This window comes from Novosphingobium decolorationis (assembly GCF_018417475.1).
Taxonomy (GTDB): Bacteria; Pseudomonadota; Alphaproteobacteria; order Sphingomonadales; family Sphingomonadaceae; genus Novosphingobium; species Novosphingobium decolorationis.
This window is the reverse complement of the sequence record NZ_CP054856.1, coordinates 1,734,821-1,846,085: the sequence shown is the minus strand read 5'-3', so window position 1 is coordinate 1,846,085 and position 111,265 is coordinate 1,734,821. Positions and strand designations below refer to the sequence as shown.

Genomic DNA, 111,265 nt, shown 5'->3' with positions numbered 1-111,265 from the left:
CCGAACACGTTATGATCGTGGGCAGTCGGATCAGCATGCACACGTTGAGCACCATATAGGCGATGAAGATCGGGATGGCATCGCCCGTCTCAAGCTTGAGGGCCTGGCGCAGGACGAAGTCCGAAGCGAGCAGAATCGCCAGCGAGAGTGCAACGATGCCCGCGCTGCTTACAAGTGTGACTTTGGTGAGCAGCGCGTTCATCGCACCGAGCCCTCGCGTGGCGTAACGCCGCGAGGCCATGCTCGGCAGCACTTGCAGCAATGCGTTGAAGGGAAGATTCAACAGGTTTGCGAACTGCTGGATCGCGCGCAGCGTGCCGGTCGTCGCCTCGCCAAGGACGGCCGATGCGATCAGCAGTGGCGCGGTGCTCTGGATCGTCTCGAGAATTGTCGAGACGCTGTTCCAGCCGGTGTAGTGGTGATGGCGCGACCAGAATTCTCCCACGAGCCTGAAGTTGGGGCGCAGGCGGTGCGTGAGAAGCACCGAGAGAACGAGGCCGGCCAAGGAACCTGCGGCCATGAACCAAAGCGCAAGGTCCGCGGACAGTTGATCGCGCGCCAGCACGGCAAAGGCGATCATCAGCGCCAGCTGCAAGGTGAAGCGCAGCGCATCGATTGCGAACGACGAAATCGGCTGGCGGCAATCGAGCAGCAAGCGGCGCGAGAAATCGGTGAGGTTGGCCAGGCTGTTCGCGGCGAACAGCGAGAGCGCCAGACTCGGCAGCCAGGGCGCATTGAGAAGCAAGCCCCAGAGGTGGACAGGGCCGATCAGCACCAGGCTGCTGACGAGCGCGAAAGCCGTCGCCAGCAGGTAGAGAAAGAAGCGGTAATCGGGCAGCCGTTCGTTCGCAATCGAAGGCATGATCGACGACATCGGGGTGAGGACCACGAAGATCAGGAACTTGCGGGTCATCATGATGAGCAGGAAGCAGATGCTGAACCGTCCGAACTCGATCAGCCCGATCGAGCGGATCAGGATCATCGAGGTCAGGAAGTTGGCGGCGCTCGTCAGCACCTGACTGGCCATGGCCCAGAACGGCTCAGGGGCATGCCGGTAGCGGTTCAGGACGCTCGACAGGATCGATGCGGTGGATGGAAGCGGCATGTATCTTCGCCTTCAGGCCTTGCTTGCCTGCGGTACGGGCGTCGTGACCACTTTCCACACGAAGCGCGGTGCGAGAACCAGATACCTGCGCCACAACCGCTTGGGTTCCTGCGAGAGGCGGTAGGCCCACTCCAGCATGGCCTTCTGCATCCACACCGGCGCGCGCTTGACCGCGCCGGTGTGGAAATCGAAGGCCGCGCCGACACCGATCAGCGTCTGTGGCAGGCGGGTGTAGTGATCGCGCATCCACACGTCCTGCTTGGGGCTCGAAATTCCGACCCACACGACATCCGCACCCGAAGCCTTGATCCGCTCCACGACGGCCGCGTCCTCTTCCTCGGTCAAGGGGCGGAACGGCGGGCATTCGTAGCCTGCGACGCGAAAGCCGGGATATTTCTTCTGGAAGGTCTCGGCCAGCGACTTGGCGACGCCTTCCTTGCCTCCGTAAAAGTAGTGGGACAGCCCGCTGGCGGGCGAACGTCTCGCGATAAGGTCGATGAGGTCGGGGCCGCAGGTGCGCTCGACGGGCACGCCACGCAGCTTTCCGACGAAAGCGATCGGCATTCCGTCGGGCGTGATCATCGCGGCTTCCTTGTGAAGATCGCGAATGGCGGGATCATCGTTGATTACCATGAGGCTGGCGACGTCGCGGATGCAGACGAAGCGGCCGGTGTCGTCCTTGGCCCAACCCTCGATCGTCTCGGCTGCCTGTGTGGGGGTGGTGATCGTCACGGGCACGCCCAAGACATCGTACGTCTTGAGCGGGGCCACATCGGCGTAAGCTGTCATCGGATTGGCTCCTCGCGCCTGTCCAGCGGTTCGTTCGCGTTCGGTCAGCCGATCGCTTTGGCTGGGGCACAAATATTGTCGAGATACCATCGGTACGTCGATGCGATCCCCTGCTCGAGCGGGATCGTCGGCGACCAGCCCATGGCGCGCAGCTTGTCGGCGCTCATCAGCTTGCGGGGTGTGCCGTCGGGCTTCGAGGTGTCCTTGACGATCTCGCCCGTGAAGCCGACGGCCCGGCATACGGTCTCGGCCAGTTCCGCAATCGTCACATCCTCGCCCGAGCCCACGTTGACGTGCTCGTGCCCCGAATACGAGCGAAGCAAAAGGGTGCACGCATCGGCGAGATCGTCGACGTGGAGAAACTCGCGCCGTGGTGTGCCGGAACCCCAAATTTCGATCGAGCTGGCGCCTGCGGCCTTGGCCTCGTGCGCCTTGCGCATCAGCGCGGGCATCACATGGCTGCTATTGAGGTCGAAATTGTCGCCCGGGCCGTAAAGATTGGTCGGCATGGCGCTGATGTAGTCAAGGCCATATTCCTTGCGGTAGGCCTGGCACAACTTGATGCCGGCGATCTTGGCGATCGCGTACCATTCGTTGGTCGGCTCGAGTGGACCGGTCAGGAGTGATTCCTCCTCGATCGGCTGGGGCGCGAATTTCGGATAGATGCAGGACGATCCCAAGAACAGCAACTTCTCGACGTCGTTCTGCCGCGAAGCCTCGATCACGTTCGTCTCGATCATCAAGTTGTCGTACAGGAACTGCCCTGGAAACGTGTCGTTGGCGAGAATGCCTCCCACCTTGGCCGCAGCGACGACGACGACGTCGGGCTTGTTCGCGGCGACCCACGCCCGTACCGCAGACTGTTCGCGCAAGTCTATCCGTGTCTCCGGGAAGACGACATCGCAGCCTTCCGCTCGCAGGCGGCGGGTCATGGCCGAGCCGACCATCCCCTTGTGTCCCGCGACATATACCTTTTTGCCGGAGAGTTCGTAAGACATTTCAATTCAACCCCTGTGCGAAGCGAGGGCTCGAAAGGATTGAGCAACGGAACGCCGCGACAAAGATGTCGAGCGGCGGTTCCGCGGGCTCAAGTCCGCTTCAAGTGGTTTCGGGCAATAATCGCCCGCCCCTCTACCGACTGTACCTTGTGCCTGGGAAATTTACAGATGCGCCAAGTTAATGCAAGCGAGATGTTGCATGTGCGAAGGCGAATAAATTACTTCTATTCCTGGATTTTAAATCGATTTTCGTTAACGCCGGTCCATGTGTGGCAGGTCGAACCGCCTTGCGCGAAGTCCCTGCACAAGACGATCGCACCCGGCCAACTCGCAATTTCGGTGCCTTGGGGCACGCGTGATCGGGCGCGAGCTCAACCTTAATTTCGTGGTCTTTGCCAGTGCGATGCGTGGAAGCGTTCGCGCGCACCGTTCAACCGATCGTACCGTGCGCCTCGCCGGGCAGTCGCGCCCTGGCCGGACCTTCGTGGGACTGGGTCAAGCCGACAGGCCAGCCTTTGCGTCCTGGGCCGAACCCTGGGCGAGCGCGCCTGCGAAAAGCACCTTCACGAACTCCTGGCGCCAGTGGATCACGTCGTTGTCGCGCACGGACTGCAGGAGCTTTTCGTGTCGGGACCTGCGCTCGGCGAGCGGCATCGTCAAGGCACGCTTGATCGTCTCGCTGACATGTTCGATCGAGTGGGGGTTGACGAGGAGGGCATCGTCCATCTGCAAGGCTGCACCCGCGAACTGCGAAAGGATGAGCACGCCGGGATCGTCTTCCTTCTGCGCGGCGACATATTCCTTCGCGACGAGGTTCATGCCGTCGCGCAAGGGGGTCACGAGGCCGACTTCGGCGGCACGATAGAAACCGGCGAGCTGTCGGCGCGGATAACCACGGTTGACGTAGCGGATCGGCACGAAGGCGACGTCGGCGTGGGCGCCGTTGATATGGCCGGTCTTGCGCTCGAGATCCTCGCGGATCTGCTGGTAGCTGGCGACGTCCCCGCGCGAAGGCGGCGCGATCTGGAGCAGGACGACCTGCGAGGCCTGGTCCGGATTGTCGGCGAGGAAGCGGCTGAAACTCTCAAAGCGCTCACCCAGGCCCTTGGAATAGTCGAGCCGGTCGACACCGATGAGCATCTTTCGTCCGCGCACGCTGGCCTTGAGCTTGTCGTGCGCCTCGTCGGCTTCCGCGCTTTGGGCGCCCTCGCGGAATTCGGCGTAGTCGATCCCGATCGGAAACGCGCGCGCAACGATGCGGCGGCCCTGGTACTCGATGCAGCCGTCCGTGCCGATGTCGAGTCCCATTTCCTTCTCAAGGTAATGCAGGAAGCTGCCCAGCCACTCTTCGGTCTGGAAGCCGATTACGTCGTAGGCCAGCATCGATTCCACGAGGCGCTCGTGGAAGGGCAGCGAGACCAGCAGGCGTGTCGGCGGCCAGGGGGTGTGCAGGAAGAGGCCCATGCGGTTCTTCACGCCCTGCGTGCGCAGCATCGATCCAAGCGGGAGCAGGTGGTAGTCGTGGACCCAGACGAGGTCGTCCTGGTCGATCAGGGGGCGTACCGAATCCGCGAAGCGGCGGTTCACGCGCTCATAGCCCTCGCCGAAGTTGCGGTCGTATTCGGTGAGATCGATGCGGTAGTGAAACAGCGGCCAGAGCGTGCGGTTGGCGTAGCCGTTGTAGTATTCCTCGATGTCCTGGGGCTCGAGGTCGATGGTGGCGGTCGTCACCCCATCGTTGCGCTGCATGTCGAGGTGGCCGGTGAATTCTTCCGTCTCCTGCCCCGACCAGCCGAACCAGATCCCGCGGTTCTCGCGCAGGGCCGAGTTGAGCGCGACGGCCAGACCCCCTTGCGCACCCGCAGCGCCAGCAGCCTTGGGCACCGAAACGCGGTTGGAGATCACGATCAGTCGGCTCATCTCAATTCCCCTGTAAGGCGCTTGAAAACGCCTGAAAATCTTACCGCCAGTCGCGCCAGGAGCGCGACAGTTGCCCGGCGCAGTTGATTATCCCGACAAGCGAATAGGTCTGCGGAAAGTTCCCCCACAGCTCGCTCGTCTCGAAGTCCATGTCTTCCGAAAGGAGGCCCGATTTCGTCCGGTGCGCGAGCATCGCCTCGAACAGACGGCGGGCCTCTTCGTCCTGGCCGGAGCGGTGCAAGGCCTCGATCAGCCAGAACGTGCAGATGTTGAAGGCGGTTTCGGGCAAGCCGAAGTCGTCCTCGTTGGCATAGCGCAGCATATGCTCCCCGCGGCGCAGCGTCTTTTGCACGGCGGCGAGTGTTGCCTGGAAGCGCGGGTCGCTCGCTTCCACGAAGCGCAGTTCAACCATCTGCAGCAGGCTGGCGTCGAGCTGGTCGCCGCCGAAGCTGGCCGCATAATGCCCGCCAGCGCCACCGTCGTCAAAATCGGGCCCTTCGATCCTGTGCCAGGCTTCCTTCTCGATGGTCGCGCGGATGATGTCCGCGCGTTCGCGCCAGTAGGTCTGGCGGTCGGAGAGCCCGAGGTATTCGGCCGCATTGGCGAGGCGGTCGCAGGCGGCCCAGTTCATCACGCTGGAATAGGTGTGGACGGCCGTGCGCGTGCGCAGTTCCCAAAGGCCCGCATCGGGCTGGTCGTGGGTCTTCCACGCCATCTCGCCGACTTTCTCGAGGCTCTCGAAATCGTCGTGATTGGCCATGCGGATGAGGCGCATGTCGGAGAACGCCTGGATCGCGGGCAGGACGATCTGGCCATAGCAATCGTTCTGGACCTGATAGTAGGCCGCATTGCCCACGCGCACCGGGCCCATGCCGCGATAGCCCACAAGGTCGTCGGCCACCCACTCGATGATCTCCTTGGCGCCGCTGACCGCGTAGAGCGGCTGGATGAAGCCGCCCTCGGCATCGTCGATGATGTTGCGCAGGTACCCGAGGTACTTTTCCAGCACGTCGAGCGCGCCCAGATGGTTGAGCGCCTGGACGGTGTAGTAGGCGTCGCGGATCCAGCAGTAGCGGTAGTCCCAGTTGCGCTGCGAATGGGGCGCCTCGGGGATCGAGGTGGTGAGTGCGGCGACGATCGCGCCAGTCTCTTCGTGCTGGCACAGCTTGAGCGTGATCGCGGCGCGGATCACCGCCTCCTGCCAGTCGAGCGGGGTGGCAAGGCTGCGCACCCAGTTGCCCCAGTAGGCGTCGGTAAGTTGGTGCATCATCTCCAGTTCGTGCTCGACGTTGCCGTTGAAAGGCTCGTCGGGGCCGAGGAAGAAGTGCATCGGGCTTTCCAGCCGGAAGTAGCGTTCGTCGAGGATGTAGCCGACCGGCGCATCGGTGGTGAGGCGCAGCGCGTTCCTCTCGACCAGGTAGCGGATGTGGTTGGAGCCGCGGGTGATCGGGGCCAGCTGCGCGCCGTAACCGCTCATCGGTGTCAGTACGCAGCGAATGCGCGGGCTGCCCTTCACCGGGCGCACGATGCGGGCGTAGGCGACCGGGCGGTACATGCGCCCCGAACGCTCGAAGCGGGGGCAGAAGTCGATCACCTCGACCGCGCTGCCGTTGGCGTCCTCCAGCCGCGAAATGAGGATCGGGGTGTTGCGCACGTAACGCTGCGTGACCGAGACTTGGTTTTCCAGCTCGAAACGCCAGGTGCCTGCGTCCTGTCCCTCCTCGCCGCGCATCAGCGCGCAGAAGGCCGGGTCGCCGTCGACGCGGGGCACACAGCCCCAGACCAGCGCAGCGCTCTCGTCGATAAGGCCGTTCACCTGGCAATTGCCGATCGGCCAGAGTTCGAGCGAGCTTTGCCGGGCGGATGCTTCGGGGGCTGCGTTCTCGCCCTTGGGCGAGCGTACGGGCGGTTCAGCGGTCTGGGTCGTGTCGGGCGTGGTCGATCCGGTCACAGTCATGCCTGTTTCAAATTCCCTCGGATTGATCGTGTGTGCGAAGCGCGGCGGCCAGCCAGTCGTGGACGGCGGCAACGTCGGGCAAGCGCCGATGGGCGGCGGTGGGGCGCATCGGCCCGACGAGAACACCATGTCCGCCCAGTCCCTCAAGGACGCGAAAGGCATCCTCGTCGGTGACATCGTCGCCCAGGAACAGGGGGTGGGTGCCGGCAAATTCGGGCCGCGCCATGAAGGCGGTCAGTGCCGAGCCCTTGTCGGAGCCGGGCATGACCAGTTCCACCACCTGCTTGCCGTGCTTGAGCTTGAGACCTTCCTCGCGCGCCAGTGCCTCGGCCCGGGTGAGCAGGCTCTCCAGTGCGTGGGGGTGGCGGCGGTAATGGACGGCCACGCTGTAGGGTTTGGGTTCGACCAGCATGTCGCCGTTGGCTTTGGAGAAGCTGTCGAGTTCCTCGACCACGCGGCCCGGAAGCGGGTCCGCGAGCGGGGCGACCGTGTCGGCCCCGGCAGGCCGGAATTCGCCGCCGTGGGACCCTGCGATGGCAACTTCAAGCGGGCCGAGCAGGTTTTCGAGCGCGGCAATCGAGCGTCCACTGACGAGCGCCAGCCGCCCCTTGAGCGCATGGGCGAGCGAGGCAATGACTTCGGGCAGGGTGTCGGGCACGATGACATCGTCGGGATGGTCGGCGATTTCCACGAGGGTGCCGTCGAAGTCGAGGAAGAGTGCCGTCTGCGGGGCTATGCGCAGCGGGGCGGGCGGCGGGAGATCTGTCGGGCCAGAGCCCTGTTCCGCCAGCGAAAGACTGTCGCGTGGATCGGTCATTGTGTTCAGTCTTGCACCATCGAATGGGATTAGGCCAGCCCTAAGGTCGGCAAAGAAGCGCGGTTGGGCGCGATCCACCTGTACGGTCCCTGCGCGGGTGCCGGACGGAGCGTGATCGCGGCGTGCGTTATGCAGAACAATCGGGGCAGGGCAGGGTTCCGGGCGTTGACCGCGCAGGGGCACTTGAAATAGGCGGCGCGCTACAGGAGAGCGGCATGTCAGTAGTGGATCGATGGGGGATTGCCGTGGCGGAGCTGGGCGTTTTTGACGAAGCCTGGGTCGAGGCGCTGCTGGCGTTGATCGGGCTATTCCTGATCGCGGGCGCGGCTAACTGGTTGACCAAGCGCCTGACGGTGCACCCGGTCGAGCGGCTGATTGCGCGCACGCCTCTGCGCAACGAGGCGGGGGACGTGAAGGCGCTCGTGCGCCATCTTTCGAACGTCGTGCCCGCCGTGATCGTGTTGCAGGGCATCGCGATGATCGACCACCTGCCCGGCGAACTGGTGACCGTGGTGCAGGCCATCGCCCGGGCCTTCATCGTGCTGACACTTGCGCGGGCGCTGGGTGACCTGCTCGAACTGGGCAACGATGCCTACGAGTTGAAGCCCGAGGCGGCCAGCCGTCCGATCAAGGGCTATATCCAGATTGGCAAGATCGGGGTGTTTGCGGCCGCGGCGCTGCTCATCGTTGCCATCCTGATCGGACAGTCCCCGGTCATCCTGCTCTCGGGGCTCGGTGCGGCAGCGGCTGTCCTCATGCTGGTGTTTCGCGACACGATCCTCTCGCTCGTCGCCTCGGTGCAGCTGCGCTCGAACGACATGGTGCGGGTGGGCGACTGGATCGAGATGCCCCAGCTCAACGCCGATGGCGATGTCATCGACATCGCGCTGCATACGATCAAGGTGCAGAACTTCGACAAGACGGTGACATCGGTTCCGACCGCCAAGCTCATCACCGAGTCCTTCCGCAACTGGCGCCACATGCGCGAGTGGGGCGGTCGGCGGATCAAGCGTGCGTTGCTACTCGACCAGACGACGGCGAGCTTCCTGTCGCCCGCGCAGTGGGAGGCCCTGCGCGAGTTTACCATCCTGCGCCCCTACATGGCGGCCAAGGACGAGGAATTGCGCATCTGGAACGCGCAGCATGCCCCCGACGAAGCCGCCGAGGGTGAGGCGGCGGTGAACCGGCGCCTGCCGACCAACCTCGGAACGTTCCGGGCCTATGTCGAGGCCTATCTCAACGCCCATCCCAAGGTTGCCGAGCGCGGTACCTTGCTGGTTCGTCAGCTCGATCCCACCGAAAAAGGGCTCCCGCTCGAAATCTATTGCTTCACGACAACCACCGCGTGGGAGGAGTATGAAGCAATTCAGGGTGATATCTTCGATCACTTGATCGCCATTCTGCCCCGTTTCGGCTTGCGCTTGTTCCAGTACCCCGGCGGCGCGGACCTGGCCGCGGCGCTTGGCGGACGCGAACCTCGGGCGTCCTTTGCGGGCGCAGATTTCCTCAGTCAACGGTGACTAGGCGCCTTCAAATCAGCACGTTCGCCGCATTTCCCCAGCTGGCGTTGCATTGCAGCATAAATGCAGTATCTACGACATAGAACTAGTTAAGTCCTTTTTTCTTTGCAGGTGCGGAAGTGGTAATGGCGCAAATAGTACCGGTGATCCTTTCAGGTGGTAGCGGTACGCGGTTGTGGCCGCGCAGTCGGGCTTCCAAGCCCAAACCCTTTCTTCCGTTGGTCGGTTCCCAGACCCTGTTCGAGCAGGCTGTGGCCCGCTGCCCCGCAGACCTTGGGTTCGCGGCCCCTGTTGTCGTGACAGGCGCCCTGCATCTGGAACACGTCGAGGCCCAGCTCGGCGAGGATCCCGCCGCGCGCATCATCGTTGAGCCTTCCGCCCGCAACACCGCCGCGGCAATCGCGCTGGCGGCCTACAGTCTCGAGGAAGACCAGGTCATGCTGGTGTGCCCGAGCGACCATCACATCGGCCTGCCTGAAATGTTCGCCAAAGCCGCGCAGGACGCCGCGTCGCTGGCAGAGGATGGCTGGCTCGTCTCCTTCGGGATCGAAGCCACCGCGCCCGAGACGGGCTTTGGCTATCTCAAGCGGGGCGAGGCGATCGCTTCGGCACAGGGCGCCCAGGGCTTTCGCACGGCGCAGTTCGTCGAGAAGCCCGACCTGGCGCGGGCCAAGACGTTTCTGGCGGATGGTGGATATTGCTGGAATGGCGGAATTTTTGCGTTTCGGGTAAAGGACTTTCGCAAGGAGCTGGAAGAGCATCGGCCCCAGATTGCCGTGGCTGTGCGCGCTGCTGTCGAAAAGGGCCGCGCCGAAGGGCGCAGGTTCCACCCCGATGCGGAAACCTTCGCGTCGGCGGAGAGCGATTCGGTCGATTACGCGGTCATGGAGAACACCCGGCATGCGGCCATGGTCCCCGTTGCCATGGAGTGGTCGGACATCGGCAACTGGCACGCCCTACTCGATGCCCTGGAGCGCGACGAGGCGGGCAACGCCCATTCCACTTCGGGTGATGTCGAACTCGTGGATTGCCAGAATGTCCTCGTCGACAGCGACGGGCCGCGCGTGTCGGTGATCGGGCTGGAGAACGTGGTGGTCGTTGTCGATGGCAACGATGTCATGGTGACCAGTCTCGATGGCGCCCAGAAAGTGGGCAAGCTTTCCGGCGCCAAGAACCAGTAAAGGGCTCGTATGCGCGCTTCGCTTCCCTTGCGTCAGGTCGAGAAGCCGTGGGGGCGGGACGTCCTGCCCGCACCGTTTGCTGCGCCCGAGGGGACGCGCATCGGCGAGATCTGGTTCGAGCCGCCCGAAGCGCTGCCTGACCTTCTGGTCAAGTACATCTTCGCCAGCGAGAACCTCTCGGTCCAGGTCCATCCCAGCGATGCCCAGACGCTCGCCAAGGGAATTGGCCGGCAGGGCAAGGAGGAATGCTGGCTGATTGTCGACGCCGAGCCGGGGGCGCGTCTTGGCATTGGCTTTGACGAGCCGCTCGATGCCGATGCGATGCGAGCTTCCGCGCGCGACGGATCGATCGAGCACCGGATGACCTGGCACGAGGTGGCGCCAGGCGATTTCTTCTACATCCCGGCCAACACCGTCCACGCCATCGGCGCGGGCGTGAGCCTGATCGAGGTGCAGCAGAACAGCGACATCACCTATCGCCTCTACGATTATGGCCGCCCGCGCGAACTTCATCTCGAGGACGGCATGGGCGTGGCCGAAGGCGGCGTCTACGATCTGGCGCGGTGGGCCTGCAAGGTCGCGCCGGGGGCGTCGCAGACCCTGGTCGAGGGACCGCTGTTTCGCCTTGATCAGATCGCGGGATCGCCGGCTGCAGAGGTAGCGGCGCACTATCCGGGGGCACTCCTGGTGATCCCGCGCGAGGGCGAAGTCGGCGTCAACGGCGAGGGCGTGGCACCCGGCGGGTGCGCCCTGGCGCCGAGCCTGGCGACCATTGAATTCGATCCGGCAGGCGTCTGCCTGCTCGCCCGCGCCAGCTGAGGCACGCACCGCTCTGGATGGGCGTCGCGCGGGGCGACCACATGAACATGAAAATGGAAGGCTAGAGGCTGGGAATGAAGGAAATTGTTGCGTTCGATCTCGATGGTACGCTGGCGCTGAGCAAGCAGCCTCTGACCGACGAGATGGCCGAACTTCTCGCTGGCCTGCTGGAGGTCGCGCAAGTGGCCGTGATCTCGGGCGGGGACTGGCCGCAGTTCCAGAAGCAGGTCGCCTCGCGCATGCCTGCGCATGCGGACCTTTCGCGCCTGTGGATGATGCCGACCAGCGGCGCGAAGCTTTTCGTGCACCGCGATGGCGCCTGGACGCCGGTCTATGCCGAACTCTTCACCGAGGCGCAGAAGGCCGAGATCCTGGAGGCCTTCGACGCCGCGCTTGAAGCCACCGGCTTCGTGCCCGAGCAGACCTGGGGCGAGCGGATCGAGGACCGTGGCAGCCAGATCACCTTCTCGGCGCTCGGCCAGCAGGCCCCGCTCGAGGCCAAGGAAGTGTGGGACCCGGACTTTGCCAAGCGCAAGGTGATCCAGGCGGACCTGGTGAAGCGTCTCCCTGGCGTGTCGGTGAACCTGGGCGGGGCGACCTCGGTCGACATCACCCAGCCGGGTGTCGACAAGGCCTGGGGCCTTAAGCGCCTCGCCGAGCATTCGGGCGTGGCCGAGGACAAGATGCTCTTCATCGGCGATGCGATCTTCCCGGGCGGCAACGACTATCCGGCCAAGGCCATGGGCCTCGACACCGTGTGCGTGCGCGATCCGGCGGACACCATCAATGTGGTGACCGCGATCATCGCTTGCCAGAAGTCCGCCTGAGCTTGCCGGAGCAGGGCAGGTGAGCGCGCGCGCGGGAGCCGAATGACGTGCCCGCCTTCTACCTGACCCTGCTGGCCGTCCTGCTGTCGGGCATCGGCGCGCGCGATCAGGGCGTGGTCGCCACGCTGTCATTACGGCAGCAGCGGCGACCGGCGATCCTGGTCATGGCGCTGGCGACCTCGCTGGCCTGCGCGGGGCTCGCGGCCTTTGCCGCGCACACACTGCTGGAAAGCCTGCCACCGCCCGCGCGGATGATCTTCGCAGCGATAGCGCTGGGCCTCGCAGGCGCGGAGTCGCTTCTTCTCGGGCCTGTGCGCGCCTGGAAGGAGCCGACCCATTCGTTGGGCGCACTGGGGCTGGTGCTGCTGGCGCACCAGATCGGCGATGCGGCGCGTTTCGTGATCTTCGGTCTTGGCGTGGGCATGGCCGCTCCGGTGGTGTCGGGGCTTGCCGGATTCCTGGGAGGTGCGGTCCTCCTCGGTTTTGCCTGGGCGTTTCCGCAGGAGGCATCGCGACCGCGCTGGCGCCTCGTGCGGCGAGGTGCGGGCGGGGCGCTGCTGCTGGCCGCGCTCTATCTGCTTATTGTGCAAATGCGTATTCTGTAATCGCCAATTCCGATTGAACAAACCCTTATAATCTGAGTTTCCTATCATATATCGAAGCTGCCGGACGTTGGCAGCATGACAGTTAGGAGGGTTTTTCAATGGCGAACAACGACAATGCACACGGTGCGCTGATCGACAGCCTGAACGGGCTTCTCGCGGACACGTTTGCGCTCTACATCAAGACCAAGAACTTCCACTGGCACGTGAAGGGCCCGCAGTTCCGCGACCTGCACCTGCTGTTCGACGAGCAGGCTGGCCAGGTCCAGGCCCTTATCGATGATATCGCCGAGCGCGTGCGCAAGCAGGGCGGCACCACGCTGACGAGCCCGGATTCGATCGTCGCCAAGACCAAGATCGCCCCGCAGGACGCCACCTCGATCGACGCCATGGCGATGGTCAAGGAACTGATGGAAGACAACCTTTCCTACGTCGCGCGTCTGCGCGAGGTGAAGGCGGCGGCCGGCGAAGCGGGCGATAACGCCACCGATGGCATCGTTGATGACTGGACCGATCAGGCCGAGGAACGCGCCTGGTTCCTGCGCGAGATCCTCGCCTGAACCTGACAACACCGCGCAGGCTGCCCTAGGCGCCTCGCAGTGATGTCACAGGGCCCGGAAAGCACGTGGTGTTTTCCGGGCCCTGCGCGTTCTGTGTCCCGGGCACACATTGGTCTTGCAGCACGAACGTCAGGTGATAGACCCTCGTCCATGTCGCAGATCGAAATCATCGCCGGCGCCGAGAACGGCGCGATTGCCGCCTTCGTAGCGGAACGTCTCCACGCCGCGCTGGCCGTTTCGGCCGAGGTTGCGATCACGGTTCCGGGGGGGTCGACGCCGTTCCCGATCTTCGAGATCCTGGCCCAGTCGGACTTGCCTTGGCCCCGCATCAGCGTCTGGCCGGGCGATGATCGCATCGTGGCCGAGGACCATGCCGCCAGCAACGTGGGCAAGATCCGCGCGCTGCTCGAACCTGTCGGCGCGAAGATCGTGCCGCTGACCGAGACCGCGCGTCCGCCGCATTTCGCGCTTGCCTGGCTGGGCATGGGCGGCGACGGCCATATCGCCTCGCTCTTTCCCAACACCGACCCGCAGGTCGACGATCCTTCGCCGGTGCGCCGACTGACCCCCGATCCGCTGCCGCCCGAAGCGCCGTTCGACCGGGTGAGCCTGACCATTCCCTCGCTCGTGGCTTCGGACGAGGTGATGTTCGTGATCCGCGGCGCGGACAAGCGCCTTGTCTTCGATGCCGCCCGTGCGGGCGAGAACGATCTGCCCGTGGCGCGCTTCCTCTCGGCGTTCCCGCGCCGGGTGACATGCTTCTGCTGACATCGCTGGCACAGGCGCTGCCCGCGCCGCTTCACCGTTTGGGACTGCGCGGGGCGCATGCGGTGCGTCGCCTGATCTGGAAAGTGCGACGCCCGGTTGTCGAGGGCGTGCGGGTGCTTGCCTTTGATCCGACCGGTGCGGTCCTGCTGGTTCGGCACAGCTATGGCTCGGATGCGTGGATGCCGCCGGGTGGGGGCGTGACGCCGAGGGAAGACGTGCTGGAAGCTGCCCGCCGCGAGCTGCACGAAGAGACGGCGTGCCACCTGGAGGCGGCGCGCCATCACGTCGTCACGCAGGAGAACCTGCACGGCGCGACCAACCGGGTGCACATCGTTCTGGGCACCACTACCGACCATCCGGTCCCGGACGCGCGCGAGATCGTGGAGGCGCGCTTTTTTGCCCTGGACCGGCTTCCCGAGGCCATGCCCCGGGGACTGGCCACGCGGATACGTTCCTGGGCGCAGGAGGATGAGCGCGGGTAAAAAAGTAGTAAGCGTGTATTCTGGATGCAGTCTCCCCATGTGGAAGGGTAAGGATACTCTCGTGCATGGGACCCGACATGCGCGTGGCTCTGGGGGTGAATATGCGTTTCCTGATTACCGGCACGGCAGGCTTTATCGGCTACCATCTGGCGCAGCGGCTGCTGGGCGAGGGGCACGTCGTCACCGGCTTCGACGCCATGACCGACTACTACGACGTCACGCTCAAGGAGCGGCGCACCGCGCTTCTGGAGCGAGCTGAGAATTTCCGGTTCATCAAGGGGCGGCTGGAGGACTTCGCCGCGGTCGAGGCGGCCTTTGCCGAGGCCGCACCCGATGTGGTCATCCACCTCGCCGCACAGGCGGGCGTACGCTATTCGATCGAGGCGCCCGAAACCTATATTGACAGCAATCTCAAGGGTTCGTGGTCGATCCTGGAGATGTGTCGCCGCCAGCGCCCGCAGCACCTCATGCTGGCTTCGACCTCGTCGGTCTATGGGGCCAACGAGGCGATCCCCTTTCGCGAAGCGGACAAGGCGGACGAACCGGTCAGCCTCTATGCGGCGACCAAGAAGGGCATGGAGGCGATGGCGCACAGCTATGCCCACCTCTACGGGATCCCGACGACGGCGTTTCGCTTCTTCACGGTCTACGGACCCTGGGGGCGGCCGGACATGGCGCTCTTCAAGTTCGTGCGCGCGATGCTGCAGGATACGCCCATCGACGTCTACGGTCAGGGCAAGATGGCCCGCGACTTCACCTATATCGATGATCTGGTGGAGGGCATCACACGCCTTTCCGAGGTGCCGCCCGTCGCCGGACATCCGGTGGAGAGGCCGGGCCTTGTCGATACGCTCTCACCCATCGGGCCCTACCGGGTGGTCAACGTGGGGGGTGGCCAGCCGATCGCGCTCATGGACTTCATCTCGACCATCGAGCGCTGTCTCGGGCGCGAGGCCAGGCTCAACATGATGGACATGCAGCCCGGAGACGTGCCGCAGACGTATGCCGATCCCGCCTTGCTGGACGCGCTGACGGGCTATGTGCCGCAGACCGACCTGGCGAAGGGCGTCGCCGCCTTTACCCAGTGGTACCTGGAGGAATATGCGCCGCAGGGCGTGTCACAGAAGGGATAGCTGCCCGTCTTTCTCGGCTTTGGCTTTCACCGTCTTCTCGTCCTGTTCCAGCGCGGAGAGGGTGAGGCCCATCAGCCGGATCGGCTGGGGCAGGGGCAGGAGTTCGGCCAGCAGCGCATGGCCGAGTGTGGCGAATTCGGCCTTGTCGGCGACCCAGTGGTGGACCGAACGGGCGCGGGTCAGCGTCGTGAAATCGGCATAGCGCAGCTTCAATGTCACCGTGCGCCCACGTGTCTGGGCGCGCTCGATCCGCTCCCACACAGTCTCGATGATGGCGTCCAGCGTTTCGCGCAGAGCCACTGCGTTCTCGATGTTCTCGGCAAAGGTGCGCTCCCCTCCTACCGATTTGCGCGGTCGGTCGGCGCGCACCTGGCGCAGGTCCACGCCGCGCGCGGCCCGGAAGAGGTATTCGGCAAAGCTGCCGAAATGCGCGCGCAGGAAGGCAAGGTCCTTGGCGGCAAGGTCCGCGCCCGTCTCGATGCCGAGCCTCGCCATCTTCTCCGCGCCGCGCGGGCCGACCCCGTGGAAACGCCTCACCGGCAGCGAGGCGACGAAAGCCGCGCCCTGTCCGGGGCGGATCACGCACAGGCCATCGGGCTTGTTCTGGTCGCTGGCGAGTTTGGCGAGGAACTTGTTGTAGGAGACCCCGGCGCTGGCGGTGAGCCCGGTGTCGGCCTTGATCCGGGCGCGGATCTGCTCGGCGATGCGCGTGGCCGAGCCCAGTCCCTTGCGGTCCTCGGTGACGTCGAGATAGGCCTCGTCGAGCGAGAGCGGCTCGACGTGGGGGGTGTAGTCGAGGAAGATCGCGCGGATCTGCTGGCTGACCGCGCGGTAGACATCGAAGCGGGCCTTGCGGAAGATGAGGTCCGGGCACAGGCGCAGCGCGCGCGAGGAGGGCATGGCCGAGCGCACCCCGAAGGTGCGCGCCTCGTAACTGGCCGCGGCCACCACGCCGCGACCCGACGAACCACCCACGGCCACCGGTTTCCCGCGGATCTCGGGATCGTCGCGCTGCTCGACGCTGGCGAAGAAGGCATCCATGTCGACATGGATGATCTTGCGCAGGCCGTCGGCCTCGTCCTCGTCGTGCTCGCCTGGCGAAACCATCCGCCACATATAGGCATGTCCTTGTGAAATGTAGCGGGTCGGATGCGAATCTGCTGGCCTAAATTTCGCAACTGCGGCATGCGCGCGGCATGACCGGTGCTCACACTTCCAAGGATTCCTTCCCCATGGGGCAGGCCGAATTCGTCGGCCTGATGGCCTCGATGCAGGCGCTCATGGCGCTTTCGATCGACATCATGTTGCCGGCGCTGGGGCTGATTTCGGAGGATCTGGGCGTGCCCGACCCGAACCAGCGCCAGCTGATCATCGGGGTGTTCATGACCTGCGCAGGGATCGGGTCGCTGTTTCCCGGCGCCCTGGCGGACCGGTTCGGGCGTCGCCGCGTTGCTCTTTTTGCAATCGCGGGCAATTTCCTGATGACTTTCGTGTGTGCGGTTGCGGGCAGTTTCGAGCTGTTGCTGATCGCACGTGGTATCGCAGGGCTCCTGACCTCGGCGATGATGGTCATGCCCATGACGATCCTGCGCGACCGCTACGAGGGCGATGCCATGGCGCGCACCCAGTCACTGATCGCCACGACCTTCATGGTGGTGCCGATGATCGCGCCGATGGTCGGCCAGGCGATCATGCTGGTGGCCAGCTGGCGCTGGATCTTCGGGGTGACCTGCGCGATGGGTGTGGTCGTCTTCATCTGGGCAAGCCTGCGTCTTCCCGAGACGCTGGAGCCGGAGAACCGGCAGGAAATTCGTCCGCGCGTGATCGCGGGCAACATGCGCCTCGCGCTCACCGAGCGTGCGGCCATCGGCTATTTCCTGGGCGGCGCGCTCGTCCAGGCGGGGCTCTTCGGCTATCTCAACAGCGCGCAGCAGCTGGTGGGTGAGACGCTGGGCGCGGGCGAGATGTTCCCCATCCTGTTCGGCATGATGGCGATGATCATGGCGGGCACCAACTTCATCAACGCGCGCATCGTCGTGGCCTTCGGCGCGCGGCGCGTGTCGCATAGCGCGCTCATCGTCTTCATCGTGACGGGTATCATTCACATGATCGTTGCCTTGCGCGGCAACGAGGACTTGTGGACCTTCGTGCCGTTGATGACTGTCTCGATGTGCATGCTCAGCTTCATCGCGGCGAACTTCCAGGCCATTTCGCTTCAGCCCTTTGGCCGCATCGCTGGCGCGGCGGCCTCGGTCATGTCGTTCGTACGTATGGTGCTGGGCTCGGTGATCGGTGCGGCAATCGGCTTGGCGTTTGATGGCAGCGCAGTGCCGATCACGGCGGGCATGGCGATCATGGGCAGCCTCTCGCTGGTGCTGATCCTCTATTCGGAGCGGGGCACGCTGTTCCGCCGCGTGAATCCGCCCGAGTACTACCGCCAGAACCAGCCCCCCAAGCAGCCGCCGCACGGCGGCTGAGGGGGCGGATCACGCGGTTCTAGAGTTTGCCGCGCTTGGCGAAGAACAGCTGGTAGAGACCGATCACGATGGCCACGAACAACAGCACGTGGATCAGCGCGCCGGCAACCTTGAAGACGACAAAGCCCAGCAGCCAGAGCGCGAGCAGGATCAGGATTATGTACTTGAGCATGGGGCAAAACTCCTTGAAGAGGCTTTGCTTTCCCAACGCATGAGCCAGCGCGAGGCTCCCTGTGCGGTGCAAATGGCGCAAGGGCTGCGGCGATGCCTCTTGTCCCGCAGGCGCAAGGACGCCACCTCGGGGCCGCATGAGCACGTCGAACGATAGAACCCGCAAGTCCGAGGGTCTTGACGCACTTCTTGCGCGCATCGCGGCGTGCCGGGCCTGCGCGCACGCTCTGCCCCATGAGCCGCGCCCGGTTGTCCAGGCAGGGCAGTCCGCCCGGATCCTTGTCATTGGCCAGGCTCCCGGGAGCAAGGTTCACGCCAGCGGGCGGGCCTGGGACGATGACAGCGGGGATCGGCTGCGCGACTGGACCGGGCTTTGCGCCGAGGATTTCTACGATCCAGAACGCGTCGCGCACATGCCCAGCGGCTTCTGCTATCCGGGCAAGGGCGAGGGGGGCGACCTTCCGCCCCGTCCCGAGTGCGCCCCTTTGTGGCACGACGCCTTGCGGGCCGAGCTCCCGCAGGTGCGCCTGACCCTCCTGGTGGGGCTCCACGCGCAGAAACGCTATCTGCCGCGCGGCTTTGCCCCCACCATGACGCAGGCCGTCGCGCGCTGGCACGAGGCTCCTCCGGGATTTCTGCCCTTGCCGCACCCGGCCTGGCGCAGCCGCCTGTGGATGGGGCGCAACCCCTGGTTCGCAGGCGAGCTTCTGCCCGATCTGCGCGGCCGGATACGGGCGGCGCTGGATCAGAAGGTGTAGGCGATCCCGAGGCCACCCATGAACTGGTCGGCCGAGCCGCGCAGCGAGGTATAGGGCGTGTCCTTCCCATCGCCGAGCAGGCGGGTGTAGGTCGCCACGCCGATGAGCGAGAAGCCGCCGTCGCGCAGGTCTCCGGAAAGGTCCCAGGCGACCAGTGTGCCCACGCCTGCCCGGTCCCAGCCGCTCTTCCCGGTGTACTGGGGCAGGCCGCTTGCCTCGCTCTGTGCCGGGGAGACCGAGTAGTTGTAGTCGCCGAAATTGTCGTCCACGTGGCGGGCATAGGCGAGCACGGTGACCAGCAGGCTTTTGCTGAGGGGGGTGTTGTAGCTGACCGACGGCGACACCGTCATCCCGTCATGCGCGCCCGCAACATCCCATTTGATGTCGGTGTTGAAGTTCATCCAGTCATAGTCATGCAGCACGCGGTTGACCGTGAAACCGGCGCTCACGCCGACCTCGACCGGCATCTTGAGCCTTCCGGCGGCGGCTACGACCGGGTCCTTTACCTTCCGGGTCCGGTTGAAGGACACCGTGGCGACGGGGCCCAGCGCAAAGTCGATCTTGGCGCCCCGCTTGTCCGGGATGAAGTCGATGGCGGCGCCACCGGCGCGGGTGTTGATCGTCACGCCCTTGATCCGGCCTCGGATCGCGGGGATTGGCGCGATGACATAGTCGTCGGAGCCGCTGTAGTCGGGCGTGGCGACAGCGCCCGCGCCGATCGTGAAGGAATCGCCCTCGAACACGTTGCGGCCAGGCTCGTCCATCTGCGTCGATGTGTCCTGGGCGAAGGCGGCCGGGCTGGCCGTGGCGGCGGCCAGCGTGCTGGCGGCCAGCAACGCGGCCTGTATCGTCTTGTGCATGGGGCTCCCCGATTGAAATGCGTACGGGCTCCAACGTGTGAGAAGCCTATACGTTTCCAGAGATTTTCTCGGGTCCGGCGGGATGCCTTCGCGAGCGGGGCGCCCTTAGCCTTCGGGGAGGGCAGGTTCGGGCAGGGTGTCGTTTCCTTCGCCCAGCTTGCGCTGCATGAGAAAGACATCGATCCACTGTTCGTGCTTCCAGCCAGCGCCTTCGAGCGTTCCGACCGGCCGGTAGCCTGCACGTGCATGAAGGATCACCGAGGCGGGTTCGGACGAGGCGATGACCGCGAAGGCCTGGCGGAACCCGCGCGCTTCGCATTCGTCGATGAGGGCCTTGATAAGGGCCGAGCCGATGCCGCGCCGGACACAGTCCGGGCGGACATAGACCGTTGTTTCCACGCTGTAACGATAGCCCACGCGAGGGCCATAGCGCTGGGCATAACCGAAGCCGAGGACCTTGCCGTTCGCGTCGCGCGAAACCAGATAAGGGTAACCGGACTGGGTCAGGTCGGCGATGCGTTGACGAACCGCGTCGCAGCCGGGCGGCTCGGTTTCGAATGTCGCGGTGCTTTTCAGCACGTAATGCGAAAAGATCTCGGTGATCGATTGGGCATCCTTTGCGGAGGCCTCCTCGACTGTCAGTTCGTCATTTGTCATCAGTGTTACAATGCCGCAAGGTCGCAACTTTGCCAAGTTGTACTGTATGTCTCCTAGTACTGGGCGCTTTATCAATGGCTGACCGCACGTGTGATCTGGCAATTCTGGGAGGCGGACTGGCCGGGGGGCTGACCGCGCTGGCCTTTGCGCGCGCGCGTCCCGATCTGCGCCTGTGCCTTGTCGAACAGGGCCCGCGTTTCGGCGGCGACCACGTCTGGTCGTTCTTCGATACCGACGTCGATCCGGCGGCGCGGGCGCTCCTCGATCCGCTGATCGCGGCGCGCTGGGAGGGGTACGAGGTGCGCTTTCCGGGCTACGCGCGTGATCTTTCGACCCGCTACGCCAGCATTACCAGCGACCGGCTCGACGCGCGCCTGCGCGAAGCTCTGAGCGAGGAGGCGCTGCTGTGCGGTGCGCGCGTGGCCTGCGCCAGCGCCCAGCGGGTGGAGCTGGAGGACGGGACCTCGATCACGGCAGGCGCGGTTCTCGATGCGCGCGGGGCGAAGGGGCTCGAGCACATGGCCGGCGGCTGGCAGACGTTCCTGGGGCAGATGGTCACGACCAGGCAGCCGCATGGCCTGACCCGTCCCATCGTCATGGATGCGACCGTGGAGCAGGTGAACGGCTATCGCTTCGTCTACGTCCTGCCCTTCGGCCCCTCCCGGCTCTTCATCGAGGATACCTATTACGCCGACACCCCGGCGATCGAGCGCGACGCGCTGCGGGCACGGATCGCGCGCTATGCCGCCGGGCAGGGCTGGGACATCGCCGAGGTCCTCTACGAGGAAACCGGCGCGCTTCCCGTGATCGCCCGGGGGGATTTCTCCGCCTTCTGGAACGCCGATCCCGAGGGCGTTCCCGCCCGTGCGGGAACAAGGGCGGCGCTCGTGCATCCTTTGACATCGTACTCCCTTCCCGATGCGGTACGATTTGCCGTTCATCTCGCCGGCCTCGACAACATCGGCGGGGAGGCCCTAGGAAGGATCTGTCATGACTGGGCCGCACATCACTGGCGCGAGGGGCGCTTCTACCGAATGCTGACGACGATGCTGTTTGGCGCAGGCGCGCCCGAAGACCGCTGGCGCATGCTCGCCCGTTTCTACCGGCTTCCCGAGCCGCTGATCGAGCGTTTCTACGCCGGTCAGTCGCGGCTGGCCGACATGGCGCGGGTGCTGGCCGGGAAGCCGCCGGTGCCGGTCGGCGCGGCGATCGCCGCTCTTGCAGGCCAAGGGCGTCCGCTTGCGGACCTCAGCCCATTGGGAGAGCGCGCATGAACCGCGCCTGCGTAGTCGGGGCGGGCTTTGGCGGCCTTGCCCTGGCGATCCGTCTCCAGTCCGCCGGTGTCCAGACCACCCTGGTCGAAGCGCGCGACAAGCCGGGCGGGAGGGCCTATTACTGGGAGAAGGAGGGCTTCACCTTCGACGCCGGGCCCACCGTCATCACCGATCCCGATTGCCTGCGCGAGTTGTGGATCGGTGCGGGACAGGACATGGCCGACGACGTCACACTGATGCCGGTCATGCCCTTCTACCGGCTCAACTGGCCTGATGGCGTCAGCTTCGACTATTCGAATGACGAGCCCGCGCTCCACCGCGAAATTGCGCGCATCGCGCCGCAGGACCTGGCTGGCTATGACGAATTCCAGCGTTACGCGGCAGGCGTCTGGCAGGAAGGCTACGTCAAGCTGGGCCACGAGGCCTTCCTCGACTTCTCCAAGATGATCAAGGCCGCGCCCGCGCTCGCACGTTATCAGGCGTGGCGCTCGGTCTATTCGATGGTCTCCAGCTTCGTGAAGGACGAGCACCTGCGCCAGGCGCTCTCGTTCCACACGCTGCTGGTGGGCGGCAACCCGATGAAGACGAGCGCGATCTACGCGCTCATCCACAAGCTGGAGAAGGACGGCGGCGTGTGGTGGGCCAAGGGCGGCACCAACCGTCTGGTCGCCGGGATGGTCTCGCTGTTCGAACGTATCGGGGGGACGGTGCGCCTGGGCGACAAGGTGACGCAGGTCCACACCGTGGGCGACATGGCCACCGAGGTCGAATGCGCGAGCGGCTGGCGTGAGCGCTTCGATGCCGTCGCCAGCAATGGCGACATCATGCACACCTACCGCGACCTCCTCTCCGACAATCCGCGCGGCAAGAAGGTGGCCAAGCAGCTTTCGGCCAAGCGTTTCTCGCCCAGCCTCTTTGTCGTCCACTTCGCGCTGGAGGGAACCTGGCCGGGCATCCCGCACCACACGATCCTGTTCGGGCCGCGCTACAAGGGCCTGCTCGACGATATCTACGAGCACGGCGTGCTGCCGCGCGACTTCTCGATCTACCTCCATCACCCGACCGTCACCGACCCCTCGATGGCGCCCGAGGGCAAGAGTACGTTCTACGCGCTCGTACCCGTCGCGCACATGGGCAAGCTGCCGATCGACTGGGACGAGGTGGGCCCCGTGCTGGAAAAGCGCATCCTCGCCGAAGTCGGCCGCCGCCTGGTGCCCGACATCGAGGACCGCCTCATCACCAGTTTCCACTACGCCCCGACCGACTTCGAGGCGGACCTCGCCGCCTACAAGGGCAGCGCTTTCAGCCTTGAGCCGATCCTCACGCAAAGCGCCTGGTTTCGCGGCCACAACCGCGACGACACGCTGCGCAACTTCTATCTCGTGGGCGCGGGGACCCATCCCGGCGCAGGTATTCCGGGGGTCGTCGGCAGCGCCAAGGCGACGGCGAAACTGATGCTGGAAAACCTGCTGTGAGAGCGCGCGAACTGGCCGCTCTTCGCCAGGGGTGGGGCTGGACCGGGATCGAGTTTTCCGAGATCGTCGCCAACTCGCTTTTCGGGCACCTTCTCGTCACGGATCGGGTGGGCACGTTTCACTATGTCGATCCCGATATCCTGGGCGTGCAGACGCTGGGCGACGAGGCCGCGGCGAAGACGCACATGGAGCTGGGCGAGACGCAGGCAATCTGGCGCGCCGATGCCCACGTCGAAGCCGCCGACAAGCGCCTGGGCGCTCCGCGCGTGGGCGAGGTCTATGGCTTCACCCCGCAGGCGCTCGTCGCCGGGGACTATGCGCCGGAGAACATGGTGTGCGTGGAGCTTGCCGCCTACATTCGCATGACCGGCGATCTTGCCGATCAGATCAAGGACCTGCCCGAAGGGGCGCATGTCCACATCAAGGTGACCGACTGAAATGAAACGTCTTGCTGTCTACTGCGGCTCGGCCACGCCTCAGGATCCGCGCTACATGGAACTGGCCCGCGACGTCGGGCGCACGCTGGCCGGGCTTGGCATCGGCACGGTCTATGGCGGCGGGCGCCTCGGCCTCATGGGCGCGGTCGCGGCAGGTGCGCTGGAAGCGGGCGGCGAGGTCATCGGCGTGATCCCCGAGGCGCTCACCGCCACCAATGGGCGCGGTGGCGAGGTCGCCAACCACGACTGCACCGAGCTGCACATTGTCAAGGATATGCACGAGCGCAAGGCCGCCTTCACGCGCCTGTCGGACGGCTTCATCGTCCTGCCCGGCGGGGTCGGTACCATGGACGAGCTGTGGGAGGCGGTCAGCTGGGCGCAGCTGGGCTACCACGACAAGCCGGTCGGTGTGCTCAACGCCTTCGGCTTCTACGATGGCCTGCTTGCCTTCAACCGCCACATGGCCGAAGTCGGCTTCGTGCGCCCCGCCCACCAGGGCATCATCCTGGCCGAGACCGAGCTCGACCTTCTGCTTGAGCGCATGCGGGCGCACGAGCCGATCGTGCCGATCGTGCGGATGGATCCGGGCACGCTGTGAGATCCCTTATCCGTTGCAGGACCATGACCCTGGCATGACCCGCCCGCCGCCTTACGACCGCGCGGCGCTGGTGCGCTTCGCCCACCAGTCGATCCGCAAGGGCTCGAAGAGCTTTTCCGCCGCCAGCCGCCTGTTCGACCGCGAGACGCGCGAGAGGGTCTGGCTGCTCTACGCCTGGTGCCGGGCCTGCGACGATATTGCCGATGACCAGGACCACGGGCGGGGCCGCGCGCGCGGTGCGGTTGGTGGACATGCCGGGCTCGATCCCGAATCGCGTCTCGCCACGATCCGCACATTGACCGAGCTTGCCATTGCGGGCGAACAGACCGGATCACCTGCCTTTGACGCGCTGGGGCAGCTCCTGTGCGAAGTGCCGATCCCCCAGGTCATGCTCGAGGATGTGATCGCCGGGTTCGAACTCGACGCGCGCGAATGGCGGCCCCGCTCGGAAAGCGACATGCTGCGCTATTGCTATCACGTGGCGGGCGCGGTCGGGGTGCTGATGGCGGCGGTCATGGGCGTGTCGTGCGACGAGAACGATCCGGAAGCGGCGGACACGCTCGACAGGGCCTGTGATCTGGGGCTTGCCTTCCAGCTCTCCAACATCGTGCGCGATGTCTGGGAGGACGATGCCAACGGGCGCTGTTACCTGCCCGTCGAATGGCTGGTCGAGGCCGATATTCCGCCGGGCGAGCACACCAAGCCGCACTACCGCGCGCGGCTTGTCACCATCGTGGCCAGGGCCTGCGCCCTCGCGCGCGGCTACGAGGAATCCTCGCGCGCCGGGGCGATGCGCCTGCCCTTCCGCCAGCGCTGGGCGATCCTGGCCGCGGCCAATATCTACGGCGGGATCGGACGCGAGGTGGAGCGGCTGGGCGCCCATGCCTGGGACCACCGCGTCTCGACCTCCAGGCTGCGCAAGGCGGAATATCTTGCCGCGGCCTGGCACGAGGCGCGCGGCGGCATCGCCCCGGTGCTCGAACGTCCCGGACTTGGGCGGCGCGACCTGATGGAGCTGGCCCGGGCGGACTAGCTCTGGACAGGCGGGCCGCCATGGCTCAGTCTCCCCTCCATAAGACAAAGGGGGAGATGCGCACACGATGCCAGATCTTGCACTCGCGCCGGCCTGGACGGCGATTTTCCTGGGGCTCTTCGCGCTCTTCGCCGGGATCGGCGAACTGCGCCAGCCCGGCCACTGGCACAAGCTGATCGGCGAGATCGTCGGCTCGCCCGCGCTGCAGATGGTGACGGGCCTTTTGGAACTGTTCCTGGGCGCGGTGATCTACCTCGCCAATCCCTGGGCCTCGCCCGACTGGCTGTCGAGCACGCTGAGCGTGGTGGGTGGGCTCCTGTGCATCGAGGCGTTGATGGTGCTCGCCTTCTCGGACGTCTACATGGCCTTCTGGCTGCGCCGTTTCGGGCCGCTCTCGCGCCTGTGGTGTACCTGCTCGATCATCATCGGCCTAGCGCTCATCGCGGTGGGGCTGTTCCACTTCGGTGTGTTTCCGAGCAGCTGAGCAGCGAGGACGAATAGGGCTGGACCAGCGCCTGCGCGCGGTCCCACCCGGCGCGCAGCCACGTCTCGTGCGCCTTGGGATCGGGCGGGAGGATCACCGGCATCGTCTCGCGCCCCTCAGCGCGCAGTGCGGCGTTGGCTGCGCAGGTCAGGATAGAGAAGGCGGGCACCTCGCTGTCCTTCCAGACCCCGGCAAAGGCGAAGATCGGCTGGTCGGCGCAGGAGAGCCAGAGCTGGCGCCGCGTGCCGTCGACGGGCGAGGGGCGCCCCCACTCCATGAAGGCGGTCGTGGGCACCAGGCAGCGAAATTCCGGGTTGCGCAGGTTTCCCGTCCAGAACGGGCTGTCCAGATTGCGAGCCGTCAGGATGCCGTGCGGGCGTGTATCCGTGGCCGATTTCGGGGGCATGACGCCCCACAGCCGGGGAATCATCCGGCGCGGCTGGCGTGTCTGGGGCATGGGGCCTGCAATCGCCTCGCGCCCGGCCGTAAGGACGGGGGCGAATTGGCCGGGGCCGACATGGCCTCCCGCCCAGGGGTCCTCGCGCGTGTCGGTCTCGAAAGCACGGCCCACGGCCGCAGCCGGGGCATCGAGGCGGTAGAGCATCGTCATGGTCCCTTCGCGCATCGTCCCTTCCCGCGCACGGGTCAAGGCGCGCCGTGCAACGCTGCGCTAGGTGAATGGAGCCTTGTGTGGTACAGCATCTGCGCGACGTCGAATTTTGTGACGGACTTTGCCGGTTGATAGGCGCCCGAATCCGGGCCCGTGCGGAACTGCACGGGCAGGACCATGGCGCACTTTGGGCGACGAATTTCCATTCGAATGATGAACTGACGCACCCTCCCGCGTGCATGTGGCACGCCGGGAACCCATAGTTATTGCATTAAGGACATCACCATGCCCATCGGCACTGTCAAATTCTTCAACACCGAAAAGGGTTACGGCTTCATCGCTCCGGAAAACGGCGGCGAGGACAGCTTCGTGCACATCAGCGCGGTGCAGGCTTCGGGCCTGGCTTCGCTCGAGCAGGAACAGCGCGTTTCCTACGAGGTCGAGACCGGCCGCAACGGCAAGAAGGCCGCGGTGAACCTCGCGCTCGCCTGATCGGCTTGCACGTAACCCGGACCGGCCTTCGCGCCGGTCCGGTTTTCGCTCCGACCTGCCATTCCAACCCGAGGAAATCCGGAGCATGAGTGTAAGCTACAAGTTCGCCACCGAGCAGGCCGATGCGGCCGCGAAGGCCGCTGACGAGGCGGTTCTTGCCAATGTCCGCGAGCGCGCGCTGCGGTCCGAAACCGCCTGGCGCACGATGGCCTCGCAGGCCTTCAAGACCGAAGAAACCCGCCGTCGGCGCGAAGAAACCGCCGCCAGCGCACGCGACGAGGCCTGAGCCTTTCGCAGGGGCGCTATCTCGCGGCCCCTCTGGACGCATCTGCAAAGCGTCCCTACCATCACACCTATCCCCGGGGAGCCAGCAGGGCGTTCGCGTCCACCGGCTGAGAGTTGTGGGTATGCTCCACAAGACCCGTCGAACCTGAACCCGTTAATACGGGCGGAGGGAGTGGACGGTGATTCTGGCAGCTTCCCGCCGGGAATCCGTACTCCATCTCTCACGCCCTCGATCAGAGAGAAGCGTGTATGGCCGACATCAACAGCAAACTGGAAATCGGTGTGACCACCGGGCCCATCCGGGGCTCACGCAAGATCCATGTTCCCGCGCAGACCAACCCGGCGATCCGGGTCGCGATGCGCGAGATCGATCTTGAACCTTCCAGTGGCGAACCGCCGGTGCGGGTCTACGACACTTCCGGGCCTTACACCGACCCTGACGCGGCGATCGACATCTCGGCGGGCCTCGCCGCGCTGCGCCGCGACTGGCAGTTCGCCCGCGGCGATGTGGAAGAGTACGCGCCGCGCGAGGTAAAGCCCGAGGACAACGGCAAGACCGGGCCGGATCGTTCCGGCGGCGTGCCCGCGTTCCCGACCGCGCTCAGAAAGCCGCTGCGGGCCAAGGCGGGGGGCAACATCTCGCAGATGCACTACGCAAGGCGCGGCATCATCACCCCCGAGATGGAATATGTCGCCGAGCGCGAGAACCTTGGCCGGGCGCGGCTGGCCGAATACACCCGCTCGGGCGAGAGCTTCGGCGCGTCGATCCCGGACTATGTGACGCCTGAATTCGTGCGCGACGAGGTCGCCCGCGGCCGCGCGATCATCCCCAGCAACGTCAACCATCCCGAGTGCGAGCCGATGGCGATCGGGCGCAATTTTCTCGTCAAGGTCAACGCCAACATCGGCAATTCGGCGGTGGCCTCGGACGTTGCCAGCGAAGTCGACAAGATGGTCTGGTCGATCCGCTGGGGCGCGGACACCGTGATGGACCTCTCGACGGGCCGCAACATTCACGACACGCGCGAGTGGATCATCCGCAATTCGCCTGTTCCCATCGGGACGGTGCCGATCTACCAGGCGCTCGAGAAGGTCGGGGGCGTCGCCGAAGACCTGACCTGGGACGTGTTCCGCGACACGCTGATCGAGCAGGCCGAGCAGGGCGTCGACTACTTCACGATCCATGCCGGCGTGCGCCTGCCCTATGTGCCGCTCGCCGCCAAACGCCTGACCGGCATCGTCAGCCGCGGCGGTTCGATCATGGCCAAGTGGTGCCTCGCCCACCACAAGGAGAGCTTCCTCTACGAGCACTTCGACGAGATCACCGAGATCATGAAGGCTTACGATATCGCCTACTCGCTGGGCGATGGCCTGCGCCCGGGCTCGATCTACGACGCCAACGATGAGGCCCAGTTCGCCGAACTTTATACGCTGGGCGAACTGACCAAAAAGGCGTGGGCGCAGGACGTTCAGGTCATGATCGAGGGGCCCGGCCATGTGCCGATGCACAAGATCAAGGAGAACATGGAAAAGCAGCTGGAAAGCTGCGGCGAAGCCCCGTTCTACACCCTGGGGCCGCTCACCACCGACATCGCGCCCGGCTATGACCACATCACCAGCGGTATCGGCGCGGCGCAGATCGGCTGGTACGGCACCGCGATGCTCTGCTATGTCACGCCCAAGGAACACCTTGGCCTGCCCGACCGCGACGACGTCAAGGTGGGCGTCGTCACCTACAAGCTCGCCGCTCACGCCGCCGATCTTGCCAAGGGTCACCCGGCCGCGCAGGTGCGCGACGATGCGCTGTCCAAGGCGCGCTTCGAGTTCCGTTGGCGCGACCAGTTCAACCTGTCGCTCGATCCCGACACGGCCGAACTCTACCATGACCAGACGCTGCCCGCCGAAGGCGCCAAGACCGCGCATTTCTGCTCGATGTGCGGACCCAGGTTCTGCTCGATGAAGATCAGCCAGGAAGTGCGCGACTTCGCAGCCAAGCAGAACCAGCCTTCGACCGGCTTCATCGCTGCCCAAGACGCCGAAAAAGGCATGGAGGAGATGAGCAAGGTGTTCAAGGACTCCGGCTCGCAGCTCTACATGGGGCAGGGCGAGCGCGAACACGATTGATTGCAGGGCCTGCGGCAGGCCATTGCGGGATAACAGAACGCCGCCGCACTCACCCGAGTGCGGCGGCGTTGTACGTGTCATCTGACCAAGTTCAGGCGCCCAGTTCGCTGGGCGTGATCCAGCGCGCTCGGAATTCCCAGTTCAGGGTTACGCCATCGACACCTGTGACACGTATGTTGATGTGCTTCGTGCCAGAGCCGCCACTGGTCAGCGTGGCGTCCATGGTGCCGAGGCTTTCGCCAACGTAGATCGGGGTGACATTCGAGGCGAAGGTTCCGGTGGCCGCGTTGTTGTTTGCGCGGCACAGGACCTTGTAGGCCCCCGCCTGGGAAAAGCCTCCGTCCTGGCGCGCCGTGACGGTGACTTCGAGCAGGCCTGCGGTGTCATCCTCGATCAGGATGCGCCCCGCGGTCGCCGTGGTTGCGTTCGTGGTCTGGCAGCGACCGACATAATCCTTGTCCACGCGGATCAGGGCATTTCGGATATTGGCTCCGTTTACGTTCGAGTTGAAGCTCGGGAAGAGCTTGTCGCAGCGACGGACTTTCCCGATGTCGAGGGTGAAGCGCAGATCCGTGTTGCCCGTACCGGTTCCGATATGTCCGATATCTGCGCTTGCATTGCCCCATCCGGTGAACTCGGCCACGCGCGGGGGGCTGTTCGGGATCTGTCCTGCCTGGAGCGAGAGGCCATAGCGCTGGGTGGGTATCTCCTGCGTGTCGATGGCCGTGACCGTCCCGATCGAGATGTTCTTGAGCGAGGACCCCGGTGTGGGGAAATTGGCCGTTGAACCGGGATAGAAGGAGACGCCGTCGTACGTGTCGGGTGCGGACTGTCCGCTGTTGATCGCGGTGACGCTTGCAATGTGGATGTTCTCGCCGTTCTGTATGTAAAGCCCGTAGTACCCGTTCTCCTCGGCGTGAATATGGCCGATGTAGCCATTCGTGGGGAGGGTCGAGAAGTCATCGCCGTGGACGATGAGGACGCCGTTCTTGGCATTGCCCTTGGCCAGGATATAGCCCGCGTAGAACCACTCGCAGCCGTAGAACTCTATGCCATGGTCGTTGTTGTCGAGCAGTATCGCGCGCTCGACCGAAATGACTCTGGGGCCCGCGTTGCCGTTGCTGGCGTTGCGCCCGAATGCCAGTCCGTCGCGCTCGTTGTCGTGTGCGTAGACTGTGCCGAAGAAGACTCCATAGGGACCGTAGGCACCGGTGCTGTCGCCCACGTTGATGCCGGAATAGCGGTTGGAATCGGGATTGCCGGTGCCGTTGTTGTAGGCGTGGATATAGTTCACGAAGATGGAGGTGCTGGCGACCGAGGCGAGGTTGTGTTCAAGCACGAACCCGAAGCGCCAGTTGTCGTGGACTTCCAGATTGTTGATGAAGATGTTCTGGCAGCCGCCCTGCAGGCGCAGGCCATGGCCCCAACAATTGCGGACCTCGAGGCTCTCGATGTAGATTTCCTCGACGCCTGTGAAGTCCACGCCCAGACCCGCAGAGGTGAACGCGTCCAGGCCATTGTTGCCATCGATGATCGTGTGTCCGCCGAAATAGACATAGCGCTTGCCCGCGCTGCTTGTCCCGATCACATAGTTGTTGCCCAGGGCGTCCTGCTTGAAAACGGCCCCCGGCGTTGAATCGAGACCAAGACCGTCTGCAATGTTGAGCCTGCCCATATACGTGCCGGGAGGGACGTCGAACGTGCCCTTCGTGGGAGCAAGGGCGGCCGCCGCGGCGAATGCGGGTCCGTCGGCGTCGGTGCCGTTGCCGATGGCCCCGATCCCGGCCTCACGCAGTGAAGCGCGGCGGGCATCGAGCAGTTGCTGCAGGGTGCCTCCACCTTGTGCGCCCACGTTCTGCGCGCCGCTCGAGGATGCCAGAAGGGTGGAGGTGGCGACCGTGCGCTGCAATTCCGCCTGGCTGTCGTTGTGGCGATAGATAGCCAGCAGTCCACCAGAATCGACACCGAAGAAGTCGCCTTGCACGGTCCCGGCAAGGCCTTCGGCGGCGCTCGAGTAAGTTGGGCCTGCGAAGGCTTCCGCGGTGCCGCTGAAGCTTTCGGCTGCAAGAGCCCAGGACCGCGCGCTTTTCGTGGTGTCTCCCGCAGGGGATGTCTCGGCTTCAGCCCAGGCCTGGGCCAGGGCGATCTTGGCATTGCCTTCGTCGCTCACCTGGGCCAGCGCGTCGTCCCGGGCATCAAGGACATCGCGCGCGGCGCCGTCCACCATGGCCCTGGCGAGTTCGTTCTGCCGTTTGGCCTCAGCCGTGTTTTCGCCAGCATAGACCAGGGTGCGATCGTCACGTTCCTCGAAGATGGCGAGCGGCCCTTCGGTGATGGTGATATGCGTCTTCATTGCGTGGGAGCTCCCTTCTTGATGGTGAAGCGGCCAAAGCAAAGGACGCGCCGGGGCTCCCCGGAAGGAGTCACGTAAAGCGTGTGATGCAGTTCGATGTCCTCCTTTTCGGGGCGGGCATCTGCGACGGCCTCGAGTGTAGCCTGATCGATCTGGGGGCGGATCGTGGTCCCGCCCACGGTTTCTGCGGTGCTGGGGTGGGGATAGTCGGGATCGAAGGTCGAGCTGACACCTTCGGCTCCCTCGTCCGCCGTCTCGAGGGTGAAGGCATTGGCGCCGCCCGGCGCGCTGGAGAAGGCCCAGCTGAACTGGGCAAGGGACCAGTCGTCGTTCATGCGCACGAGGTCGGCAAGTCCGGTAGTTCCGCCCCACGGCGCATGCCGGAAGGCGGTCAGGTTCAGTTCGAATGGCATGGTCGCAAATCCTTGATCAGACCGGCACGGAAGGGAGGAAGCAAAAGCGGCAAGGGCGGGGCGAGGCGCGATGGTCACAGGACAGCGCGCGCCGGTGGTCCGCCGAGTGCTGTCACGGGCGGCCTGTCGAGGTCACCACAAGCCCGAGCGCGTGCCGCAGGAGGGCCGCGCGATGCCTGGCATATGAGGATGGGAAGGACGCTTTCTGCCGCTTGCCTTCAGGCAATGCAGAAACAACGCATCCATAAGTTCGCTTTTTGTTCCATATCTTGCGGCGATTGTCAAGCCACTCGGTAAAATTGCCTTTCACAGCCCGTCGCGTCGAGGGCTGCTGGCCAGATCAAACGTCTGTTCAAGATAGCATTTCCTTTGCTCCGTCCGTGTTCCGTGTTCCGAGTTCCCGATCCAGAGGAGGAGGACGGAGGCCGCAATTGGCGCAGGAGCCGCGACATTCGGTCCGGGCTCCTGCGCGAATCGGGGCAGGCTTGCGCTTACGAGGCGAACGTCGTCTCGAGCGTGATCTCGCACGTCAGGAGCTTGGAGATGGGGCAGTTCGCCTTGGCCCCGGCGGCGATCTCCTCGAACTTTGCCTTGTCGAGCCCGGGGACCTTCGCGCTCAGGGAAAGGGCGCTCTTGGATACCTTGAAGCCATCGCCATCCTTTTCGAGCGTGACTTCGCAGGTCGTTTCCAGGCTGCCGTCGGTATAGCCCTCGCCGGCCAGGGCGAAGCTGGTGGCCATCGTGAAGCAGGATGCATGGGCCGCGGCAATCTGCTCTTCCGGATTGGTGCCAGGGGCATCTTCGAAGCGCGTCTGGAAACCGTAGGGCGCGTCGAGCGCGCCGGACTTCGTGGCGACATGGCCCTTGCCGTCCTTGCCGAGACCTTCGTAGCGGGCGGTGGCGATGTTGACGCTCATCTGGGGCATTCCTTCCTTTGCTGGGGTGGTGTTTCCCAAGCGCGTGAAGGCCGCGCGTAGTTCCCCGGATAGCGGATTCGGGTACGGAACTTGTTGCACTGCAGCATGGTTTGGGAGGATACTCACTCGCCCACCAAGGAGTCGTCCCGATGCCCGCTGCCAAACCCACTTCGAATGCGCCGCCGACCGCGGCGCTGCACTGGCTGCAACTGGCCAGTGAGGCCTGGTGGATGTGGGCGGAGGCCTCCAGCGTCATCGCGATGCGGACCGCCATGATCGCGTTCGAGCGGCCAGGACACGGGCGCGAGGCCGAGCGGATGGTGATCGAGAAGCTGGCTGCCGCCTTCAGCCTGTCGCAGCGTCTCGCGCAGGCCGGGCCGATGGCACCGGAACAGGTGATGCAGACGATGCTGGCGGTCTATTCGCCGCGTGTCGCGGCCAACCGCAGGCGCCTGACACGGCGCCTGCAGCGAGGTCATGGGCGCGTCAGGACCGCTTCCTGACGAATTCGGCGCGCAGGACGAGGCCCTTGATGCCCGGGTACTTGCAGTCGATTTCCTGGGCATCGCCGGTGAGGCGGATCGAAGGGATCAGCGTGCCGCGCTTCAGCGTCTGGCCCGCGCCCTTGACGTCAAGATCCTTGATCAGCGTGACGGCATCGCCATCGGCCAGCAGGTTTCCTACCGCGTCGCGCACCTCGACGGTGTCCTGTGCCGCGCGCTTGGCCGCCAGTTCGCTGGCGGGCATCCAGTCGCCGCTCTCTTCATCGTACACGTAGTCTTCGTCGTCGCTCATGCGGGATCCTTCCGGGCAAGGTCCGGGCCATGGCAGAGTGTACGGTAAAATGGGAGCGTAAAACGTGGGGCGCAGGTTGCGAAGCAGGGACAGGAGAGAGGGACACGTCGCTCCTGTCCCCGCTCCGCGCTCCTGGGACCCGAAAGCCGTCAGGAGCGGTCACGCCGGACCGTGCGAGGCGGAAAACGACAAGGCTCGACGCGCTCGCATGAAAACTCTTGGCCTCCTGGGAAAGGCCATAGGGCAGATCGTAAGGGAGCTTGTCGCATCGACAAAAAACGCCCTTTACGGTGCCCGCCTGCTGGATAGCGATCCCGCTGGCTGCCTCGCCCCTCTAGCACTCATGCGTCGGGCCGCAAGGGAAGAGGGCTCTGCGTTGTTGCAAATTGTTCACATGCTCAAATAGAATTTGATTGCAGCTGTTTAGCCAGACTTTCGTGGCATGGTTCGGCGGGCGCCTTGTCGGTTTGGTTCCGCTGGAAAACGGGCTAGATGCGCACACATACAGTCCCGGCCCGTGCAAGGAGAAAACCGTCCCGATGACCGACCAATCGACCGAACTGGCCATCCGTGCACGCCGTGCGGCCTTCAATACCGCGATTCGCGAAGGCGATGCCACGGCGATCGGTCCGATTCTCGCGCGTGACTGCGTGATGCTCACGGGCACGGACAGCGCGGTCATTGCCGGGCGCATGGCGCAGGTGAAGGTATGGAAGCGCGACTTCGCGAGTCCCGGGCGGATGGTCTACGCGCGCCTTCCCGATCGGATCGAGGTGTCCGCAGTCGCGCCCATCGCGATGGAGTACGGGGCCTGGCACGGGATCGTGGTTGGCGCCGATGCGCCGGCGGCTTCGGGGAGCTACGTCGCGAAGTGGCGCGAGGGGCCCGGCGGCTGGGTCATCGAGGCGGAAATCTTTCTTACCCTTGCTTAACGCTATGCCGTAACCATCGATCTCCTCGTCCTGCCACATTCGCGCACTGCCTCGCGGGAGATTGCGTAGTGCGAGGTTTACGCCTCGAAGGGGTTTCGATCCTATCCTGCCATAGAGGGAAATTACGCAAGGAGGAGACGCCGAGATGCTGAGCCGAAGTGGGGCATCCCGGACACTCGCGCCGTGCTGGTATACGCGACGCCATGTTCCGGCGGGGGCGCGAAGCCGCGATGCCGACGGGGTCGTGACCTGCACCTGCCGCCACTGCGGTCGCCGCATCCGCTCGCGCGACCGGGGCCAATGGGATCTGGCCGAAGGTATCGATCTCGATGCCCTGCAGGAGCAGTCCCGGACCGGACATTTCTGCGTGGTCGACACGCTCGATGGCATGGTGATCGCGCGCTATCCCATCGCGATGGACGCCGACGAGGCGTGGATCCGCACGAAGATGCAGGAGATCAGTGCCGAGTACGATGTCGCCGCGTCCGGGGGCGAACTCCAGATCCGGATCGTGCCGGGACGCCGCGAGTCTCGCCTGAAGCACTGATCCCGAATCGCATGGCTCGGGATGGTAAGGGTCAGTTCAGCGCATTCTCGGCATCGCGGACGGCCTGGGCGGTCTCCTGCGCGCGCCGCGCGGCGTCATCGAGCGTAGGGTTTATCGCCCCCGAGCGGCTCTCCGATCGTTCGGAGCGCGGAGCCTGCGCGTAGGGTGCCGCCGGGGCAGGGGCGGAGTCGTCCGCGGACGAGGGGAACAACCAGTCCGGCAACGCGTGCGCACCTGCGGCATTCCTCTCGTCATCACGGGCATCGCCAGGCAAGGTCTCGGGCGCCTGGTCGATTTCATAGGGGGCTGGTTCGGCGTCAGGCAGATCGGCGAATGGCTCGTGGAGCCCGGGGGCCTGGCCAATCGTGTCCGGTTCGCCTGCTCCGTAGTGTTGCAATGAGCGGCCAAGGTCGCTGCTGGCCAGCATTCCGCCAAGAAAGGCGAGGCCGGCAATCGCCAGGAACCAGGTCAGTACGCGCATTGCTCATCCATCTCGTGTCGTGTTCGGCGCGCCCGCATCCCGAGGGCGCCTTCGCACTTCGTCATAACCGGAGCAGGGCGGACGCACAAAGGGCGCCTTCCACGGGGAAGGCGCCCTTCACGCGCTGGATCTGCAGCGAACGGGGTTGGGAGAGAGGAGGAAAGGTCCCGTTCGCGCGGCCTGCGATCAGTCCGCGAGGACGTTGTCGTGCAGGACTTCGTCCTTGGTGAAGCTGACGTAACGGTTGTTGTACATGCCGGTCACGCGGTCACCCTTGACGTAGAGACGGAAGGGGACGCGGCCTTCGGCCTTGCCTTCGATGACCGTGATCTTGCCCTTCTGCTGCGAGGTGTAGGCGTAATCGACACCCTCGTGCGAGAAGTTGCGGGCTTCGCTGGCCTGGGCCGCGGCGGGAAGAGCAACGGCAGCAACGGCAGCGGCGGTGAAAATCGACTTGAACATGGCAAAATCCTTATGTGGTTGGGGTTGCAGGACTTGCCCTGGCACCTCTTGTCTTTGTTGCGATGCAGCATCCGCATAATCGCCCTTGCACGCAATGCAGATTTCGGAACCAAATGGTGCATAAAGTGCAACATAGGTGCTAAAACCATGAGATTTAGCGCGAAACGACACTCGAGATTTCATAAGTGCGATGGCTATGGCGCATTGATATTCGCCTGTCGGATAAAAAATCGCCCTCGAACCTTTTTGCACTTCGCGATCGGAACAGGCAGAGGGCGACGTGCGAACCCGGTTTGGAGGATTATCTGGAATGCCAATGCGTCGTGCGTATGTCGAACATGTCCTTGTGAGCTGTCTGGCGGCACTGATTCTTGCAGGATGCCAGTCGAACTCCGAGTCGGTGCCCGGCGACGCCGATGATTCGCGTCCCTGGAGCGCCATCGCGCCGGATGAAACCGTGCAGGCCAGCGGAACCGAGCCCTTCTGGGGTGTGCGGGTGGAACGTGGACAGATGATCTACACTGCGCCCGATCTGTCGGAAGGACAGGAGATCGCGGTCACGCGCTTTGCGGGGCGCGGAGGCCTCTCCTTCAGCGGCGAACGGGATGGCAAAGTCTGGACGCTGGCGATCACACAAGGGGTGTGCAGTGACGGCATGTCGGACCGCAGCTATCCGTTCACGGCAACCCTGGCGGACGGCCTAACGACACGCCAAGGCTGCGCCTGGAGTGCGGCAAGACCCTATCGCGATGCGAGCTGAGTTGTCTCGACCGGCGCTGCTGGGGTGTCCATGGCCACAGCGGGGCTGATGCCGATGGGTTCGTCAACCTCGGCCCGCGCCGGGGTGAGGTCCTGCGGACCCGGTTCCACATAGAAGCTGGGGCCGTCGAGCTGGAGCGGGGCGTTGTACGTGTCGCGCCAGTCGGGGCCGATCGGGGCCTTCATCCGCGTGGGCATAACGGCGCCGGTCAGGCCGCCAAGCAGGAACGAGGCCGACACGGCCAGAACCAGTGGCTTGGTATACGGCACGAAGTTTCTCCTTTGCCCCTTTCCGCAAATTCAATGCCGCAGGGGCAAGATGGTTCCATCAGGCATCGCCGCCCTGATGTGCCATGCGCCTTGTTTGTGCTGGAGAAATAGCAGTACTTCCCGGTTCGGAAATCCTATTGCATTGCAAAATATCTGTTTTTTAATCGAAAATTGCGCAAACTGCTTTTCTTCAACGGCTGATTCTGCTAGACGATGTCTACGGGAAAAGAAGATGATCTCGCGGCAAAGTCGGGACGTCTTCGGGAAGAGGATGCGTGTCATGAAGCAATTTCTGGCAATGCTTAACGCGGGCCTGATCGTATACGCCCTGTCGATGACGGGACGTTCGGAGCCGCTTCTGGATTTGTAGAGCTTGGGCGCACTGTTCACCCCCTGTGCGCCCACCCTGACCCCCGAGCGGACGATCTGGCCCTTTCACCGATGCGGACCGTCTGACCCACGTTGAAAACATGCCAATAGAAACGGCGTGGGGCAGGTGATCCGGGAGAAAGAGGCAGATCGTCTCGGGGATGTGAAGCTGGAGGAGAAGCTGCGCGGCCCAAGGTCGTGCAGGCCGGTACGGTCCGGCCACGAAGTCGGACCGACCAGAACGAATGGACCTCGCCTTGAACTGACGAACGGCGAAGGAACACACGAACGGACACCGAGGGAGGGGAGACCGTGCAGGGCGCAAGCAGGCTCAAGACCTGCGGTGCCCTGCTATTTTTTTGCCCGTTTTCCGTCAGTTCCCCGGAGTCCAGCCTGGCGCAGCCAGCTCAAACACCGAAAAATCGAAGCCGGGGGTGACGATGCAGCTGACCAGAGTCCAGCCTGGCGCGCCGCGCGCGAGCGGCCAGGCTGCCTGCCAGTAGCCTTTGGGCACGCGCAGTTGCGGCGCCTCGCCATTGAGGATGTCGCCGCCCAGGATCTCCTGACGTACCGGCCCGGCGTCGGTTTCGGACTGGGCCAGGGCGAGCGGACTGCCCGCATGCCACAGCCAGATCTCGTCCGCATCGAGCACCCGGTGCCAGTGCGAGCGCTGGTGCGCTTCGAGCAGGAAATGGATCGCCGTCGCGCCCGCGCGCTCCCCGTCCGGGGCAGGCGCACGCCAGGTTTCCTTGTACCAGCCACCCTCAGGATGCGGGATCAGGCCAAGGCGCTCGATGAGCGTCGCGGGGCTTGCAGGAGCGTGCATGCAGTGTCCTTCCGGTGGTTGGCAGGGGAGCCAGGGTAGGATCGCCGATGTGGGCGCCAAGGGCAACCGTGCGTACGGTAGCGGTTTTTTCTCGTGAATACCTTGGGTTCCGGTGAATTGGCTCTTGCGTGGGGCAGGGCGGCTGCGCCACTTTGGCCCTCTCCCCATTCCCACAAGGTGTTCCTCTATGTCCCGCCCTTCGCTGCTCGCCCTTGTTCTTGCCACCGCCGTGACGTGGCCGGTGAGCGGGCACGCGGCGTCATCGCCCGCAGATGTCGCGGCTGCCGCGCTGCGCAACGCGCCGGTCTGGGACGGCCACAACGACGTGCCCGAGCAGCTGCGCGAGCGGCGCCAGGATATCCTGGCCGGCTTCGACTTTGCCGACACGATGAACACGGCCGATCCGGAAAACGGCAAGGGACCGATGCAGACCGATCTGGCGCGTCTTCGTGAAGGCAAGGTCGGGGCGCAGTTCTGGTCGGTCTACGTCTCGGCCATGCTGAACGAGCAGCAGGCGGTGCAGGCGACGATGGAGCAGATCGACGTCATGAAGCGGATCATCGCCGCGCACCCGGACGAGATGATGTACGCGACCAGTTCGGCCGAGGTCGAAGCGGCGCGCAAGGCGGGCAAGATCGCCTCGCTCATCGGCATGGAGGGCGGGCATTCGATTGGCTCGTCGCTAGGCGTCGTGCGCCAGATGTACGAGCTGGGCGCGCGCTATCTCACGCTGACCCACTTCAAGAACACCCCCTGGGCCGACAGTGCCACCGACGCGCCCGAACATGACGGGATGACCGACTTCGGCAAGGATCTCGTGCGTGAGATGCAGCGCATCGGCATGCTGGTCGATCTCAGCCACGTTTCGCCCAAGACCATGGCCGATGCGCTCGACGTCGCGCGCGCGCCGGTGATCTTCAGCCACTCGGGCGCGCAAGGTGTAGATGGCCACCCGCGCAACGTGCCCGACGCGATCCTCGATCGGATCAAGGCCAATCGCGGGATCGTGATGGTGAACTTCTACCCCAGCTATGTCAGCGAGGACCTGCGCCAGTGGCAGGCGAGCCGACTGGGTGAGGCCGCCCGCCTGAAGTCGCTCTATCCCAACGCGCCCGAGACGGCTGAGGCGGGCATGGAAAGCTGGATCTCGGCGCACCCCAAGCCGGTCGCGACCGTGGCGCAGATCGCCGATCACGTTGAGTACATCGCCAAGCGCATCGGCACCGACTACATCGGCCTTGGCGGCGACTTTGATGGGGGATCGGTGGGAGTCGAGGGAATGCCCGATGTCTCGGCCTATCCGGCGCTCTTCACCGAACTGGCGCGTCGGGGTTTCGCGCAGGACGATCTGGAGAAGATCTCCAGCCGCAACATGATGCGCGTGCTGAAGGCCGCGGAAGCCTATGCCAAGGCGCACGCACAGGATCCCGCCATCGAATCGCCAACAGCGTTCTGAGCGCGCGGTGCCGGTCCTGTCCCCCTTTGTGTCCGCGCGGATACGGGGGGCGGGAGGGTCTTAGGCCCTTTTCAGTTCCGAGGCGCTCTTGAGGACCTGCGCTCCGTCCTCCTGTTCGATCAGGTAGGCGGGGTTGTCGGCGCTGGCGTTGCGCACGATCTCGCTGCCCTTGATGGTGCGGGTGACGCGGCTTTCAAAGCGCTCGGTGACCGTGCCGCTGGCCGAGCCATCCCCCCAGTTCCAGCGCACGCAGGTGCCCTTGTCAAAGTCGGTGGCCATCGGTTTCAGGCGGCCTCGTCCGGGGCCTGCATCACGTTCTCGGCATTTGCGCCAGAGGCCGAAGTCTCTTCTTCCTCGCCGGAGAGCAGCGCGCCGGTCATCCAGGCGAGCGAGAGGCCGATGATGGCAAGCGCGAGGCTGATACCAAGGACGTAGCGCACGATATGGGGCGTGTCGCCGCCGCGGGCGGCATCCTCGTCGATGTGCGTTTCGGTAGGGGGGCGTTCCATGTCGCATCCTTTCCGCAGATAATGTGCTTATCCGAAAAGGAACGCGACATGGCGCCGATATGTTCCTGCGTGGATCGCAGGCCGTACGCGATCAGTCGCGCAGGAGGTCGTTGATGCCGGTCTTCGAGCGGGTCTGCGCGTCGACGGTCTTCACGATCACCGCGCAGTAGAGCGAGGGGCCGGGGGTGCCGTCGGGGAGCGGCTTGCCGGGCAGGGTGCCGGGCACGACGACCGAGTAGGGCGGCACGTAGCCGACGTGGACTTCGCCGGTTGCGCGGTTCACGATCTTGGTCGAGGCGCCGAGGTAGACACCCATCGAGAGGACCGCGCCTTCACCCACGCGCACGCCTTCGGCCACTTCCGAACGCGCGCCGATGAAGCAGTTGTCCTCGATGATGACCGGGCCCGCCTGGAGCGGTTCGAGCACGCCGCCGATGCCCACGCCGCCCGAGATGTGGACGTTCTTGCCGATCTGCGCGCACGAGCCGACGGTGGCCCAGGTATCGACCATCGTGCCTTCGCCCACGTAGGCGCCCAGGTTCGTGAACGAGGGCATCAGGACCACGCCCTTGGCGATGTGCGCGCTGCGGCGCACGACCGCGCCCGGAACCACGCGGATGCCCGCGTCCTTGAAGTCGGCTTCGGTCCAGCCGGTGAACTTCAGAGGCACCTTGTCGAACGCGGGCGCGCCAGCCGAGCCGTATTCCATCGGCGCGTTGTCGTTCAGGCGGAACGAGAGGAGGACCGCCTTCTTGAGCCACTGGTTGACCTTCCAGCCGCCTTCGCCGTCGGGTTCGGCCACGCGCGCCTTGCCCGAATCGAGCAGGCCGAGCGCCTCGTCGACGATCTTGCGCACGTCCTCGCTGGCAGGGGTCACGTTGGCGCGGTCTTCGAAGGCGGCTTCGATCGCGGTTTCGATATCGGACATCTGGGGTGTCTCCGGGAAAAAGATGGGTTGCAGGTACGTTTCGGCGCTGCGCCTATCGCGGCGGGGCGCGTTGAACAAGAAAAAGGATTGCGGTGGGGCTAAGCGTGTTCGAATATTTCGCCCGCCTCCGGCGCCAAGGGATCAGCCCAGTTCGTCGTCGGGCTCCATGAGGCCGCGCACGAAGCCGATGAGGCCGGTCTGGCGCGCGCGGCGCAGGCGTTCGGAAGCCAGGATCTGCTTCACCTTGGCGAAGCAGGCTTCGATGTCATCGTTGACCACGACGTAATCGTAGCCGTCCCAGTGGCTGATTTCCGAGCGGGCTCGCTCCATGCGCGCGGCGATGATCTCGGCGCTGTCGGTGCCGCGTCCGGTCAGGCGGCGGCGCAGTTCCTCGATGCTGGGGGGCAGCAGGAAAATGCGCACGACGTCGCGTTCCAGCTTCTGGTAAAGCTGCTGGGTGCCCTGCCAGTCGATGTCGAAGATGTAGTCCTGCCCGGCCTTGAGCCCGGCCTTCACCTGCGCCTTGGGGGTGCCGTAGCTCTTGCCGAAGACGTGGGCCCATTCGAGGAACTCGCCATCCTCGGCCATGCGGTCGAACTGGTCCTGGCTGACGAAGTGGTAATCGCGGCCATCGACCTCGCCCGGACGCGGGGCGCGGGTGGTGCACGAGACCGAGTTGCGGATGTGCGGATCGTGTTCGAGCAGCATGCGCGAGATCGTCGTCTTGCCTGCGCCCGAGGGCGAGGAGAGGATCAGCATGAGGCCGCGCCGGTCGAGCGCGTTGCCTTCGTCATGGGCGGAACGTGTGGAGGAGGTGTCGCTGGGCATGCCTCCCGATGCAGGCAGACCTTGCGCAAATCAAGCGGAACTGGCCCGCAAACGGCGAAACCTCCACGGTTCGGGAAGGTGCAGGTGGCCGGAGACGGGCCTAGTCTTGGGCGCCGTCCTCGGCCATTTCCGCGAGCTTAGCTGCGCCCGAGGCCGCGGCCTTGTGCTCTTTATGCCGGTCATACAAGGTCTTGGCGATGAGGCTTCCGCCCACCACCAGCGCGCCGGGGATCGAGCGCATGGCGACCTTGGCGATCGAGCGGTGCAGGAGGACCTGCGCCATCGAGCGGCCGCGCAGGATCTGGCGGGCCTTGCGCGGCGCATAGGCGCGGCCGAGCAGCGCGCGCTCCACCGCCTGGCGCGCGATCAGCGAGGTGGCGCGCAGGGCGATGTCGGCAATGGCGAGGTTGGTTGCAGGGTTGGGGCTGGGCCCCAGCACCCGCGCGGCAGGCAGCTTGGAGTCCGCGCGCTTGACGTAACGCAGGCCCGGGCTGAGGCCCGGGGTAACCTGCGCTTGCTGCACATCGAGGGGCAGAGGTGATGGACGATCCACGTCCACCGTCAGCGGAGCGGTCGGTTCTGCCTCTTTCCTGCCTGCCATCGTGCGCGTTTCCATCCTGGTGCGGCGCCAGGGCCGCGTCTTGAAGTGCAGGCGGCCACGTGGGGCCGATTACGACTTCTTGCCGAAATCCACAGAGACGACGTTGGAGCCGTCTTCGCTGGGGGTAACGCGCGAGGCAATGTCGCGTTCCATCGGATCGTTCTCGGCCGGCAGCGTGTCGTCGAAGTCCTCGTCGCCTTCCATGGCCTGGAACTGGAGGCCGAAATCGACAGCCGGATCGACGAACGCGGTGATCGCCGAGAAAGGAATGTCGAGCTTGGAGGGCATCTGGTTGAAGCTCAGGCTGACCGTGAAGCTGTCGTCGCTGACGGCAAGGTCCCAGAACTTGTTCTGCAGAACGATGGTCATCTCGTCCGGGAAGCGGGCTTTCAGTTCCGGGGGAATGGAAACTCCCGGAGCGCCCGTCTTGAACGTGATATAGAAGTGGTGATTGCCGGGCAGGACGCCATTGGTGGCTTCGACCTGGCCCAGCACGCGTCCCACGACGGCGCGCAGGGCTTCCTGCACGATTTCATCGTAAGGGATCAGGCTATCGGGTGGCGTATCGTTCATCGCGCTCTAGGTGCGCATCGTTGGGCTTGGGGTCAAGCCACAATGGACTCATTTTTGCACCATTCCGTGCGCGCGCGCGTCGAAAATACATCAGGTCACCGCTGGCCACACGGATGCAATCGGAAAGTGGGCGCGAACAACGCATGCGATTGATTCCCGCTCGCACAGGTTTATAGGCCCATTTCATGCGTACAGCCTCGATCACCCGCAAGACTCACGAGACCGACATCCATGTGGAGGTCAATCTCGACGGCACCGGCCAATACGATGTCACGACCGGCATCGGCTTTCTCGATCACATGATCGAGCAGTTCTCGCGCCATTCGCTGATCGACATCACCTGCCGCATCAAGGGCGATCTGCACGTCGACCAGCACCACACGACCGAGGACAGCGCCATCGCCATCGGCCAGGCCATTTCCGAGGCGCTGGGCGACAAGGCGGGCATCGGGCGCTACGGCGACGTCAATTCGCCGATGGACGAGGCGCTGAGCCGGGTCTCGCTCGATATCTCGGGCCGTCCCTACCTTGTCTGGAAGGCGGGTTTCACGCAGGACAAGCTGGGCGAGTTCGACACCGAGATGGTCGAGCACTGGTTTCACTCGATCGCGCAGGCGGTCGGCATCACGCTCCACATCGAACTGCTCTACGGCACCAACAACCACCACATCTGCGAGGGCATCTTCAAGGGCTTTGCGCGCGCCATGCGCACCGCGGTCGAACTGGACCCGCGCAAGGGCGGGGCGGTCCCCTCGACCAAGGGTATCCTCGGGGCCAAGTCGCTCTGATGGCCGAGAAGCTGGCCCTCATCGATTACGGCGCGGGCAACCTGCAATCGGTCGCCAATGCGCTGAAAGCCGCAGGCGCCGAGAAGGTCACGATCACGGCGGACCCGATGTTCGTGCGCACGGCCGACCGCATCGTGCTGCCGGGTGTGGGCGCGTTCAAATCCTGCGCCGATGCGCTCTGGGCGATTCCCGGCATGGTCGATGCCCTGCACGAGCGGGTGCAGATCGGCGGCGCGCCGTTCCTTGGCATTTGCGTGGGCATGCAGCTGCTCGCCTCGCGCGGGCTCGAGTTCGGCACGACCCCCGGGCTCGACTGGATCGCGGGCGAGGTGCGCCGGATCGAGCGCGACGATCCGGCCATCAAGGTCCCGCACATGGGCTGGAACGATGTGGGCGTAGGCCGCCACGATCCCGCGCAGGGGCTCATCGCAGCCGGTGAAGCCTACTTCCTGCACTCCTACCACTTCGTGCCCGACGAGGGCCACGCGATTGCCGCGATGACCGACCATGGCGGTGGCCTCGTTGCCGCGGTCGCGCAGGACAACGTCGTGGGCGTGCAGTTCCATCCCGAAAAGAGCCAGGCCTACGGCCTTGCCCTCCTGACCCGATTCCTCGACTGGAAGCCCTGACATGATCGTTTTTCCCGCCATCGACCTCAAGCAAGGCCAGGTCGTGCGTCTCGCCGAAGGCGATATGGCGCGCGCCACCGTCTACGGGGACAACCCGGCGGCCCAGGCTGCGCTCTTCGCCGAGGCCGGTTCGCAGTTCCTGCACGTCGTCGATCTCGACGGCTCGTTCGCGGGCAAGGCCGAGAACCGCGAGGCGGTCGAGGCCATTCTCGAGACTTTCGAGGGCCATGTGCAGCTGGGCGGCGGCATCCGCACGCCCGAGGCTGTCGCGGGCTGGTTCAACCTGGGTGTCAGCCGCGTCGTGATGGGCACCGCCGCGCTCAAGGACCCGCAGTTCGTCAAGGACATGGCGCGCGAATACCCGGGCGGCATCGTTGTCGCCGTCGACGCGCGCGATGGCATGGTTGCGACCGAGGGCTGGGCCGATGTCTCCGACGTGTCGGTCGTGGATCTTGCGCGCCGCTTCGAGGATGCGGGCGTCGCCTCGCTGCTCTTCACCGACATCGGCCGCGACGGCATGCTCAAGGGCTGCAACGTGCAGGCGACCGTCGACCTTGCACGCCAGACCGAGATGCCGGTGATCGCGAGCGGCGGCGTGAAGGGGCTCGACGACATCCGCATGCTCAAGCTGCATGAGAAGGACGGCATCGAGGGCGTCATCACCGGCCGCGCGCTTTACGATGGGCGCCTCGATCTCGCCACCGCGATCCAGATGGCGGAAAAGGACTGAGCCCATGACCGTTCGCGTCCGTGTCATTCCCTGCCTCGACGTGGCCGAAGGCCGCGTGGTCAAGGGCGTCAACTTCGTCGACCTCAAGGACGCAGGCGATCCGGTTGAGCAGGCGCGCGCCTATGATGCGGCCGGAGCCGACGAACTGTGCTTCCTCGACATTTCGGCCAGCCACGAGGGCCGGGGCACGCTGCTCGACATCGTGCGCCGTACCGCCGAGGTGTGCTTCATGCCGCTGACCGTGGGCGGGGGCGTGCGCACCGCCGAGGACGCGCGCGCGCTGCTGCTGGCAGGGGCCGACAAGGTGGCGGTCAATTCGGCCGCTGTCGCCCGGCCCGAAGTCGTCTCGGACATCGCCGCGCGCTTTGGCGCGCAGTGCATCGTCGCCTCGGTCGATGCGCGCCGCGTCGATGACGGCACCGGCCCCAAGCGCTGGGAAATCTTCACCCACGGCGGGCGCCGCCCGACCGGGATCGACGCGCTGGAGCACGCCGCGAAGCTGGCAAGTCTGGGCGCGGGCGAACTGCTCGTCACCTCGATGGACGGCGATGGTACCAAGAAGGGCTATGACCTCGACCTGACCCGCGCGATTGCCGACAACGTGTCCGTGCCGGTCGTCGCAAGCGGGGGCGTGGGCAATCTCGAGCATCTCGTCGAGGGCGTCACCAAGGGGCATGCGAGCGCGGTCCTGGCAGCCTCGATCTTCCACTTCGGCACCCATTCGATCGCCGAGGCCCACGCGGCGCTGCGCGCGGCCGGGCTTCCGGCGCGAGGGCAGTCGCTCCACCACGGTTGAGCCGGGGCGCTGCCGCGCCGCGCTGGTCTGAACTGGTGTGGCTCATTCCAGGACAATTACGTATTCAGGGCTTGAGACAGGCCTCGCTTACGGGAATGGCCAAAGTCACTATCTGCGCCATTGGGGAGAGGGCGATGCTGTTCCAGATCGTGTGCGTTGCCTTTGGCGGAGCTTTGCTCGGCGCGCTTCCGGCGCATGCGGCGGACGGCGTGAGCCTGCCGGAACCAAGCGGGCTTCTTCTGCTGGGCCTGGGCATTGCCGGGGTGGCGCTGGGGCGTCGCTTCTCGCGAGGCCGCAAGGGGGAGTAAGCTGCGCCGAACAGCGGGCTTGACCGGCGCGGCCGCGCACCGCATGGCAGGCGCATCATGAGCGCACCCGATACACCATCCGATACCCTGGCCCGCCTTGAAGCCACCATCGCGCAGCGCCGCCAGGCCGACCCGTCGTCGAGCTATGTCGCCAGGCTAAACGCCAAGGGCATCAAGAAGATCGCCCAGAAGGTCGGCGAAGAGGGCACCGAGACGGTCATTGCCGCACTCGCCGAGGACGAGGCTGCGCTGGTGGGCGAGGCAGCGGACCTGATCTTCCACCTCATGGTCCTGCTCAACGCCAAGGGTGTGCCGTTTGCCGATGTCCTGGCCGAACTCGACCGCCGCGAAGGCGTGTCGGGGATCGCCGAAAAGGCCGCGCGCGCCCAGGACTGATACTTTTCACGTTCGTTCCACGCCGGAGACGTCCATGCCCATCGATCCCAAGCAGCCCTACGACGACGCCAACATCTTCGCCAAGATCCTGCGCGGCGAATTGCCCTGCGACAAGGTCTACGAGGACGAGGTTGCGCTCGCTTTCAACGACATCCGCCCGCAGGCGCCGGTCCACGTGCTGGTGATCCCCAAGGGCGCCTATGTCTCGTGGGACGATTTCACCGCAAAGGCGGACGACGCCGAGATCGCGGCTTTCATGCGGGCGGTCGGCAATGTGACGCGCCAGTTGGAGCTCGACACGCCGGGTTACCGCCTCATGGTCAACATGGGGCAGGCCGGGCACCAGGAAGTGCCGCATCTGCACGTCCACATCTTCGGCGGCCGCCAGTTCTTCCAGATGATCGCGGACTGACGCGTTCTGCGGTGCGTGCCGGGACCGCCCGGCACGCGCCGTCGCAGCAAGGGGGCAACTGGCCGGACGCCGGGGCCTCTTTCAACCACAATCTGCCCTCCAGGCCGCATGTGACACGCAGCTTCTCTTTGCAGGGCATCATGTGAGCGCTATTGCTCCGCGCACGATGACCAGCCCTCCTCCCCTGACTTCGCTTGCGCCCGTCAACGGCACCATCGTTCCTTCCGGCAACGAGGATGCCAGCGGCTCGCACCACTATCCCTTGCGCGTCTATTACGACGACACCGATGCGGGCGGCGTGGTCTACCACGCCAACTACGTCGCCTGGTTCGAGCGCGCGCGTTCGGACCTGCTCGAGGTGCTCGGCATCGACCAGAGCGCCGCGCTGGAAGATGGCTCGGGGCTCTACACCGTGGCCGAAGTCCATGTCCGCTATCTCGCGCCCGCGCGGCTGGGGGACACCGTCATCATCGTCACCACCGCGCAGCAGGTCGGCAAGGTGCGCTGCACCCTGCACCAGACCGCCTGGCGCGGGGAAACCAAGCTGGCCGAGGGCGTGGTAAAGGTCGGGTTCATCGGCCGTGATGGACGACCGCGCCGTCAACCCGAGGCCTGGCAACAGGCCTTCGCCACTTTCTCACCCGTACACCCCATTACGCCCGCATCCGCTCCGGAAGGACACGAATGATCCTCGACCTGCTCGCCCCCACGCTTGATTTTGCCGGTGACAGCGACCGGCTCAATCCGGTGACCCTGTTTCTCGATGCCGATATCGTCGTGCAGGCGATCATGCTGGGCCTGATCCTGGCTAGCGTCTGGGTCTGGACCATCATTGTCACCTTCACCTTCCGCATCGCCCGCGTGAACCGCACCTGCGACGAGTATGAGGACGGCTTCTGGAAGGCCCAGAACTTCGAGGCGTTCCAGAAGGAGCGCCGCCGCGCCGACGTGCCGATGGGCAAGGTCGCGGGCTCGGGCCTGGCCGAGTGGCGCCGCAACGCGCAGGTTCCCACGCTCGATGCCGAGGGCGCGCGCCAGCGTATCGCGCTCGCGCTGACCTCGTCGGTCGGCGAGGAGGCCGAGAACCTCTCCAACCGCCTGAACTTCCTTGCAACCGTCGGCTCGGTCGCGCCGTTCGTGGGCCTGTTCGGCACGGTCTGGGGCATCATGAACAGCTTCTTCCAGATCGGCCAGCAGCAGAATTCCTCGCTCGCGGTCGTGGCGCCGGGCATTTCCGAGGCGCTCTTCGCGACCGCCATCGGCCTTTTCGCCGCGATCCCCGCCGTGATCGCCTACAACCGCTTCTCGCACCGCGTGAACATGGTCGAATCGCGCCTCCAGCGCTTTGCCGACAAGCTCCACGCCGCGCTGACCCGCCAGCTGGAGTCGCGCTGAGATGGCGATGGGCCTCAACGGCGGCGGAGGACGGCGCGGCCGGGGTGGGCGCAGCCGCGCCCCCATGGCCGAGATCAACGTGACCCCGCTGGTCGATGTCATGCTGGTGCTGCTCATCATCTTCATGGTGGCCGCCCCGCTTCTGAAGGCCGCCGTGCCGATCGAACTGCCGCAGAGCCGCGCCAAGGCGATGGCCGAGGAAACCCAGCAGATCACCATTACCCTGCGCCGTGACGGGGCCATCTTCTACGAAGATCAGCAACTGGCTGCGGGCGAACTTGGCGAGCGCCTGGCTTCGGTGCAGCCGGGCGCGGACGGCAAGATGCCGCTCGTTTCGCTGCGCGGCGACAAGGCGCTCGACTACGGGCGCGTCATGGGGGTCATGGGCGAACTCAACCGAGCTGGCTTCACCTCGATCTCGCTGGTGACCGACGTCAGCGGCGGTTCAGGAAGCTGACGTAGGTTCACGGGCCATGGCATCGCTTGCACTGCGAAAGGATGAAGGCGTTGGTCTCGTCGTGGCGGTTGTCCTCCACGCGGGGCTTCTGGGCGTGCTCCTGCTGCGCCCGGCACCCGAGGAGATCGTGCCGCGCCCCGAACGCATCGAGGTCTCGATCAGCGACGAGGTGGGGATGACCTCGACTTCGCCCGATCCCTTCAGCCAGGCCGCACCCGATATGGCACCCACGCTCGGCGAACCCGCACCCGAAGCGCTGCCCGAGCCCGAGACACCGGCCGAGCCGGCTCCCGCCCCGCAACCCGAAGAGCCGCGTCCGACGCCGCCCGCGCCCGAACCCAAGCCAAAACCTGCGCCAAAGCCGGCCCCCAAGGCGAAGCCCAAGCCCAAGCCCGAACCGGCGAAGGCCGAACCCAAGCCCAAGGCTGCGCCCAGCCGCAAGTCGAGCGCGATCGACGACATCGTCTCCAAGCCGAGCGCAAAGCCCTCCACCGCCTCCAGTTCCAAGGCCACTTCGGAACCCAAGAAGGCGGGTGGAAGCCGCGTCAGCTCGAATTTCCTCGACGGGGTCTCGGGTGGCACCTCGGAATCGGGGAGCGGAGCGCCCGCCGCCGCGATCGGCCCCAAGCAGGTCTCGGCGCTTGGCGCGGCGATTCGCCGTCAGCTCAAGCCCCACTGGCAGGCTCCGCAAGGTGCCGATGCCGAATTGCTCGTGACCAAGGTGCGTTTCCGCCTGAAGCCCGACGGGACGCTGGACGGCGAGCCGCAGATTGTTTCCACAAGCGGCAAGACCGCGTCGAATGCGGCGCAGGTCTCGCGCCACCAGGAGCAGGCCATTCGCGCGGTCAAGCTGGCCGCGCCTTTCAATCTTCCCGACGACCTGTACGAAGGGTGGAAGGTCGTCACCACCAATTTTGACAGAAGGCTCTAGCCATGAAGACCCTTTCCGCTCTTGCTCTTGGCCTCCTGCTCTGCGCCTCGGGGCCGGCACTGGCCCAGTCCTCGGGGACGTTCACGCCGGAAATCACCGCGCCCGCCCAGGAGGCGCAGGAGAGCGACGGCCTGGAAGTGACGGTCTCGGACGACAGCGAATGGCAGGACCTGGGCATCGCCATCACGACCTTCGCGACCGATGCCGATGTGCCCACGCAGACCACTGCGGGTACGACCGGGCAACTGGGCCACGCAATCGCGCAGGTGGTGGCGGGCGACCTCAAGAACAATGGCCTGTTCAAGCCCACGGGGCCGGACGGCCTGCCGCGCCCCACGTTCGGCGAGGTGAGCGCGCCCAATTACCGCCTGTGGTCGGGCAATGGCGCGGACATGCTGGTGCAGGGCTACGTCCACGCCGGCGGCGACGGCACGCTGACCGTGGGGTGCTACCTCTACGACGTGGCGCTTGGTCAGCCGCTGGAGAAGGGCGGCTGGAAGGTTGCCCCGTCCGACTGGCGCCGGGCCGGACACAAGTGCGCGGACATGGTCTATTCGCGCCTCTCGGGCGAGAGCCCGTTCTTCGATTCGCGCATCGCCTACATCGCCGAGACCGGCTCCAAGGACCACCGCATGAAGCGCCTGGCGGTCATGGATTCGGACGGGGCGAACCATCGCTACCTCACCAGCGGGCAGGCCATGGCGCTGACCCCGCGCTATTCGCCCGACTATTCGAAGATCCTCTATCTTTCGTACCTGAACGGCCAGCCCAGCGTCTATGCCTATGATCTGACGACCAATTCGCAGAAGCTGATCTTCCGCACCACCAACCCGACGATGGCGCCGCGCTGGTCGCCTGACGGCAAGTGGGTGCTGTTCTCGATGTCGCAGGGTGGGCGCACCGACATCTATCGCATCACTTCGGCCGGTGGCGGCACGCCGGAGCGTCTGACCAATGGTCCGGGCATCAACATCGGCGGCAGCTATTCGCCCGATGGCAGCAAGATCGTCTTCGAGAGCGACCGTTCGGGCTCGCAGCAGGTCTACGTGATGAACGCGGACGGCACCAACCAGAAGCGCATCAGCTTCTTCGGCGGCCGCTCGGCGACGCCCGAGTGGAGCCCGCGCGGCGATCTCATCGCGTTCACCCATATCGCGGGCAACCTGCGCGTGGCGGTGATGAGCCCTGCGGGCCGCAACATGCGCTACCTCACCGATTCGTGGCAGGACGAGGCCCCGACCTGGTCGCCCAACGGCCGCATCGTCCAGTTCTTCCGCACCCAGCGTGGTTCGGGCGAGGCGACCATCTGGCAGGTCGATCTTACCGGCCGCAACGAACGCAAGCTGCCCACCCCGGTGGGCGCGTCCGACCCGGCCTGGGGGCCGATCCGCCGCTGAACCCTTTCTGTTCCCAGGGCGTTGTCTCCTTGCAATCGCAATCCGGTTGACAGCGCCCGGGATAGGATCCCACCACCTTCGTTCGCCGCCCGCTCATGGGCTGAGCACCACAGGAGACTGCCTTAATGCCTTCTTCCCTCTCGATGTCGCGAAACCTGAAGAGCGGTTCGACCCTGCTTCTCGTGGCAGGTGCGCTGGCGCTGTCCGCCTGCGCTTCGAAGGCGCCCAAGGAACTGCCGCCCGAACCCGGCCCGGCCCGCACCACCACGCAGCCCGATTCGGGCGAGGCGCTGGGCCCGCGTCCCGGCAGCCAGGCTGATTTTGCCGCGCAGATGATGGGCGATGACACCATCTACTTCGACACCGACAAGTACGACATCGACGCGATGGACCAGCAGGCGCTCGCCAAGCAGGCGCAGTGGCTGATGACCTACCCCGAGAAGCGTGCGACGATCGAAGGCCATGCGGACGAACGCGGCACGCGCGAGTACAACCTCGCGCTGGGTGAGCGCCGTGCGAACTCGGCCAAGAACTACCTGATCAGCCTGGGCGTTGCGGCGAGCCGCCTCACCACGCTCAGCTACGGCAAGGAGCGCCCGGTGGCGCTGGGCTCGAACGAGCAGGCCTGGGCGCAGAACCGCCGTGCGGTGACCGTCACCATCGACTGATCGGCCCGCCTTCGCCAAGGCGTCTTGTGAAGAGGCCCGCCCGACCTTCGGCGCACGCCGGGGCAGGGTGGGCCTTTTTCGTGCCCACCGCCCGGTGGCTCGGCCGCAAGAGGCTTGCATCGCGCCCGCGAGAAGGCGTAACGGCTGGGGAATGGCCCGTGCAAAACGATCCGACAACTGGGGGTTCCCGCGCTGGGGCGGCTACGGCAGCTCGCGCGAGGCGACGCAAGTGCGCATCTGCGACCGTCACGGCTGCACCGAACGCGGCGACTGCCCCGCGCCCAAGAGCCCCAACAGCCCGGATCGCTGGTATTTCTGCCAGAAGCACGCGGCCGAATACAACTCGGGCTGGGACTACTTTGCCGGGCTCGACAAGGAAGAGGCCGAAAAGCGCGAGTCCGAGGAATGGACCGAGACCGCCGGCTACAAGGAATCGGCGCATTACGGCTGGGGCGGCTCGGGCGACGGGACGCGCAGCCGCGACGAACTGCGCGCGCTCGAAGTCCTCGGCCTCGATCCCGACGCCGAGTTCCAGGAAGTGCGCAAGGCCTGGCGCACCAAGGCCAAGGAAGTCCACCCCGACGTGAAGCCGGGCGATGCGGAAGCGGCCAAGGCCTTCCAGACCTACCAGCTTGCCTACGAGGTCCTGCGCGCGGCGGAAGAGCGGCGCGAGTGGCAGGGGTGATGAGGTAAAGAAGACGATTTCCGAGGGCCATCGCCCTCGGGCTCCCGAAACTGTCGAGCTCAAACTGTTGGGCGCCGTGCTGCCCAGAAGCGCAATGCCAAGGTCTGCGGGGAGGTGCACATGAAGACGAGCACGGTCACGGCGGCGCTTTCATCCTTTGTGATGGTGTCTGCCTGCGCGCAGGATGTGGATTCATGCGCATACACATCCGAATTCCATCCCGCGCACTCTTCGTACGCGTACAGGCTGAATGTGCACTCGGATGGCACGGATGCCTCCCTTGCGCTTATCCAGATCGAAAAATCGTCAAAGAAGGTCGTCTCCTCGCAGAGGAAGGCCATCAGCCCTTCGTCGGTAGATCTGTTTTGTGAAGAGCAGGCGTCCATTTCACGCGCGGCACAGCGGCGCGGCGAGGTCGAGCAGGTTACCATCGATGGTTCGGAGCCGAGGATCGAGATCGTCAGGCCGGATGAACAGACCTATTTTGACCATGATTCAGATGGGCACATCGAAAAATCCGGAGAGATCGATCAGTCGATCACGGATTTCCTGAAAAGGCATGAGGTGACATTGGCCCCCTACGCGGCCGACGGGACGTGACTTGCGGCTTTGCCGGGCCGTGGACGCGGCTGTCGTTTACAGGGCCGCGATTATCCACTCTTTCACCGCGTGCAGATCGGGCAGCACAGCGTGGGCAAGCGCGCGCGTCTCGGGCGTCGGCGCGAGGAGATCGGGAACGAGCAGGACGGTCATGCCCGCCCCGGCACCTGCGCGCAGGCCGTTGGGCGAATCTTCCACGACCACGCAGCGCTGCGGATCGACACCCAGATTGCGGGCGCTGAGCAGGTAGGGCTCGGCATGGGGCTTGGGCTGGTCGACATCGTTCAGGGTGACGATCGAGGCGAAGAGGTCGAGGAATCCTGCGACCTTCAGCTTCTCCTGCGCGAGCGGACTGCGCGTCGAGGTGCACAGGCCCAGCGGGAGGCCGGTCTCGGTAAGCGCCTCGAGCAGTTCGCGGGCACCGGGGCGCAGCGGAAGATCGGCGCGCCACAGCTCATTGAACAGTTTGTCGGCGTGGGCGTTGAAGGCGGCGACGTCAGCGTCCTCGCCCCACAGGCGTTGAAGGTGCAGGTCATTCACTTCGCGGTGGACGCCCACGAACTGGCGGTGGAGGTCCTCGGGCAGGTCATGTCCGAGCGCGCGCGCGGCTTCGCGCTGGGACTGGCGGTAGAGGCTCTCGGTGTCGAGCAGGGTGCCATCCATGTCGAAGATGATCGCCTCGGGCCGGAAGGGAGCTTCGGGCAGGCGCGAGGGCGCATCGGTCGGCGCGGTAGATGTCACGAGGGGCGTTCCTGTCTGTCGGGAGAAGGGGGAGGAATGCCGCAGACTTAGGTATTGCACCTGTGCCTTTCAACGCAGCAGCGCATGGACCAGCCAGACCACGGCCACGATCATCGGCGCGCCCGCGAGATCGAGCCAGAAGCCCGCCTTCACCATGCTGGGAAGCGCGATCCGACCTGTCGCCCAGGCAATCGCGTTGGGCCCCGTGCCCGAGGGCAGCATGAAGCCCCAGCTGGCCGCAAGCGCGGCAGGCATTGCCAGCAGCAGAGGATCGGCGCCCAGCGCGACGGTGAGGCTGGCGACGACCGGCATGATGCCGCTTGCCGTTGCGACGTTGCTGGCAAACTCGGTGATGAGGATCACCATCGCGGTGATGGCGAGGGCCACGAGGGGCAGCGGGACCGCCGAAAGCGGGAGGAGCGAACGGCCCAGCCAATCGTCGAGCCCCGAGGCGCCCATCCCGGCCGCGAGGGCCAGCCCTCCGCCGAACATCATGATGACATCCCAGGGCGCGCGGTTGGCTTCCTCCCAGCTCAGAAGCGCGCGGCCGGTACCGTCGGGGAGGAGGAAGAGAAGCAGGCTGCTCCCGATGGCGATGGTGCCATCGGTCAGCGCCTCTGCGGGAAGGAAGGGACGGAGCAGCGGGCTTGTCATCCACAGCGTGAAGGCGAGGGCAACAAGCGGGAGGAGGCGGCGCTCGGCGCTCGACCAGCGGGGCTCCACGCCAATCGCACGCCGCGCCGATGCGAAAGGTGCCGGTGGCGGCGCCTTGCACGCGCGCAATGATCCACGCAGCCATCGGAATGCCCAGGACCACGGCGGGCACGCCGATGAGGCTCCAGGTCGCAAAGCTGATCTTTACCCCGATCATCGAATCGAGAAGGGCAATGGCAATCGCGTTGGTGGGCGATCCCACGAGCGTGCCGAGGCCCCCGATGGACGCGGCAAAGGCAATCCCCATCGGCAGCGCGCCCGACAGGCCGCGCGTATCCTCGCTCTTCATGCCGCCCGCTTCCAGCACAGCGACGGCCATCGGCATCATGATGAGCGTGGTCGAGGTGTTCGAAATCGCCATGGAGAGGAGCGCGGCGGCAATCATGAAGGCCAGCAGCAGGCGCTGCGCCCCGCCCCCACTGCCGAGCCGGTCCAGGAGCGCGAGCGCAAGGCGCCGGTGCAGTCCGGTGCGCTCGATGGCAAGCGCCAGGAAGGCCCCGCCCAGGATCAGGAACAGCGTGGGCGAGTAGTAGGCCGAGGCTGTCTCCCCCGCGCTCATTATCCCGGCAAAGGGCAGCACCAGGAAGGGCAGGAGCGCGGTGGCGGTGAGGGGAATGGCCTGGGTCATCCACCAGGTCGCCATCCAGGCGACGAGCCCCGCCACGATCCAGGGGGCCTGCGCCATGCCGCCGGGCGGCGGCGCGATGAGGACCGCGCCAAACAGCAGCGGTCCTGCGATGCGTCCGATTGTCCGGCTGTTCACCCTTGCCGCTCCCCTCTAACCCCGCGTGCGGCCCTTCGTGGGCCTGTCACAGGACGCAGCCTAGCCCCGAAGGGCGCCTCAAGGCGAGAGGGAATGCGGCCGGATCAGACCATCGTTTCGGGGCGCACCACGCGGTCGAAGGTTTCCGCATCGACAAGGCCGAGTTCGAGCGCGGCGGCGCGCAGGGTGAGGCCCTTTTCGTGCGCGTGCTTGGCGATCTTTGCGGCCTTGTCGTAGCCGATCTCGGGGGCCAGCGCGGTCACCAGCATGAGCGAGTTGGACACCAGTTCGGCGATGCGTGCGCGGTTGGGCTCGATCCCCTCCACGCAGCGGGTGGTGAAGCTCTCCATGCCCACGCTCAGCAGGTGAAGCGAGCGCATCACCGCCGCCCCGATCATGGGCTTGAAGACATTGAGCTCGAATGCGCCCTGCAGACCGCCCACGGTGATCGCCTGGTGGTTGCCGATGACCTGCGCGGCGACCATCGTCAGCATCTCGCACTGGGTGGGATTGACCTTGCCGGGCATGATCGAGCTGCCCGGTTCGTTAGCGGGCAGCTCGATCTCGCCCAGCCCCGAACGCGGGCCCGAGCCCAGCCAGCGGATGTCGTTGGCGATCTTGGTGAGCGCGACCGCCAGCGTGTTGAGTCGTCCCGAAAACTCGACGAGGGTGTCGTGGCTCGCCAGCGCCTCGAACGGGTTGGGCGCGGCGTGGAAGGGCAGGCCGGTCAGCTCGGCAAGTTCGGCCGCGACGTCCTTGCCGAAGCCTTCGGGCGCGTTGAGGCCCGTGCCGACCGCGGTGCCACCGATGGCAAGGCGGCACAGGCCATGCTCGATCATCGGCAGGGTCCTTGTGCGGGCAAGCCGCAGCTGGGTGTAGTAGCCGGAAAATTCCTGCCCCAGCGTAACGGGCGTCGCGTCCTGGAGGTGGGTGCGGCCGATCTTGACGATGTCCGACCAGCGCTCCGCCTTGGCGAGGAGGGCGCCCTCCAGTGTCTCGAGCGCGGGGATCAGCGTGTCCTGCGCGGCGCGAGCTGCGGCGACATGCATGGCGGTGGGGAAGCTGTCGTTCGAGGACTGGCCCTTGTTGACGTGGTCGTTGGGGTGGACGGGGCTCTTGCCGCCACGCGTGCCGGTCAGGATCTCGTTGGCGCGGCCCGCGATCACCTCGTTGACGTTCATGTTGGTCTGGGTGCCACTGCCCGTCTGCCAGATGACGAGGGGGAACTGGTCGTCGAGCTGCCCTGCGACAACCTCGGAGGCGGCCTGTTCGATGGCCTCGGCGAGGGCGTCGTCGAGGCCATGGCGGCGGTTGACCCGGGCGGCGGCCTGCTTGACCAGCGCCATGGCGTGGACGATCGCGATGGGCATGCGCTCGGTCTCGCCGAAGGGGAAGTTGGCGATGCTGCGCTGGGTCTGGGCGCCCCAGTAGGCGTCCTGCGGCACGGCGATTTCGCCGAGACTGTCGCTTTCCATGCGGGTTTTCATGGGGATGGGCTCCTTGGTGGTGGCGCGGGTGGGGTCCCCTCAAGGTAGGGAGCCTTCGCGCGATTGCACGGGGGCCCAAAAAAAGCCCCCGCGGCGCAAAGGCGCTGCAGGGGCTGAAAAGGTCGTCAGAGTCTGAGGGAATTTCAGAAACTGATGACGGCCTACCGGCGGGTGTGATCGCTAACCAGTATAGCGCTCCAAAAAATCCGCACAGCGAATAAAAATCCGCGTTAACCCCTAATCGGAAAGGCACTCGGGGTGCATCCAAGTCGGGGAGAGGCGGCTCAGGCTGTCCGGGGTTCCCCTGCCGGGTGGGCCGAGGCCCGGGGCTGCGCAGCCTCGGGGGCCGGGGTGAACGAGGTCGGGTAACGGCCGAGCGCGAAAGTAATCGCGACCGAGAACAGGAGCAGTGCGATCGAGAGGATGATCTCGGGCTGGTAGCTTCCGAACCGGTCGTACATGGCGCCGTAGAAGGCTGGCGCGAATCCTGCGCCAAGCCCGAAGGCGGCGTACTGGATGCCGTAGAGCTCGCTGAAGTGCTTCTGGCCGAAATAACGGGCGGTCATGTAGGCAACCAGATCGAACTCGGCACCGGCCACCAGGCCCAGCGTGACGACCGAGGCGACCATGACCGGCACGGTGAGCCCCGGATTGGCGAGCAGAACGAGCGCGAAGGTCGCCGGGATGACGAGCAGGGCGCAGACCAGCGGCGCCCAGATCCGGTCGAGCAGGAAGCCTGAGAGAATACGGCCCGCCGTCACGCTGATTGCCAGTGCGGCGAGCGCGGAGGCGGCGGTGGAATTGTCCACGCCGCGGTCGAGCAACAGCGGGAAGAGGTTGGGCAGAAGGCCGCTGACACCGAAGGCAAGGGCCATCGAACCGACAGCCAGAACCCAGAAGCGATAGCCGCGCAGGGCCTGGCGAACGGCAATGCCGGTCTGAGGAAGGGCTTCGCTGGCGGTGCGGGCCCGCGCTTCGGGCAGGCGCAGCCAGGCAAAGAGGACTGGCAGCGCGAACACCAGCGGCAGGGCGGCGAGGAGCAGGTAACCCCCGCGCCAGCCGAACGCCTCCAGGGCGGCGTTGAGCAGGAACGGGATCGCCGCGCCGGTGGCACCGGTCGAGGCGAGCGCGAGACCCAGCGCCAGGCCGCGCGACTGCGTGAACCAGGCGTTGATGACCTTGGCGTAGGTCATCGGCAGGGTGCCCAGCGAAATGACGGCAAGCACCGCCCAGGCGGCATAGAACGTCAGGAGCTGGCCGCCGATGAGCGCGATGAGCAGCTGGGCAAGGCCCAGGCCTGCCGTCGAGACAAGCGCGACCTTGCGCGGCCCCAGCCGGTCCACAAGACGCCCGACATAGGCGCCCAGGAAGACCAGCGCGATGGGCGCGAGCATCAGCGTGCCCAGGATATCGGCGCGCGACCACCCGAATTCACCTTCGAGCGCGGTCGCCATGATGCCCGAGGTGTAGGGCGCGATGGGGGAGAGACCCAGGCCCAAGCCAAAGGCGCAGGCGACCAGAGGCCGCCACCCTGCGCGGAATTCGGCGAGGCTGCCTGGCTGTGCGTCGGAGCTTTGGTGTTCCGCACTATTCATTGTTCAACTTCACCCTTGTCGGCCGTGTGTGAGCGGGGTGTCTCCCCGGGGGGCAGAGGTGGCGGGGCCACCGTTCGGCAGGCAGGGAGGCTACCTGAGCTACCTTGTGGGACGAGCCTGACCGGGCAAAACATCCGCGATCCGAACAAAGGTCTGTCCGAGGTTCGATCATTTCCCGGCATTGCGGTCTCTTGGGGGCATGACCAAGGACCTCTCCTCCACGCCAGAACCGGCCCGGACCTGTGCCCAATACCTGGCCCAGGGTATCTGCGAATCCGGCACCGAGACGGTGTTTGCCCTCGCCGGGGCGACTCACGCTCCGCTTCTGTTCGCGCTGGAAGAGCGGGGCGTTTCCATCGTTGGCGGCCGCCACGAAAGCGGGACCGTGGGCGGGGCCGATGGCTATGTCCGCCGCTCGGGCCGCACCGGCTTTGCGCTGATCGTGGCCGAGCAGGGGCTGGCCAACGCGATGACCGCGCTGATGACCGCCGCGCAGGCCGAAAGTCCACTGGTAGTGATCGCGACGCGCTTTCCCGACAGCTGGGTCGAACCCTCCGTGCCTTATGCCGTCGACCGTCACGAGATGACCGCCCCCTATCTCAAGTTCAGCCGCACGGTACCCTCACCCGACCGGCTGGGCGAGTATTTCCACGCGGCGATGAAGGCGGCCAATGAAGGCGTGCCCGGCCCGGCCCTGCTTGTGCTGCCGCTTGATTTCCTGACGCGCGAGACCACGAGCACGCCGCGCGCGCCGGTCACGGTGCCCACGCTGCCCGGGGCGCACGACGCGCAGGTCGCGGCGATGGCCCGGATGCTGGCCGAAGCCCGCCGTCCGATCATCGTGACCGACAACCGGGCGGCCCTCTCGCCGTGCGGGGAGGCCTTGCAGGCGCTGGCGGGCATGGGTGTGCCGGTCCTGGGCAATGGCCTTGGGCGCGGGCTCGTCCCCGAGGTTGCGCCGACCGGCTATCCCTGGCCTTACGCCCAGCGCGCCGCGTGCGAGGCGGACCTGGTGCTGGTGGTCGGCGCGCGGTTGAACATGTGGTTCGGCTATGGCCTGGCGCCGCGCTTCGCGCCGGAGGCCCGCTTTATCCATCTCGACACCAGCGCCGAGGCTATCGGGCGCAATGTCCCTGTCGAACTCGCCGTACTGGCCGATCCGGCGCGCACGCTGACAGCGCTTGGCGAAACCTTGCAGGCGCAGGATTTCCACCGCGATCCGAGCTGGATCGCACAGGCCCTGGAGCCCCGGGCGGCGCGCGTGGAGGCGTTGCTCGCCGATTATGGCGAGGGCCTGCATCCCGCCTCCATCGGCGCCGCGCTCGACCGCATCCTGCCGCGCGAGCGGGTGCTGGTCTGCGATGGCGCGGATTCGATGAACTTCACCCACGCCTGCATGCGGGTCCACACCCCCCGCTCCTATGCCGACCTGCTGCCCTTTGGCGCGATGGGGGCGGCCTTTCCGCTGGCCATTGGCATGGCGGCGGCCGAGGCCGAAGCCGCGCGGCGCGAAGCGCGCGATCCGGTGCCCGTTGCGCTTGTGACAGGCGATGGTTCGCTGGGCTTCTTCCTGGCCGAACTGGACACTGCGGCGCGCTCGGGTCTGCCGCTCCTCGTCCTCGTCTCGAACGATGGCAAATGGGGCACCGAGTACCACGGCCAGAAGCTGGCCTACGGGCGCGCGATCAACACCGACCTGGGCCAGTCCGACTACGCCGCCATTGCGCGCGCCTTTGGCGGACATGGCGAAAGCGTGGAGACGCGAGGTGAGCTCGATGCCGCGCTCGCCGAGGCGCTGGTGCGCAGGGGCCCAAGCCTCATCGACGTGCGCGTCGATCCGGAAGGCGGGCGCATCCGCAAGACCGAGCCGCTGCTGGGAATGGTCCTGTTCGAGGACATTCCTGGTCATCGAGTGGCCGGGGCACTGAGGGCCCCACTTTCAGCACCACTATCAAGATAATGACTTCGGGGAAGAAAGACATGACCAAGGCTTCCAGATGGCTGCTGGCCGGAACCGCGATGCTGACCGCATCGCCCGCGCTGGCGCAGGAACCGGCCGCGCCCGCTGAAACCAGCGCGTATGGCAATGACATCGTCGTCACGGCCCAGCGTCGCGAAAGCTCGCTCCAGGAAACGCCGATCTCGGTGACGGCGCTTGGCGAACAGGCGCTGCAGGATCTCCAGATCCAGCGCACGGCCGACCTGCAGCGCGTGACGCCCAGCCTCAGCGTGGCGCAGGGCACCGTCGATCCCACCACGCTTACCATCTTCATGCGCGGCGCCGGGCAGAACGCGGGCACCTGGGTGGGCTACGAATCCGCGGTCGGCCTCTATATCGACGATCTGTACTTCGCGAGCCTGACGGGCGCGAACCTGGACCTGGCCGACCTTGAACGGATCGAGGTTCTGCGCGGGCCCCAGGGCACGCTCTATGGCCGCAACACGCTGACGGGCGCGATCAAGTACGTGACCAGGAAGCCGGACGGCTCGACTTTCGGCTCGCTGCAGGCCGAGGCGGGTGCCTACGACATGGTGCGCCTCAAGGGCACGGTCTCGACCGCGCTGTCCGACGACTGGGCGGTGCTTGCCAGCGGCAACTTCTACGACCGCGACGGCTATTTCAGCGCTCCGGCGCTGGATCGCGATGACTATGGCAAGGCGACCGAGTACGGCGGGCGCGTGGCGCTGGCCTATACCGGGGGCGGGCCCTTCGGGCTCAACGCCTCGGCCTTCTATTCGCGCGCGAAGAACGATGGATCGGTGGGTCTGGCCACCGACCCGGTGACGCTCGAGTCCGCAGCCTCCGATCCCTACACCTATGTCGGCCCGCTCGATGGCTACGGCGATGTCGAGACCTATGGCGGTGATCTCACGCTGAGCTACGAGGTGGGCGGGGCGACGATCAAGTCGATCACCGGCGTCGTGCGCAACGAGCAGGAGTTTCTGGCCGACACCACCGCCGGGCAGCCCACCAACACTGTCGATGGCCCCTATGCGCTGGGCTTCGACCGGCTGGAATCGGAAGCCGGGCGCACTCAGATCTCGCAGGAACTGCAGATCCTGGGCGATGCGGTCGGGGACCGGCTGCACTACATCGCCGGGCTCTACTACTTCCGCGAGAAGGGCCATCAGGGGCGGAGCGACTATCTCCTGAACCTCTATCAGTTGATGCCCCAGCTGGTCGACATGAAGACCACCAGTTACGCCGCCTATGGCCAGCTGACCTATGACCTGACGCCCACGCTCTCGGCAACGGCGGGCCTGCGCTACACGCACGAGACCAAGTCGGTCGAGGGTTACCAGCAGAACAACCTGACGACCGTGCCCGAGGACCGGACCTACGGCGCCATCGACGCGACCCGGAAGGCCAAATCCTGGACCCCCAAGTTCGGCCTCGAATGGCAGGCGACCCCGGATATCCTTGCCTATGCCAGCGTTTCGCGCGGCTTTCAGGCGGGTGGGTTCAACTACCTGGCGCTCGCCAATCCGACCAACTACGAGAACGGCTTCGACCCGCAGACCGTGTGGGCCTATGAAGTGGGACTCAAGACGACCTTCCTGGACGGCAAGGCGCATCTCAACCTTGCTGCCTACCGCAACGACTTCAGCGATATCCAGACCAACGTGATCGTGGCGGGCTCCTCGCTGACGCAGAACGCGGGTACGGCGCGGGTGCAGGGTATCGAGGGCGAGTTCGCCTATTCGCCGTTGCCGGGTTGGAACCTGTTTGCGTCGGGCTCCTACAACGACGACACGTACCGCGACATCGACCCGGCGAGTTCGGCTGCGTCCTCGGGCGCGACGCGGCTGCCCAACGTGCCGCACTGGCAGGGCAGTGCGGGCTTCTCGGGCCGGGTGCCCGACGAGAAGCTGGGCGACCTTCTGGTCGGGGCCGACTATTCGTACATGGGCGGCAAGTACCTTGGCGGCACCAACGCGCCGATCACCTACATGCCCGACTATGAACTCGTGAACGCCTACGTCGGCTGGGCGCCGCCGGTTGACAGCGATATCGAGTTGCGCTTCTCGGTCGCCAACCTCCTCAAGGAAGACTACTACGTCTACGGCAACGTGCTGGGGGCCTACGGCATTCGCAGCCCCGGCGATCCGCGGACCTGGAAGGTTTCGGTGAGGTTCAGCTATTAAGGACGTCCACGTGAGCAAATATCTGATTCTGATCGACTTCATCAACGACCTGACCAGCCATGACCCGATGGCCGGCGAGCTGGCCCGTCGCAACGTGGTGGCCAATGCGGCCAGCGTTCTGGAGAAGGCGCGCAAGGCCGGTGTCGCGGTCGGGCACGTCAGGGTCGCGTTCAGCGCCCCCGACCTGCCCGAGGCGCCCGAGCGTTCGCCGCTCTTCGCCAATTTCAAGGGTTCGGGCGCGCTGCAGCTGGGGACGCCGGGTGTCGATTTCGTGCCCGCGCTGACCCCGGCCGAGGGCGAAGCCATCATCCTCAAGCACCAGATCAGCCCGTTCTGGAAGACGATCCTTGATGAGGAACTCGAAAAGCACGGCGTGACCGAGCTCTACGTGACCGGCCTGTCGACCACGCTGGCGGTCAGCTCGACCGTGCGCGAAGCCCATGATCGCGGCCTTTCGGTCAAGGTCATTGCGGACGCCTGCTCGGCGGGGTCGCTCGAGGCGCACGAAGCCGAACTCCAGGCCTTCGGCGGTCTTTGCGAGATCACCGAGGCCGCCAAGGTCAGCTTCGCGGACTGAGGTCGTCGGCCCGCAAGGGCCGGTCTGGCATCCAGGAGAGGGCGTGGTTCCGCAAGGAGCCGCGCCCTTTTCTTGCGCTGGAGCACAGAGCAGGCGGTCCTCGCTATCCGCGATGCGGACAGATCATCCTCCGCTTTCCATCGTGATCTGCGACCTGGACCCGAATTTCCCTCCGCGATGCGGATGCTTTTACCCGCTGAAATTGTCCGACTGGTGATCGGGAACCTAGCCTCGGGAGTAACAAGAAAATCTACCCAGGGGGTTCACACGATGATCGGCAAGCTTCTCCAGACCTGTTCGCTTGGCTCAATGGCCGCGGCCGCGCTGTTCGCGCCGTCCGTGCAGGCGCAGGAGCGCCCGGCAGGAGCCTCGGCGGGCGGTGACATCGTGGTGACTGCGCGCCGCCGCGAGGAATCGCTCCAGGACATTCCGGTCGCGATCAACGTCGTCTCGCAGGACACCATCGCGCGCAAGGGCGTGCGCGACATGAACAGCGTTGCGGCTATGACTCCCGGGCTCCAGTTCGACACCGGTGCCTCGCCCGCCGACATTCGCCCCAGCCTTCGCGGCATTGCCCTGATTGAAGGCCGCTCCAACGTCGCCATGATCGTCGACGGCATCGACACCACGGGTGTCTCGCTCAACACGACCGTGGGCGGCGGCGGCAACCAGAACGCGACCGCGCTCATGGACATCGCGCGCATCGAGGTGGTGAAGGGCCCGCAGACGGTCTACTTCGGGCGCAGCGCCTTTGCCGGTGCCATCAGCTTCGTGAGCAAGGACCCCGAGTTCACGCCGGGGGGCACCTTCAACTTCGGCCTCGGCGCCTATGGCCAGCAGGAAGCCACCGCGCACGTCACCGGCCCCGTCATCGGCGATGTCGTCGCGGCCAAGCTTTCGGCGACGTACAGCAACTTTTCCGGTTTCTACAAGAATCCGGGCAACGGGCAGGGGCTCGATGCCAGCCGCAACTATGGCGTGGGCGGTACCGTGCTGATCGAGAGCGGCGCCTTCACCGGCAAGATCCGGGGCAGCTATCTCAACAGCAACGCCGGACCCGGCGCGGGCTACGTGATCCAGCGCCCGGATACCTCGCTTTATGGCGTGAACACGATCACCGAGGAGACCTTCGACCCCGACGAGGTCAACATGTCCTCGGACCACCGCTACGCCGGCAACAACTCCGAAACCTACCGCGGTGTCCTCGACCTGGAGTATGACTTCGGCAACGGCTTCGTGCTCAACTCGCTTTCGGGCTACAACCGCACCAAGGGACGGCTGGAGTTCGACTTCGACAAGGAGCCGCAGAATGTGCCGCAGGGCGTCGACCTGGGCGGCGGCATGGTCAATTGCCTCTCGATGGTCTGCGTGGGCATCTTCGACTTCGACAACGACCTGCAGCAGATCAGCTCGGACCTGCGCCTGAGCTACGATGGCGGGCCGATCCGCGCGATGGTGGGCGGCTATGTCTTCGACGAGAACTACGAGGAGGTCGACTTTTCGCGCTTCGTGGGCGCCCGGCCGTTCATCACCAGCACGCGCGAGAACATCGATGGCCGCGTCAACCGGCTGAACACCAACACCTATTCCGGTTTCGGCTCGGTCGAGTTCGACCTGTCCCGCGCGCTGACGGTGACGGGCGAACTGCGCTACAACCACGAGGTCATCTCGGCCGCGGCGACGACCGGGGTCAACCTCTTGTTCCTGACCGGCGCGAACGAGATCGACTTTCGCGGCAAGACCAGCTTCGATGCCTGGCTGCCGCGTGTGAGCGCAGCCTGGAAGGTCTCGCCCGACCTCAACATCTACGCGAGCGCGGCCAAGGGTTCCAAGCCGGGCGGCTTCAACACCGGACAGGTGCGCGATGACCTGCGCCCCTTCGGGCAGGAATCGATCTGGACGTACGAGCTGGGCGTGAAGGGCAGCCTCCTCAATGGCGATCTCAACTTCGAGGCCGACGTCTACTATTCGGACTGGTCGGACCTGCAGGTGACGACCGTGTGCTATGGCTCGCTCAGCGCGCAGGGGCCCGAGCCGGAATGCCCCAATTCCTCGGCGGTGACGCTCAACTACATCATCAATGCGGACAAGGCCGAGGTGAAGGGCGCCGAACTGGGCGTGAACGCGACCCCGTTCCACTGGCTGACACTGAGTGGCAGCTACGCCTACACCGATTCCACGTTCAAGGACTTCGCCGCGCGCGACGTCTTCCCCTCGCCCGCCGGGGTGGACCGCCAGTTCGGGGGCAACCGCGTCCCCCTCGTGCCGCGCCATTCGGCAACGGGCATGGTCCATATCGAGGCGCCGCTTACGGGCGAACTCGACGGTTTCATCGAGGGTACGGGGAACTACCGCAGTTCGCGCTTTGCGCGCTTCGACAACCGCGTGAAGCTGGACCAGAAGTTCACCGCCGATGCGCAGATCGGCCTCAAGGGCGGCAGCTGGACCGCGCTTGTCTACGTGAACAACATCTTCAACGATCTGACGCCCGACTTCAGCCGCTTCTGGGGCTCGTTCAACCCGTCCACCTCGAACGGCGAATACATCACCGCGCCCGCGCGCCGTACCGGGGGCATCCGCTTCATCAAGAACTTCTGAGTTTCTCTTTTCGGCCCGGGACCATGTCCCTCCCCGGGCCGGATCGGGATGTGCGAAGGGGCGCAGCGTCCGATGACGCTGCGCCCCTCTTAACGTGTGGGCCGTGTTCGCTCGCTCAGGGGTGAACGAGTTCGAGCCCGCCCGATACCGGCAGCGCCTGGCCGTGGATCCCGGCGGCGGCATCGGAGACGAGGAAGGCGACGAAGCGCCCCACCTCGTCGGGTGTGCCCACGCGTCCGATCGGGGTCTTGCCCTCGATCATCGCGCGGAACTGGCGTGCGCCGTCCTCGCCCAGGGAATCGGTCACGCTCTCGCTCCAGATCAGGCCCGGCTGGATGGCGTTGACGCGCACCTTGCGCTGCGCGGCCAGTTCCCGATCATAGCTTTGGCTAAGGCCGATCATCGCGGCCTTCGAGGCGCCATAGGCCGATCCCCCAAAGCCGGCCCGCATCCCTGCGACGCTCGCGACGTTGACGACCGAACCGCGCCCCTCCTCAAGAAGCGGGAGAAGGGCATCCATGCCCCTGCGGCACCCGCCGTAGTTGAGATGAACCAGGAAGCGCGGCACGTCCTCGTCAAGGTCTTCGATGGGCAGGTTCTTGGCCTCGCCTGCATTGTTGACGAGGCCGTGGAGTGCGCCCTGGGTCTCGCGAATGGTCGCAGCGGCGGCCTCCCAGGCCGAGGCGTCGGTCACGTCGAGGCGGATGAAGGCCCCGTCGCCTCCGGCTTCGCGCACGAGGGCCAGCGTTTCCTCGGCAAGGTTGGGCTTGCGCCCGCCCACGAAGACGAAACCGCCCTGGCGGCCGATCTCGATGGCGCTCGCCCGGCCGATCCCCGAGGTCGCCCCGGTAACGAGAAAAGCCTTTCCGGCGAGCGAGGTCGTGCCTTGCGCATCGGGCGCGGGCTCCAACGCGATGTCGGCGCCCGCGACGAAGCTCTCGCGCATATCGGTGAGCATCTGGAGGGCCGCGACGATCTGCGCAGGGGCCGTGCCGGGCGCAAGGATCAACCGGTTCGAGCGCAGGTGGACATCGCGCCGGGAGGCATCGAGCATCGCCGACCAGGTGGCGTAGCGGATGCCGTTTGCGGCGGCATCGGCATCGATGGCGGCGGGGCCGTCTGCACGGCGAAGGAGGGTGATGAGCGCAGGTTCGCCTGGCGTGCAGAGCCGGTTGGCAAACTTCGCGGTGAGCCAGGCCGAGAGGATTTCCTCCTCGACACCGTCCGGGCCTGTCCCGCCACGCGGGCAATGGACGATGGTGTCGAAGCGCAGTCCTTGCGCCTCGGCCTTGGTGGCAAAGTCCTCCCAGGAGGCCTGGTCCGGCAGGCCCGTGTCGAGGATGGTGAGGTCATGGTCGGCAAGCGCGGTTGCCGCGTGGACACCTTCCGGGCTCGCGGCGTTGAGGATGAGGGCCTTCTTCACAGGCCCACCGGTCCGCCGAAATTGACGTAGGCCAGCGTCGGTTCTGCGGCCTCCAGCGTGTTGATGCGATCTTGGGCCGGGTAGAAGAAATAGGCGCGGCCGGGCGCAGCCGCTCCGCCGTCAACGCCGATGGCGCCTGAGATCGCGAAGATCTCCAGGTAGTGGGGCAGGGCAGCGGTCATCGATTGCCAGCCTGCTGGAAGGCGCACGAAGGCGCTGCCTTCGCCGGTCTCGGGATCGACGCTGAGAACGCGCGCCTCGACATCCGCGCCGAGAAAGCGGCTGGGCGCAAACCCGTCCAGCGCGGCGTCCTTCTCCAGCGCGACGGGCGCGCGCGGAGGCAGGGAACCTTCGGCAAGGTAGAGGTCGTCCTGCGCGGGTTCGGGGACGAAGTTGAAGTCGAGCTGGCGCCCGACGCGCGAGAGGAAGGTCGATTCCTCGGGCACGGTGCTGGCAAAGCCATGTACGGTGCGCGGCGGGTGGAACAGGTAGGCGCCCGCCTCGACCCAGTTGCGGCCATCGAAGCTGAAGCGGCCCGAGACGCCCAGCAGCTCCTCGTAGGTGTGGTGGTAGTGGGCGGTGTCGGGCGCGGTGTAGCCGTCGGCGGGCACCATGCGCTGGAGCGCGGTGCGCGCGCCCGTTTCTTCATCGCGGCTGAGCAGGCGGGAATAGAGTCCGGGCGGGCCGAGTGGCTCCCAGTCCAGTTCGTCCACCCTAAGATCGACTACGCGTGGCCTCATGACGGTCCTTCCGAAAAGCGTGTTCAGACCGGGAGGGTTTCAGATCGGCGGCGCGCCCTCCAGCAGGGTGCGGGCGAGCCTCCGCATGGCGGATGTCCGCACGGCAGGGGTTTGGTCCTGCGCCGTGCCGCGCGCAGTCTCGCGTGTCCCACCCGGTTGTGCAAGGATCGAACCGTGAGCGCTGAAGCCCCCCCCGAACTCGCCTACGATATCTCGCAGTGCGTCCACCGCGCGGACCTCGTGCCTGAAGCCCTGTCGCCCTGGGACGGCCCGGAATTGCCGGGCCTGGTCCTGCGCCGCCTCACCGACGGATCCTTGCGCAGCGCGCTGGCCACACCCGCGCAAGGCTGGCAGACGATGAGTGCACGGGCGGACGGGGCCCTGACCCAGCTCTTCGTGCTCGCAGGCCAGGTGCGGATCGGCGCAACGGTGCTTGGGCCCTACGGCTTCGCGGTGCTGCCCGGCGACCGGCCGCTGGAGGTGGAGGTGCTGGCCGACAGCGAGTGGATCTTCATCGTCGATGCGCCCGTCGAAGGTACCTCGCCCGAGCCGGTGCTGCACGCCGATTGCCGCGCGATCGATCCGTTCGTGCCGGTGATCGAGGGGCGCCGGCTCGACGGCTTCGAGCGCCGCGTCCTCTGGCTTGATCCGCGCAGCGGGGCGGATACGCGCCTGCTCAAGGTGCCGCCGCGTTTTGGCGGCGTGGGTGGGGGCAACTGGCACCCGGTTGAGGAGGAAATCTTCTGCATCGAGGGCGATATCCAGCCCGACGACACCCGGCCCATGCGGGCAGGCTCGTTCCTGTGGAACCCGGCCCGCTCGATCCACGGATTCAATGAGCGGACCGAGGGGGGCTGCATGCTCCTGGAATGGCACGACGGGCCCTGGGACCTGCACCTGGCTTAAACGAAAACGCCCCGGCGGGATGGCCGGGGCGTTTCGTGTTCGGACTTCGTCCGCAACTATGGGGTCAGGCTCAGTCCTTTGCCCACTTGCGTTCGAACTCCCAGACCTTGTCGAAGCCGATCAGTTCGCAGAACTCCTTGAAGTCGAAGAGTTCGGGGCCCTCGAGGCTGGTGCCGGTTTCCTTGAGGCGCTGCAGCGAAACCTCGACCGCGCGCGCGGCGACCAGCGAGGTCATGGCCGGGAAGATAGCCAGCTTGAAGCCAAGCTCCTCCAGTTCGCTGACCGGACGGATCGGGGTCAGGCCGCCATCGGCCATGTTGGCGAGCATCGGCGTGTCGATGGTCTGGCAGATACGGCGCATGTCGTCGGTGTTGGTCAGCGCCTCGGGGAAGAGGATGTCGGCGCCCGCTTCGGCAAAGGCGCCCATGCGGTCTTCCACGGCGTTGTAGCCACCGCTCTGCATCACGTCGGTGCGGGCGATGATGAGGAACTTTTCGTCCTTGCGCGCGTCGCAGGCGACCTTGATCTTCTCGACCATGTCCGCGACCGGGATCACGCGCTTGAAGGGCGTATGGCCGCACTTCTTGGGGAATTCCTGGTCCTCGATCTGCATCGCGGCCACGCCCGCCTTCTCATAGGCAAGGACGGTGTGGTGCACGTTGAGCAGGCCGCCAAAGCCGGTGTCGGCGTCCGCAATGACCGGGGTCTTGGCGCTCTCGACCAGCTTTTCCATGCGGTCGACCATCTGCGTGACCGAGGCAATGCCCGCATCGGGCAGGCCCAGGCCGCTGGCGGTCAGCCAGTAGCCGCTGCCGTAGACGGCATCGAAGCCGACCTTGCGCGCGATGACCGCGGTGATCATGTCCTGAATGCCGGGGGCCGTGACGAACTGGCCGGACTTGACCATGTCGTAGAGGCGGGTGTCCTGCATCGTGTCTTCCTTTATCTTCGCTCTGCCCGGACACGACGCAAGGGCACGGCGCGAGGGCAGGAAACAGGGGCGTGGCTTTGCACTTCGGCTGCGGTTTCGCAGGATGCGCCACAACCGGGATAGGGCAGTCTATCCGTATTGCGGATGAGACGGGACGCGCGCGATGGTCAAGGGCGGCCGTGCGCGGCACGCTCCGGACATGACCCAGAAGACCGTCCCTGTTTCGCGTGTTGCCCCCAATGGCGGCACGCACGCGCCCGAAGTGCAGCCTGCCGCCATGCCCGATGCCGGGGCCTGGGCCCTTATCGCGGGGCTGCTCATGGTGATGACCGTGTGCCATGGCATCATCACCTCGGGCCTGCCCGCGCTCGACAGCGCGATCCTGGCGGACCTGGGGATCAGCCGCGGCGCGCTCAAGTTGCGCGAGACGATCTTCCTGCTCTCGGCCGGGGTGTCGGGGCTGGGGATCGGCTTTCTGACCGCGCGTGTGCCCCCCTCGCGGATCGTGCTGGCGGGCCTCGTGCTCCTGGCGATTACGCTCACCGCCTATGGCCATGCGCGCAGCATCGGGCAGATATATGCGCTCTATGGGCTGCTGGGGCTGTCCTTTGCCTCCTCGCACGTGGTGATCGTGGTGCTGATGGTGCGCGCGCGGTTCTCCGGCCTGCGCACGCTCGCGACCTCGATTGCACTTTCGGGCACGAGCATCGGCGCGGCGATCTTTCCCTCGCTCGCGGTCTTCGCGCTGGAGCAGGCGGACTGGCGCAGTGTCCTGCGCGTGGCGGCCATCATCCCGCTTGCGCTGCTGCCGGTGGCCGCGGTGCTGGTGCGCTCTGCGAAACCGAACAGGCGGGAGGGGGCGCCGGAACCGGCGGTGCCGTCCGGGCCTCTACTCGGCGCGTTCGCGCAGGTGCCGCGCCATCGCCTGGCGCTCGCGCTGCTGCTGGCGGCGACGTTCGGGACTTTCTTCGCCTCGACCGCGTTCCTGCTCAACCTCTTCCTCTACCTTCAGGATATTGGCCTCGGCGCGCGGATGGCGGCCCTCGGCATGACGCTGGTGTTCCTGACCGGCCTGTTCGGCAAGGTGCTGGTGGGCGCGGCGGCGGAGCGTTGGGGGACCAACCGGGTGTGGAATTCGCAGCAGATGCTGCTGCTCGCGGGCGCCTTGCTGCTCAGCCTTGGCGGGCCCATGATCGCGTTTGCAGGGCTGGTGCTGCTCGGCGCAGGGTGGGCCGGGTGCTACGTCCTGACCCAGGTGGTCATCGCTAATTCGTTTGCCGGACCACGGCTGGGCCAGATGACGGGCGCCTTCATCGTCTTTGAATCGATCGCCTCGGGCTCGGGCGTGTTCGTGGCGGGGCGGCTGTTCGATCTGTTCGGCAGCTACCGCCCGGGCTTTCTGATCTGCGCCGCGCTCATTGCCGGTGCCGCGCTGGCAGCCTTCCTATTCCGCCGCCTCGTCGAAGGCGGGCATGCCGTTGCCCATCGCGAAGAGCCCGTCGGCGATCCTGGCTGAGACCCCGAGCATGGGTTCCAGGTAGCGTTCGATGGCCTGGCTGAGCGGCATCGAATTGGCAAAGTAGACGAAGGCCAGCGCGCCCAGCAGATCGCCGCGCCCATCGAAGATCGGCACCGCGATCGAGGAGGTCTTGCCCGGCGTTGCCGAATAGGGCGTGCGCGCGACCGCTGCATAGCCGCATTCGCGGATGCGGACCTGCGCTTTGCCGCTCTGGAAGTCGCGCAGGATCACGGTGTCGAGCGGCTCGTGGATGCGCTGCGACTGGGAGAGCAGCTCGGCCTGTTCGGCCTCGTCCGAGAACGAGAAGAAGACCTGCCCCGAGGCCGACGCCAGCAAAGGCACCTGCCAGCCGGGGTAGTAGTTGTTGAAGGTGAGCGTGGTCTGCGTGCTGGTCGAATCGCGCACCACCATCTTGCTTCCCACCCGGGTCACGACGCTGAGCGGCCAGTGGTGATCGCGCGTAAAGCACTGGATCAGGGGGCGCGCCACGTTCACCAGGCGATCATGGTTCTGGAAACCGCACGAGAGCGTCTGGATAAGCGCGGTCGGGCGGTACCGCTTGCGGGTCGGTTCGCGCTCGATCAGGCCTTCCTCGATCAAGGTGTTCACGATGCGATAGGCGGTCGGATAGGGAATACCCGCCGCGCTCGAGATTTCGGTGAGGCCCAGTGATCCGTAGCGGTTGATGGCCTGGATCACGTTGATCGAGCGCGAGAGCGACTGGATCACGTCCTTGCCCCGGAAGGGCTCGGTTCCGGCGGGGGACGCGGCGGGCGAAGCGACGAATTCAGGCACGGGCATCTCGCGGTTGCTGCATTGATCTGGATCAAAAAAGTTTGCCGAAAGCGGCTTCGAGTCAAGCCGATCCACCGCCTGGCGAGAGAGAATGTCCATGGCATGAACATTGGGACGCGTGGCTGGAGGGCTGCCGCCCGGCCCATGCCGCGATACGGATGGTGCGCTGGCCTGTCGTTTTACCCGTCTGCCCCGGGTGCAAGACCTTGGCTCCCGGCACCAATGCGGCCGCCGGGAGAACGCACAACGGAGTACGTGGCAATCATGAATAGATGCGAAGTCCTGGTCGTGGGCGCGGGCCCTGTCGGCGCGACCTGCGCAGCGCGCCTTGCGGCAATGGGCATCTTGGTGACGTTGATCGAACAGGAGCCGGACTGCGCCCACGACCTCAGGGCTTCGACGATCCACGCCTCGACGCTTGAAATGCTCGACGAGATCGACGCGGCCGAGCCGCTGATCGGCATGGGCCTGAAGGCGCCGATCTACCAGATGCGCGACCGCCGCAGCGGCGAGGCCCTGCGCTTCGACCTGACCGAACTGTCCGACCTCACCCGCTTCCCCTTCCGCCTCCAGTGCGAGCAGCACTACCTGGCCAAGCACCTGGCTACCAAGGTGCAGGAAGCCGACGGCATGGACGTTCATTTCGGCTGCCGCCTCATCGATGCCCGCCAGAACGGCGAAGGCATCATCGCCACGGTGGAGCAGGACGGCGTCCAGCGCGAGATCGCCGCGAAGTTCCTCGTCGGCGCGGACGGCTCGCGTTCGGTCGTGCGCAAGGTCATCGGGGCGGAATTCGATGGCTTTACCTACGAGGAGAAGTTCGTCTCGATGTCGACCCGGCTCGAGATCGAGAAGGCGATCCCCGACCTCGACTACGTGAACTACATCAGCGATCCTGACGAATGGCTGGTCCTGCTCAAGGTTCCGGGCATCTGGCGCGTGCTTGTGCCCGGCGATGGCGATGTCAGCGACGAGGACCTCATCAGCGACGCCAACGCCGACCAGATCTTCAACCGGATCGTGGGGCATGGCAATGTCGAGACCACGCACCGCACGATCTACCGCGTGCACCAGCGCGTCGCCAAGAAGTTCGTGGAGGGGCGCATGGCGATCATCGGCGATGCCGCGCATCTCAATAATCCGCTGGGCGGCTTTGGCATGAACAGCGGCATCCACGATGGCTGGAACCTCGCCGAAAAGCTCTGGATGATCCTGCGCAAGGACGCGGATTTCGAGGCGCTTGCCAAGTTCGAACGCCAGCGCCAGGCTGTCACGCGCTCGTTCATCCAGGCCCAGACCATCGAGAACATGGAGAACATGGGCGAAACCGACCAGACCGCGCTCGCCGCCAAGCGCGAGAAGATGCGCCGTGTCCAGGCCGATCCGGAAGCGCGCCGCGCCTACCTGCTGCGCCAGGCCATGTTCTCCAGCCTTGCACAGGAAAGGGAAATCGCATGACAGGACCGATCACCGAGCCGGCGCTGCGCAAGGCAGCGGGCCCACTCGACCACGTGCGCGGCAACGCGCTCGAATGGGAGATGCTGGGCACCCACGGCCTCAAGCGGCGCAAGCTGGGCGAGGATCCCGAGACCGGGCATGTCACCAACCTCGTCTACATCCCGGAAGGCTGGCGGGGCGGGGGCGTTGCGCACTTCCACGATGCCTTCGAGGAAGTCTACATGCTCGAGGGTTCGGTGACGCTCGATGGCAACCACTACTTTCGCAAGGGCGTCTACTTCTATCGCCCGGGCCACATCGTGCACGGCCACGATGAACGCTCCGAGGAGGGCGCGCTGGCTCTCGTGCGCAGCGACGGGCTGCTCTCGCTCCAGCTGATCCATGAGCCCGAGCAGCCCATCGAGTATCCGCTGCCCGCCGCCGACGATGCGCGTGGTCACGTCTTCGAACTGGCCATCGCCGATGTTGCGCCCCAGCCCGATTCCGCGCTGCCCGAAGGCTGGATGATCAAGACCTTCAGCACCGATCCGCGCAGCGGCGCGCGCACGTTGGAGGCGCTCGTTCCGGCGGGTTGGCAGGGCGAAGCCGCGGCCCTTGGTGTGAGCTGGGAAGCCTACGTTCTGGACGGCGCGCTGGAAGGCGCGGGCGAGACCTGGGGCGCGGGCGACTATACCGTTGGTGCGTCCGACACCCCGCTGCTGGGCGCCACCGCCAGTCTCGAGGGCGCGCGTATCCTCGTCTGGACCTTCGGAGCGGCTTCGTGAAGGCCGCCCGGCTCCACGCTCCGGGCGACATCCGCGTCGAGGACGTCGCCCGGCCGGAGCCGGGCCCCGGACAGGTTCTCGTCCAGGTCATGGCCTATGCGCCTTACGGCACGGACGTGGGGACCTACCTCAACCGGGGTGGGCGCTATGTGAAAAGCTATCCCGTCGGCATCGGCGCGGACTTTTCCGGCATCGTCGCCCAGCTTGGCGCGGGCGTGGAGGGGCTGGCCCCTGGCGACAGGGTCAGCGCGCTCGCGCTCGACCACTGCGGGGCCTGCGCGAACTGCACGAAGGGCCGCCACAACCTGTGTCTTGATCCGGCGTTCCGGACCCCGGTGCGGCAGACCTGCTGCGAGGAATACACGCTTGTTTCGGCGCGCAAGCTCGCGGTCCTGCCCGATGCGGTCGGCTTTGAAGATGCCGCGATGCTGGCCGGGCCCGTCGATGCGCTCAACGCCTTTCGCCGTATGCGGCTGGAGGCGGGGCAGCGGGTCGGCATCGTGGGCGTGGGCGCCATGGGGCTGGGCGCGGTCGCCATGGCGCGCGCGCTGGGGCTCGAGGTCGTCGCCATCGGGGGGAGCGGGCGCCGCTCCGACCTCGCCGGGGACCTTGGCGCAGCCCACCTCTTCCCGATTGCTGCCCATGGGGAGCGCGTCTCTGAGCGTGTGCTTGGCGCGTTCCCGGAAGGGCTGGACGCGGTGATGGAGACCACCGCCTCGGCCTGGGGCATGGACGAGGCTTTCGCCGTTGCCGCGCCGGGCGCGCGTGTCGCGCTGACCGGCGGCGGGGACCTTCCCGTCAGCAACTGGCAGATCGTCGAGCGCGAGCTGGAGATCCTCGGTGTGAAAGCAGGGCCGGGACAGGTCGACGTCCTGGAATTCATCGCCCGTGGGGACCTCTCCCTCCGCCCTACGATCACTCGGCGCTTCGCGCTGGATGACGTGGCCGAGGCCTTTACCCTGCTGGCCGGACCCCAAGCCCGCGATGTCGGGCGTGTCATAATCGAGATCGGAGAGACCGCGTGACAACCGCAAGTGCCCCGCGCACCTTGTATCGCAAGCTCTGGGACAGCCACGTCATCGAAGTCGTGCCCGGAGCGCAAGGAGAGGGTGAGGAAAGCCGCGCGGCTCTCATCCACGTCGACCGCCACCTGCTGCACGAATGCAGCACGCACCAGTCCTTCGAGGCGCTGCGCAGCAACGGGCGCACGGTCCACCGCCGGGAAACCCACCTGGCCGTGCCCGACCACGCCGTTTCGACCGCGCTCGATCGCCTCAGCATCGCGCAGGATGATGGCGCGGCGGGCGCGCAGGTTGCACGTCTTGCCTCCAACGTCGCCGAGTTCGACATTCCCTACGTGCCGCTCGACGATGCGCGCCAGGGCATCGTCCACGTCATGGGCCCGGAGCTGGGCTTTACGCTGCCCGGCATCACGCTTGCCTGCGGCGACAGCCACACCTCGACCCACGGGGCCTTTGGCGCGCTGGCCTTCGGCATCGGCGCGAGCGACTGCGAGACCGTGCTCGCCACCAACGCCATCGTGCAGAGCCGCGCGAAGACCGTGAAGGTCGAACTCTCCGGCACGCTGGGCGCGCACGTCACGTCCAAGGACGTCGCGCTGGCGCTGATCGGGCGCTACGGCGCAGGCTTTGCTACCGGCTGCGCGGTCGAGTTCACCGGCGAGGCGGTGCGCGCCATGTCGATGGCCGCGCGCATGACCTTGTGCAACATGGCGATTGAGGCGGGCGCCCGCATCGGCCTCGTCGCCCCGGACGAGACCACAATCGACTACCTGCGCGGCCGCCCGCTCGCGCCGCAGGGCGAGATGTTCGAGCAGGCCGCGGCCTACTGGCGCACGCTCGCCAGCGATCCGGGGGCGGAGTACGACCGCACCGTCGCGCTTGATCTTGACGCGCTCGCCCCGCAGATCACCTGGGGCACCAACCCGCAGGACGCGGCTCCCGTCGATGGCACGGTTCCGGCCGCGCCCGAGGACGCCGAAGCGGCACGCCAGCACGCCAAGGCGCTCGCCTACATGGGCATCGAAGCGGGCATGCCCGTCACCGACATCGCGGTCGACGTGGTCTTCATCGGCAGCTGCACCAATGGCCGCATCGAGGACCTTCGCGCCGCCGCCGCGGTCGCCCGAGGCCGCAAGGTGGCCGACGGCGTGCGCGCGCTTGTCGTGCCCGGCTCGATGGCCGTGCGCGCACAGGCCGAAGCGGAAGGGCTCGACACGATCTTCACCGAGGCCGGGTTCGACTGGCGCATGGCGGGCTGCTCGATGTGCGTGGCGATGAACGAGGACCGCCTCGCCGAAGGCGAGCGCAGCGCGTCTACCTCCAACCGCAATTTCGAGGGCCGCCAGGGGCGCGGCGGTCGCACCCACCTGATGAGCCCCGCGATGGCCGCGGCTGCGGCCGTGACCGGGCATATCGCCGATGTCCGCACGCTCGAGGAGATCGTGGCATGAAGCCTTTTGAAAGCCTGACCAGCCCGGTTCTGCTCCTGCGCGAGAACCGCATCGACACCGACATCATCTACCCCGCGCGCTTCCTGCTCATCATGCAGCGCGAGGGGCTGGGGCAGTACTTCTGCGCCGACCGCCGCGTCGATTCCGAAGGCAACGCGATGGCCAATCCGATCGACGAGGCCAAGGAACGCGGTGCGGGCATCCTCATCGCGGGCCGCGAATTCGGCTGTGGGTCGAGCCGCGAACAGGCGGTCTGGACGATCAAGGACTTCGGTATCACCTGCGTGATCGCGGAAAGCTTTGGCGAGATCTTCCAGGCCAACTGCCTGCGCAACGGGGTCCTGCCCATCGTCCTTGATCCCGCGACGGTCGAGGAACTTGCCGCCTTCGGCAAGGACGGCGAACTGAGCGTGGATCTCGTCGCGCGCACGATCACGGCGGGTGAGAAGGTCCTCGATTTCGAGATCTCGGACAACGCGCGCGAACGCCTGCTCAAGGGCTGGGACGAAACCGGCATGATCCAGAGCCGCTGGGGCGCGGCGATCTCGACGTTCGAGGAGGGCCAGCGCGCCGCGCAGCCCTGGCTTTACGAGCCGCTCGCGATCTGAGGCGAAATGCCCAGGCACACAGTATCGGGAAGGGCGGCGAAGCAGGGGTTTCGCCGCCCTTTTTGCTGCGCGCGAAAAATGCAACTCAAGTCCGTTGCGTGTGCTCGAACGAAAATTATAACAACGTCTACGTAAATTTCGCGTCGTGCGCTAATTTGCGTGCGGAGTCGGGCGTGGTGAAGCTCTTGGTTCGGTGTCGAACCGGCGTTACCACGGGGCATCGGACGGCTTTGCGCCGGGTATCTCGGACAAGTGCCGGGGCCTGCGCAAGTCGAACGGAAACAAACCCTTTGCAAGAAGGGAACCCGAAGCGCGCGCAGGCCTTGTTCCCCAGGCAGGGGCAAGGGCCGAAGCAAGACGCGGCAATTGGGCGGAGACGATGATGAGTGAAGGCAAGACCACCTCGAAGGCCAAGGCCACCAAGTCGGCCAAGGCATCGCGCGGAAGCGATGATCTGGCGCAGATTCTGGCCGATCAGATCCGCGCCGGACTCCTGCCCGGTGACGGCGCGAAGGACGAGCCCTGGATCGAGGACGCCGCGGCGTTCCTGCTCGATGCGGCGAAAACGCGCGAGGATGGCGAGAGCGTGGTCGAAGTGGCCTCGGCGGGCGAGGAACGCCCGGTTCTGCGCGTGGCGCTCATCAACGAGGACATGCCCTTCCTGGTCGATTCGACCGCGGCCGCGCTCGCTGCGCTGGGCCTCGTGATCGACCGGCTGGTCCACCCCATCGTCAATGTCGCGCGCGAGGCGGACGGGACGCTCGCGCGCTTTGGCCCGGATGGCCATGACGAGGCCTTCACCCGCGAATCGATGATCTACATCGAGATGGCGCGCGTCGATGCCCGCCAGCGCGGCGAACTCAAGCGCACTCTGGAATCGATGCTGGCCGACGTGCGCAGCGCGGTCGCGGACTGGCCGCGCATGGTCGATGCGCTCCACGAGGACGCCTCCACCATCGCGGACCGCGAAGGCGCCGCCCTGCTGGAGTGGTTCGCCTCAGGCATGCTCACGATCCTGGGGCACGTCACGCGCGGGCGCGATGAAAGCCACTCCAAGCGCCTGGGCATCTGCCGCCGCGGGGTGAAGACGCTTCTCTCCGATGCCAGCTACGAACGCGCCTTTGCCACGTTCGATGCCCAGCTTGCCGAGGGCAAGCTGACCGCGCCGATGGTGATCAAGGCCAACCGCGTGTCGAGCGTGCACCGCAGGGTTCCGCTCGACCTGTTCCTCGTGCCCGTCGTCGAGGAGGGCAAGGTCACGGCGCTTTCGGTCCATGCCGGCATCTGGACCAGCGAGGCGCTGGCATCGACGCCCGACCGCGTGCCGCGCCTGCGCGGAGTGCTTGCGCGCATTGCCTCGAACATGAACTGCGATCCGCGCAGCCACACCGGCAAGGCGCTGGCGCATGCGCTGACCAGCCTGCCGCACGATCTGGTGCTCGGTCTGGAAGATGCCGATGTCGAGCGGCTGGCGGGCACGATGACCGGCCTCGTGGACCGGCCCCGGCCGCGCCTGCTGCTGGCGACCGCACCGCTCATGCGCCACCTCTTCGCCTTCATCTGGCTGCCGCGTGACCTGGTCTCGACCAAGATGCGCCACCGCATTCAGGCGCTCGTCGAGGAAGCGGCCAACGCGCCCGCGCTCGACTGGACGCTGGTGGTGGAATCGGGAAGCCTGGCCATGCTGCGCTACACTTTCGACATTCGCGAAGGCGCGCAGGAGCCCGACGAGGCCCAACTCGACCATCGCCTGCAGGTGCTGCTGCGCGGCTGGACCGAGGCGGTCGCCGCCGTCCTTGCCCAGCAGCTTGAACCGGCGCGAGCCAACGCCATCGCGGGCCGCTATGCGGAAGGCTTCCCGCTTGGCTACCGCAGCGAGTATGGCCCGGCCGAAGCCGCCATCGACATCGCCCATATGCGCAAGATCGTGGTCGGCGAGGCGGGCGAGGCCGCACGCGCCACGGGCCAGCGCGACGCGCGCCTCTACGCCCATGAACAGGACGAAGAGGGCAACCTGCGCCTGAAGATCTACCAGGCTGCGGGCCAGCTGCCGCTCTCCGATGCGGTCCCGGCGCTTGAGAACTTCGGCTTCCGCGTCCTGGCCGAAGTGCCGACCGTGCTCGACCAGGGGCGCATCGGCACGATCCACGACTTCACGCTGGAACTTCCGGCAGGCACCGAGCCCCATGCGGTGCTGGGACTTGCGCCCATGATCGAGGACACCTTGTGCGCGGTCCTCAACGGCGAGGGGGAGAACGACGCCTTCAACCGCCTCGTCCCCGGCCTTGGCCTCTCCAAGCGCGAGGCCAACTGGCTGCGCGCCTTCTACCGCTACCTGCGCCAGGGCGGCATGCACTTTGGCATCGCGACCGTGGTCGAGGCGCTGCTCGGCGCACCCAAGGTGACACTGGGCATTGTCGACCTGTTCCGTGCGCTCCACCAGCCTGACTTCAAGGGCGACCGCAAGGCCGCGCAGGGGAGCGCGGAAGAAGCCATCCGCGAAGGCCTGGCCGGGGTTGGCGCCCTCAACGATGACCGTCTGCTGCGCGCCTACCGCGACCTCGTGCTGGCCATGCTGCGCACCAACGCCTTTGCCCCGCACGCGCAGGTGGCGCTGGCCTTCAAGTTCGATTCCGCAGGCGTTCCCGGGCTTCCCAAGCCGCTGCCCTGGCGCGAGATCTTCGTCTATTCGCGCCGGGTCGAAGGCATCCACTTGCGGGCCGGGCCGATCGCACGCGGCGGCCTTCGCTGGTCCGACCGGCGCGACGACTTCCGCACCGAGATCCTGGGCCTGATGAAGGCGCAGCGCGTCAAGAACGCGGTGATCGTGCCGACGGGTGCGAAGGGTGGTTTCTATCCCAAGCAGCTGCCCGATCCCACGCGCGACCGCGCAGGCTGGGCGGCCGAGGGGCAGGCCAGCTACGAGATCTTCATCGCAACCCTGCTCTCGGTCACCGACAACATCGTCGAGGGCAAGGTCGTCCATCCCGAATGTGTCGAGATCCGGGACGGCGAGGACCCCTACTTCGTGGTCGCGGCCGACAAGGGCACGGCCAAGTTCTCCGATGTGGCCAATGGTATCGCGGAATCGAAGGACTTCTGGCTCGACGATGCCTTCGCCAGCGGCGGCTCGAACGGTTATGACCACAAGGCCATGGGCATCACCGCACGCGGCGCCTGGGTCTCGGTGCAGCGCCACTTCCTCGAAATGGGGATCGACGTGCAGACCGACCCGGTCCGTGTCGTGGGCTGCGGGGACATGTCGGGCGACGTGTTCGGCAACGGCATGCTGCTCTCCAAGGCGATCAAGCTGGTGGCGGCCTTTGACCACCGCCATATCTTCATCGATCCCGATCCCGACCCGAAGACCGGCTGGGACGAGCGCAAGCGCCTGTTCGAGCTCACCCATTCAAGCTGGGATGATTACGACAAGTCGCTCATCTCCAAGGGCGGCGGGGTCTTCCCGCGCTCGATGAAGTCGATCCCGCTGAGCCCGGAAATCCGCAAGGCGCTGGGCGTCGAAGTCGAGGCGCTCGATCCGGATTCGCTGATTTCGGCGATCCTGTGGGCCAAGGTCGACCTCCTCTGGTTCGGCGGCATCGGGACTTACGTGAAAGCCTCGAGCGAGAACAACGCGACCGTGGGTGATCCCGCCAACGACGCGCTGCGTGTCAGCGCCAACGAGGTCGGCGCGCGGGTCATCGGCGAGGGCGCGAACCTGGGCGTCACGCAGGCCGGGCGCATCGAGTTTGCGCTCAAGGGCGATGCGGGCCGTGGTGGGCGCATCAACACCGACTTCATCGACAACTCGGCGGGCGTCGACTGCTCGGACAACGAGGTCAACATCAAGATCTCGCTCGCCGCGGCGCGCCGGGCAGGCAAGCTTACCGAGAAGAAGCGCGTGGCGCTGCTGCGCGACATGACCGACGAAGTCGCCGAGATCGTGCTTGAGGACAACCGCCTCCAGGCGCTTGCCCTTTCGATTGCCGGGCGCGGCGGAGCGGACACGGTCCACTCGCACATCCGCCTCATCGAAATGCTCGAAGAAGGTGGCAACCTCGACCGCGTGACCGAAGGGCTGGCCGAGAACGAGACGCTGGTGCGGCGCGGGCAGGACGGGCGCGGACTGGTCCGCCCTGAGCTCGCCGTTCTCCTTTCGAGCAGCAAGCTGGTCCTGCAGGACGCCATCGAGAACAGTTCGTTGCCCGATGGCGAAACTCTGGAGCCGATGCTGGTCGGGGCTTTTCCCGAGCCGATGCAGGCCAAGTACACGACCTTCATCCGCGAACACCGCCTAGCGCGCGAGATCATTGCGACCAAGCTTGCCAACCGCATCGTCAATCGTCTGGGCCTCGTCCATCCCTTCGAGGTGGCCGAGGAAGAGGGCGCGACGCTGGGCCAGATGGCCGCGGCCTTCGTTCTGGCCGAGGACATGTTCGATCTGGGCGATCTGTGGAGCCAGCTCGAGACTGCCGAGATGCCAGAAGAAGCGCGTCTCGCCCTGTTTGACCGGACGGCGGGCGCGATGCGCTCGCATATGGCCGACCTGCTGCGGGCTGGCGCAGGACGCGTGGCGCCGGGCGAGCTCAAGGATCGCCTCAAGGGCGGCATGAAGGTCCTCAAGGCCGACGTCTACGACCTCCTGGGCGAACACGCGCAGGGGCAGTCGAAGCGCATCTTCGAGAGCTTGTGTGAGCTTGGCGCGCCCGAGGAGCAGGCCCGCGCAGTGACGCGCCTGTTCGATCTCGATGGCGCGGTCGGCATCTCCGACCTTGCCGCCGAGACGAAGATCGCGGCGCGCGAACTGGTGGAGGCCTTTACCTCGCTGGGCGCCGGGCTGGGGCTCGACTGGGCGCAGGCGAGCGCCGCCCTGATGACGCCGACCGACCCCTGGGAGCGTCTGCTGGTGGCGGGACTTGCCCGCGATTTCCAGCAGATGCGGCTCGATTTCCTGAAGGCGCTCGTGCGCACCAAGGCGGGCAAGGACGATCTCGACGGCGCGACCGCACAGTGGACGCGCGAGAACTCGGCCGCGATCTCTGCCTTCCGTACGGTTGTGCGCCGGGCCGAGGAAGCAGGCACGCATACACCCGCGATGCTTGCGCAGATCGCGGTGCAGGCGCGCAACCTGCTCAAGCGCTGAACGCCGCGCGCGCGCGGCGGGTCAGTCTGCGGACTGGTCTGCCGCGCGCGGGTGGACGAAGCGCTTGGCGATAGTGCGGGCCAGCCAGGGGCCCAGCAGCAGGATCGCGGCCATGCGCGCGGTCTGGAGCGTCATTACGAAGCCCACGTCGACGGGCGAGGACGCCGCGACAATGGCGATCGAATCCATGCCGCCCGGGCTCGTCGCGAGGTAGGCGGTGGCGATGCTGACGTGTGCGATGCGCGACAAGCCCAGGCCGAGCAGGAAGCAGGTCCCCATCATCGCGGCAATCGCAACGAGGACGGCGGGAAAGACCGTGCGGGCGCGCTGGATCGTCTCGATCGTGAAACGCGAGCCGATGCCCCAGCCCACCACCATGTAGGCGACGGCAAGGAGCGCGCGTGGGACCGCGAAGCTCTCGACGAGGCCGCTCGCATGGAGAATGGTGCCCAGGACCAGTGGTCCCAGGATGTTGGGAGCCGGCAGGCGCACCAGACGCCCGAGGAACAGCCCCGCCGCTGCCGTAGCGAGCGTCGCCAGCATGGGCATGGGCGCGACCGGCCAGAACCAGGGCTGCGAAGCGGTGGTGACCGCGTGGGCGGAGCTTTCCTCGCCCAGCGTCATCGCCAGCGCCGAGGCGCCCAGCGTGACCATGACCACGCGGACGTAGGTCATGAAGGCGACCATGCGGAAGTCCTCGCCGCTGTCGCGCGCCATCAGCACCATGGCGGTTGCAAGGCCGGGCGCCGAACCCCAGATCGCGACGGCGCCCGGCAGGATGCGAAAGGCCGCCAGAAGAATGCCCGTGCCGAAGGCGACGAAGAGCGTGGCAAGCGCGCCGCCGATGAAGATCGGCCAGTCGGCGGCAAAGCGTGCGACGACCTCGGGGCCCATCGAGGCGGCGATGAGGCAGCCGACAATGGACTGCGCGGCTGCGAAAAGGCCCGGGTCCGCTTTCATCTCGTAGTCGCGCAAGGCGAACGCGATGGCCGCGAACATGGGGCCGAGCATCAGGCTGGCCGGGATGTGAAGCAGGTTTCCGCCCGCGCCCAGCACCACCGAGAGGGCGATGAGAGCAAGCCAGCGCTGCGGATGCGAAGGAAGAAGGGTCACGCGGGTTCCGGCGCTGTTGTGCGGGAGAGGGCTGATCTCCCCGCTCTGCGCGCAGGTGCGGGCAAAAGCAATCCTTCGCACTTGCAGCAATCCGGCTGGCGGATGAAGTGGGCTCGTCCTCAGCCCAGCGGAAGCTTGAGCGGTGGCTTGATCGTCTCGAGCACGATGATCGATTTCACGTCCCGTACGCCGGGGATGCGCAGCAGGGATTTGAGCGTGATCTGCGAGAGATGCTCGACATCGCGCGCGATGACATGGACCAGGTAGTCCATGTCGCCGGTCACCGCATGGCAGGCGATGACATAGGCGTTGTCCTGGATCGCGCTTTCGAAGCGTTCGATGTTGACGTCCGAATGGGCATCGAGGTTGATGAGCACGTAGGCGTTGAGCTCAAGCCCCAGCTTGCGCGGATCGAGCACGGGCTGGTAGCCCCGGATCACGCCGTCTTCTTCCAGCTTGCGGATACGGCGGCTGACCGGCGTCGCCGAGAGTGCGGCGTGTTCGGCCACTTGCGCCACGGGCATGCGCGCATCTTCCTGGAGCGCGGCGAGGATCTTCCGGTCGAATTCGTCCAGCGGCATGAATCATCCAATTCCAGGTTGTTTCTTGGTGGAATACACCATGAAGGCCCTTCTGGGGAGCGCAGTGCGCACGAAAACGGCGCGGGGCCTGTGGTACTATCTCCCTCATGAAGACACCGCAGACGACAACAAGCGCAAGTGGTCTTCGTGGAGAGTATGGCAAGGTGGGCGCGGACTACACCGCCGCGCAGGAGTGGGATGCCTATACGCCCGCGATGCACGACAGGTGGCGCCGCCTTTACCAGGCGCAGGCCGAACTGACGCGCCGGCACGGGTGTCGCGCGTTTGGTGAGGGTTTGGCGCGGCTCGATTGCGCGCAGGCCATTCCGCGCTTTTCGGACGCGAACCGCGTGCTGGAACCGGCCACCGGCTGGCGGCTCGTCGCCGTGCCCGGGTTCATCCCCGACGCGGTTTTCTTCGAGCATCTGGCCCACCGCCGTTTCCCGGTGACCCGCTGGCTGCGCGAGGAGCACGAGCTCGACTATCTGGTGGAGCCCGATGTGTTCCACGACTTCTTCGGCCATGTGCCGATGCTGCTCGACCCGGCCATCGCCGATTTCCTGCAGGCTTATGGCACGGCGGGCGCACGGGCGATGGAACTGGGCGCGCTCGACATGCTGGCGCGGCTCTACTGGTACACCATCGAGTTCGGCCTCGTGCGCGAGGACGGCGCGCTCAAGGTGTTTGGCGCAGGCATCCTGTCCTCGGCAGGCGAGACGCGCTTCTCGGTGACGGACCCAGACGTGCTGCGCCTGCCCTTCGATCCCTTGCGGATCATGCGCACGGGCTACCGCATCGACGCGTTCCAGGAGACGTACTTCGTCCTCGATAGCCTGCCCGAACTCGTCGAGCGGCTCGTCGCGCTCGACCTTACGCCTTTCTATGCGCGCTGGCGCCACACGCCGCCGATTGCCCCGGGCGCGTGCCTGCCGGGCGAGACGACATTCGATAATCTGGGAGAGACTGCATGACCGACCTTTTCGAAAACCCGATTGGCCTCGACGGCTTCGAGTTCGTCGAGTTTTCCGCGCCCGAGAAGGGCCTACTCGAACCTGTGTTCACCGCGATGGGCTTTACCCGCGTGGCGCGCCACCGCTCCAAGGATGTGGAGCTGTGGCGCCAGGGCGGGATCAACTTCATCACGAACTATGAACCCCACAGCCCGGCCTGGTTCTTTGCGCGCGAGCATGGCCCTTCGGCCTGCGGCATGGGGTTTCGGGTCAAGGACGCGCGCGCGGCCTACGAGGAATTGCTGCGCCGCTCGGCCGAGCCGGTCCATGTCGAGACTGGTCCGATGGAGCTGCGCCTGCCTGGCATCCGGGGCATTGGAAGCTCGATCATCTATCTCGTCGACCGCTACGAGAGCGCGGCTGACCCGGCGGCGCTCTCGATCTACGACATCGACTTCGCGTACTTGCCCGGCGTCGAGCGCCATCCGGCGGGCGCGGGCTTCAACACGATCGATCACCTCACCCACAACGTCTACGGCGGGCGCATGGCCTACTGGGCGGACTACTACGAAAAGCTCTTCAACTTCCGTGAGATCCGCTATTTCGACATCAAGGGCGAGTACACCGGTCTCACCTCGAAGGCGCTGACGGCCCCAGACGGGCGCATCCGTATTCCGCTCAACGAAGAGGGCGAGGGCGGGAAGGGCCAGATCGAGGAATTCCTGCGCGCCTTCAACGGCGAGGGAATTCAGCACATCGCGCTCATTACAGATGACCTTGTCGCCGCGTGGGACCGCCTCAAGGACCTGGGCGTCCCCTTCATGAGCGCGCCGCCTGAAACCTACTACGAGATGCTGGCCGAGCGCCTGCCCGGCCATGGCCAGGACGTGGGCGAACTGCAGGCGCGCGGCATTCTCCTCGATGGAACGACCGAAGGGGGCGCCCCGCGCCTTCTCCTCCAGATTTTCGCCGAGGCGCAGGTGGGCCCCGTCTTCTTCGAATTCATCGAGCGCCAGGGCGACGATGGCTTCGGCGAAGGCAACTTCAAGGCGCTGTTCGAATCGATGGAGCGTGACCAGGTCCGCCGCGGCGTCCTCCACGTCGAAGAAAACGGCTCGAAGGATTGAGACAGACGGGGGAAGGTGGACCGTTCAGGGAGCCACCGCCTCCGCCGCGTGCCGGACCTCCCTTCCTCCGGGTCGAGGTCCGGCACGCCCCCCACATGAGACACCGGGAGAGAATGCCATGACCCAACTTCCTGCACCGTCGCTTGGCGGCATCCACCACGTTGCGTACCGCTGCCGGGATGCGAAGGAGACCGTGGACTTCTACCGGGACGTGCTGGGCATGGATTTCCAGCTCGCCATCGCCGAGGACAAGGTGCCCTCCACCGGCGCGCCCGATCCGTACATGCACGTCTTCCTCGATTGCGGGGGCGGCAACGTGTTGGCCTTCTTCGAACTGCCCAATTCGCCCGCGATGGACCGCGACCGCGCGACGCCCGAATGGGTCCAGCACATCGCCTTCAAGGTCGACAGCGAGGACGATCTGCTCGCGGCCAAGGCCCGTCTGGAAGCGCGCGAATTGGAGGTGGTGGGGCCGGTTCACCACGGGGTGTTCAAGTCGATCTACTTCTTCGACCCCAACGGCCACCGGCTGGAACTGGCCTGGCAGTTCGGCACGTCCGACCAGATGGGGCGCCTCAAGGCCGTGGCCGACGACATGCTGGAGGAATGGAGCCGCACCCGCCGCGCGCCGCGCCACGCGGCCTGGCTGCATGAGGAGGCGGCGCAGGGCTGAGGTTACTGGGGTGACGCCATCCGTCATCGAACAGAGAAAGTAAAAGGAAGAAAGCCATTTCAAGGGGCCATCGCCCCTTGACCCCAGAATGGGCGACCTCACCGTTCCCAGCCAGGGCGGGGTGTGGGGCGCGGGGCAGACAGTTCGGGGAGCCCGAGGGCGATGGCCCTCGGAATTATCCTTCTTCCTACTCCCCCTTTCCCTTGAAGGAAAAAGCCCGCCGGGGTGACCGGCGGGCTTTTCGTGTCATCGGGGACGATGCGCTCAGCGCAGGCGCACCGGGATGAAGATCGGCGGGTTGCCGCGCGGCTGGACGCGCAGCAGCATGGCCGAGCGCTTCTCCGACTTGGCCGCTTCGACGGCCTTGGCGAATTCGGCCTTGGAGTTCACTTCCTTGCCGTCGGCCAGCAGCACGATCATGCCGCGGCGAAGGCCCTTCTGGGCCGCGTCCGAGGCGGCATCGACACCGGCGATGACCACGCCCTTGGACGGATCGCTGACGCCCAGCTGGCGCGCGATCTGCGGGCTCATGTCGATCACCGAGACGCCGAGGGTCTCCTCGATCACGCCCTGGGTGTCTTCCTGACCGCGGTTGTCGAAGGGGTTGGAGTCGGAATCATCGTCCGGGTTGAACGCCTGGTTCAGTTCGTCCTCGCCAGGGCGCTTGGCGACCGTGGCGTTGAGCGTGATCTTGCGGCCATCGCGCAGGACCACCAGCGGAATGCGGCTGCCCGGCTCGGTGTTGGCGACGAGGAAGGAGAGCGACTGCTCGCGGTTCACTTCCTTGCCGTCGACCGAGATCACGACGTCGCCCGCCTTCATCCCGGCCTTGGCTGCCGCACCTTCGGGCTCGACCGCCTGGATGAATTCGCCCTTGTTCTTTTCCACGCCCAGCGCTTCGGCGAGATCGTCGTTGAGCGGCTGGATGCGCACACCCAGATAGCCGCGCTCGATTGCCTCGCCCTTGATGAGCTTCTGGACGATGGGGGCTGCGGTCTCGGCCGGAATGGCAAAGCCGATGCCCACGCTGCCGCCGGTCGGCGAGAAGATTGCGTTGTTGATGCCGATGACGTTGCCGTTCATGTCGAACATCGGGCCGCCCGAGTTGCCCCGGTTGATCGCCGCGTCGGTCTGCAGGTAGCGGTCATAGGCGCCGCCGCCGCCGGTGTTGCGGTAGACCGCCGAGATGATGCCCGAGGTGACGGTGCCGCCCAGGCCAAACGGGTTGCCGATGGCGATGATCCATTCGCCCACGCGCGACTTCGAGCTGTCGCCGAACTTCACGAAGGGGAAGGGCTTGTCACGGCCGATCTTGAGTACGGCCAGGTCCGAGGCGGCGTCCTTGCCGACGAGCTTGGCCGGGTACTCGGTGCCGTCGGGCATGGTGACGGTGATCGATTCGACCTCGCCCTTGCCGTCCGCGGTGATCACGTGGTTGTTGGTGACGACATAGCCGTCCGCCGAAATCACGAAGCCCGAACCCAGCGACTGCGCCTCGCGCGTCTGGGGCGAGCCGCCACGGTTGCCGAACAGGCCCTCGAAGGGCGTGCCGGCAAACGGGTTGGCCTGCTGCTGGACCTGGATGCGCTGACGCGTCGAGATGTTGACGACGGCAGGGGCCAGCTGTTCGGTGAGATCGGCGAAGCTGGCCGGCGCGCCGGAGCGCGGCACGACATGCGTCATCTGGCTGGCTTCGTTCTGGGCGACTTGCGCCCCGGCGGGATATCCGGTCGCCAGCGAGAGGGTGGCGCCTCCCAGAAGGAGGGCGGTGGTCAATCCATAAGCGTATCGCACGGGCTTCACGTCCTTTGATTCCTCCGTTGCAACGGTGTCACGGCACCGTTTGTTCCGACCCCGCCCCCCGGATGAAGCGGCGCAACTTAACCGGGTTTGAATGGTGCGGGGCTCGGGCTGGTATCTGTCCAAAAATCCGGGCCGTTCAGGGCTGCCGGAAGTGCTTGAGGTAGGCATTGTCCGGCGAAAGCAACAGGGTCTTCGATCCGGATTCGCCATCCTTGGCAAACGACACGTCGTAGCTCTGCATGGCGCGATAGAAGTCGTAGAAGGCCGGGTCCTTGCCGAAGCTCTCGGCATAGATCCCCGCCGCCTGGGCTTCGGCTTCGGCGCGGATGATGCGGGCATCGCGCTGGCCGCGCGCGGTGATCGTCTTGGCCTCTTCCTGGCGCGAGGCGACCATGCGGTTGAAGGCACTTTCCTGGGCACCGTCGGGAAGATCGGCGCGCTTGATGCGCACGTCGACCACGCGCGCGCCGTACTGCCGGGCCTCGCTGTCGAGCAGGTCGCGGATGTTGGCCATCGCCTGCCCGCGCTCGGCGGTCAGTAGCGAGGTAAAGGTCCGCTTGCCCAGTTCCTGGCGCACGTTCGAGGACAGGATCGGGATCAGCTGCTGCGTCACGTTCTCGGTGGTGCGCGCGGTCTCGATCATCTTGACCGGATCGGTGATGCGGTAGCGGGCATAGGCATCGACATTGACGCGCTGCTGGTCGGTCGAGAGCACCTGTTCCTGGCTCATGTCGACGGACAGCAGGCGCTTGTCGATGCGCTGGACGCGCTCGTAGCCGGGAATGTGGAAGTGGATGCCCGCATCGGTCGCGCCATAGGGCGCGCCCGCGACATAGGCGTTGTAGACGCGGTTGGGCTTACCACCGCGCACGATCACCACCTGCTGGTCCTCGGGCACGATGATCACGCTCATCCACAGGCCGACGAGAACGATGGCCGCGGCGACCAGGAGGCCGGTGTACTTCTGCATCGAGGCGCTCATCACTGGCCTCCCTTCGCGTTGGCATTCCCGTCCGCGCTGGCGGCCGGCGCGGCCCTGCGGGTCACTTCGGGCAGCGGGATGTAGGGGGTCACGCCGTCGGCCTCGGCCACGACCGTGTCGTTGTTGCGCAGGACACGCTCCATCGTCTCGTAGTACATGCGCCGCTTGGTCACTTCGGGGGCCTGGCGGTATTCCTCGTAGACCTTGTCGAACTGCGAGGCGTTACCTTCCGCCTCGGCCAGCTTCTGCTGGGCCCAGGCGCGGGCTTCGGAACGGTCGCGCTCGGCGTCCTGCTGGGCCACCGTCACCTGCTCGAAGGCCGAGCGGGTCTTGGACGGCGGGTCGGACTTCTTGATTTCCACGCCCTGGATGGCGATGCCCGACTTGTAGTAGTCGAGCAGCGTCTGCATGCGCTCACGCACGTCCTGCTCGACGCGGGCACGTCCGTCACCCGAGATGGCATCGTTGAGCGAGATCTGCGCGATCGAGGCGCGCATCGCGGTCTCGGCGACCTCGCGTACGGTTTCCTGCGGATCGGCCAGGCGGAAGGTGTAGTTCTTGAGGTCCTTGATGTTCCAGCGCACGAGGTAGGTCAGGTCGACCAGGTTCTTGTCGCTGGTGAGCATCAGCTTCTCGCCGCTGCCTTCCGGGATGGTGTCGACGTTGAACGAGCGCACGTCCTCCACCTTCACGCTTTCGATAGGCCAGGGGGCGGTCAGGTTGATGCCCGAATCGATGACGCGCGAATAGCGCCCGAAGCGGGTGACGACGCCCTGTTCGCCCGGATCGAGCTGGTGAAAGCTCGACAGGAAGAGGAACAGCACGACCACGCCGCCGATCAGGAAGGGCATCCAGGAGGAGCCGTCGGGCCGGCGCGGCATCTGCGGGAAACCACCGCCGGGGCCGCGCGGGCCGCCGCCTCCACCGCCCTTGCGCGGATCGCGCGAGCGGAAGATGTCCTCGATGCTGGCCGAACGGCGCGGCGGGGGATTGCCGCTGGGAAGCCAGGGATTGCGCGGGCCCGCGCTGTCGCCCGAGCCACCCTTGTCACCATCGCCATCGCCGGAACCGCCGCTCGAGGCGTCGTCCGCGCCGCTGCCGTCCTGCCCCGATCCGGTGCCATCCTCACCCGATGAGCCGCCGCCCGAGCCCCAGGGGCTGTTGCGTCCGGCCATCTTCAGGCCTGCTCGCGTAATTGCATCGCCAATCGCTTTCATGGCGTTATCTATAGGAAGGCTTGTGCCAAAAAACACCCTTGCACCGAAAAACAGGGCCACTCTTGCCCTTTTTCCTTCGCTGGGCCACCTGAGCGCCATGAACCGCTCACAATTCCGCAAAGCGACGCCCCTGTCATGAGCACCCCCGACAGCACTCCCGATACCGAGGCGCTGCGCGCGCTTCTTCCCGCCCAGGCGCGCGAGCGCCTGCAATCGCTGCGTTGCGCCGAAGCTACGGTCACGCTGATCCTTGAGGCCTCCGGACTTTCCGCAAGGGATCGCGCCGCGCTAGAGATCGCGGCGCGCAAGGCGCTGCTGCGCGAAGAGGATATCGCCGAAGTGCGCATCGCCTTCATGGCCGACAAGGACGCCGGTGCCGTCAAGGCGGCCCCGCGCATTCTCGCGGTCGGCTCGGGCAAGGGCGGGGTCGGCAAGTCGACGCTTTCGACCAACCTGGCTGTCGCCCTCGCGCGCCAGGGGCTCAAGGTCGGCCTCGTCGATGCCGATATCTACGGCCCCTCGCAGGCGCGTCTCCTCGGCACCGAGGGCATCAAGCCGGTCGCCCACGACAAGCGGCTGGTTCCGGTGGCAAGCCCCTGGGGCGTGCCGGTGCTTTCGATGGCGCACCTCTCCGAACCCGGGCAGGCGATTGCGTGGCGCGGGCCGATGGCAGCAGGCGCGCTGACGCAGCTCCTGGAAGCCCACTGGGAGGACGCCGACGTGCTCGTCGTCGACCTCCCGCCGGGTACGGGCGACGTGCAGCTGACCATGCTCCAGAAGTTCAAGCCGGCAGGGGCGGTCATCGTCTCGACCCCGCAGGACCTGGCGCTGATCGACGCGACCCGCGCGATCGAGCTGTTCACCAAGGGCGGCGTACCGATCGTGGGCCTGGTCGAGAACATGGCGGGCTACATCTGCCCCCATTGCGGCGAGGAAAGCGATCCCTTCGGGTGCGGCGGGGCGCAGGCCTCGGCGCAGGAACTGGGCGTCCCTTTCCTCGGGCGCATCCCGCTCGACATCGCCATCCGAACGCAGAGCGATGCCGGAACGCCGCCTGCGGCCGGTGAGGGCAAGCAGGCCGAGGCCTTTGCCGCGCTGGGGCAGCAGGTCGCCGCGTGGCTGGACAGCACGGCGGGCGCGGAGAGCAACTGATGCGCGTCACGCGTCGGGGCATCCTGATAGGGGGACTTGTCGGCGGCGGACTTGCCGTCGGCTGGTTGCTGCGCCCGCGCAGCTTTCCGCTGCCGCTCCAGCCCGGCCCCGACGAACAGGCCTTCGACGCCTGGATCAAGATCTCGCGCCAGGGCGTCGTCACCGTCGCCGTCCCGCAGGTGGAGATGGGGCAGGGGATTACCACGCTCCTGCCGCAGATCGTCGCGATGGAACTGGGCGCGGACTGGCGCCAGGTCGCGGTCGAGCCCGCGCCGGTCAGCGCGCACTATGCCAACACTGTCCTCGCTGCCCGCTGGGGCGAGATGTGGCTGCCCGCCGCGCCGCGCCTCGTTGAGCAGCCCGAGGACCTCGTCACCCGCCGCTGGGCTGAGGATAACCGCTTCAACGTCACCGCCGACGGCACCGCGCTCGCCGCCTACGAAGCCCCCGCGCGCGCCGCGGCCGCATCAACCCGCGCGCTCCTGATGCAGGCCGCCGCCGAGCGTTGGGGCGTGGCGTGGGAGGAATGCACCGTCGCCGATGGTCTCGTCCGCCACGGGGAGCAGACCTTGCCCTTCGGCGCGTTAGCCGAGGCGGCGAGCCGTCTGGACCCGCCCGATGTGCCCCCGCTCCAGCCCGTGGCGCCGGCCGAGGACCCGAGCGACTTCCCGCCCGGTGCCGAGCTTGCCTTCCCGCGTTTGGATCTGCCCTCCAAGGTTGATGGCTCGTGGACCTTTGCAGGCGATGTGCGTTTGCCCGGCATGCTCCACGCCGCGATCCGGCATGGCCCCATCGCGGCGTCGAGCCGTCTCGAAACGATCGACGAGGCCCGGGGCAAGGAGGTGCACGGCTTCGAGCGGATCGTGAAAGGCGAAACGCAGGGCGTTGCCTGGGTGGCCGCGCTCGCCAGCAACGGCTGGGCGGCCGAGACCGCGCTGGAACGCATGCAGCCGCTGTTCCGCTTTGCCGGTGGCGTCGACAGCGCCGAGGTCGAGACCGCGCTCGACACGGCCCTTCGCGATGGCCACGCCCACCGTGTCTTCGGCCAGGGGGACATGGATCTTACCGGCGGCGCGTTGCCGGTTCAGCTGCGCTATGAGGTGACGCCCGCGCTGCACGCCGGGATCGAGACGGCGGCGGCCACCGCGCGGCTTGAAGACGGCCTCCTCGAACTGTGGATCGGGACGCAGGCGCCCGAAGCTGCAAAGCGCATGGCGGCCGAGGCCGCCGGGCTCTCGCCTTCGCAGGTCGTCCTCTACCCGATGCCGCTGGGTGGCAGTTTCGACCGGCGGCTCGAAGTCGCTCTTGCAGGCCAGGTGGCGAGCCTTGCGCGGGATGCGGGACGGCCCGTCCAGCTCGTCTGGTCGCGCGCCGAGGAGCATCGCGCCGGTTTTCCGCGTACGCCCGCCGTCGCAGTCATGGCCGGGCGCCCGGACACCAATGGCGGCATCGGGGCCTGGCGCGCGCGCATCGCGGTGCCGGCCAGCGCGCGTGAGTTCGGCCGCCGCCTGATCGATGGCGATACATCGGCACAGGCCATCGCGGCGGTTGACGGCGAAGAGGATGCGCTGGTCCTGGAGGGCGCGGTGCCGGTCTACGCCATTCCGCATATCGAGATCGATCATGTGCCTGCGCGCATTGCGCTGCCTACCGGGCGCCTTCGCGGCAACGCGCATGGCTACACCGCCTTCTTTACCGAGTGCTTCTTCGACGAGATGGCCCACCGCCATCAGAAAGAGCCCCTGGCGCTGCGCATGGCGTTGCTCGGCCAGACGCCGCGCCTCGCCGAATGCCTGCAGCGTGTCGCCTCCCTGGCGCAGTGGGACGGGGGCGCGAACCAGAGCGGGCAGGGGCTCGCCTGCCATGCGCTGGGCGGCGGCTACATTGCGGCCATCGCCAGTGTCCGGCGCGAAGAAGGCGGGGTGAAGGTCGAACGGCTGAGCGCGGTGGCCGACATCGGGCGGATCGTGAACACCGACATCGCGCGCCAGCAGATCGAAGGCGGCTTGCTGTTCGGGCTCGGCCTCGCCCTGGGCTGCAGCACCCGCTACGTGACAGGCCGCCCCCAGATCGAGACCCTGGGCGAACTGGGCCTGCCGACATTGAAGGACACGCCCGAGATCGAGGTCGCCTTCGTCACCAGCGATGCCGAGCCGGTCGATCCGGGCGAACTGGGTGTTGCTGTCGCGGCGCCCGCGCTCGCCAATGCGCTTTTCTCGGCAACCGGGCTTCGTTTCCGGCGTTTGCCGCTTTTTTCCGAGGAACTGTGATGCTGCGTCCCGACACTCATCCGGCGGCCCCTGTGGGGCGTATCGGCGTTCTGCTGGTCAACCTGGGCACGCCCGAGGCGCCCACCGCGCCGGCCGTGCGCCGCTATCTTGCCGAGTTCCTGTCCGACCCGCGCGTGATCGAGATCCCGCCGCTCGCCTGGAAGCCGATCCTGCACGGCATCATCCTGCGCACGCGCCCGGCCAAGTCCGCACATGCCTATAGTCAGGTCTGGACCGAGAAGGGCTCGCCCTTGGCCGCCATCACCAGCGACCAGGCCGAGGCGCTGCAGGAGCGCCTGGGCGAGGATGTCCGGGTCGACTGGGCCATGCGCTACGGCAATCCCTCGATCCCCGACCGGCTCCAGGCCCTGAAGGAGGAGGGGTGCGACCGCATCCTCATCGCGCCGCTCTACCCGCAGTATTCGGGCGCAACGACGGCCTCGGTCATGGACAAGCTGGGCGAGGCGCTGAAGGGTATGCGTTGGCAACCGGCGATCCGCACGCTGCCCCCCTACTACGACCATCCCGCCCACGTCGCGGCGCTCGAAGAGGACCTGGCCGCAGAGATCGAGGCGCTGGCGTTCGTGCCCGAGGTGCTGCTGCTCTCCTTCCACGGCATGCCCGAACGCACACTGCACCTGGGCGATCCCTACCACTGCCAATGCCGCAAGACCGCGCGCCTGCTTTCTGAACGCCTCGCCCGGCGCCTGCCCGATCTGCGGGTCGAAACGAGCTTCCAGTCGCGCTTCGGGCGCGCCAAGTGGCTGGAGCCGGCGACCGACGTGGTCCTGGCGAAGGAAGCGGCGGCTGGCACGAAGCGGATCGCGGTGGCGGCTCCGGGTTTCTCGGCCGATTGCGTGGAGACACTCGAAGAACTGGCCTTGCGCGGACGCGAACAGTTCGAGGAGGCGGGAGGCCGGGACTTCGCGACACTGACCTGCCTCAACGCCAAGCCCATCGGCATCGAGATGCTGGAAGTTCTTGTTCGTCAGGAACTTGGTGGATGGTGACAGGAATTTAACCGGGCCGCGCGATTGACGCCATTCTTCTTTGTTCTACTCCTGTTCCATCGGAATTTTACGGAGTCGGGCAGATGCGAGGGACGGACGTTTCGCACAGGGATTTCGCCTATGGGGAGGCCGGGCAGGCACGCACCCGGCTCTCGATCTACGCGGACAGGCCCAATCTGCGCGCGGGCGTTCGCGAAGACGCGGTTGCCGCCGGGCTGGAAGTCACCGCGACGGGAAGCCTGGAGGACCTCGCGTTCGAGGATGTCCGCCCGCTGGGTGACATCGTTCTTGTCGATTGTCCGCAGGTGGATGCGCGCGGCACCGCCATGCTGGCGCGCCTCGATCAGACGGCCCGGCGTTCGGGCACCCGGCTCATCGTATCGACATCGGTGGAGGCGCTCGACTGCGTCTTTTCGTGCATGGACCAGTCCGATCCGATCCTGCTGGTCGATCCCGACCGGGCGGAACGCGTGCTCGCGCTTGGCCGGGTCATGGCAAGCTTTGGCCAGACGCGTTTGCGCGAGCTGTCCGAGGATGACCGCCTGATGCTGCTGCGGCTGACCGAACAGGTCGGCCAGATCGCCGGGCAGATCCAGCGGCTGGGACCCGGATCGGGAGCAGGGGCAGTGGGCAATGGTCCTGTCTTCGACTTCGGCCAAAGGGTCGAAACGAAGCCTGGAGCGGCCGCCAAGGCCGATACGCTCCCTGAACTTCCCCCGGCTGCGCTGGTGCGCCGGATCCTGCGCCAGCGCCAGCAGCGCGGGCGCTTCTTCGAAGGCGATCTTTTTGCCGATCCGGCGTGGGACATGCTGCTCGATCTCACCGCCTCGCAAGGGGAGGGGAAACGTGTTTCGGTAACATCGCTGTGCATCGCCTCAGGCGTACCCCCGACGACGGCGCTGCGCTGGATTGGCCAGATGGTGGAAGCCGGGCTGTTCGTGCGCGTGTGCGATGACAGCGACCGGCGGCGGGCCTTCATCGCGCTGTCCCAATCCACGCAGGATGCGATGGCGCGCTATTTCGCGCAGCTCGAACTGACTGGGGCGATGCCGCTTTGAGCGTGGGGAGTTTGGCCTCAGGGGCCTATAACATGAAGAAGGGAGAATTTTTCCAAGGGGCCATCGCCCCTTGACCCCGGAATCGGAAACCTCGGCTGTCTCGACCAAGGCGCGGGCGGGACGTGAGGGATCCAGCTGGAGGAGCCCGGTGAGTTGGCAAGCCGAACTAGAGACGCCGTACGCCGCGCACCCACTGGGAAGCGATCTGCTTGAGCATGGCGCGATCGTCGGGCAGTTGGGCTGCATCGTTGAGGGCGCGGGTGTCGAGAAGGACGCGCCGATCGAGCGGTTCGACAAAGGCAAGGCCGCACTGGTTGTGGGCGCACCAGACGACCTCGCCAAAGGCTTCGTGGCGGCCCCAGGCGAGCACGACTTCGCTGCCCGGGGCGAGCCGCGCGTCGGTCAGGAAGCGGGCGCCGTTGCCGGAAAGGTCGGCCAGAATGACCTGGAAGTCTTCGGCTAGGGTTTCGATCCGTGCGGGTAGCCGAACGCGCAGGCGGCTCTGGCTACGCCGTCCGGAGGGCACCTCGGGACGGTTTTCGAGCGCGGCCCGGCTGATGGTCCTGCGGCGTACATGGCAATCGGAGGGATCGGTTTCGCGCATGGTGAGCGTCTTGTCACGAAATGGGCTGCTGCGGCGTTAGGGTTGAACCCGCGAAATGCCCTATCCGCAATTGTGCGGAGAAAGGGCACGCGAAGGTGCTGCAGTCGGGACGCGCCACGGCATGTAGCCTGATGGCGGTATATGTGCTGGTGGATCACACGCCGGCCATATTGGAAAACGCAGTGATCCTTGCAAGGGGCCTCGCTCCTTGCCCCCCGAATGGGCGTCCCCACCCTTCTCGGGCAAGGTGGCGTGTGAAATGGGGGCTGGACAGTTTGGGGAGCTCGAGGGCGATGGCCCTCGGAAGCATTCTCCTGTCTTGGCCGGGATTTCTATCGGGGTGTGCCAGGTGAACCTCAGGCCGGGATCTTCTCTCGGGTGGAAATCCGGGCCGCAGGAGGAGGCAGCTTCCTTGCTTGTCCGATGCCTGCGCTACAGCCGGCGCTTTTCCAGCTTGCGGGCAAGAGTGCGGCGATGAAGGCCGAGGCGGCGGGCGGCTTCGGAGATGTTGAAGTCACATTCCACCAAGGTCTGGTGGATGTATTCCCATTCCAGCGTCTTGATCGAGGTCTTGCGTCCCTCGACCGGGATGCTGGCGTCGCCCTGCTTGCTGGCGAAGGCGGCCTCGATGTCGTCGGAATTGCTGGGCTTGGCGAGGTAGTGCGAGGCGCCGAGCTTGATCGCTTCGACAGCGGTGGCGATGCTGGCAAAGCCGGTGAGGACGACGATGTGGGTGTCGGGATCGTGCTCGTGCAGGTCCTGCACCACGGTGAGGCCGGAATCGGTCCCCAGCTTCAGGTCCACGACCGCGTAGGCGAAGTGGTCCGCGCGGGCGAGCTCGGCGGCTTCCTGCGCGCTGGCCGCGCAAGCCACGCGGTAGCCGCGCCGCTCGAACGAGCGGGCCAGCGTGCGCGAGAAGGCTGGATCGTCCTCGACGATAAGCAGGCTGGGGGCGGGGGGCTCGGTGGGGGCTGGCCCGTCTTCGGGCAGGGTGGTCATGGCGTGTCGTCCTTGGTGTAGGCAAGCGCGGCGAGGGGCAGGGTCAAGCGCACGCGGGCGCCGCCGGCTTCCAGGTTCGCGACCTGAACCTGTCCGCCAAGCTTGCGCACCACGTTTACGACAAGGAACAGGCCAAGGCCACCACCCGGACGCCCCTTGGTCGAGGAATAGGGCTGACCCACGCGCGCCAGCATTTCAGGCGTGAAGCCGGGGCCCCGGTCGGTCACGGTGACGATGATGTCCTCGCCGCGACGTTCGAGCGCCAGGACAACGAGTTCGGGCGAGACTTCCTGCGCGTTGTCGATGACATTGCCGATGACCTGGCGAAGGCCCGGATCGGCAACGATCACGATGTCCTCGCCAATCTCGTCGAGGAAGCGCAGTTCGCCCTCGCGGCGGGCATCCCATTCGGCAAGGAGGTCCTCGAAGAAGGCCCGTACGGTGGTGACGGCCGGGTTCACGCCGCGCATCTCGCCCGCCGACATGAGGATCCCGCCAACGATGGTCTTGCAGCGCTCGAGCTCGGTGCGCATGGCGGTGAGGTCCTCGCTCAGCTCCGGATCGTCAGCGATGCGGGGGAGGCGCGCCCAGTCCCCGAGCACGACCGAGAGCAGCGAGAGGGGCGTGCCCAGTTCGTGTGCCGCGCCCGAGGCGAGCAGGCCCATGCGGATGATGTGGTCTTCCTCGGCCGCCTGCTGCTGGAGCTCGGCGAGCGCGCTGGTGCTGTCGCGTCGGTTGCGGTCGAGCCGGATCACGAAGACGACGAGCAGTACGGCGGTGAGGATGAAGCAGAACAGGCTGCCCAGGAGGTAGAGGCCGAAGGGATTGTCGAGATGCTCGGCGGGCAATTCGAGCGGGATGTAGACGAAGGTGAGGGCAAAGACGGCGAGGCTGGCAATGGCCGCGATGGCCCAGCTCCACTGCTTCTCCAGGATCACCGCGCCGATGACGATCTGCAGCAGGAACAGGAAGGTGAAGGGGTTGGTCGCTCCGCCCGAGTGGTAGAGCTGCCAGGTGAGCACGCCGACATCGATGAGGAGCGCGGAAAACAGCTCGGGCTGGGGGAAGCTGGTGCGCCGCGCAAGGACGCCTGCGATCGTGAAGTTGAGGACGATCAGGAACAGCGGCGCCAGCAGGAGCGGGCCGAGCGGCAGGCGCACCGCGAAAAGCTGGGCCACCCCCACGATTGTCACGAGCTGGCCGATCACCGCGATCCAGCGCAGCTGCATCAGCAGGTAGACGTTGCGCCAGCTTTCCGAGCGGGTCGCGGGGGGCGGGGCCATGAGGTGCATCAGGCCAATGAGCGGCCTGTGCGCCTCCATGCAAGGAAAATTCCGAAAAGCGAGAGTGCGCAAAGCGCAAACCAGGTCAGCGCGTAGCCGAGGTGGTTGTCCGGAAACTGGATGACGGTGAGGCCGGGAACAGGCGTTTCGCCCGTGGCTGGACGGTCCGCCTTCTCGTCCTGGACGTCGATGAAGACCGGTTCGCTCGGGCCTGTCCCGCGGGTTGCCGAGAGCGCAGCCAGGTCGCGCGAGTACCAGCGCTCGTCGGCGGGCCGGTTCGCTTGCAGGAGGCTACCATCGGGTTCTGAGAGGCGCACGAGGCCGATCACGCGGACGGGGCCTTCGGGCGCGCTGGCGCGGGCGGTGGCAAGGTCGGTGCCTGAGGGCAGGTAGCCCCGGTTGATCCAGACCTTGCGACCCTCCCCGGTCTCGAGAAGGGTCATCGTCCAGTAACCGGTGCCAAGGGCCGTGGCCGCGCGCACGAGGGCGGTGGCGGCGGGGCGGTACTGCCCGGCGATCTCGACGCGCAGGTATTCGTAGGAATCCGTGTGCATTCGGCTGAGCGCATCGGGTGTGGGGAGCGTGACGGGCGCGGCGGTGACACGTGCGTTCACGCGGGCGATCAGGTCGTGCTTCCAGTGCATGCGCTGGACCTGCCAGATGCCGAGCGCAAGGAAGAGGACAGCGGCCAGAAGGAGAAACGCGGCGAGCCCCCAGGGCCGCCGCGCTTCTTTCTGCGTGTCCATGTCGGCCACAGGCCGGGTCAGGGCAGCTGTCCCATATCGTGGGGCATCGGCATCATGTTGGTGTTCAGGTGATGCATGACCCACAGCGAGCCGGAGAGGGCAATGACCACGATGATGATCGTGAAGATCAGGGCCATGACCGTCCAGCCGTTGTTGGACTTGGTGTTCATGTGCAGGAAGTAGATCATGTGCACGACGATCTGCACGATCGCGAAGGCCATGATGACGATGGCGGTGGTCGCCTTGTCGGCAATCGCGTCGGTCATCACCAGCCAGAAGGGAATGGCGGTGAGGATGACCGAGAGCAGGAAGCCGATCACGTAGTCGCGCATGGTGCCGTGGCCGGCGCCGTGGTCGTCGTGGTGATCTTCCGCGTGGGGGTTGGAGTGGTCGCTCATCACAGCATTCCCATCAGGTAGACGAAGGTGAAGACGCCGATCCAGATGACGTCGAGGAAGTGCCAGAACAGCGAGAGGCACTGCAGACGGCGCTGGTTGGCCGGGGTCAGGCCCTTCTTCGAAAGCTGCACGACGAGCGTGAACAGCCAGATCAGGCCGAAGGTGACGTGCAGGCCGTGGGTGCCCACCAGCGAGAAGAACGCGGTGAGGAAGCCCGAGCGCCAGGGGCCGGCGCCTTCATGGATCAGGTGCGAGAACTCGTAGAGCTCGATGGCGAGGAAGCACGCGCCGAAGACGGCGGTGACCAGCAGCCACCCCTGCGTCGCGCGGACCTTGCCCTTTTCCATCACCAGCATCGCGAAGCCGTAGGTGATCGAGGAGAACAGCAGCATCGCGGTATTCACCGCGATGAGCGGCAGCTCGAACAGGTCCTTGGGGCCGGGCCCGGCGGCAAAGTTGCCGCCGAGAACGCCGTAGGCCGCGAAGAGCATCGCGAAGATGAGGCAGTCGCTCATCAGGTAGATCCAGAAGCCCAGCATGGTGCTGGCGCCTTCGGGATGGTGGTGCGGCTCCAGCTCGTAGAAGGCGGCGGTGCGCGCTTCGGGGCTTGCCGCGGTCGCGGTCGAGTTGGTCATGGTGTCCCGTGTCGTGGCGGTCATGGTTCAGGCTCCTGCGGGCAGGGGCTGGCCATGGGCCGCCGCTTCGGTTTCCGCGACTTCATCGGCAGGGATGTAATAGTCGCGGTTGTAGTTGAAGGTATGGGCGATCGAGTAGCCGATCATGCCCACGAAGGTGATCGCGGCCAGCCACCAGATCTGCCAGATCATGGCAAAGCCGAAGACCGTGGCGATCCCGCCCAGGATGATGCCGGTGCCGGTGTTCTTGGGCATGTGGATGTCCAGGAAGCCCGACTTGGGCGCGGCCACGTCGCAGCGCTTCATGTCTTCCCAGGCGTCGATGTCGTGGACGACCGGGGTGAACGCGAAGTTGTAGTGCGGCGGGGGCGAGGTGGTCGACCACTCCAGCGTACGGCCGCCCCAGGGGTCGCCGTCGCAGGCCAGTTCCTTGCGCTTCCAGATCGAGAAGGCGACCTGGAGGACGAAGGCGCCGATGCCCGCTGCGATCACCGCGGCGCCGATGGCGGCAACGATGAACCAGATGTGCAGGCTCGGGTCGTCGAACACGCGCATGCGGCGGGTAACGCCCATGAGACCGAGCACGTAGAGCGGCATGAAGGCAAGGTAGAAGCCCACCACCCAGCACCAGAACGAGATCTTGCCGAGACCCTCATGGAGCTTGAAGCCGAAGGCCTTGGGCCACCAGAAGTTGATGCCGGCAAAGACACCGAAGACGACGCCGCCGATGATCACGTTGTGGAAGTGGGCGATCAGGAACAGCGAGTTGTGGAGGACGAAGTCCGCCGGGGGAACGGCGAGCAGCACGCCGGTCATGCCGCCGATGGTGAAGGTGACCATGAAAGCAACCGTCCACATCATGGGCAGTTCGAAGCGGATGCGACCGCGGTACATGGTGAAGAGCCAGTTGAACAGCTTTGCACCGGTCGGGATCGAGATCACCATGGTGGTGATGCCGAAGAACGAGTTGACGCTCGCGCCCGAACCCATCGTGAAGAAGTGGTGCAGCCACACGATGTACGACAGGATGGTGATGACCATCGTGGCGTAGACCATCGAGGTGTAGCCGAAGAGGCGCTTGCCGCAGAAGGTGGCGGTGATTTCCGAGAACACGCCGAAGATCGGCAGGATCAGGATGTAGACCTCGGGGTGACCCCAGATCCAGATCAGGTTCACGTACATCATGGCGCTGCCGCCAAGATCGTTGGTGAAGAAGTTGAAGCCCAGGTAGCGGTCCATCGAGAGCATGGTCAGAACCGCGGTCAGGACCGGGAAGGCCGCCACGATCAGGATGTTGGTGCAAAGGGCGGTCCAGGTGAAGATCGGCATCTTCATCATGTTCATGCCCGGTGCGCGCATCTTGACGATGGTGCAGATCAGGTTGACGCCCGAGAGCAGCGTACCGACACCGGCGATCTGGAGAGACCAGATCCAGTAGTCGACACCCACGTAGGGACTATAGGCAATGCCCGAAAGCGGGGGATAGGCCAGCCAGCCGGTCTGCCCGAACTCACCGATGAACAGCGAGGCCATGATCAGGACCGCGCCCGAAGTCGTCATCCAGAAGCTGAAGTTGTTCAGGAACGGGAAGCTGACGTCGCGGGCACCGATCTGGAGCGGAACCACGTAGTTCATGAAACCGGTCACGAACGGCATGGCCGCAAAGAAGATCATGATCACGCCGTGGGCGGTGAAGACCTGGTCGAAGTGGTGGGCGTTGAGGTAGCCCTCGCTGCCCCCGAAGGCGAGCGCCTGCTGGAGGCGCATCATGATCGCGTCGGCAAAGCCGCGGATGAACATGACAAGGCCCAGCACCATGTACATGATGCCGATCTTCTTGTGGTCCACGCTGGTGAACCACTCCTTCCAGAGATAGCCCCAGACCTTGAAGTAGGTGAGGGCGGCGACGAGGGCGATACCGCCCAGCATCACGCCGGCGAAAGTGGCCCACACGATCGGGTCGGGTGGGATCGCGTCCCACCACAGGCGGCCCAATAGCGGGCTCCAGTGCGAATGATCTACGGCTTCGATTGCCATGGTCTTAGTTCCGGGAAGTCTTGGAGGGGCGAGCCGGCGTGCTCTGGGAGTCGTTCTGGCCAGCCAGCGAGAGCGACTGCGGGGCCGAGAGGCCGAACCCGGTCAGCGAGTTCTTGTCCGCGGGCGCCACAACGGTGTTGTCGATGACGGCTCCGGCTTCCTGCTCGCACAGGGCGCGCACCCAGGCCAGTTCGCGGGTGAGCGCGGCGTCGGGGTTGCGGGTCGCATCGAGGGCGGCCTCGCGGCCGTGCTTGTCGTAGGTCAGCATCTCGACGTTGTGGATGCCGGCCTTGCCCAGACCACCACGCGCATCGATCGCCATCATTTCGCTCATGCACATCTTGCCGGGCTCGACGCACATGTCGACGATGCGGCCGTAGAGCTTGGCGTCGACGTTCGCGAAGTGCATCGCGGGAACGTTCTCGCTGGGCTTTTCAAGGTCGAGGTACTTGGGCGCATCCAGCGTGCCGGCCGCCTTCTCGCCGCCGTCCTTCACGTCCGCGACCCACGCGGCGAAGCCGGCATCGTCGACCGAACGGACCGGGAAGCGCATGCCCGAGAAGCCCGCGCCCGAGTAGTTGGCGGAGAAGCCGATGAAATCGTCACCGGTACGGTTCATGACCGCGTTGAGGCGGGTCTCCATGCCGGGCATGGCATAGATCTGGCCGGCCATCGCGGGCACGTAGAACGAGTTCATCACGCTCGATGCGGTGATGCGGAAGTGCAGCGGGCGGTTGGTGGGAACGACCAGTTCGTTGACCGTCGCGACGCCCTGCTCGGGGTAGATGAACAGCCACTTCCAGTCGAGCGCGACGACGTCGACCTCGAGCGGTTCAGCTTGCGCGCTGATCGGGGTTTCGGGATCGATTCGCCCGATGGTGCGGTAGGGATCGAGAAGGTGCGTGCTCACCCAGGTCAGGGCGCCCAGGCAGATGATGATGAGCAGCGGAGCGGCCCAGATGACCAGTTCGAGCTGGGTCGAGTGATCCCAGTCGGGCTGGTAGTTCGCCTCCTTGTTCGACGCGCGGTACTTGAACGCGAAGAACAGCGTCAGTCCAATGACGGGGACGATGATGAGCAGCATCAGGAGGGTCGATATGACGACGAGGTCCCCCTGCTGCTGCGCAACGTCACCCGCCGGCTTGAGCACGACGGTGTTGCAGGCGGAAAGGGCACCCGTCAGCGCCAGTGCGGCGGCGATGCGGGTGACTGGGGCTCGGGGCGGCGCTACAGGACGGCGCGGCATCGTTCGGGACTCTGGAGAGCGCATGGCGCTGCGCCTAGGACTATGCTGCGAGAGCGAACATAGGACATTTTGTCCAATCCACTTGATGCGTATCAATGACGATAGGGCCACAGGTATCGATCCGGGCGCTCCGCGTGGCGCCTGAAAAATGATTCGTGCCTGCCGGTCCGATAGGGCCCAACCAGTCATGACAGATGAAGGCCGCAGTATTGCAATGAGCACACTTAGTCCGACCCGCGAAGCCCTGGGGCTCCCAGCCTTGAAGGGGCACCACGAACCCTCGCCCGGCGAGATCGCGATCGGCGTGATCATCGGGCGTACCTCGGAGTTCTTCGACTTCTTCGTCTACGGCATCGCCTCGGTGCTCGTGTTCCCTTCGCTGTTCTTTCCCTTCGTGGATGCGCTGACGGGCACGATCTACTCGTTCGCGATCTTCGCGCTGGCCTTCGTCGCCCGCCCCTTCGGTTCGGTCTTCTTCATGGCGATCGACCGTGCCTACGGCCGCGGCACCAAGCTCACCATCGCGCTGTTCCTCTTGGGCGGATCGACCGCGGCCATCGCGTTCCTGCCTGCCTACGAGACGGTCGGGGCGAGCACGATCTGGGCGCTGGCGCTGCTGCGTCTGGGCCAGGGCTTCGCGCTCGGCGGTACCTGGGACGGCCTTGCCTCGCTCCTCGCGCTCAATGCGCCTGAGGAAAAGCGTGGCTGGTACGCCATGATCCCGCAGCTTGGCGCGCCCTTCGGCCTGATGGTGGCCAGCCTGCTGTTCGCCTACATGGTGACCGCGCTTCCGGCCGAGGACTTCCTCGCCTTCGGCTGGCGCTTCCCGTTCTTCGTGGCCTTCGCGATCAACGTCGTCGCGCTCTTTGCGCGTCTGCGCATCGTGGTCACCGAAGAATTCCAGCACCTCTTCGACACCCGTGACCTGCAGGCCACCAGCATCGGCTCGACCCTGAGCAAGGCCGGCAAGACCATCGTTCTGGGCGCTTTCGCCCCGCTCGCCAGCTTCGCGCTGTTCCACATGGTCACCGTCTTCCCGCTTTCGTGGGTGTTCCTGTTTACCTCGGACACGCCGGTCAGCTTCCTCCTGATCGAAGCGATGGCTGCGGCCTTCGGCGTCGTCGCCGTGCTCGCTTCGGGCTACCTTGCCGACAAGTTCGGCCGCCGCACGCTGCTCGGCTCGTGCGCGGTCGCCATTGCCGTGTTCTCGGGCTTCGCGCCGCTCCTCCTCGATGGCGGCGCCATGGGCGAGATCCTGTTCATGGTCATTGGCTTCATCATCCTGGGCCTCGCCTTCGGCCAGTCCTCGGGCGTTGTCTCCTCCGAATTCCCGACCGAGTACCGCTACACCGGCTCGGCGCTGACCAGCGACCTTGCCTGGCTCTTCGGTGCCGGTTTCGCGCCGCTCGTCGCGCTACTGCTCTCGGCCAACTTCGGCCTCATGGCTTCGGGCGCCTACCTCTTCTCGGGTGCGGTCGCGACGCTGCTCGCGCTGTGGTTCAACCGCAGCCTCGCAAGCCGCCGCTAAGAGTGTCCCGGCCTCCCTTCCGGGGGAGGCCGCCTTACGAGCAGGCATGAAAAAGGCCCGGTTACGCTACCTGCGTAACCGGGCCTTTTCGTGTGTCGGGAGAGGGCTTCGTCAGCCGGTCGGCTCAAGCACGATGTGCCCCAGCGCGGTGTTGGAGACCGGCACGTGGTAGTGGCGGTGGAGCGCCTTGGTTGCCTTGCCGAGCGCGCCGCGCATGATCAGCCACATGACCATCTCGATGCCTTCCGAGCCGGTCTCGCGCAGGTACTCGACGTGCTCGATCATGCGCAGCTCGTCGGTGTCGCCGGTGAGCTTGTCGAGGAAGCGGTTGTCCCACTCGGCGTTGATCAGGCCCGCGCGCGGACCCTGCAACTGGTGGCTCATGCCGCCCGTGCCCCAGACCTGCACGTTGAGGTCTTCGGGGAAGCTCGCGACCGCGCGCGCGATGGCCTCGCCCAGCGCCCAGCAGCGATTGCCCGACGGCGGCGGGTAGGTCACGACGTTCACCGCGAGCGGGATCACCTTCACCGGCCATTCCGGCACATCGCCGTACATCATGGTGAGCGGAACGGTCAGGCCATGGTCGACGTCCATCTCGTTGACGATGGTCATGTCGAATTCATCGAGGATCAGGCTCTGGGCGATGTGCCAGGCCAGGTCCGGGCTGCCTTCGACATCGGGCACGGGGCGGGGGCCGAAGCCTTCGTCGCAGATCCCGAAACGCTCGCCGCAGCCGATCGCGAAGGTCGGGATGATCTTCATGTCGAAGAAGCTGGCGTGGTCGTTGTAGACCAGGATCACGACGTCGGGCTTGGCCTCGTCCTTGATCCATTTGCGGGTCCAGTCGAACCCGTCGAAGGCGGGCTTGAAGATCGGTTCCTGGGTCTTCTTGTGGTCATGGGCAAAGCCCAGGACGGGGACGTGGCTGCAGCCGATTCCGGCGGTGATGCGGGCCATCGGGATCTCTCCTTTGGAAACTTCAGGTCTTGTCTTTGATCGAGCGCGCGCCTTCGGGCGAGCGGCCGCCCGCCACCATCATCGCCTGGTACTCCTCGACGCTCATGCCGGTCATGGTGGAGACCGCCTGGACGAAGGAGAGGCCGTCGGTAGAGAAGACCTTGGCGAGGAAGTAGACGTTGCCGCCAAGATCGAGCAGGCGGTTGTAGTCCCGCGCGAGCAGGGCTTCCTTCTGCTCCTCGCTCATCGGCCACTCATCCAGATAGGCGCGTTCATCAGCCTTGAAGCGTTCGCGGTTCTCCGGCTTCATCAGGCTCATCGCGAACTGGTTGAGGTGGTAGCCGGCGCGCGCGCGCTTTGCGATGAACACGCGGGTGCCGGGAATGTCGTCGAATTCGGCCAGGTAGGACGCGACGTCGGTGACGCGGGTCATGGGCGGCTCTCCTCTCCATTGGGCCCGGGGAAGCGGACCGGTCTTGTCATGATGACCTCGACGCCCGCCATGCCGCGGGTGAGGGCAAAGGGCTTGTCGATGCTGACGCGCGCCTGCTGGACGCAGGGCCAGCCGAGGCACTCCTCGGCCAGGCGCTGGCCGAAGGTCTCGATCAGCGGGATGTGGACGAGCGCGAGCGCTTCGGCGGCGGCCACCACACGGCGGTAGTCGACGGTCTCGTCGATCGCGGTGATGCCCGTGCCGGTCAGCTCCAGCTCGACAGTGAGGACGAGCGGCTGGCGCCGTCCCACCTCGTCGGGGTTGATGCCGATATCGGCCAGAAGCTCCAGGTCACGCACCCTTACGGTGGTGAGCGCATGGGTGGTGACGCCGGTAAAGCCTTGCGGTGCAATCTGGTTCATGCCGGTTCGCTTTCGAGAGTGGCGCGCGCTGCGCTCACCGTGTTGGCAAGGAGGCAGGCGATGGTCATGGGGCCCACGCCTCCGGGCACGGGCGTCACCGCGCGGGCGTGTTCCAGCTCGTGCGTGGCGCAGTCGCCCACGATCTTCGTATGGCCGTCGTGGTCGGTGACGCGGGTGATGCCGACATCGATGACGACCGCGCCTTCCTTGACCCAGTAACCGCGCACCAGGTGCGGGGCACCTGCAGCGGCGACGATGATGTCGGCCTTGCGGGCGATGTCGGGCAGGCCCTTGGTCTCGATGTGGGTGACCGTGACCGTCGCTTCGCGTTCGAGGAGGAGCATGGCCACGGGCTTGCCCACGATGTTCGACTTGCCGATCACCACGGCATCGAGGCCGCGGTAGTCCTCGATCACCGAGTCGAGCAGCTTCATGATGCCCAGCGGCGTGCACGGGACAAGGCCGCCGGTGCCGGTCGAGAGGCGCCCGACATTGACCGGGTGGAAGCCGTCGACGTCCTTGCCCGGCGTGATCCGGTCAAGGACCCGGCTGGCGTTGATGTGGGCGGGCAGCGGCAGCTGGATGAGGATGCCGTGAATGGCGCCGTCCACGTTCATCTCGTCGATGAGCGCGATCAGCGCGTCCTCGTCGGTGTCGGCGGCAAGGCGGTGCTCGATCGAGCGGATACCCGCCTTCTCGCACTCGCGCACCTTGCGCCCGACATAGACTTCGCTGGCCGGGTCCGCGCCGACGAGGACGACGGCGAGGGCGGGGGAGATCCCCCGCGCCTCGAGGTCGGCCACGGCGGCCGTGGTCTCGGCCAGCATGGCCCGGGCCATTGCCTTCCCGTCGATACGCTCCGCCATCGGGTCAGTCCTTGAAGACGACGGTGCGGGCCCCGTTCATGAAGACGCGGTCATCCAGATGCAGGCGCACGGCTTCAGCCAGCACGCGGCGCTCGATGTCGCGGCCCTTGCGGACCAGTTCCTCGGGCATGTCGGCGTGGGTCACGCGCTCCACGTCCTGGTGGATGATCGGGCCTTCGTCGAGGTCGGCGGTGACGTAGTGCGCGGTCGCACCAATCATCTTGACGCCGCGGTCGAAGGCCTGGTGGTAAGGCTTGGCGCCCTTGAAGCCGGGCAGGAACGAGTGGTGGATGTTGATGCAGCGGCCCGAAAGGAATGCGGCAAGATCGTCCGAGAGGATCTGCATGTAGCGCGCGAGCACGATCAGTTCAGCGCCGGTCTCGTTCACGACCTGCTTGATCTGCGCTTCCTGCTGGGGCTTGGTGTCCTTGGTGATCGGCAGGTGGTGGTAGGGCAGGCCGTTCATCAGGGAGGTGTGGAGCACTTCCTTGGGGTGGTTCGAGACAATGCCGACCACCTCCATGCCCAGTTCGCCGATGCGGTTGCGGTAGAGAAGGTCACCCAGGCAGTGGTCCCACTTGGAGACCATCAGCAGCACCTTCTTGGGCACCGCGTTGTCGCGAAGGCCCCACTCCATGTCCTCGGTCGCGACCTTCTCGGCAAAGCCCTTGGTCAGGCCCTCGACGGTCTGGTCTTCGCCAGGAATGAATTCGATGCGCATGAAGAACCGGCCCGAAAGCTGGTCATGGAACTGCTGCGCGTCGACGATATTGCCGCCGCGTTCGGCCAGGAATACCGAAACGGCGGCCACGATGCCGGCCTTGTCCTGGCACTGCAGGCGCAACGAATAGGTCGTGCTCACGGGGTGGGACTCCTCTCTAGAGATATTGTTGTTCTGCTTGGCGCGCCAGCGCTGGTCGGGCGGCACGCGGAGACCCGTCCCCGCGCGCTGCGGGGGACGGGCGGAAAATCAGTGGGACTTGGCGTAGTCGTTGATCCAGCCCACCGTCTTGGTGAGGCCGCCGAAGGGGTAGAAGTGCAGGCGCACCGCGCCGTGTTCTTCGGTCAGGCCCTTCTCGATCTGGTCGACCAGCTTGTCCGGGCCCGCGGTGCCGATCAGCTTGGTGATCGAGATGCCGTACTTGGTCAGCACCGAAGCCGAAGCGCCTACGCCGCAGCGCGCGGCAAAGCGCATCAGGGTCTTGATGCCCGCAGGCCCCGGAATGCCCAGGCGCACCGGCGCGGTGAGGCCGCGCTTGCGCAGTTCGGCGAGCCAGGACAGGACAGCGCCCGCGTCGAACGCGAACTGGGTGACGATCAGCGGGGCCATGCCGCGCTTCTCGATCTCGTCGCACTTGGTCTGGAGCACGCTCCAGCATTCCTCGTCCGACATGTTGGGGTGGCCTTCGGGGTGGCCGCCGATGCCGATCGCGGTGATCCCGGCATCTTCGAAAGCGCCGGTCGCGATCAGCGCGGAGCTGTCCGCGAAGGGACCTTCCGGCTCGGAGGGGTCGCCCGCGATGACGAAGCAGCGCTTCACGCCCGCTTCCCTGGTCACGGCCTTCAGGTACTCGCGGAATTCGTCCTCGGAGACGATCCGGCGCGCCGAGAAGTGCGGCATCGGTTCGAAGCCGAGCTCGCGCACGAGGCGGGCCGCCGCAATGCGGGCCTCGAAGGCTTCACCGGGCAGGAAGGTCACGGCAATCGGGGTCTCGGGCGCAATGCCGGGGGCCGCTTCGCGCAGCGACTCGATGTCCTTGGCGGTCATTTCAAGCGAGTAGCCTTCCACCATGTTGATGGCCGGACGCGCCCAGTTCGGATGGATGATCGGAGTGCTCACCGATTCTCTCTCCCTTCTCAGTCTTGTTGCATTACCCTCTAGCGCAGCGCGCTCGCTTCGTATAGATGAAAATTCATGGATACGAAAAAATGGGAAGAGGAGGGCGCCGAAGCGCTCGTGATTCTGCCGGGTCTGTTGTGCGACTCGGGGATGTTCGGCGCGCAGCTCGACGCGTTTCCCGAAGCGATGGTAATCGATGGTTTTTATGGCGGGGCGGACAGCCTTGAGGCCATGGCCGATTACGTGCTCGACCGTATTCCTCCGCGCGTATCGCTGTTTGGCCATTCCATGGGCGCGCGCGTCGCGCTCGAGGTCTGCCGTATGGCGCCCACGCGCGTCGTGCGCCTGGCGCTGGCCGACACGGGCATCCATCCCGTGCGCGAGGGTGAGCCCGCCAAGCGCCACGCGCTGCGCGATATTGGCCGCACGCAAGGCTTCGGCGCGCTCGTCGACACCTGGCTTCCCCCGATGATCGGGCCTGAGCGCCGCGAGGACGCCGATCTCTACCAGGCGCTGCGCACGATGTGCCT

General features: G+C 66.0%; 115 protein-coding genes, 1 pseudogene and 1 riboswitch (2 of these 117 cut by a window edge). Of the genes and pseudogenes, 62 read left to right on the top strand and 54 right to left on the bottom strand.

Translation table 11 applies throughout. The features are described from left to right. The 6 genes from HT578_RS08425 to otsB form a co-directional block, all read right to left on the bottom strand. Positions 1-1,105 carry the 5' portion of a lipopolysaccharide biosynthesis protein gene (locus HT578_RS08425; protein WP_213503638.1) on the bottom strand. Its footprint begins 191 nt before the window's first position, so 1,105 of the gene's 1,296 nt are visible here — the first part of the coding sequence; the start codon lies at positions 1,103-1,105; the stop codon falls past the left edge of the window. A 12-nt stretch (positions 1,106-1,117) separates the two neighbouring features. Continuing rightward, on the bottom strand, positions 1,118-1,894 hold the full coding sequence (locus tag HT578_RS08420) for a WecB/TagA/CpsF family glycosyltransferase (RefSeq protein WP_213503637.1): 777 nt from the start codon (positions 1,892-1,894) through the stop codon (positions 1,118-1,120). Between the two features lie 44 nt (positions 1,895-1,938). After that, positions 1,939-2,892: a GDP-L-fucose synthase gene (gene fcl, locus HT578_RS08415; protein WP_213503636.1), complete on the bottom strand. Its 954-nt coding sequence runs from the start codon at positions 2,890-2,892 to the stop codon at positions 1,939-1,941. Between the two features lie 495 nt (positions 2,893-3,387). Beyond that, positions 3,388-4,812, bottom strand: a complete 1,425-nt coding sequence (gene otsA, locus HT578_RS08410) for an alpha,alpha-trehalose-phosphate synthase (UDP-forming) (RefSeq protein WP_213503635.1) — start codon at positions 4,810-4,812, stop codon at positions 3,388-3,390. Between the two features lie 40 nt (positions 4,813-4,852). Next, positions 4,853-6,769 (bottom strand): glycoside hydrolase family 15 protein, encoded by a 1,917-nt coding sequence (locus HT578_RS08405; protein WP_213503634.1) that lies wholly within the window; start codon positions 6,767-6,769, stop codon positions 4,853-4,855. Between the two features lie 7 nt (positions 6,770-6,776). Further along, a complete protein-coding gene (otsB, locus tag HT578_RS08400; protein WP_213503633.1) occupies positions 6,777-7,586 on the bottom strand; it encodes a trehalose-phosphatase in 810 nt (269 codons plus the stop codon). A gap of 215 nt (positions 7,587-7,801) precedes the next feature. On the opposite strand from otsB, the gene HT578_RS08395 reads away from it, so the two are divergent. From HT578_RS08395 to HT578_RS08355, 9 genes are all read left to right on the top strand, one after another. Continuing rightward, complete coding sequence (locus tag HT578_RS08395) at positions 7,802-9,106, top strand: mechanosensitive ion channel family protein (protein ID WP_213503632.1); 1,305 nt, start codon at positions 7,802-7,804, stop codon at positions 9,104-9,106. 125 nt (positions 9,107-9,231) lie between these two features. Next, positions 9,232-10,287 (top strand): mannose-1-phosphate guanylyltransferase, encoded by a 1,056-nt coding sequence (locus HT578_RS08390; RefSeq protein ID WP_213503631.1) that lies wholly within the window; start codon positions 9,232-9,234, stop codon positions 10,285-10,287. A 9-nt stretch (positions 10,288-10,296) separates the two neighbouring features. Next, positions 10,297-11,106 (top strand): class I mannose-6-phosphate isomerase, encoded by an 810-nt coding sequence (locus tag HT578_RS08385; protein WP_213503630.1) that lies wholly within the window; start codon positions 10,297-10,299, stop codon positions 11,104-11,106. 74 nt (positions 11,107-11,180) lie between these two features. Then, positions 11,181-11,933: an HAD-IIB family hydrolase gene (locus HT578_RS08380; protein ID WP_213503629.1), complete on the top strand. Its 753-nt coding sequence runs from the start codon at positions 11,181-11,183 to the stop codon at positions 11,931-11,933. A gap of 47 nt (positions 11,934-11,980) precedes the next feature. Beyond that, positions 11,981-12,538: a hypothetical protein gene (locus tag HT578_RS08375; protein ID WP_213503628.1), complete on the top strand. Its 558-nt coding sequence runs from the start codon at positions 11,981-11,983 to the stop codon at positions 12,536-12,538. A 98-nt stretch (positions 12,539-12,636) separates the two neighbouring features. After that, positions 12,637-13,095: a Dps family protein gene (locus HT578_RS08370; protein WP_213503627.1), complete on the top strand. Its 459-nt coding sequence runs from the start codon at positions 12,637-12,639 to the stop codon at positions 13,093-13,095. Positions 13,096-13,245: 150 nt separating this feature from the next. Beyond that, a complete protein-coding gene (locus HT578_RS08365; protein ID WP_039390927.1) occupies positions 13,246-13,863 on the top strand; it encodes a 6-phosphogluconolactonase in 618 nt (205 codons plus the stop codon). Further along, on the top strand, positions 13,851-14,345 hold the full coding sequence (locus HT578_RS08360) for an NUDIX domain-containing protein (protein ID WP_213503626.1): 495 nt from the start codon (positions 13,851-13,853) through the stop codon (positions 14,343-14,345). Before HT578_RS08365 ends, HT578_RS08360 begins: the two co-directional genes overlap by 13 nt. A gap of 65 nt (positions 14,346-14,410) precedes the next feature. Beyond that, positions 14,411-15,478, top strand: coding sequence for an NAD-dependent epimerase/dehydratase family protein (locus HT578_RS08355; protein WP_239026562.1), 1,068 nt, complete (start codon positions 14,411-14,413; stop codon positions 15,476-15,478). Here HT578_RS08355 and dinB read toward each other — a convergent pair. After that, positions 15,464-16,585: a DNA polymerase IV gene (gene dinB / locus HT578_RS08350; protein ID WP_213504205.1), complete on the bottom strand. Its 1,122-nt coding sequence runs from the start codon at positions 16,583-16,585 to the stop codon at positions 15,464-15,466. The genes HT578_RS08355 and dinB overlap by 15 nt on opposite strands. A gap of 125 nt (positions 16,586-16,710) precedes the next feature. Between dinB and HT578_RS08345 the strand changes: the two genes are divergently transcribed. Then, on the top strand, positions 16,711-17,955 hold the full coding sequence (locus HT578_RS08345) for a multidrug effflux MFS transporter (RefSeq protein ID WP_239026561.1): 1,245 nt from the start codon (positions 16,711-16,713) through the stop codon (positions 17,953-17,955). Positions 17,956-17,974: 19 nt separating this feature from the next. Here the strand turns inward: HT578_RS08345 and HT578_RS08340 are convergent, their stop codons facing one another. Further along, positions 17,975-18,127: a lmo0937 family membrane protein gene (locus HT578_RS08340; RefSeq protein WP_213503624.1), complete on the bottom strand. Its 153-nt coding sequence runs from the start codon at positions 18,125-18,127 to the stop codon at positions 17,975-17,977. A 136-nt stretch (positions 18,128-18,263) separates the two neighbouring features. Here HT578_RS08340 and HT578_RS08335 point away from each other — a divergent pair, with 136 nt between their 5' ends. Beyond that, a complete protein-coding gene (locus HT578_RS08335; RefSeq protein WP_213503623.1) occupies positions 18,264-18,884 on the top strand; it encodes a uracil-DNA glycosylase family protein in 621 nt (206 codons plus the stop codon). Here HT578_RS08335 and HT578_RS08330 read toward each other — a convergent pair. Next, a complete protein-coding gene (locus HT578_RS08330; protein ID WP_213503622.1) occupies positions 18,872-19,744 on the bottom strand; it encodes a MipA/OmpV family protein in 873 nt (290 codons plus the stop codon). The genes HT578_RS08335 and HT578_RS08330 overlap by 13 nt on opposite strands. 105 nt (positions 19,745-19,849) lie before the next feature. Continuing rightward, on the bottom strand, positions 19,850-20,401 hold the full coding sequence (locus HT578_RS08325; RefSeq protein WP_213503621.1) for a GNAT family N-acetyltransferase: 552 nt from the start codon (positions 20,399-20,401) through the stop codon (positions 19,850-19,852). 74 nt (positions 20,402-20,475) lie between these two features. On the opposite strand from HT578_RS08325, the gene crtY reads away from it, so the two are divergent. The 6 genes from crtY (at position 20,476) to HT578_RS08295 (ending at position 25,702) form a co-directional block, all read left to right on the top strand. Beyond that, the gene (crtY, locus tag HT578_RS08320; RefSeq protein WP_213503620.1) at positions 20,476-21,675 is read left to right on the top strand and encodes a lycopene beta-cyclase CrtY; all 1,200 of its coding nucleotides are present in this window, start codon (positions 20,476-20,478) and stop codon (positions 21,673-21,675) included. After that, positions 21,672-23,150: a phytoene desaturase gene (locus HT578_RS08315; protein ID WP_213503619.1), complete on the top strand. Its 1,479-nt coding sequence runs from the start codon at positions 21,672-21,674 to the stop codon at positions 23,148-23,150. Before crtY ends, HT578_RS08315 begins: the two co-directional genes overlap by 4 nt. After that, positions 23,147-23,587: a T6SS immunity protein Tdi1 domain-containing protein gene (locus HT578_RS08310; protein ID WP_213503618.1), complete on the top strand. Its 441-nt coding sequence runs from the start codon at positions 23,147-23,149 to the stop codon at positions 23,585-23,587. The genes HT578_RS08315 and HT578_RS08310 overlap by 4 nt, the downstream gene beginning before the upstream one ends. Position 23,588: 1 nt before the next feature. After that, positions 23,589-24,185 (top strand): LOG family protein, encoded by a 597-nt coding sequence (locus HT578_RS08305; protein WP_213503617.1) that lies wholly within the window; start codon positions 23,589-23,591, stop codon positions 24,183-24,185. A 34-nt stretch (positions 24,186-24,219) separates the two neighbouring features. After that, positions 24,220-25,218, top strand: a complete 999-nt coding sequence (locus HT578_RS08300; protein ID WP_213503616.1) for a phytoene/squalene synthase family protein — start codon at positions 24,220-24,222, stop codon at positions 25,216-25,218. A gap of 67 nt (positions 25,219-25,285) precedes the next feature. Beyond that, complete coding sequence (locus tag HT578_RS08295) at positions 25,286-25,702, top strand: hypothetical protein (RefSeq protein ID WP_213503615.1); 417 nt, start codon at positions 25,286-25,288, stop codon at positions 25,700-25,702. On the opposite strand, the gene HT578_RS08290 is transcribed toward HT578_RS08295, so the two are convergent. After that, entirely contained in the window at positions 25,656-26,327 is a 672-nt protein-coding gene (locus HT578_RS08290; RefSeq protein WP_239026560.1) for an SOS response-associated peptidase family protein, read from the bottom strand. The two genes, HT578_RS08295 and HT578_RS08290, sit on opposite strands and share 47 nt — an antisense overlap. Before the next feature lie 270 nt (positions 26,328-26,597). Here HT578_RS08290 and HT578_RS08285 point away from each other — a divergent pair, with 270 nt between their 5' ends. The 3 genes from HT578_RS08285 to thiC all read left to right on the top strand — a co-directional run bounded on the left by HT578_RS08285 (position 26,598) and on the right by thiC (position 29,213). Next, positions 26,598-26,804, top strand: coding sequence for a cold-shock protein (locus tag HT578_RS08285; RefSeq protein WP_039390941.1), 207 nt, complete (start codon positions 26,598-26,600; stop codon positions 26,802-26,804). An 85-nt stretch (positions 26,805-26,889) separates the two neighbouring features. Beyond that, the gene (locus tag HT578_RS08280) at positions 26,890-27,090 is read left to right on the top strand and encodes a hypothetical protein (RefSeq protein WP_039390944.1); all 201 of its coding nucleotides are present in this window, start codon (positions 26,890-26,892) and stop codon (positions 27,088-27,090) included. 64 nt (positions 27,091-27,154) lie between these two features. Next, a riboswitch (TPP riboswitch) is annotated at positions 27,155-27,278 on the top strand. A gap of 60 nt (positions 27,279-27,338) precedes the next feature. After that, positions 27,339-29,213 carry a phosphomethylpyrimidine synthase ThiC gene (gene thiC / locus HT578_RS08275; protein ID WP_213503614.1) on the top strand — a complete coding sequence of 625 codons (1,875 nt, stop codon included), beginning with the start codon at positions 27,339-27,341 and terminating at the stop codon, positions 29,211-29,213. A 91-nt stretch (positions 29,214-29,304) separates the two neighbouring features. On the opposite strand, the gene HT578_RS08270 is transcribed toward thiC, so the two are convergent. The 3 genes from HT578_RS08270 to HT578_RS08260 form a co-directional block, all read right to left on the bottom strand. Then, positions 29,305-31,566: a right-handed parallel beta-helix repeat-containing protein gene (locus HT578_RS08270; protein ID WP_213503613.1), complete on the bottom strand. Its 2,262-nt coding sequence runs from the start codon at positions 31,564-31,566 to the stop codon at positions 29,305-29,307. Continuing rightward, positions 31,563-31,979, bottom strand: coding sequence for a hypothetical protein (locus HT578_RS08265; protein WP_213503612.1), 417 nt, complete (start codon positions 31,977-31,979; stop codon positions 31,563-31,565). The genes HT578_RS08270 and HT578_RS08265 overlap by 4 nt, the downstream gene beginning before the upstream one ends. Before the next feature lie 491 nt (positions 31,980-32,470). Further along, on the bottom strand, positions 32,471-32,896 hold the full coding sequence (locus HT578_RS08260) for an OsmC family protein (RefSeq protein ID WP_213503611.1): 426 nt from the start codon (positions 32,894-32,896) through the stop codon (positions 32,471-32,473). 149 nt (positions 32,897-33,045) lie between these two features. On the opposite strand from HT578_RS08260, the gene HT578_RS08255 reads away from it, so the two are divergent. Continuing rightward, positions 33,046-33,399, top strand: coding sequence for a hypothetical protein (locus HT578_RS08255; RefSeq protein WP_213503610.1), 354 nt, complete (start codon positions 33,046-33,048; stop codon positions 33,397-33,399). On the opposite strand, the gene HT578_RS08250 is transcribed toward HT578_RS08255, so the two are convergent. Beyond that, complete coding sequence (locus HT578_RS08250) at positions 33,383-33,691, bottom strand: alkylphosphonate utilization protein (protein WP_213503609.1); 309 nt, start codon at positions 33,689-33,691, stop codon at positions 33,383-33,385. The two genes, HT578_RS08255 and HT578_RS08250, sit on opposite strands and share 17 nt — an antisense overlap. Positions 33,692-34,230: 539 nt before the next feature. Between HT578_RS08250 and HT578_RS08245 the strand changes: the two genes are divergently transcribed. Both HT578_RS08245 and HT578_RS08240 read left to right on the top strand, forming a co-directional pair. Beyond that, a complete protein-coding gene (locus HT578_RS08245; RefSeq protein WP_213503608.1) occupies positions 34,231-34,623 on the top strand; it encodes a YybH family protein in 393 nt (130 codons plus the stop codon). Between the two features lie 145 nt (positions 34,624-34,768). Continuing rightward, positions 34,769-35,170: a hypothetical protein gene (locus HT578_RS08240; protein WP_213503607.1), complete on the top strand. Its 402-nt coding sequence runs from the start codon at positions 34,769-34,771 to the stop codon at positions 35,168-35,170. Between the two features lie 31 nt (positions 35,171-35,201). Here HT578_RS08240 and HT578_RS08235 read toward each other — a convergent pair whose 3' ends face one another. Continuing rightward, a complete protein-coding gene (locus HT578_RS08235) occupies positions 35,202-35,651 on the bottom strand; it encodes a hypothetical protein (protein ID WP_213503606.1) in 450 nt (149 codons plus the stop codon). Positions 35,652-35,837: 186 nt separating this feature from the next. Further along, positions 35,838-36,113, bottom strand: a complete 276-nt coding sequence (locus tag HT578_RS08230; RefSeq protein WP_039390963.1) for a hypothetical protein — start codon at positions 36,111-36,113, stop codon at positions 35,838-35,840. A 316-nt stretch (positions 36,114-36,429) separates the two neighbouring features. Here HT578_RS08230 and HT578_RS08225 point away from each other — a divergent pair, with 316 nt between their 5' ends. Then, positions 36,430-36,873, top strand: coding sequence for a COG3650 family protein (locus HT578_RS08225; protein WP_213503605.1), 444 nt, complete (start codon positions 36,430-36,432; stop codon positions 36,871-36,873). On the opposite strand, the gene HT578_RS08220 is transcribed toward HT578_RS08225, so the two are convergent. The 3 genes from HT578_RS08220 to HT578_RS08210 form a co-directional block, all read right to left on the bottom strand. Continuing rightward, positions 36,855-37,142 carry a hypothetical protein gene (locus HT578_RS08220; RefSeq protein WP_052322228.1) on the bottom strand — a complete coding sequence of 96 codons (288 nt, stop codon included), beginning with the start codon at positions 37,140-37,142 and terminating at the stop codon, positions 36,855-36,857. The two genes, HT578_RS08225 and HT578_RS08220, sit on opposite strands and share 19 nt — an antisense overlap. Before the next feature lie 30 nt (positions 37,143-37,172). Beyond that, entirely contained in the window at positions 37,173-37,424 is a 252-nt protein-coding gene (locus HT578_RS08215) for a hypothetical protein (RefSeq protein ID WP_144400903.1), read from the bottom strand. Positions 37,425-37,884: 460 nt separating this feature from the next. After that, a complete protein-coding gene (locus HT578_RS08210) occupies positions 37,885-38,337 on the bottom strand; it encodes a cupin domain-containing protein (protein WP_213503604.1) in 453 nt (150 codons plus the stop codon). 187 nt (positions 38,338-38,524) lie between these two features. On the opposite strand from HT578_RS08210, the gene HT578_RS08205 reads away from it, so the two are divergent. Further along, the gene (locus HT578_RS08205) at positions 38,525-39,793 is read left to right on the top strand and encodes a dipeptidase (RefSeq protein WP_213503603.1); all 1,269 of its coding nucleotides are present in this window, start codon (positions 38,525-38,527) and stop codon (positions 39,791-39,793) included. Between the two features lie 60 nt (positions 39,794-39,853). On the opposite strand, the gene HT578_RS08200 is transcribed toward HT578_RS08205, so the two are convergent. From HT578_RS08200 to HT578_RS08175, 6 genes are all read right to left on the bottom strand, one after another. After that, complete coding sequence (locus HT578_RS08200) at positions 39,854-40,072, bottom strand: hypervirulence associated TUDOR domain-containing protein (RefSeq protein ID WP_213503602.1); 219 nt, start codon at positions 40,070-40,072, stop codon at positions 39,854-39,856. A gap of 5 nt (positions 40,073-40,077) precedes the next feature. Then, on the bottom strand, positions 40,078-40,302 hold the full coding sequence (locus tag HT578_RS08195) for a hypothetical protein (protein ID WP_213503601.1): 225 nt from the start codon (positions 40,300-40,302) through the stop codon (positions 40,078-40,080). Between the two features lie 91 nt (positions 40,303-40,393). Next, positions 40,394-41,230 carry a 2,3,4,5-tetrahydropyridine-2,6-dicarboxylate N-succinyltransferase gene (gene dapD / locus HT578_RS08190; RefSeq protein WP_213503600.1) on the bottom strand — a complete coding sequence of 279 codons (837 nt, stop codon included), beginning with the start codon at positions 41,228-41,230 and terminating at the stop codon, positions 40,394-40,396. A 141-nt stretch (positions 41,231-41,371) separates the two neighbouring features. Next, positions 41,372-42,058, bottom strand: coding sequence for a guanylate kinase (gene gmk / locus HT578_RS08185; RefSeq protein WP_039390975.1), 687 nt, complete (start codon positions 42,056-42,058; stop codon positions 41,372-41,374). Between the two features lie 100 nt (positions 42,059-42,158). Then, positions 42,159-42,659, bottom strand: coding sequence for a hypothetical protein (locus tag HT578_RS08180; protein WP_239026559.1), 501 nt, complete (start codon positions 42,657-42,659; stop codon positions 42,159-42,161). Positions 42,660-42,728: 69 nt separating this feature from the next. Further along, a complete protein-coding gene (locus HT578_RS08175; protein WP_039390978.1) occupies positions 42,729-43,232 on the bottom strand; it encodes an SspB family protein in 504 nt (167 codons plus the stop codon). Between the two features lie 185 nt (positions 43,233-43,417). On the opposite strand from HT578_RS08175, the gene hisB reads away from it, so the two are divergent. From hisB to HT578_RS08100, 15 genes are all read left to right on the top strand, one after another. Beyond that, positions 43,418-44,020, top strand: a complete 603-nt coding sequence (gene hisB / locus HT578_RS08170) for an imidazoleglycerol-phosphate dehydratase HisB (RefSeq protein ID WP_039390981.1) — start codon at positions 43,418-43,420, stop codon at positions 44,018-44,020. Then, positions 44,020-44,649: an imidazole glycerol phosphate synthase subunit HisH gene (gene hisH, locus HT578_RS08165; protein WP_039390983.1), complete on the top strand. Its 630-nt coding sequence runs from the start codon at positions 44,020-44,022 to the stop codon at positions 44,647-44,649. Before hisB ends, hisH begins: the two co-directional genes overlap by 1 nt. A 1-nt stretch (position 44,650) precedes the next feature. After that, positions 44,651-45,379, top strand: coding sequence for a 1-(5-phosphoribosyl)-5-[(5-phosphoribosylamino)methylideneamino]imidazole-4-carboxamide isomerase (gene hisA, locus HT578_RS08160; RefSeq protein WP_213503598.1), 729 nt, complete (start codon positions 44,651-44,653; stop codon positions 45,377-45,379). A gap of 4 nt (positions 45,380-45,383) precedes the next feature. Continuing rightward, entirely contained in the window at positions 45,384-46,175 is a 792-nt protein-coding gene (hisF, locus tag HT578_RS08155; protein WP_213503597.1) for an imidazole glycerol phosphate synthase subunit HisF, read from the top strand. A 95-nt stretch (positions 46,176-46,270) separates the two neighbouring features. Continuing rightward, entirely contained in the window at positions 46,271-46,483 is a 213-nt protein-coding gene (locus HT578_RS08150) for a PEP-CTERM sorting domain-containing protein (protein WP_239026558.1), read from the top strand. A gap of 57 nt (positions 46,484-46,540) precedes the next feature. After that, positions 46,541-46,879 (top strand): phosphoribosyl-ATP diphosphatase, encoded by a 339-nt coding sequence (locus HT578_RS08145; RefSeq protein WP_039390989.1) that lies wholly within the window; start codon positions 46,541-46,543, stop codon positions 46,877-46,879. Positions 46,880-46,913: 34 nt separating this feature from the next. Further along, on the top strand, positions 46,914-47,291 hold the full coding sequence (locus HT578_RS08140; RefSeq protein ID WP_213503596.1) for a histidine triad nucleotide-binding protein: 378 nt from the start codon (positions 46,914-46,916) through the stop codon (positions 47,289-47,291). Between the two features lie 166 nt (positions 47,292-47,457). Then, positions 47,458-47,979 carry a YbgC/FadM family acyl-CoA thioesterase gene (locus HT578_RS08135; protein WP_213504198.1) on the top strand — a complete coding sequence of 174 codons (522 nt, stop codon included), beginning with the start codon at positions 47,458-47,460 and terminating at the stop codon, positions 47,977-47,979. Next, a complete protein-coding gene (gene tolQ, locus HT578_RS08130; protein WP_213503595.1) occupies positions 47,976-48,686 on the top strand; it encodes a protein TolQ in 711 nt (236 codons plus the stop codon). Before HT578_RS08135 ends, tolQ begins: the two co-directional genes overlap by 4 nt. Position 48,687: 1 nt before the next feature. Further along, positions 48,688-49,143, top strand: coding sequence for an ExbD/TolR family protein (locus HT578_RS08125; RefSeq protein WP_039390994.1), 456 nt, complete (start codon positions 48,688-48,690; stop codon positions 49,141-49,143). Between the two features lie 16 nt (positions 49,144-49,159). Continuing rightward, positions 49,160-50,074: a TonB C-terminal domain-containing protein gene (locus HT578_RS08120; RefSeq protein ID WP_213503594.1), complete on the top strand. Its 915-nt coding sequence runs from the start codon at positions 49,160-49,162 to the stop codon at positions 50,072-50,074. A 2-nt stretch (positions 50,075-50,076) separates the two neighbouring features. Further along, positions 50,077-51,471 (top strand): Tol-Pal system beta propeller repeat protein TolB, encoded by a 1,395-nt coding sequence (gene tolB, locus HT578_RS08115; protein ID WP_213503593.1) that lies wholly within the window; start codon positions 50,077-50,079, stop codon positions 51,469-51,471. Positions 51,472-51,596: 125 nt separating this feature from the next. Further along, positions 51,597-52,139: a peptidoglycan-associated lipoprotein Pal gene (gene pal / locus HT578_RS08110; RefSeq protein WP_205466728.1), complete on the top strand. Its 543-nt coding sequence runs from the start codon at positions 51,597-51,599 to the stop codon at positions 52,137-52,139. Between the two features lie 151 nt (positions 52,140-52,290). Beyond that, the gene (locus HT578_RS08105) at positions 52,291-52,824 is read left to right on the top strand and encodes a J domain-containing protein (RefSeq protein ID WP_039391000.1); all 534 of its coding nucleotides are present in this window, start codon (positions 52,291-52,293) and stop codon (positions 52,822-52,824) included. Between the two features lie 120 nt (positions 52,825-52,944). Next, complete coding sequence (locus HT578_RS08100) at positions 52,945-53,424, top strand: hypothetical protein (protein WP_213503592.1); 480 nt, start codon at positions 52,945-52,947, stop codon at positions 53,422-53,424. 36 nt (positions 53,425-53,460) lie between these two features. Here HT578_RS08100 and HT578_RS08095 read toward each other — a convergent pair whose 3' ends face one another. The 3 genes and pseudogenes from HT578_RS08095 to HT578_RS22470 all read right to left on the bottom strand — a co-directional run. Beyond that, complete coding sequence (locus HT578_RS08095; RefSeq protein WP_239026556.1) at positions 53,461-54,165, bottom strand: HAD family hydrolase; 705 nt, start codon at positions 54,163-54,165, stop codon at positions 53,461-53,463. 69 nt (positions 54,166-54,234) lie between these two features. After that, positions 54,235-54,888, bottom strand: a complete 654-nt coding sequence (locus tag HT578_RS22475; RefSeq protein WP_338422176.1) for an SLC13 family permease — start codon at positions 54,886-54,888, stop codon at positions 54,235-54,237. A 103-nt stretch (positions 54,889-54,991) separates the two neighbouring features. Continuing rightward, a pseudogene (locus HT578_RS22470) lies at positions 54,992-55,564 on the bottom strand (SLC13 family permease); the annotation flags it as partial. Here HT578_RS22470 and HT578_RS22465 point away from each other — a divergent pair. Further along, positions 55,485-55,661: a hypothetical protein gene (locus HT578_RS22465; protein ID WP_213504558.1), complete on the top strand. Its 177-nt coding sequence runs from the start codon at positions 55,485-55,487 to the stop codon at positions 55,659-55,661. The pseudogene HT578_RS22470 and the gene HT578_RS22465 sit on opposite strands and share 80 nt — an antisense overlap. Before the next feature lie 85 nt (positions 55,662-55,746). Here the strand turns inward: HT578_RS22465 and fumC are convergent, their stop codons facing one another. Both fumC and HT578_RS08075 read right to left on the bottom strand, forming a co-directional pair. Beyond that, the gene (gene fumC, locus HT578_RS08080) at positions 55,747-57,129 is read right to left on the bottom strand and encodes a class II fumarate hydratase (RefSeq protein WP_213503591.1); all 1,383 of its coding nucleotides are present in this window, start codon (positions 57,127-57,129) and stop codon (positions 55,747-55,749) included. Between the two features lie 284 nt (positions 57,130-57,413). Then, positions 57,414-58,724 carry an MFS transporter gene (locus tag HT578_RS08075; protein WP_213503590.1) on the bottom strand — a complete coding sequence of 437 codons (1,311 nt, stop codon included), beginning with the start codon at positions 58,722-58,724 and terminating at the stop codon, positions 57,414-57,416. A 199-nt stretch (positions 58,725-58,923) separates the two neighbouring features. Here HT578_RS08075 and HT578_RS08070 point away from each other — a divergent pair, with 199 nt between their 5' ends. From HT578_RS08070 to HT578_RS08055, 4 genes are all read left to right on the top strand, one after another. After that, a complete protein-coding gene (locus HT578_RS08070; RefSeq protein ID WP_213503589.1) occupies positions 58,924-60,684 on the top strand; it encodes a thiamine pyrophosphate-binding protein in 1,761 nt (586 codons plus the stop codon). 20 nt (positions 60,685-60,704) lie between these two features. Beyond that, complete coding sequence (locus tag HT578_RS08065) at positions 60,705-62,870, top strand: TonB-dependent receptor (protein WP_213503588.1); 2,166 nt, start codon at positions 60,705-60,707, stop codon at positions 62,868-62,870. Positions 62,871-62,880: 10 nt separating this feature from the next. After that, complete coding sequence (locus HT578_RS08060; protein ID WP_213503587.1) at positions 62,881-63,447, top strand: cysteine hydrolase family protein; 567 nt, start codon at positions 62,881-62,883, stop codon at positions 63,445-63,447. A gap of 270 nt (positions 63,448-63,717) precedes the next feature. Continuing rightward, positions 63,718-66,045 (top strand): TonB-dependent receptor, encoded by a 2,328-nt coding sequence (locus tag HT578_RS08055; RefSeq protein WP_213503586.1) that lies wholly within the window; start codon positions 63,718-63,720, stop codon positions 66,043-66,045. A 115-nt stretch (positions 66,046-66,160) separates the two neighbouring features. On the opposite strand, the gene HT578_RS08050 is transcribed toward HT578_RS08055, so the two are convergent. Beyond that, the gene (locus tag HT578_RS08050; RefSeq protein ID WP_213503585.1) at positions 66,161-67,468 is read right to left on the bottom strand and encodes an SDR family NAD(P)-dependent oxidoreductase; all 1,308 of its coding nucleotides are present in this window, start codon (positions 67,466-67,468) and stop codon (positions 66,161-66,163) included. Beyond that, entirely contained in the window at positions 67,465-68,208 is a 744-nt protein-coding gene (locus HT578_RS08045; RefSeq protein ID WP_213503584.1) for a cupin domain-containing protein, read from the bottom strand. The genes HT578_RS08050 and HT578_RS08045 overlap by 4 nt, the downstream gene beginning before the upstream one ends. 174 nt (positions 68,209-68,382) lie before the next feature. Here HT578_RS08045 and HT578_RS08040 point away from each other — a divergent pair, with 174 nt between their 5' ends. Further along, a complete protein-coding gene (locus tag HT578_RS08040; RefSeq protein ID WP_213503583.1) occupies positions 68,383-69,114 on the top strand; it encodes a cupin domain-containing protein in 732 nt (243 codons plus the stop codon). A gap of 70 nt (positions 69,115-69,184) precedes the next feature. Here the strand turns inward: HT578_RS08040 and HT578_RS08035 are convergent, their stop codons facing one another. Further along, on the bottom strand, positions 69,185-70,045 hold the full coding sequence (locus tag HT578_RS08035; protein WP_213503582.1) for an isocitrate lyase/PEP mutase family protein: 861 nt from the start codon (positions 70,043-70,045) through the stop codon (positions 69,185-69,187). A gap of 199 nt (positions 70,046-70,244) precedes the next feature. Here HT578_RS08035 and HT578_RS08030 point away from each other — a divergent pair, with 199 nt between their 5' ends. Then, entirely contained in the window at positions 70,245-71,561 is a 1,317-nt protein-coding gene (locus HT578_RS08030) for an MFS transporter (RefSeq protein ID WP_213503581.1), read from the top strand. Here the strand turns inward: HT578_RS08030 and HT578_RS08025 are convergent. Then, positions 71,490-72,359 (bottom strand): helix-turn-helix domain-containing protein, encoded by an 870-nt coding sequence (locus HT578_RS08025; protein ID WP_213503580.1) that lies wholly within the window; start codon positions 72,357-72,359, stop codon positions 71,490-71,492. The two genes, HT578_RS08030 and HT578_RS08025, sit on opposite strands and share 72 nt — an antisense overlap. A 264-nt stretch (positions 72,360-72,623) precedes the next feature. On the opposite strand from HT578_RS08025, the gene HT578_RS08020 reads away from it, so the two are divergent. From HT578_RS08020 to HT578_RS07995, 6 genes are all read left to right on the top strand, one after another. Further along, the gene (locus tag HT578_RS08020) at positions 72,624-73,817 is read left to right on the top strand and encodes an FAD-dependent oxidoreductase (protein ID WP_338422175.1); all 1,194 of its coding nucleotides are present in this window, start codon (positions 72,624-72,626) and stop codon (positions 73,815-73,817) included. Further along, positions 73,814-74,581 (top strand): cupin domain-containing protein, encoded by a 768-nt coding sequence (locus tag HT578_RS08015; RefSeq protein ID WP_213503578.1) that lies wholly within the window; start codon positions 73,814-73,816, stop codon positions 74,579-74,581. Before HT578_RS08020 ends, HT578_RS08015 begins: the two co-directional genes overlap by 4 nt. Beyond that, the gene (locus HT578_RS08010; RefSeq protein WP_213503577.1) at positions 74,578-75,606 is read left to right on the top strand and encodes a zinc-dependent alcohol dehydrogenase; all 1,029 of its coding nucleotides are present in this window, start codon (positions 74,578-74,580) and stop codon (positions 75,604-75,606) included. The genes HT578_RS08015 and HT578_RS08010 overlap by 4 nt, the downstream gene beginning before the upstream one ends. Further along, on the top strand, positions 75,603-77,054 hold the full coding sequence (gene leuC, locus HT578_RS08005) for a 3-isopropylmalate dehydratase large subunit (RefSeq protein ID WP_213503576.1): 1,452 nt from the start codon (positions 75,603-75,605) through the stop codon (positions 77,052-77,054). Before HT578_RS08010 ends, leuC begins: the two co-directional genes overlap by 4 nt. Continuing rightward, positions 77,051-77,662: a 3-isopropylmalate dehydratase small subunit gene (gene leuD / locus HT578_RS08000; protein ID WP_213503575.1), complete on the top strand. Its 612-nt coding sequence runs from the start codon at positions 77,051-77,053 to the stop codon at positions 77,660-77,662. The genes leuC and leuD overlap by 4 nt, the downstream gene beginning before the upstream one ends. A 382-nt stretch (positions 77,663-78,044) precedes the next feature. Then, a complete protein-coding gene (locus HT578_RS07995; RefSeq protein ID WP_213504193.1) occupies positions 78,045-82,805 on the top strand; it encodes an NAD-glutamate dehydrogenase domain-containing protein in 4,761 nt (1,586 codons plus the stop codon). Positions 82,806-82,826: 21 nt separating this feature from the next. On the opposite strand, the gene HT578_RS07990 is transcribed toward HT578_RS07995, so the two are convergent. Together HT578_RS07990 and HT578_RS07985 are read right to left on the bottom strand one after the other, a co-directional pair. After that, positions 82,827-83,918 carry an AbrB family transcriptional regulator gene (locus HT578_RS07990; RefSeq protein ID WP_213503573.1) on the bottom strand — a complete coding sequence of 364 codons (1,092 nt, stop codon included), beginning with the start codon at positions 83,916-83,918 and terminating at the stop codon, positions 82,827-82,829. Between the two features lie 119 nt (positions 83,919-84,037). Then, complete coding sequence (locus HT578_RS07985) at positions 84,038-84,499, bottom strand: Lrp/AsnC family transcriptional regulator (protein WP_039391041.1); 462 nt, start codon at positions 84,497-84,499, stop codon at positions 84,038-84,040. Positions 84,500-84,606: 107 nt separating this feature from the next. On the opposite strand from HT578_RS07985, the gene phhA reads away from it, so the two are divergent. The 3 genes from phhA (at position 84,607) to HT578_RS07970 (ending at position 87,249) form a co-directional block, all read left to right on the top strand. After that, positions 84,607-85,470 carry a phenylalanine 4-monooxygenase gene (phhA, locus tag HT578_RS07980; protein WP_213503571.1) on the top strand — a complete coding sequence of 288 codons (864 nt, stop codon included), beginning with the start codon at positions 84,607-84,609 and terminating at the stop codon, positions 85,468-85,470. Then, positions 85,467-86,576 carry a 4-hydroxyphenylpyruvate dioxygenase gene (hppD, locus tag HT578_RS07975; RefSeq protein WP_213503564.1) on the top strand — a complete coding sequence of 370 codons (1,110 nt, stop codon included), beginning with the start codon at positions 85,467-85,469 and terminating at the stop codon, positions 86,574-86,576. The genes phhA and hppD overlap by 4 nt, the downstream gene beginning before the upstream one ends. Before the next feature lie 118 nt (positions 86,577-86,694). Then, a complete protein-coding gene (locus HT578_RS07970; RefSeq protein WP_213503562.1) occupies positions 86,695-87,249 on the top strand; it encodes a VOC family protein in 555 nt (184 codons plus the stop codon). Between the two features lie 264 nt (positions 87,250-87,513). Here HT578_RS07970 and HT578_RS07965 read toward each other — a convergent pair whose 3' ends face one another. The 3 genes from HT578_RS07965 to hflK form a co-directional block, all read right to left on the bottom strand. Next, positions 87,514-89,043 (bottom strand): Do family serine endopeptidase, encoded by a 1,530-nt coding sequence (locus tag HT578_RS07965; RefSeq protein ID WP_213503560.1) that lies wholly within the window; start codon positions 89,041-89,043, stop codon positions 87,514-87,516. A gap of 145 nt (positions 89,044-89,188) precedes the next feature. Further along, entirely contained in the window at positions 89,189-90,034 is an 846-nt protein-coding gene (hflC, locus tag HT578_RS07960) for a protease modulator HflC (RefSeq protein ID WP_213503558.1), read from the bottom strand. Continuing rightward, positions 90,034-91,209: a protease modulator HflK gene (gene hflK, locus HT578_RS07955; RefSeq protein ID WP_213504190.1), complete on the bottom strand. Its 1,176-nt coding sequence runs from the start codon at positions 91,207-91,209 to the stop codon at positions 90,034-90,036. Before hflK ends, hflC begins: the two co-directional genes overlap by 1 nt. Positions 91,210-91,386: 177 nt before the next feature. Between hflK and HT578_RS07950 the strand changes: the two genes are divergently transcribed. From HT578_RS07950 to HT578_RS07935, 4 genes are all read left to right on the top strand, one after another. Further along, positions 91,387-92,403 carry an Mrp/NBP35 family ATP-binding protein gene (locus HT578_RS07950; protein ID WP_213503556.1) on the top strand — a complete coding sequence of 339 codons (1,017 nt, stop codon included), beginning with the start codon at positions 91,387-91,389 and terminating at the stop codon, positions 92,401-92,403. Then, complete coding sequence (locus HT578_RS07945) at positions 92,403-94,673, top strand: molybdopterin cofactor-binding domain-containing protein (RefSeq protein ID WP_213503548.1); 2,271 nt, start codon at positions 92,403-92,405, stop codon at positions 94,671-94,673. Before HT578_RS07950 ends, HT578_RS07945 begins: the two co-directional genes overlap by 1 nt. Beyond that, positions 94,673-95,683: a ferrochelatase gene (gene hemH / locus HT578_RS07940; RefSeq protein ID WP_213503520.1), complete on the top strand. Its 1,011-nt coding sequence runs from the start codon at positions 94,673-94,675 to the stop codon at positions 95,681-95,683. The genes HT578_RS07945 and hemH overlap by 1 nt, the downstream gene beginning before the upstream one ends. Positions 95,684-95,766: 83 nt before the next feature. Beyond that, positions 95,767-96,741: a helix-turn-helix domain-containing protein gene (locus HT578_RS07935; protein WP_213503518.1), complete on the top strand. Its 975-nt coding sequence runs from the start codon at positions 95,767-95,769 to the stop codon at positions 96,739-96,741. A gap of 166 nt (positions 96,742-96,907) precedes the next feature. Here the strand turns inward: HT578_RS07935 and HT578_RS07930 are convergent, their stop codons facing one another. From HT578_RS07930 to cyoA, 8 genes are all read right to left on the bottom strand, one after another. Further along, complete coding sequence (locus tag HT578_RS07930; protein ID WP_239026555.1) at positions 96,908-97,345, bottom strand: PilZ domain-containing protein; 438 nt, start codon at positions 97,343-97,345, stop codon at positions 96,908-96,910. A 432-nt stretch (positions 97,346-97,777) separates the two neighbouring features. After that, on the bottom strand, positions 97,778-98,344 hold the full coding sequence (locus HT578_RS07925; protein ID WP_052322235.1) for a response regulator transcription factor: 567 nt from the start codon (positions 98,342-98,344) through the stop codon (positions 97,778-97,780). Beyond that, positions 98,341-99,666, bottom strand: coding sequence for an ATP-binding protein (locus HT578_RS07920; protein WP_422394378.1), 1,326 nt, complete (start codon positions 99,664-99,666; stop codon positions 98,341-98,343). The genes HT578_RS07925 and HT578_RS07920 overlap by 4 nt, the downstream gene beginning before the upstream one ends. Next, on the bottom strand, positions 99,636-100,373 hold the full coding sequence (locus HT578_RS07915; RefSeq protein ID WP_239026554.1) for an SURF1 family protein: 738 nt from the start codon (positions 100,371-100,373) through the stop codon (positions 99,636-99,638). Before HT578_RS07915 ends, HT578_RS07920 begins: the two co-directional genes overlap by 31 nt. A 17-nt stretch (positions 100,374-100,390) precedes the next feature. Next, the gene (gene cyoD / locus HT578_RS07910) at positions 100,391-100,771 is read right to left on the bottom strand and encodes a cytochrome o ubiquinol oxidase subunit IV (protein ID WP_039391053.1); all 381 of its coding nucleotides are present in this window, start codon (positions 100,769-100,771) and stop codon (positions 100,391-100,393) included. Then, positions 100,771-101,406 (bottom strand): cytochrome o ubiquinol oxidase subunit III, encoded by a 636-nt coding sequence (gene cyoC / locus HT578_RS07905; RefSeq protein WP_052322373.1) that lies wholly within the window; start codon positions 101,404-101,406, stop codon positions 100,771-100,773. The genes cyoD and cyoC overlap by 1 nt, the downstream gene beginning before the upstream one ends. 27 nt (positions 101,407-101,433) lie before the next feature. Further along, the gene (gene cyoB / locus HT578_RS07900; RefSeq protein WP_213503516.1) at positions 101,434-103,443 is read right to left on the bottom strand and encodes a cytochrome o ubiquinol oxidase subunit I; all 2,010 of its coding nucleotides are present in this window, start codon (positions 103,441-103,443) and stop codon (positions 101,434-101,436) included. A 4-nt stretch (positions 103,444-103,447) separates the two neighbouring features. Continuing rightward, on the bottom strand, positions 103,448-104,713 hold the full coding sequence (gene cyoA / locus HT578_RS07895; RefSeq protein ID WP_039391055.1) for a ubiquinol oxidase subunit II: 1,266 nt from the start codon (positions 104,711-104,713) through the stop codon (positions 103,448-103,450). 190 nt (positions 104,714-104,903) lie between these two features. On the opposite strand from cyoA, the gene HT578_RS07890 reads away from it, so the two are divergent. Beyond that, on the top strand, positions 104,904-106,217 hold the full coding sequence (locus tag HT578_RS07890; RefSeq protein ID WP_039391057.1) for an MFS transporter: 1,314 nt from the start codon (positions 104,904-104,906) through the stop codon (positions 106,215-106,217). Positions 106,218-106,328: 111 nt separating this feature from the next. Here HT578_RS07890 and HT578_RS07885 read toward each other — a convergent pair whose 3' ends face one another. The 6 genes from HT578_RS07885 to HT578_RS07860 all read right to left on the bottom strand — a co-directional run bounded on the left by HT578_RS07885 (position 106,329) and on the right by HT578_RS07860 (position 110,735). Then, complete coding sequence (locus tag HT578_RS07885; protein WP_039391058.1) at positions 106,329-107,174, bottom strand: class III extradiol dioxygenase subunit beta; 846 nt, start codon at positions 107,172-107,174, stop codon at positions 106,329-106,331. Positions 107,175-107,196: 22 nt separating this feature from the next. Continuing rightward, a complete protein-coding gene (gene ligA, locus HT578_RS07880; RefSeq protein ID WP_039391059.1) occupies positions 107,197-107,607 on the bottom strand; it encodes a protocatechuate 4,5-dioxygenase subunit alpha in 411 nt (136 codons plus the stop codon). Beyond that, positions 107,604-108,029, bottom strand: a complete 426-nt coding sequence (locus HT578_RS07875; RefSeq protein ID WP_213503514.1) for a dihydroneopterin aldolase — start codon at positions 108,027-108,029, stop codon at positions 107,604-107,606. The genes ligA and HT578_RS07875 overlap by 4 nt, the downstream gene beginning before the upstream one ends. Beyond that, complete coding sequence (locus tag HT578_RS07870) at positions 108,026-108,895, bottom strand: bifunctional 5,10-methylenetetrahydrofolate dehydrogenase/5,10-methenyltetrahydrofolate cyclohydrolase (protein ID WP_213503512.1); 870 nt, start codon at positions 108,893-108,895, stop codon at positions 108,026-108,028. Before HT578_RS07870 ends, HT578_RS07875 begins: the two co-directional genes overlap by 4 nt. A gap of 4 nt (positions 108,896-108,899) precedes the next feature. After that, positions 108,900-109,757 (bottom strand): formyltetrahydrofolate deformylase, encoded by an 858-nt coding sequence (purU, locus tag HT578_RS07865; RefSeq protein WP_213503510.1) that lies wholly within the window; start codon positions 109,755-109,757, stop codon positions 108,900-108,902. Between the two features lie 108 nt (positions 109,758-109,865). Next, positions 109,866-110,735: a methylenetetrahydrofolate reductase gene (locus HT578_RS07860; protein ID WP_213503508.1), complete on the bottom strand. Its 870-nt coding sequence runs from the start codon at positions 110,733-110,735 to the stop codon at positions 109,866-109,868. 75 nt (positions 110,736-110,810) lie between these two features. On the opposite strand from HT578_RS07860, the gene HT578_RS07855 reads away from it, so the two are divergent. Then, positions 110,811-111,265, top strand: partial view of an alpha/beta fold hydrolase gene (locus tag HT578_RS07855; RefSeq protein WP_213503499.1) — the 5' portion only. Its footprint extends 304 nt past the window's final position; the window shows 455 of its 759 coding nt (coding positions 1-455); it begins with the start codon at positions 110,811-110,813; its stop codon lies off the right edge, out of view.

Coding starts and splice junctions, on each gene's coding strand:
- HT578_RS08420 (WP_213503637.1), bottom strand. CDS start 1,894: ATGACAGCTTACGCCGATGTGGCCCCGCTCAAGACGTACGATGTCTTG.
- fcl (WP_213503636.1), bottom strand. CDS start 2,892: ATGTCTTACGAACTCTCCGGCAAAAAGGTATATGTCGCGGGACACAAG.
- otsA (WP_213503635.1), bottom strand. CDS start 4,812: ATGAGCCGACTGATCGTGATCTCCAACCGCGTTTCGGTGCCCAAGGCT.
- HT578_RS08405 (WP_213503634.1), bottom strand. CDS start 6,769: ATGACTGTGACCGGATCGACCACGCCCGACACGACCCAGACCGCTGAA.
- otsB (WP_213503633.1), bottom strand. CDS start 7,586: ATGACCGATCCACGCGACAGTCTTTCGCTGGCGGAACAGGGCTCTGGC.
- HT578_RS08395 (WP_213503632.1), top strand. CDS start 7,802: ATGTCAGTAGTGGATCGATGGGGGATTGCCGTGGCGGAGCTGGGCGTT.
- HT578_RS08390 (WP_213503631.1), top strand. CDS start 9,232: ATGGCGCAAATAGTACCGGTGATCCTTTCAGGTGGTAGCGGTACGCGG.
- HT578_RS08385 (WP_213503630.1), top strand. CDS start 10,297: ATGCGCGCTTCGCTTCCCTTGCGTCAGGTCGAGAAGCCGTGGGGGCGG.
- HT578_RS08380 (WP_213503629.1), top strand. CDS start 11,181: ATGAAGGAAATTGTTGCGTTCGATCTCGATGGTACGCTGGCGCTGAGC.
- HT578_RS08370 (WP_213503627.1), top strand. CDS start 12,637: ATGGCGAACAACGACAATGCACACGGTGCGCTGATCGACAGCCTGAAC.
- HT578_RS08365 (WP_039390927.1), top strand. CDS start 13,246: ATGTCGCAGATCGAAATCATCGCCGGCGCCGAGAACGGCGCGATTGCC.
- HT578_RS08360 (WP_213503626.1), top strand. CDS start 13,851: ATGCTTCTGCTGACATCGCTGGCACAGGCGCTGCCCGCGCCGCTTCAC.
- HT578_RS08355 (WP_239026562.1), top strand. CDS start 14,411: ATGGGACCCGACATGCGCGTGGCTCTGGGGGTGAATATGCGTTTCCTG.
- dinB (WP_213504205.1), bottom strand. CDS start 16,585: ATGGTTTCGCCAGGCGAGCACGACGAGGACGAGGCCGACGGCCTGCGC.
- HT578_RS08345 (WP_239026561.1), top strand. CDS start 16,711: ATGGGGCAGGCCGAATTCGTCGGCCTGATGGCCTCGATGCAGGCGCTC.
- HT578_RS08340 (WP_213503624.1), bottom strand. CDS start 18,127: ATGCTCAAGTACATAATCCTGATCCTGCTCGCGCTCTGGCTGCTGGGC.
- HT578_RS08335 (WP_213503623.1), top strand. CDS start 18,264: ATGAGCACGTCGAACGATAGAACCCGCAAGTCCGAGGGTCTTGACGCA.
- HT578_RS08330 (WP_213503622.1), bottom strand. CDS start 19,744: ATGCACAAGACGATACAGGCCGCGTTGCTGGCCGCCAGCACGCTGGCC.
- HT578_RS08325 (WP_213503621.1), bottom strand. CDS start 20,401: ATGACAAATGACGAACTGACAGTCGAGGAGGCCTCCGCAAAGGATGCC.
- crtY (WP_213503620.1), top strand. CDS start 20,476: ATGGCTGACCGCACGTGTGATCTGGCAATTCTGGGAGGCGGACTGGCC.
- HT578_RS08315 (WP_213503619.1), top strand. CDS start 21,672: ATGAACCGCGCCTGCGTAGTCGGGGCGGGCTTTGGCGGCCTTGCCCTG.
- HT578_RS08305 (WP_213503617.1), top strand. CDS start 23,589: ATGAAACGTCTTGCTGTCTACTGCGGCTCGGCCACGCCTCAGGATCCG.
- HT578_RS08300 (WP_213503616.1), top strand. CDS start 24,220: ATGACCCGCCCGCCGCCTTACGACCGCGCGGCGCTGGTGCGCTTCGCC.
- HT578_RS08295 (WP_213503615.1), top strand. CDS start 25,286: ATGCCAGATCTTGCACTCGCGCCGGCCTGGACGGCGATTTTCCTGGGG.
- HT578_RS08290 (WP_239026560.1), bottom strand. CDS start 26,327: ATGCGCGAAGGGACCATGACGATGCTCTACCGCCTCGATGCCCCGGCT.
- HT578_RS08285 (WP_039390941.1), top strand. CDS start 26,598: ATGCCCATCGGCACTGTCAAATTCTTCAACACCGAAAAGGGTTACGGC.
- HT578_RS08280 (WP_039390944.1), top strand. CDS start 26,890: ATGAGTGTAAGCTACAAGTTCGCCACCGAGCAGGCCGATGCGGCCGCG.
- thiC (WP_213503614.1), top strand. CDS start 27,339: ATGGCCGACATCAACAGCAAACTGGAAATCGGTGTGACCACCGGGCCC.
- HT578_RS08270 (WP_213503613.1), bottom strand. CDS start 31,566: ATGAAGACGCATATCACCATCACCGAAGGGCCGCTCGCCATCTTCGAG.
- HT578_RS08265 (WP_213503612.1), bottom strand. CDS start 31,979: ATGCCATTCGAACTGAACCTGACCGCCTTCCGGCATGCGCCGTGGGGC.
- HT578_RS08260 (WP_213503611.1), bottom strand. CDS start 32,896: ATGAGCGTCAACATCGCCACCGCCCGCTACGAAGGTCTCGGCAAGGAC.
- HT578_RS08255 (WP_213503610.1), top strand. CDS start 33,046: ATGCCCGCTGCCAAACCCACTTCGAATGCGCCGCCGACCGCGGCGCTG.
- HT578_RS08250 (WP_213503609.1), bottom strand. CDS start 33,691: ATGAGCGACGACGAAGACTACGTGTACGATGAAGAGAGCGGCGACTGG.
- HT578_RS08245 (WP_213503608.1), top strand. CDS start 34,231: ATGACCGACCAATCGACCGAACTGGCCATCCGTGCACGCCGTGCGGCC.
- HT578_RS08240 (WP_213503607.1), top strand. CDS start 34,769: ATGCTGAGCCGAAGTGGGGCATCCCGGACACTCGCGCCGTGCTGGTAT.
- HT578_RS08235 (WP_213503606.1), bottom strand. CDS start 35,651: ATGCGCGTACTGACCTGGTTCCTGGCGATTGCCGGCCTCGCCTTTCTT.
- HT578_RS08230 (WP_039390963.1), bottom strand. CDS start 36,113: ATGTTCAAGTCGATTTTCACCGCCGCTGCCGTTGCTGCCGTTGCTCTT.
- HT578_RS08225 (WP_213503605.1), top strand. CDS start 36,430: ATGCGTCGTGCGTATGTCGAACATGTCCTTGTGAGCTGTCTGGCGGCA.
- HT578_RS08215 (WP_144400903.1), bottom strand. CDS start 37,424: ATGACACGCATCCTCTTCCCGAAGACGTCCCGACTTTGCCGCGAGATC.
- HT578_RS08210 (WP_213503604.1), bottom strand. CDS start 38,337: ATGCACGCTCCTGCAAGCCCCGCGACGCTCATCGAGCGCCTTGGCCTG.
- HT578_RS08205 (WP_213503603.1), top strand. CDS start 38,525: ATGTCCCGCCCTTCGCTGCTCGCCCTTGTTCTTGCCACCGCCGTGACG.
- HT578_RS08200 (WP_213503602.1), bottom strand. CDS start 40,072: ATGGCCACCGACTTTGACAAGGGCACCTGCGTGCGCTGGAACTGGGGG.
- HT578_RS08195 (WP_213503601.1), bottom strand. CDS start 40,302: ATGGAACGCCCCCCTACCGAAACGCACATCGACGAGGATGCCGCCCGC.
- dapD (WP_213503600.1), bottom strand. CDS start 41,230: ATGTCCGATATCGAAACCGCGATCGAAGCCGCCTTCGAAGACCGCGCC.
- gmk (WP_039390975.1), bottom strand. CDS start 42,058: ATGCCCAGCGACACCTCCTCCACACGTTCCGCCCATGACGAAGGCAAC.
- HT578_RS08180 (WP_239026559.1), bottom strand. CDS start 42,659: ATGGCAGGCAGGAAAGAGGCAGAACCGACCGCTCCGCTGACGGTGGAC.
- HT578_RS08175 (WP_039390978.1), bottom strand. CDS start 43,232: ATGAACGATACGCCACCCGATAGCCTGATCCCTTACGATGAAATCGTG.
- hisB (WP_039390981.1), top strand. CDS start 43,418: ATGCGTACAGCCTCGATCACCCGCAAGACTCACGAGACCGACATCCAT.
- hisH (WP_039390983.1), top strand. CDS start 44,020: ATGGCCGAGAAGCTGGCCCTCATCGATTACGGCGCGGGCAACCTGCAA.
- hisA (WP_213503598.1), top strand. CDS start 44,651: ATGATCGTTTTTCCCGCCATCGACCTCAAGCAAGGCCAGGTCGTGCGT.
- hisF (WP_213503597.1), top strand. CDS start 45,384: ATGACCGTTCGCGTCCGTGTCATTCCCTGCCTCGACGTGGCCGAAGGC.
- HT578_RS08150 (WP_239026558.1), top strand. CDS start 46,271: ATGGCCAAAGTCACTATCTGCGCCATTGGGGAGAGGGCGATGCTGTTC.
- HT578_RS08145 (WP_039390989.1), top strand. CDS start 46,541: ATGAGCGCACCCGATACACCATCCGATACCCTGGCCCGCCTTGAAGCC.
- HT578_RS08140 (WP_213503596.1), top strand. CDS start 46,914: ATGCCCATCGATCCCAAGCAGCCCTACGACGACGCCAACATCTTCGCC.
- HT578_RS08135 (WP_213504198.1), top strand. CDS start 47,458: ATGACCAGCCCTCCTCCCCTGACTTCGCTTGCGCCCGTCAACGGCACC.
- tolQ (WP_213503595.1), top strand. CDS start 47,976: ATGATCCTCGACCTGCTCGCCCCCACGCTTGATTTTGCCGGTGACAGC.
- HT578_RS08125 (WP_039390994.1), top strand. CDS start 48,688: ATGGCGATGGGCCTCAACGGCGGCGGAGGACGGCGCGGCCGGGGTGGG.
- HT578_RS08120 (WP_213503594.1), top strand. CDS start 49,160: ATGGCATCGCTTGCACTGCGAAAGGATGAAGGCGTTGGTCTCGTCGTG.
- tolB (WP_213503593.1), top strand. CDS start 50,077: ATGAAGACCCTTTCCGCTCTTGCTCTTGGCCTCCTGCTCTGCGCCTCG.
- pal (WP_205466728.1), top strand. CDS start 51,597: ATGCCTTCTTCCCTCTCGATGTCGCGAAACCTGAAGAGCGGTTCGACC.
- HT578_RS08105 (WP_039391000.1), top strand. CDS start 52,291: ATGGCCCGTGCAAAACGATCCGACAACTGGGGGTTCCCGCGCTGGGGC.
- HT578_RS08100 (WP_213503592.1), top strand. CDS start 52,945: ATGAAGACGAGCACGGTCACGGCGGCGCTTTCATCCTTTGTGATGGTG.
- fumC (WP_213503591.1), bottom strand. CDS start 57,129: ATGAAAACCCGCATGGAAAGCGACAGTCTCGGCGAAATCGCCGTGCCG.
- HT578_RS08075 (WP_213503590.1), bottom strand. CDS start 58,724: ATGAATAGTGCGGAACACCAAAGCTCCGACGCACAGCCAGGCAGCCTC.
- HT578_RS08070 (WP_213503589.1), top strand. CDS start 58,924: ATGACCAAGGACCTCTCCTCCACGCCAGAACCGGCCCGGACCTGTGCC.
- HT578_RS08065 (WP_213503588.1), top strand. CDS start 60,705: ATGACCAAGGCTTCCAGATGGCTGCTGGCCGGAACCGCGATGCTGACC.
- HT578_RS08055 (WP_213503586.1), top strand. CDS start 63,718: ATGATCGGCAAGCTTCTCCAGACCTGTTCGCTTGGCTCAATGGCCGCG.
- HT578_RS08045 (WP_213503584.1), bottom strand. CDS start 68,208: ATGAGGCCACGCGTAGTCGATCTTAGGGTGGACGAACTGGACTGGGAG.
- HT578_RS08035 (WP_213503582.1), bottom strand. CDS start 70,045: ATGCAGGACACCCGCCTCTACGACATGGTCAAGTCCGGCCAGTTCGTC.
- HT578_RS08030 (WP_213503581.1), top strand. CDS start 70,245: ATGACCCAGAAGACCGTCCCTGTTTCGCGTGTTGCCCCCAATGGCGGC.
- HT578_RS08020 (WP_338422175.1), top strand. CDS start 72,624: ATGAATAGATGCGAAGTCCTGGTCGTGGGCGCGGGCCCTGTCGGCGCG.
- HT578_RS08015 (WP_213503578.1), top strand. CDS start 73,814: ATGACAGGACCGATCACCGAGCCGGCGCTGCGCAAGGCAGCGGGCCCA.
- leuD (WP_213503575.1), top strand. CDS start 77,051: ATGAAGCCTTTTGAAAGCCTGACCAGCCCGGTTCTGCTCCTGCGCGAG.
- HT578_RS07995 (WP_213504193.1), top strand. CDS start 78,045: ATGAGTGAAGGCAAGACCACCTCGAAGGCCAAGGCCACCAAGTCGGCC.
- HT578_RS07985 (WP_039391041.1), bottom strand. CDS start 84,499: ATGCCGCTGGACGAATTCGACCGGAAGATCCTCGCCGCGCTCCAGGAA.
- phhA (WP_213503571.1), top strand. CDS start 84,607: ATGAAGACACCGCAGACGACAACAAGCGCAAGTGGTCTTCGTGGAGAG.
- hppD (WP_213503564.1), top strand. CDS start 85,467: ATGACCGACCTTTTCGAAAACCCGATTGGCCTCGACGGCTTCGAGTTC.
- HT578_RS07970 (WP_213503562.1), top strand. CDS start 86,695: ATGACCCAACTTCCTGCACCGTCGCTTGGCGGCATCCACCACGTTGCG.
- hflC (WP_213503558.1), bottom strand. CDS start 90,034: ATGAGCGCCTCGATGCAGAAGTACACCGGCCTCCTGGTCGCCGCGGCC.
- hflK (WP_213504190.1), bottom strand. CDS start 91,209: ATGGCCGGACGCAACAGCCCCTGGGGCTCGGGCGGCGGCTCATCGGGT.
- HT578_RS07950 (WP_213503556.1), top strand. CDS start 91,387: ATGAGCACCCCCGACAGCACTCCCGATACCGAGGCGCTGCGCGCGCTT.
- HT578_RS07945 (WP_213503548.1), top strand. CDS start 92,403: ATGCGCGTCACGCGTCGGGGCATCCTGATAGGGGGACTTGTCGGCGGC.
- hemH (WP_213503520.1), top strand. CDS start 94,673: ATGCTGCGTCCCGACACTCATCCGGCGGCCCCTGTGGGGCGTATCGGC.
- HT578_RS07935 (WP_213503518.1), top strand. CDS start 95,767: ATGCGAGGGACGGACGTTTCGCACAGGGATTTCGCCTATGGGGAGGCC.
- HT578_RS07930 (WP_239026555.1), bottom strand. CDS start 97,345: ATGCGCGAAACCGATCCCTCCGATTGCCATGTACGCCGCAGGACCATC.
- HT578_RS07925 (WP_052322235.1), bottom strand. CDS start 98,344: ATGACCACCCTGCCCGAAGACGGGCCAGCCCCCACCGAGCCCCCCGCC.
- HT578_RS07920 (WP_422394378.1), bottom strand. CDS start 99,666: ATGGAGGCGCACAGGCCGCTCATTGGCCTGATGCACCTCATGGCCCCG.
- HT578_RS07915 (WP_239026554.1), bottom strand. CDS start 100,373: ATGGACACGCAGAAAGAAGCGCGGCGGCCCTGGGGGCTCGCCGCGTTT.
- cyoD (WP_039391053.1), bottom strand. CDS start 100,771: ATGAGCGACCACTCCAACCCCCACGCGGAAGATCACCACGACGACCAC.
- cyoC (WP_052322373.1), bottom strand. CDS start 101,406: ATGACCAACTCGACCGCGACCGCGGCAAGCCCCGAAGCGCGCACCGCC.
- cyoB (WP_213503516.1), bottom strand. CDS start 103,443: ATGGCAATCGAAGCCGTAGATCATTCGCACTGGAGCCCGCTATTGGGC.
- cyoA (WP_039391055.1), bottom strand. CDS start 104,713: ATGCGCTCTCCAGAGTCCCGAACGATGCCGCGCCGTCCTGTAGCGCCG.
- HT578_RS07890 (WP_039391057.1), top strand. CDS start 104,904: ATGAGCACACTTAGTCCGACCCGCGAAGCCCTGGGGCTCCCAGCCTTG.
- HT578_RS07885 (WP_039391058.1), bottom strand. CDS start 107,174: ATGGCCCGCATCACCGCCGGAATCGGCTGCAGCCACGTCCCCGTCCTG.
- ligA (WP_039391059.1), bottom strand. CDS start 107,607: ATGACCCGCGTCACCGACGTCGCGTCCTACCTGGCCGAATTCGACGAC.
- HT578_RS07875 (WP_213503514.1), bottom strand. CDS start 108,029: ATGAACCAGATTGCACCGCAAGGCTTTACCGGCGTCACCACCCATGCG.
- HT578_RS07870 (WP_213503512.1), bottom strand. CDS start 108,895: ATGGCGGAGCGTATCGACGGGAAGGCAATGGCCCGGGCCATGCTGGCC.